The following is a 99,880-nucleotide window of genomic DNA, read 5'->3' on the forward strand; positions in this document are numbered from 1 at the left end:
CAGGACCAGAACCACGTCCCCGCGCCACGAGTTGAGCCGCTCCAGGAACTCGAAGTCCTCACCACGCCGGGGATGGAACGGATGGATCAGCCGCACACGTCCGTCGTCATCGCGGGAAACGAGCGCATTCGACGGTGAATGCCAACGCGATGGCCGAGGCCCTCAACGGCTCTTTCAAGGCCGAGCTGATCGAGCACCAAGGTCCCTGGCGTCACGCTGACCAGGTCGAACACGCCGTCGTCCCATGGGTCGGCTGGTACAACACCGAGCGCCTGCACTCCGCCCTCGGCTACCTCCCACCCGAGGAATCCGAGACCCAGCACTACCGATCCCAGACAGCCCTCACCGTCGCCTGAAACCACGAAAACCGGCCGCTACGAAACTCGGGTCAGCTCACACGTCCGTGATCACGATGGGGCTGCCCGGAGTACAAGTCTCGGTCAGATGAGTGGAGAGCCCTCTACAGCTGACGATGTGTCCGTGCTGTGCGTAGCGGGCCGTGGTGTCGTAGGGCGAGACGAACACCCGGGACGAGGGCGGCAGCCCTGGACCGTCGTCCTCAGCGGTGCGCCAGAGCAGGCGTCCTGCGGCGTCATGGTGGTAGTTCTGCACCATGACGCCGCAGCGCCTGGACGCGGGGGCCGAACACCCGGCCTTTCCCGTTTCAGTAGAGGTGTTCCAGGAGCAGGACGGCGTCGTTGCAGGTGGCGAGGATCCTGCGTCTTGGGCTTGGTGGGGTTCTCGCCCAGGCGGACCGGCTGGCCGTAGCGGCGCCCCCACTCCTCGTCGACCAACCCGTCCAGCAGGTGGCCAGTTGGGCGGGCGAGAGGCCCGGACGCCCGTCTCGCGGGTACCAGTCGGCGAAGTCCTCGTCGCGCCACAGCCCATCGAGGCGGTCGCGCACCCATATCGCTGTCGCTCCGTCCGGGGTGCTCGCCCGCGCGACCTGGGCAGTCAGAGGCGGGACCTGCGCACCGGAACGGGGGCTGAGGGACAACGAGCACCTCGACAGCTGTATCGGTCATCGAAACTGCCCGAGCGTGCCCGCTGATCACGCTGCCGTACCACGAAACGCCAAGATTCCCGACAGAGTCAAGCCAATGCCTGTTGCCGGCGTTCTCGTTCTCGAGGTGGTCACACCTTCGCCGCGCTCGACAGGAGAGTCTCCACGATCGCTGTGGCCGCCGCGTAAGATCCATCCTGGTTGACCAGGCGGCGCACCCGGCTGAAGAGACGTCCCTGGTCACGCCCCATCACGCCCACGAGCTGGCCGGCCCCATCTCCGAAGAAGACCAGATCGGGGTCTCCCTCCTCGTCGCGGGAGAGAATCTCGACGTGGAGCTCGTCGGCCACTCCGCAGAACTGGAACCGGTGGTCGTAGAGGTCCATCCAGAAGTAGGGCACCGCCACGTACGGGACCGGCTCCTCGGCGACCGCGTTGCGGCCAGCGCGCTCGCCCTGATTCATGGCGTTCGTCCAGTTCTCCTCGCGCGTCAGGAGACCGTGGGAGGGGTTGGGCCAGGAGGCGACGTCACCGGCTGCGAAGACTCCCGAGGCGGCCTGCATCGTCACATCGCACACGATGCTGCCATCAGTCCCCATTCGCAGCCCGGAGTCTCGCAGCCACGCTGTGGCTGGACGTGATCCGATGCCGAGCACGACGAGATCGGCGCTCAGCTTCGATCCGTCTGCCAGGTCGACGAGTGCGCTGTCGCCGCTTGCGCGTAGGGCCTTGACCGTGGTGGTGAGGCGTACGGAGACCCCATGTCGTTCGTGCAGACGCGTCATCTTCTCGCCGATCGTCTGGCCGAAGGCTCGAGCGAGTGGAGCCGTCTCGCGCACGATGAGGGTGGCCTCTGCTCCACGGCGTCGAGCTGCGGCGGCAACCTCGCTGCCGATGAGTCCACCGCCGATGACAACGACATGTCGCGCGTCGCGGAGCGCTGCAGCAATGCGTTGCGCGTCGTCCCATGTCCGGACCGTGACCACACGATCCGTCGGCCCCTCGGTCTGGAGCTGGATCGGTGCGGATCCGGTGGCGATGACCAGTGAGCCGTAGGAGATGTCGCCGGCTGTGGTGGTCAGAATCCTGTTGGAAACATCGAGTGCGATGGCTTCGACCCCGAGGCGAAGGTCGACGTCGAGGCTGTCGCTGAAGTGCTTGAGTTCGCGCAGCAGGACGATCTTCGGCTCGTCGCCATGCAGGTGCTCCTTGGAGAGCGGCGGCCGGTCGTACGGCGGGTGGACCTCCGCGCCGATCATCGTGATGCGACCCGTGAAGCCTTCGCGTCGAGCGCCTTCCGCGGCGTGAACTCCCGCGAGCGAGGCGCCGACGATGACGAGGTGGTCGTGAAGCATGGTGTGTCTCCTACTGGTTGAAGCAGACGCGGGGCGTCGTTCGGCTGGGGTTGATTCGGTCTGGGAGGTCAGCCCAACCGGGTCCGATCGCTACTGAGGTTTTCGGTTCGGGGTGACCTCACGACGGGGCTGGTCTGAGGCCGGTCTCAGCTATGAAACCGTCGTGCAGACCGTGCTGGTACCGCATCCGGTTCAGGCGGGTGCGGGCCGTGCGGCCAGCTCGTCGAGGCTGGACGCAGCGAGGTTGCCCAGGCTGTTCTCCGGATGTACCCACGCCTTCGGCCGGGTTGAGGCCGGGTGTGTACGAAGGGAACCGGAAGTCGGTCAGCCGCTTCCGGGCCTCGATCAATTCACGCATCGTGGCGTCGACGTGATGGGGGTAGTTGTCCCACACCAGCACGACCGGCCCGCCAAGCTGCTGGTGAGCTGCATCCAGCAACGCGGCGAAGTAGTCCTTCTCGCGAAGGCCCTTCCGCTCGCCCTTGCGGCCGTGGTGCACCAGCATCCGGAGGATGAGGCGGATGTGTTGGCCCGGGCTGTGGCATACCAGGTCGGCGAGTGAGATACGTCCCGAGCCCCCAGCTCGGACGGTGATGCGGAGCGTATGGCCGCGCCGGGACCAGGTCCGGGCCTTGGGCGACCGGAGCACCTGGCCCGACTCATCCGCGAACCACAGCCACGCGTCCTGGTCACTCACCGTCTTTCCACCCGCGGCCATGGCTCCCTCATCCAGGTGGTCACCTCCTCGTCGCGCTCGGCGGCCCCGCGCATGGGGACCCGCACCGTGAAGCCCATCTGATGCAGGATGCGCCAGGTCTGTGCCGGGCTGAAGTGGACCTGGAAGCGCCGCGCGATCACTGTGGCCACCCGGGTCAGGGTCCAGCGTTGATCCTTCACCCAACCGTGCGCGGCCGGCCCCTTGTCCAGCTCGGCTGCCAGCCAGGCCCGCCAGTGGGGCGTCATCCGCGACGGCCACCCCGACGCCCCCTTGAGCCGCAGGGTCTGCAGGCCGCCCTCCCGCCAGCGAGCATGCCGGGCATACGTGGACGTCAGGGGGACCCGTATTCGTCGCGCGATCTGCGGCGGCGTCACACCTCGCGCGAAAAGCTCGGTGGCCTCGAACCGCACTTGCTCCAGCCGAACCCGCTGCTTCGCGGTCAGACCGCCCCCATCGGGATGTCACATGACGCTGGGATTGACTCACCAGCGGGATCGCCGTCACTCTGGGCCGAAACCCTCAGTAACGGGCTACGAGGTCAGGCTGCGGCGTCGACGTCTTGATCGCGGCGCCGATGAATGGCTCCATCTCCCGGCGCAGCCGCTCGGCGTCCTGGCCCCAGCCGGCCAGGTACCACCGCTGCCGGCCGGGGTCGGGGACGCTCTCGATGAAAGCATGCGCGATGTCCGCTTGGTCGTCGTCGAAGCACCATACGACGGACTCCCGCTCGCTGACGACCTTGCCGTTCTCGACGACGACCTGACGGTCGTGCAGTCGGACGCCGGAACTCAGCGTGCGTACGGGGGATGCGACCACCTCGCCGTGGCAGCTGGTCGCGAACTCCGTGGCTTCCTCCTCGATGGCGAAGACCTCCACCGGCATGCCAGGTCGAGCCACGACGTACACGGTGTCCTGGGGTGAGGCCTGGTGGGGCATGGTCAGATCCTTTCCAGTGAGTCCGTCTCATCGGTCTGGTTGCAGTTCTGCACGGTGTCGAGGTGCGCGACCGACGTCGCGCCGATGAGCGCACGCTCGAGGGTCTTGAGCCCGGCGGGGGTAAGGGTGGCGGCGGCTCCGTCGACCGCGTCTTGCAAGTGGGCGGGCGACGTGGCTCCGACGGCGGCGGCGGAGACGTCGCGTTGGTGCAGCAGCCAGGCAATTGCGGCCTGGGCGGCGCTGAGGCCGAGTGACTGTGCCGCCGTTTCGAAGCGACCCGCGACAGCGACTTCCGCCGGGGAGAATCGCTCCCCGCCCCACCGCGCGGAACCCGACCAGGCGCGCGCTGCGCTCGCCTCGCCCGAGAGCAGACCCATGGCCAGCGGGCTGTAGGCGACGAGGCCCATGCCCCGCCTTCGAACAGTGGGGACGAGGTCTGCCTCCACATCGCGGTTGGCTGCGTTGTAGTGCACCTGGGTGACGACCGGCGGATGCAGTCCCTCCGTCAGGGCGGCAGCGGACAAGTCTTCGAGCTCGGTCGCCGAGTAGTTCGCGACGCCCCAACAGCCGACGTCACCGGATCGAATGAGCGAGTCGAACGCGGCGATCGTCTCCAGGATCGGCGTGGTCGGGTCTGGCAGATGCGCGTAGTAGACGTCGATACGGTCGCGGCTGAGGCGCCGCAGGCTGCTGTGGGCCTGCTCCATGATGTGCGCTGGGTCCAACCGGCCCTGCCAGGGCTGTGAGCTGCGAGCGTCTCCGAGGAGCTCTCCTACCTTCGTTGCCACGGTGATGCGCTCGCCCAGACCGCGCACCGCATTGCCGATGATCTCCTCAGCGGAGTCGCGCTCGCGCCACGAGGGGAGACCAGGACGGTCGTAGTCCGGCTGACTCCCATAGGAGTTCGCGGTGTCGATGTGGGTGACGCCCAGGTCGACCGCGAAACGTACATAGTCTGCGGCGTGCTCCACGAGAGGCGATACCCCGAACGTTGCCGTGCCCAGCGCGATGCGTGACACCTGCGGGCCACCAACGCCCAAACCTACGCTCTGCATGCTGAAAAAGCCCGTCCTTCGATCTCCATCACAACGGCCGGAGGAGGGACGCCCCGATGCGCCGGTGTCCCTCCTCACGCTTCTCACATCTCGGCGGTGGTGCCCTCGTAGACGGCGGTCTGCGGTTCCAGCGAGATGTCCGCCCACGAGCCGGCGTTCATGAACTCCTGGTAGCGCAGATAGAACGCGCGCTGGTTGTGCTCGGATACGAACCGGTCGGTGACCATGCCGGGGTAGACATCGTGCGGTCCGGCGTTGCCGAGCCCCATGTTCAGCAGCTGCTCCTGTTGCGCGCCGATGAAAGTCGCACCGGAGTTCGAAACCTGTCGCCAGTTGTCGATGTCGTCGGCCTCGAAGGTGCCGGCCGCGCCGTTCTGGGATGCGTGCTCCATGCGGAGGACGCGCTTCTCCTCCTCGGTCGCGTCCGCGGGAACGAGAGCGAAGTGCCAAAACTCCGTCTGGAGCGGACCGCGCGGGATGGCAAGGCGCATGCCGAGCACGGTGTTCGGGAAGATGCTCGACGCCGACGCCGCGACGTTGTTGGCGCGGAACTCACCCAGCCGTTCGACCTCCTCGGCGGGCGCCTCGTGCCCCGTCGTCTCGAAGACGGCGATCTGGTGCCCGTTCACGAAGGCGTGCTTGGCCGGAACCGTCCAGTTCCACTCGTGGGTGTATCGCGTGGCGCCCATGACCCGCGCGAGCGCGTTCGAGGCGGAAGAGTGGGTGGTCGGTACGTGGTACCAGTCAGAGCAGTTGTCGACCGAGGTCTTCCAGTTCACCGGCTGGATCCACTTCTGCGGACCGTACGCGATGAAGCCGGCCGGCCGGCGCTTGTACTCGGTGTCCAGGTACCACCGTGCATCCCCGAGGAAGTCCTCAAGGCTCGGTGCGTCGGGGGCCCAGGTCGCGAAGATCAGTCCGGCATAGGTCTCCACGCGTGCTCGGCGCAGGCCCAGCTTCGTCTTGTCGAGCTTGTTGTCGTAGGCCTGCTCCTCGCCGGGCACGTACTCCAGCGCGCCGTCGAGCCCGTAGGTCCAGCCGTGGTACACACACATGAAGCTGGCGCAGTTGCCGTCGTCGGTGCGCGTCAGTCGCGCTCCGCGGTGGCGGCACACGTTGAGCATCGCGTTGAGACCGCCCTGGCGGTCGCGGGTCAGGATGACCGGCTCCTCACCCATGTAGGTGTGGAAGAAGTCGCCGGGGTTCGGTACGAGGCTTTCGTGGCCGATCAGGAGCCAGGAGCGCCCAAAGACCTTCTCCATCTCCTCGCGGTAGATGGTCTCATCGGAATAGATCCGGGGATCGAGCGCTCCCGTCTCCGGGTCCAGGATCTTGTACTTCTTGGTGCTCGTGGTGGTGATGGTCATGCGCTGCTCCGATTCGAGAAAGCAAGATGGGGCAGGCCGCAGCCTGCAAGAAGGCGTGGGGGCCTAGAAGAAGATGGAGATGTTCTTGTCGAGGATGACGTTGGCGTCGAGCACGATCGTGCGGTGCGCGATGCGCCACTCCGAGTCCTCGCGACGCAGGACGTCGGTGCGTGAGCCGGCGTAGATCGACTGGTCGACCTCGAGCTGGGACCGGTAGCAGATGAAGCCGGTCTTGGCGACGACCTCGTCCTCCCCAACCGTCTCGATGACCAGGTTGCCCACCAGATGGCGGGTGCGCGACGGGGGCTCCTCGGCCCAGCCCATGCCGGACTCCAGACGCTGGAGGCGTACCTCCATCAGCTTGCGGTCGTCCTCGTAGTAGGGCAGATCGGTGCCGATGGGCGGGATCTCCCGGTGAGCCTCGCGCACGGGCACGTTCTTGCGCCGCGGCATGAAATACATCATGTCCTCGGTGAAGAGCGCGAACCACTCACGGAACCGACGGTCGTCGAGGAGCCACGCCTCCCGGATGTAGAAGTGATTCAGGTCGTTCCAGAGGCTCTGCGGGTCGAGGAAGGCAGTCTGGACCGATTCCCTCTGCTCTTCGCTGAACAAGGTCATTTCGTTCTCCTGGGTCAATAGAGGGTGGGTCTGTGTCGCCATGCCACTCAGCTCAGACGGACCTTGGGCAGGAAGAGGAGGCTGGCAAAGGTCATGACGGCGGCGACGATGACGAGTCCGCGGACGCCGCCGCCGTCCGCGTCGACGATGTGCGGGGCGATGATCGCGACGAGCGTCGAGGCGACTGTCGCGCTACTGGAGGCGAGGTTGATGTCGCGGCCCGGGTTCGTGGACGGCTCGATGACCTTCATCGCCATCGTCATGTAGAGCGTGATGCTCAAGCCCATGGCGATGCCCATGATGCCGTAGCCGACGTAGAGCAGCGGCAGACTCGAAGCCGTCAGCAGGAACAGGCCGCCGATGACAAAGAGCACGGCAGAGGCCCCGTACATCAGCCGCGGGTGGCCCACACGCTCCAGAAGGCGCGGAACAGCCAGGCTGACGACGAACGCGATCCCGTTGAAGAGGACAAGGGCCTTGAAGGTGACGTCCGTCAGTGAAGCGGGGGCATCCTCAACGAAGTGGGCCGCAAGAAAGTAGGTGTAGGAATTGGCCACCGCCAAGAGCGAGAAGACCAGGACCGTGCTCGCGAGGAGCCAGGGAAGGCTCGGCATCCGCTTGCGGTCGATGTAGAAGCAGCTGAGCAGAGTACGGAAGGTGATCTTCACCTGCTCGGTCTGCACTCTGTCCTTGACGACGACGAGCAGGACCGACCCGGGAACGACCGCGAACAGTGCCGGCAGTACGAACAGAAAGAAGGAGCTGGTCGGTCCCGACCGCGCCAGAAAGAGGCCGAGGATCGCGCCGGCGACAGTCGCGGCACCGAGCGCGCCGGCCGCGACGCTTTGAAGGGCCTCCGGCACCTGGTCCGCCACCATGGCGTAAAGAGCACCGATGCCCGTGCCGGCAGACATGGCGACAAGGATGAAGCCGATCCAGACGGCGGCGACGCTTCCGGCGGCGGCGAGGACCGCTGAACCCGCCGCGATGCCGACGAGTGACGCCAGGAACCACGGCCTGCGCATTCCGAATCGGCTGGTCGTGGCGTCACTGAGGGTTCCGATCACCACCAGGGGAATCAGCGCGCACAGCGAGGCCACCACGAGCATGTCGGAGAGCACCGCGGCCGATCTGGCCGGTGCGATCTTCTCCAGCTTCAGAACGATCGAGATCGACAACGGCATCGTGAACGCCATCGAGATGCCGACGTAGCTCACGGCCAGTGTCGCGATGACTGCGATCGCCCGCGAGTGGCTTTCGGAGTGACCCGCTGGGCTCGATTGGGTGACGTCGATAGGAGTGGACATCTGTTGCCCCAAACTGTGACGTGGTGCAGGGGATGGACGGGAGGGGATGCATGGCTATGGCCACCACGATCTGGGTGGTTGAGGCTTAGGCGTTACGTGAGGAGAAGTCGCCCCAGACCGTGCCGTCGTCGTCGACTCGGGCCGGGTAGGTGGCAAGTGGCTCGGTGGCCGGTGCGGTGAGGGCGGCTCCCGTTCTCACGCAGAACTTCGCAGCGTGCAAGACGCATTCGACGGCGCCGTCCTCGACGAAACCCTCGGACAGGGACGAGGTCGCATGCGTGCAGATGTCGTCGGTGATGAAGACCTCGTCACCTTGACGAAACACCGCGACCGGAGGTGTCAACGGATAGCGGTGCCCCTCCGTCTCGGAGAGGTCGCTCAGGGAACAGATGCGCTCCCACGTCACTGTTGCGTTGTCGGTCATCCCGCGTTCTCCTGCGTGGTCGTGTCCGGGTGGCCGGAGTGGTTCAGGGCCTTGAGGAAGGTGGAGAGCTGGATTGCGAACTGGTGTGGGCGCTCGAAGGACGGCCAGTGGCCGCACTCACCGAAGACCACCAGGTCCGCGTGGCGGATGTACGCAGCGAGCATCAGCGCCTGCTCGAGTGGCACCATCCGGTCGATGCGGCCATGGAAGATGACGGTCGGGCAGGTGATGCGGTGCAGATCCCCGAGGTTGCTGTGCGCCACTGTCGCCGAAGCGGCTTCCGCCTCGATGTGAGCCGCCGAGCGCTCTCTGAAGGAGATCATCTGCGACACCAGCTCCTCCGTCAGCAGCTCGTGCTGGTGAACGAGAGAACCGAGGAAGCGGCGCAGATGGAACTCGCTCGCCGGGTCTTCCACTGACGCCAGGTAGTAGCTGATCGCCTCAGGTGGGAAGGGGGCCAGCAGGTAGGGATCTCCCCCGGTCGAGGCGTGACAGGAACCGACGAAGAGCGCACTTACGCGATCGGGGTGGGTCAGCGCGAGGTCGAGAGCGGTGGTGCCGCCCATCGACCCACCGACGACCACGACACGGTCGAGCTCCAGCTCGTCGAGGAGCCTGATGACAGCGCGGACAGCGACGTCGTGGACCGGCTCGTGATACTCGACCGGTCCGCTCAGCCCATAGTTCGGAAGGTCGAGCAGAATGCAGCGATAGCGGTCGGACAGCTCCTGCGCGACCTCCGCGAACGCCATCCAGGCGGTGACGCCCGGGTGCGGCCCCCACGGCTGGATAAACAACAGCGGGGTGCCCTCCCCCAACTCGGTCCAGTGCACGACACCTTCCGAAGTGCTGATCGTCCGGCGAAGGTCGGCGGGGGCGATGAGGAGAGTTTCGGGTGCTGTGACGCTCGTGCCGTCGTCCCTTGCTTCGCTGACTTCTGGATCGGCCGTAAGAGCCATGCTTGTCCTTCCAATGGCAGCCCAAAGACGCCTCGAATCGAGGCGTTCGGGCGTGCCAGATCAGCCCGACGCCAGACGCCGTGTCTGTCGGGATCGCCGCGGCCCTACGCTCGTCGCGCGGGCAGGCGGATATGAGACGGGGTGCTACGCGGTCCGACGTCCTTTAGGCGTCGGTAACGTTCTCTTGCTGCTCACCGACTTCTGGGGCGGCGAACAGCCGCTAATTGAAGTGAGACTTTAATGGAGCGTGGCGTGCGACGCCAGACACGGAGGCAGATGATTTCCACACTTTTGCCGAGGTGATGTGTGGCCTTCGGCCGGCGGGTGCCCGCTACGCAGCGACGCTCGCGATGCCGGGCTCGGCGGCGTCGAGGAAGGACCGTACGACCGAGGCGTAGGCGGCCGGATGCTCCTCGGCGAGATGGTGGCTGGCGCCCCCCATGATGTGGACGTGCCCATCGGCGAGATGATCTGCAAGGAACTGTGCGTAGCTCGGTGCTCCGAAGGGGTCGTGCCGACCGAACAGCAGCAGCGTGGGCGCCTGGATGCGGCGAAGGTCGGCGAAGAGGTCCTCGTGATTCCATGTCCGCAACATCATTGCCCCGAACTCTCGCAGCTCCGCCGAGCCCGCACTTTGCTGGAAACGGAGGTCCAGCAGCCAGTCGGGGATCTTGCTGCCGTCGCGCCACTCCATAAGTTCGAGCAGATGGCGGAGCTTGTCCTTGGTCGGGCCCTCGCCGGCGAAATAGTTGTTGAATGCCAACTCGCCGCTGCGGGCCTCTTCGGCGTCCGGAGGCGTCCAGCCCTGCATCGTCGGAGTGCTGCCGCTGAGAACGATACGCCCGACGCGATCCGGGTAGGACAGCGAGAGCGCGAGTGCGACCGATCCTCCGAGCGAGCCACCGACGAAATCGGCACGCTCGATGCCCTTGGAATCCATCAGTGCGATGAGGTGGTCGGCGTGCCACCGAAACAGCGGCTGATCTGTGACCACCTTTGACGAGCGACCGTATTGGAGGAGATCGACCAGGAGCATGCGCCGCGAGTCTGCCAGGTGTGGCACGGTGAGGGCGAAGTCTGTCCAGCTGCTGCATCCCGGGCCCCCTCCGTGCAGGAAGAACGTGGGCATGCCCTGGCCGCGTTCGATCAGAGCCATTTCGTTGCCCAACGCCTGGAAGTACTCACATGCCGGAAGCTCCGTGTCGTGGTTGCCGTTCATGACACACCTCTCCTTTGCCTGGCATGGAGTGAATCCATGCCGCACACTGTTGCCTTGAAGTCTGACTTCAACAGGGTCGGGTCAGGTTGTGTCGTCATCAAATGACCGTTGCGTCTGTGTTAACCGAGGACACCAGCGCCGACATCCGGGCCCGGTGAGCGGATAGGCTGATCTGATGGCAAACAAGCTCCCGCAGTCGCCCATGGCCAGTAGCGATCGCGGCACCCCTGGGGGTGCCCGCCCAGACGTCGGTTCGGTTGGGGGCGCACGGTTGGTTGGGCAGCGCATCAGGGCGCGTCGTCGCGAGCTGGGGCTGCGCCTGGTCGACGTGGCCGAGGCGGTGGGGATCTCGGCGTCGGCAGTGAGCCAGATGGAGCGCGGCGTAGTTCAGCCGAGTATGCGATCGCTCGTCAGGATCGCTGAAGCGCTTGACACCTTGCCGCACTACCTCATGGACAACACGTGGGCATCGCAGCCGCATCCGGAGGCCAAGGAGGCCGGCGCGGCCCCGTCCTCGAAGTGCCCGAATGCGATCGTCACACGTGCCTCCGAGCATGAGCTCCGTGAGGGAGGTCCGCAGGAGGGTGCCTGGCGCATCATGACCGAGGCGAACCCGACATTCGCCGCATATGAGTTCCATAACGGCCCCGACGTTCCCGGCGAGTTCTACGCCCTTCCTGTTGACCACCTCAACATCGTCGTCGAAGGCTCATATGTGCTGGAGATCCAGGGAGAGGGCGAGGAAACGCTGAACGTGGGAGACACCTCGTACGTGCGGTCTGGCGTCTACTTCCGGTGGATACGGGCGGAGGAGACTAGTCGCTTCATCAGCGTGCTCTGCGGGCCGGCACCCGAGTACGCGGCCGGTTCTTCGGCATCGGAGCCGTGGCGAACAGCACCGATCCGGGTGTATCGGCAGACCGCACCCTAACCGTCAAGAACCAGCGACATCATCTGCGCCAGGCGCACCGCTGATGGTGTCGCACCGGGAACTGGACGATGCCGTGCTTGCGTGGGTTACAGGCTACTCCGCCGACGCTGCGGCCTGAGCTGGGGAGATGTCTGAGTCGCTCGGGCGGCGGGTGGGGCGCTCCGGCAGGCGCCGCACCATCCACAAGAGGGCGAGTGTGACAAGCCCTGCGGCCACGAAGGCGTGCGCGAGGGAAGATCCCTCGTCGGAGGACTGGGCGGTGAGAACGGTCGTTACCGAGACACCGAAAGTGGCACCGAGGGTCATGAACATTCCTCTCAGTCCCGTGAGCGCTGAGATGTTCGACCCCGCCTCGCTCAGGCCGGTGCTGCTGAAGGACGGTACGGCGATGCCGATGCCGAGTCCCGCGAGTCCCGACGCGATGGACAGAGCCAGGGTCGCATCGACATTCTTGGGGATGAGTCCGCTGATGATGAGGCTCGCCGCCAAGAGCGTGAAACCCAGTGCCATCGGCCTTCTGAAGCCGGTGCGATCAAGGATGGCGGAGGTAACCGATGAGGTGACCAGCATGACGACCGCACGAGAAGTGAGTAGTGTGCCGGACTCCAGGGCGCTCATGTCAAAGCGCGATTCGGCGAGCAGGGGAAGCAGAGTGGCAAAGCCGACGCTGCCCATACCATAGACCAGCGCGGTCATGTTGATCGTGCGGTACGGGCGCTGCCCGAGGAGTGCCATCGGAATGATGGAGTGGCGGATTCGCCCAGCTCGCCGAAGGAATACCGTCAAGCCTCCGACGGCGAGGACGCACAGAGTGCAAAGGACAACGGGCGAGGGCGCAGTGGCGCCGAGCTCATTGATGGCGAGGAGTGCCGCCACCATGGTCATGCCGAACAATCCGGCGCCCAAGACATCGACCGGGGAGGTCTCCACCGTCCCGGAACGAGGCAGCCGGAAGCCGAAGACCAAGAAGATTAGTCCGAGCGGCACGTTGATGAGGAATACCCCCCGCCAGAAGCCGAGTTCAAGGAAGGCGCCCCCCAGGAGCGGGCCGACCATGACGCCGACGGTCCAGACGGTTGTCGTCAGCCCGATCGCGCGGTCACTCTCGTCCTCGAATGTTGTCGCAAGCACACGAACGACGCAGGGCATGAACGCGCCGCCGGCGACTGCTTGAATCGCGCGGAAGAGGATCAGTGTGACGAGGCTTGGCGCAAGCCCGCAACCGAGCGAGGCAAGCGTGAAGATGCCGGCAGCCCACAGGAACACCGGCTTGGCGCCAAAGCGATCGGTGATCCGCCCTGCGACCGGCAGGGAAACGGTCTGGCCCAGGAAGTAGATCGTCACGACCCAACTGCCCCAGTTCAGCCCTGCGCCGAGCTCTTGGCTCACGGTCGGCAGGGCGGTGGCGATGATGCTCGATTCGATCGCGGCCATGAAGAGCGCAAATGACGCGGTGAGGAAGACTGCCCAACGACGCATAGGGCGACCTGCGCCTCGGTCTCTGAGCCGGCGCGTGGCAGACCGCCACATCATGGTGCATACCTCTCGGGTGCGGATCGTGTGTGTCGCTTGACTCAAGGGCGGGTGAAGCCCCCCGGGATGGCCGACCAGCACGCGGCGACGAGCGGCGCCTCCAGACAGGACTGATCGCATTGGAGTGCTGGCCGGCATAGGGGGTCAGGTCACCACCGGACCTTGTGGCGATGGCACCTCATCCCTGGGCGGACGTGCGCTCGTGCTGGCCCAGCAGCCACGAGATGACGACCCGGTTGAAGTCTTCAGCGGCTTCGTACTGCACCCAGTGGCCGCAATTGCGGAAGACGTGCAGTTCAGCCTGAGGAAAGCGGCGCAGCATCGATACCTGAATGTCGAACGGAACGAAGCGGTCGTACGCTCCATAGACGATCAGAACAGGGCTGGCGACGTTCGGCAGGTTGGGAGTCTGATCGACGAACTGCGTGCGAGTGGCATTGTCGAGGAAGGCGTCGCGGAATCCTGCCGAGACCGCGTCCTCGACCGCCTTCCAACGCATTTCGAGAAGCTCTTCGGTCACCTTGCTCTGATCGAAGAAGAAGAGACGGACTGCCTTGTCCATCAGCTCGCGAGATGGATTTTGAGTCACCTCCCACAGCGTCGCGGCACCGTGCGACGGGCCGGACTCGAAGATCGACTGCCCAGCCACCGCGCCCATGAGGACGTTGTAGTCGAGCTTGTCAGGGTGGTAGACCGCGAACGAGATGGCCTCGACGCCGCCCTTCGAGTTTCCCATCAAAGACGCCCGCGGGATCTCGAGGAGCCTCATGAACTCCGCCAACAGGTCTGCAGAGGCGCGCGACGCATCCTCACCCTGCTCGAAGAGGTGCGAGCTCGACTTGCCGTAGTTGGGCATGTCGATGAGGATCGTTCGGAAGTGCTTCGAGAACGGTTCGATGTTCAGGTAGTAGTTGAACCAACCCGAAGAGCCGATGCCACCCCCGTGGATGAAGATCACCACCTCCTTGAGCTCCGGCGAAGCCTCGTGGTAGTGGATGTCGATCCCGTTGACCTTGATGTACTTCTCGGTGTTGCTGTAGGTGAGCGCGCCGCTCTGGGTCGTTCCCAATGACATCGGCTGTCCTTCTCTTTCTCGTCTCTCGCTCAGACGGGGCGTCGGCTGGTACGTCTGGCGGGCTTTCAAGCCTGCGCTGCGATGGGGCACAGCCCATACGGGGCCAGACTCAGGCGAACACCTGCTGCTTGCCCGGCGTCCGGTGGCCCCAGTAGCTGTCCTCGTGGTAGTGCGAGACGAGCCATTCGTCGCTGGTGATGAGGCGGCCGCCCGTGCCGTACTCGACGGCAAAGCCGGACGGGCTCTCCATGTAGAACGAGACCATGTGGTCGTTGGTGTGCTTGCCGATGGTCAGAACGGTCTTCGCGCCGTGGTCGACGCTGCGGTCGTAGCCCTGGCCGACCGTGTCGAGGTCCGCGACCTCGACCATGAAGTGGCCCATCTGCGTCTCGATCCCCGGCGCCTTGAGGATCCCGAGCGAGTGATGCCGCTGGTTGACGTGCAGGAAGACGCCGCCGTCCTCCCCATCGGGCCCGGACATCGTGTCGCTGACCCTGCAGCCGAGGCCGTCGATGTAGAAGTGCACCATCTCCTCGTAGCGATCGCTGATGAGGATGTCGAAGTGTCCGAAGCCCATGTCGCCTGCGAGCTCTGCGGTCGTCACAAAGTCAACGCCGAGCGGGGAGACGAAGCGGCTTCCGGGCATGAAGGCGCCGTAGAAGATCTCCACCTGGTTTCCAACAGGGTCCTCTGTGAGCAGCAGGCCCTGGACTTCGCGAGTCTTGGCCAGGTCCGGGTCTTCCTTGGCTTCGAAGCCCAAGGCTGCGAGATTGTCGGCGACGGCGTCCAAGACGGCAGCGTTCGGGACTTCCCATCCCATGTAGGACAGACCGCCCTGGCCCGGGTGCACGGAGAATCGCCAATCACGATCGTCGATTCGAACGCGCAGCATTTCGTCCGTCGAGCTGGGCGAGATCTGTGCGCCCAGAACTTCGGAGGCGTACCGCCGCCACGCGTCGAGGTCGGGCGCCGTGAAACCGAGGTAACCCGCGGCCGTGACTCTAGCCTTCATGTCTGTTCCTTCCGCTTTCAACTGATCGTCATTGATCAAGACGGAACCGACTCCACCCGTTGCATCCCGTGGCAACGCGGTGCACCGGCCATGCCGACACATCGGGCGAAGACGGGCTTTCCGTCGACGTGCGACATCCGGTCGGACTCCTGTCGGCGAGAGCGATCCTGGTCCTGAGGCGTCCCGCAGGTGTGCAGGGAACTGCCTGCGCCGCAATTGAAGTTCTACTTCATTTTTCGGACCTGTGGAATCTGATGTGACTCACGTCTCACTCTGTGGACAATCGGGATCCCGAAGGGAGAAGCGGGGCGGCGCCGTCCGTGCGATGACGGCGAGTGCGCACGTCAAGGCTGCCAGTGCTACTTTTCGGCGAGGTCGGCCGTGCATGAGCGGACCGTGGGCCCAGGCACCGGGAGGACATCGGGCCCGGAGCGTACTGTGCGCCGGGCCGGATGACATGCGACGCGGGTCGACGGTTGGTCAGGGGTGGGTCAGTAGCGGAATGTGCTCATCAGCCGGTCCGGGATGGTGCCCAGGGCACCCTGCTGCGTTTGGTCGGTGGCACCGGCGAACTGGGTGACGTCAGCGCCCATCCCGTTGGCACCCGTCGCGGCCGCGGTCACCGACCGGGCGATCTCGTCGGTGGTTGCGGTCTTCTCCTCCACCGCCGAGGCGATGGTGCCAGTGATGTCGTTGATCCGACCGATCACCGCCGAAATCTGACCGATCACCTCCACCGCGTTCGTGGTGTCACCCTGGATGGCCTCGATCCGACGACCGGTCTCTTCGGTCGCCTTCGCGGTCTCACCGGCCAGCTCCTTGACCTCGTTCGCCACGACCGCGAACCCGGCTTGCGCAGCGCCACCGGCTTGGTCGTTCCGGTGGGATCGTTGCGTTCGGACTTGCAGTGGCTCAGTACGTAGGGGCGTAGGCTTCGCTCGCTGCTCGACGGCACCCTGCCGCCCGCCGCCCGCACCGCCGTCGCGCTGGTCTCCGGGCAGATCACCGGCAAGGAGGGCGAGACCTTCAAGGCCGGCGACACCGAGTACACCATCGGCAAGGACGGCGTGATCGACCTCGGAAGGCCCGCCGTGTTCGAGGCGAAGAACATCGGTCAGTTCAACTTCTGATCACTACATGAGGGCGGAGGTCTCTGCCGGATGGCCCCGTCGTGGGTATCAAGGACGGCGCCCACGCCGCAGGAGTTTCCATCGGCTCGGTGTCCAACGTCATCAACCGTCTGCAACAGCGCGCAGAGCGCCGGCGGGGAGGAAGCCGAGCACCTCGCGCTCTTCGCTGAGCAGCGCGTGCGGCGCGTCCTGCTCACCTCTGCCGACGCAACCGGCCGCAACATCGAGACTTTCCGCCGACACGGCATCCCTTTCGTCGTCGACCGGATGGCCGAGGGGACGACCGGGTGCTCGGTCTCCGTCGACGAGGTGGCGGGCGGCACGCTCGCCGTCCGCCACCTCGTCGATGCCGGGCACCGCTCCGTTGCGTACGTCAGCGGACCGCCGCGCCTCAACCAGGCCTACGACCACCGCACCGGTGCCCTGGGCGCGCTCGCCGAGGCGGGCCTGCATCCCGATGCCTGCGCGAGCTGCCGACCGAGCGCCTGGACGTGGCCGCGGGCCGCGATGCCGGCGCTCGACTGCTCGGCCTCGCCAACCGCCCCACCGCCATCTTCTGCGCCAACGATCTCTTCGTCCTAGGCGTCCTGCAGGCCATGTACGCGGTGGGAGTGGTCGTACCGACGACCTTGCCGTCCTCGGCAACGGTGACATCGAATTCGCCGCCGCAGCGGCCGTCCCGCTCACCTTCGCACGGCAGCCCGCGGCGGCCATGGGTGCCCTCGCCGCCGAACGCCTCCTGGAGGAGACCGAGTCACAGGACGCCCTCTTGGCCCACGAACACCGCCGCGTGGTGCTCCAGCCCGAGCTCGTGGTACGCCGCTCCAGCCCGCCGACGCCTTGATGGAGCCTGCGTGGTGTGAGCTGTGGGATTGCCTCGATGAGCCGGTAGCCAGTCGGTGAACTGCTGCACCGGACCGCCGTGAGATTGGCGATCCGGGCTCGGTCGGGAGCGTTCAGGCGTGGGTCGGCTTCTTCTTGTGGTTCTTGAGGAGGCCGACGCCCGCTCCGAGCGAGACGAGGCCCATCACGGTGGCGACCGCTATGCCTTTCACGCCGTCGAGGGCGACGGAACAGGTCGTGGCCACAGCCGCGTTGAACAGGAACAGGAACCACAGCACCGGCCTGGACGCGACGAAGTCCCTCATCCGCTGCTGCTTCATGAGAACGGTGCTCGCCACGAGCGCCACGACCATCCCGCCGGCGCTGACCAGATTCTTCTCCGTGCCCTCGAATACCGCTCCAGCGGCGATGGAGACACCGATACCGGCCGTGAACACGAAGAACAGCAGGAGAAGGGAGAAGACCGACATCTGCTTTTTCATGGGGGTGCCTTTCAAGTGCGGGATGCGCGTGGGGAAGAGATGACTGTGAGAGGCCACTGCGGGGCTCGGCCTTGCCATGTCACGGCCTCGCAGAGATAGGTAGGGCGAGCGGATCAGCGCCGCCGGAAGGCGCCGCGGCCCGATCGGAAGGAGGCGGGTCTCCAGGTCGGAATCGGCTACCGCACCAGCCTCTTGGATCGTCGGCCCTGTGTCGTCATGCACGTGCACGCGGTTGGGGCCGGTGTCAGAGCACGAAGAGGAACGCTGTTTCCTCCTCCTCAGGTACGAGATGCCGTCTCCCGACCGAACATGATCGTTTGGTTTTCGCTGGTCAGGCATGGCTTCTTGGGTCAGTTCACGCCTTGTCATCGACAGGTGTCGTGACCATGGCCGATTCGGCCAGGTCGGCTGACGCGCAAGACGGGCTCAGCTCGTGGTGTAGCCGGCTACACCACGGGTTCGGGAGTGCACACCCTCGTGACGGTGAACGGCTGCCGGGATCGTTGTTCGGAGTTCGAAGGGGCCTTTGCCCTGGCCAACCTGATCCCGTCCGAAGGAAAATCCCGTGCACTCGTTCCTCGCCCGAGTGAAGTCGTTCTTCGCCAACCTCTTTCTGTGGGCGTTCTTCGTCGCCGGTCTCGTCATGAGTGGAGCCGCCAAACAGGTCCTGGACGGCAGCACTGAGCAGAGCATTGCTACGTACGGTGGTGGAGCCGTCGCACTGATCGCGGGCTCGCAGATTGCCCGCAAGCCGAAGATCAAGGCATTTCTGGGGCGGCCGGGCACGCTCTGGTTTCTGTTCCTGTTCAACGCTGCCGCGGCAGCCGGCATGTATACGGCCATGGATGGCGTCGACCGCTACGTCGGCTCGGGCATGATGGGCCTGGTCTCCCTGGGCGCGCTCGGTGGCCTCATCGCGAGCAGGCGGAAGCCGCAGGTCGCGGCGGCACAGCACACCGAGCACGACAGTCCGTGGAGCTGAAGCCCACAGACGAGGAACGCTTTTCGCCGAGTCGCCTTCCGCCCGCGGCAGCCGTCACCATCCGGTGAAGGGGACTCTGCGGGCGACTCCTGAACAGGGTTGCCGGAAAGGTCTCGCCGACGGTGTCGGAGCCCGACGGCACCCCGCGGCGGGTCGCCGCGTCGAATCCCTCGGCAGGCTCACACCACGTGGATCGTGGCTCTAGTAGGTGGCCCTGCCGCCACTGATGTCGTACACCGCACCCGTGGAGAAGCTGACCCGGTCGGAGGCGAGGAACGCCACCAACTCGGCAACCTCCTCAGGCCGGCCTATGCGCCTCATGGGTATGAGACCGGTGATGTGCGCCAGAACGTCGGGTGACGTGCTGTCGTTCATCGGTGTGGCGAAGACCGCCGGTGTGATGACGTTGACCAGGACGCCGCTGGTCGCGAGTTCCTTGCCGACCGACTTGGTGAGGGCGATGACGGCTCCCTTGGAGGCGGAGTAGGGGGCCAGGTTGGGATTGCCGTCCTTGCCCGCCATGCTCGCGAAGTTGACGACCCGTCCCCAGCCCCGCTCGCACATGCCGGGAACGAATACACGCATCGTGTTGACCGTGCCCAGGACGTTCACGTCCAGGACGCGGCGCCACTGTTCGACCGTGGTCTCCAGCAGGGGCCGGTTGGGGCCGACGACACCGGCGGAGTTGACCAGGATGTCCACATGGCCGATGTCTTCGGCCACCCGCCGCAGGGCTTCCTCGTCGGTGACGTCGGCGCTGACGTCGGCGCCCTTGAGGTCGAGGGTGATCACCTTCAGCCCCTCGTCCCGCAGGAGCTGGGCGGTAGCCGCTCCCAGGCCGCTGGCGCCGCCGGTGACAAGTGCTGTCCTGACGTGCATCATCTGTCTCCTTGTGATCGTGAGGTAGTGCTGTGGACCGGTCAGGTGCCCGGCGGCCGGGTGACGGCCTCGAGGACTTCCAGCAGGTGCCGGTAGGGGTGTCCGGTGGCTCGGGTCATACCGAGTTCGCAGGTGCGGTTGACCGACGCGTAGGCAGCGGCCTGGTGGTGCGACACGGCACGGGCCTCGGAGCTGGTCGCGGACGCGGTGAGCTCCGGGTGGAGCAGGCCTCGGTCGCCGGCGAAGGCACAGCAGCTCCAGTCCTCGGGCTGTACGACGGCTTCGGCGACGGCTCCGGCGACACGGAGCAGCGCAGGGTTGAGTCCGAGCTGGGTGGAGGAGCAGGTCGGGTGGACGACGATGGACGGGATACGCCGGGCGGCCGGCAGGCGGGGCAGCACGGTCCGGTCGACGAAGGCGACCGCGTCCACGATGTCGAGGCCCTCCTCGGCCAGCATGCGGGCGAGCCCTTCGGTGCAGGACGCGGCATCCACGACGACCGGCAGCGCGCCTTCCTCGGTGGCCTGGCGCAGTACCGGGACGACCTTGTCGCGCATCACGGCGTAGCCGTCGGTGAGTCCCTTGGACTTCCACGGCGTACCGCAGCACAGCGAGGCGATGGAATCAGGGACCCGGACGCTGATGTCCGCCCGCGCGCACAGCGCGAGGAACGCATCGTGGACACCCGGGCTCTCCTCGGGGTCGGCGGGACCGAACAGGGTGGAGATACAGGCGGGAAAGTAGACGGCCGCGGGGGCCCGCGTGGGACGCGGACGGCGCGGCGATCCGCCGCGGGGGAGTTCCCTTGAGTAGGCGGGCACCGCGTCCGCGTCCAGCAGGGCCCGCCCCACAGCAGTGATCGCGCCGGGCAGCGCGGCCGGCATGCGGCGGGCAGCGGTCAGGGCGTGGGAGGCCGCGCGGGTGGTGCCGTCCCAGTGCCGGGCGGCCGACGCCCCCAGCTTCTGCTCGACGGGCCGTCGCTGTTCGGCGCGCAGTCGGCGGGTCAGGTCCCCCGTGTCGATGAGGACGGGACAGGCCGTCCGGCACATGCCGTCGACGGCGCAGGTGTCCACGGCGTCGTACTGGTACTCCTCCTCCAGACGGGTGAGCAGCTCACTGTCGCCGGCCGCCCGGGCGCGGGCGATCTCGCGGCGCAAAACGATTCTGCGGCGGGGACTGGTGGTGAGGTCCTGGCTCGGGCAGACAGGTTCGCAGTATCCGCACTCCACACACCGGTCCACCTCCTCCTCGACGGTGGGCGTCGACTTGAGGTGCCGGATGTGCACGGTTTCGTCGTCCGTGATCAGGACACCGCGGTTGAGGACACCTTCTGGATCGATGAGGCGCTTGATCTCGCGCATGACGTCGTGGAGTTCGGCGCCGTACTGACGACGCAGATAGGGAGCCATGATGCGTCCGGTACCGTGCTCGGCCTTCAGCGTGCCGTCCTGGCCCAGCACGAGGTCGACCATGTCCTCGGTGAACGCCAGGTAGCGGTCGAGGAGTTCGGGCCGGTCGAAGTCCTCGTTGAGCAGGAAGTGGATGTTGCCGTCCTTGGCGTGGCCGAAGATGACGCTGCCGTCGTAGCCGTGCCGGGTGAAGAGCTCGGTGAGGTCGGTGCAGGTGGGGAGCAGCCGGTCGACGGGGACGGCGATGTCCTCCAGCAGCGCGGTGGTGCCCGAGGGGCGGGCGCCGGCGACCGCGGTGTACAGGCCCTTGCGGATGTGCCAGAGGGCTGCCCGTCTCTCCGCTTCGCTGCTCAGGGTCGCCGAGGAGACCAGCGGGAGGTCGCTCAGGACGCTTCGGCTCTGTGCGATGAGCTCGGCGAGTGCTTCGGGGGTCCGGTGCTGGTGCTCCACGAGCAGCGCGGTGTGCCCATGTACTTCGAGGTCACGGAGTTCCGCAGTCGCCTGCGGGTCACGCTGGGCCACCCGAAGGCTCGTGGCGTCGAGCAGCTCGATGGTGGCGAAGCCGGCCTCCACCAGCTGCGGGAGGGCGGCTGTGGCCGCGGTCAGATCGGGGAAGAGGAGCAGGCCGGTGGCCGCGTGGGCATGCGTCGGCACGGTGTGGAAGGTGGCCTCGGCGACGAACGCCAGCGTGCCTTCGCTGCCGATCACCAGGCGGGTGAGGATGTCCATGGGGCGGGTGTGGTCGACGAACGAGTTCAGTCCGTACCCCATCGTGTTCTTGATGGCGTACAGCCGTTTGATCGTCGCCAGTGAGTCCGGGTTGCCGCGGACGCGGTCGCGCAGCCGGGTGAGGCCTGCGTGGATGGCGGGTTCCAGGGAGCGCAGCCGGTCGTCGGCGTCCGGTGCGCCGGTGTCGATGACCGTGCCGCTGGGCAGCACCAGCACCGCCGATTCCAGCGTGCGGTAGGTGTTGAGTTCGGTGCCGCAGGCCATGCCGCTGGAGTTGTTGGCGACGACGCCGCCGATGGTGCAGGCGGTCTCGCTGGCGGGGTCGGGGCCGAGCTTACGGCCGTACGCGGCAAGTCGTGTGTTGACCGCTCGCACGGTGGCACCCGGCTGCACCCTGACCCGGGCCCCGGCGTCGAGGACCTCGATGCCGCGGAAGTGACGGCGGGTGTCGACCAGTACCCCGTCGTTGCTGGCCTGCCCGGACAGGCTGGTACCACCCGAGCGGAACGTCAGGCCCACGCCCTGCACGGCACTCGCGCGCAGCAGCGCCGCGACCTGCTCCGGATCACGCGGAGTGACGACGGCCTGGGGGACGAGCAGATAGTGCGAGGCGTCGTGGGCGAAGGACAGCCGGTCGGTGGCGCGTGCGGCGACGGCTCCGGGTACCGCCTGTTCCAGCCTGTCGAGCAGGGCGCGGTCCGTCGGCGGAAGGTGGTGGTTCGCGGGCCGTCCGTGCGGATCAGTGGGACTCACGGCTCACCTCCGAACCGCTGGAGCCGACGAGGAAATCGAGGTCGGCTCCGGTGTCGGCCTGAAGGACGTGGTCGACGTACAGCCGTTCCCAGCCGCGTCGCGGACTGGCGTACGCGGTCACCGTCGCCTCGTCGGGGGTACGGGCCTCCCATTCCTCCGCGGGTACCTCGGCATCGATACGGCGCGCGCCCACGTCCAGGCTGACGATGTCGCCGGTGCGCAGCAGGGCCAGGGGACCGCCGGCCGCGGCCTCGGGGGCCACGTGCAGAACGACGGTGCCGTACGCCGTGCCGCTCATCCGTCCGTCGCAGACACGCACCATGTCGCGCACGCCCTGGGCGAGGAGCTTCTTGGGCAGTGGCATGTTCGACACCTCCGGCATGCCGGGGTAGCCCTTCGGTCCGCAGCCCCGCAGTACCAGGACGCTGTCCGCGTCGACGTCCAGATCCGGGTCGTCGATACGGGCGTGGAAGTCCTCGATGGAGTCGAACACGAGAGCGCGTCCGCGGTGCCTGAGGAGGTGCGGAGAGGCGGCGGCGGGTTTGATGACGGCCCCGTCGGGAGCGAGATTGCCGCGCAGTACGGCGATGCCGCCCTCGGGGACCAGCGGCGCGGACCGGATGCGGATCACCTCCGGGTCCCAGATCGGGGCGTCGTCGAGGTAGTCCACGAGGGGTTTGCCGGTGACCGTCAGCGCGTTCTCGTCGAGGAGGTCACGGACCTCGCGCAGTACGGCGAGCAGGCCGCCGGCGCGGTGGAAGTCGTCCATCAGGAACCGTCCGGCGGGCTGGAGGTCCACCAGGACGGGGACTCGGGAGCCGATGCGGTCGAAGTCGTCCAGCGACAGTTCGACGCCCAGGCGTCCGGCGATGGCCAGGAGGTGCACGACGGCGTTGGTCGAGCCGCCGATCGCGGCCAGTGCCACGATCGCGTTGTGGAACGAAGCCTTGTTCAGGAACCCGCCGGGCCGTCGGTCGGCGGACACCATCTCCACGGCGAGGCGGCCGGTGTCGTGGGCGGCTTCCAGCAGCCTGCTGTCGGGCGCAGGGGTGCCGGCGACACCGGGCACCACGGTGCCGAGAGCCTCGGCCACCAGGGCCATCGTCGACGCGGTGCCCATGGTGTTGCAGTGGCCGCGGCTGCGGATCATCGAGGACTCCGACCGTGTGAAGTCCTCTTGGGTGAGGCTGCCCGCCCGCACCTCCTCCGACAGTTTCCACACGTCGGTGCCGCACCCCAGCGGGGCACCTCGGAAGGTACCGGTCAGCATGGGACCACCCGGCACGACGACCGCGGGGAGATCCACGGACGCCGCCGCCATGAGCAGCGACGGAATGGTCTTGTCGCAGCCTCCCAGCAGGACGACACCGTCGATCGGGTTGGCCCGGAGCATCTCCTCCGTGGCCATCGCGGCCATGTTGCGCCAGAGCATGGCGGTCGGTCGTACCTGGGTCTCTCCCAGGGAGACGACGGGCAGTTCCAACGGGATGCCGCCGGCCTCGTACACGCCGTTCCTGACGGAAGCCGCCACCTCGGTCAGGTGCGCGTTGCAGGGGGTCAGGTCGGACGCGGTGTTGGCGATGGCGATCTGCGGGCGGCCGTCGAAGGCTTCGCCGGGAACTCCTCGGCGCATCCACGCTCGGTGGATGTACGCGTTGCGGTCCTGACCTGCGTACCACTGAGCACTGCGGAGGTTCATTCCAGCCGCCTTCCAATAATCGGTACGTTGGTCTAAAGTCTGGAACACGATGGAGCATACGCAGAAGTTCGACGGATCGACCACATCCGACGGCAACGAATCCGCAGACAGCGACGCAGGACGCCTTGTCGGCTCGGACCGTGTCCTTGCTGTGCTGAAGGAACTCGCCCGCTACCCCGAGGGCGTGGGCCTCGAAGAGATGACCCGTGTGATCGGCAGCCCGAAACCGACCGTGCACCGGGCGCTCAGTTCGCTGCGCCGGGCGGGTCTGGCCGACCAGAACGCACGCGGCCACTACCTGCTGGGCGACGAGTTCCTCCGCATGGCCTTCGCCCACCACGAGGCGCGACCCGAGCATGTCCGCATCCGCCCGGTGCTGGATGAACTGGCGGCTCGGTTCGGTGAGACGGCGCACTACGCCGTCCTCGATGGACACGAGATCGTCTACCGTGCCAAAGTCGATCCGCCGACCGGCGCCGTCCGGCTGACCTCCACCGTCGGCGGCCGGAATCCTGTCCACACCACCGGCGTGGGCAAACTGCTGCTCTCCCTGCAACTGCCGACATCGGCCGCGGTCGAGGAGTGGATCGGCGACGAACCTCTCGTCGCGCGTACGCCGAACAGCCTGTGTACGGCCGAGGAGCTGTACCGCGAACTCGAGGTGACCCGGGAGCGCGGTTACGCCGTGGACGACCAGGAGAACGAAGTCGGCGTCAACTGCATCGCCCTGCCCGTCTACGCAGTCTCACCCACCGTGCCCTCCGGCGCGCTGAGCCTCAGCGCGCTGACCTACCGCACTCCGCTGGACGTGCTCGTCGACGCGGTGGACGAGATCCGTGACGTGCTCGGTCCACTAGGAAGGCCACACGAGTGAAGAACGTCATAGCCGCGACGGACGGGAAGTACCAGCTTGCCGAGGGACCCGTGTGGGACGCCCCCCGGCAGCGGCTGCTCTGGGTCGACATCAGGGGCGGGCTCGTCCTCGAAGGAACCCTCGACGGGGACCGGATCACGGTCACTCAGGAGCACCGTTTCGACGAAATGGTCAGTGCCGTGGCCGCGGCCGAGGACGGCACACTTGTGGTGGCAGCCCTGCAGCACCTCGTCGTCGTGCATCCGGACGGGACTCGCACGGACGGTCCCCGCGTCATTCCCGCCGGGGCGGGGCGTCGGCTCAACGACGGCGGCACCGACCCGGCCGGCCGCTTCCTGGTCGGCTCTCTGCGGCTGGACGGCCGGTCCGAATCCGAGGTTCTCGTCCGCTGGGAGCAGGACGGTCGCCTCACCCCGCTGGACAAGGATCTGACCATGTCCAACGGCCTCGCCTGGTCCGCGGACGGCACCCTCATGTACAGCGTCGACACCTTGCGGCGGACCGTGTTCGTCCGCGACTACGACGTCGAGACCGGTGGCGTCGGAGAGCGTCGCGTCCACGTCCAACTGGACGACGGCTACCCGGACGGCATCGTTCTCGACGCCGCAGGTCAACTGTGGGTGGCGGTGTACGGCGCGGGAGAGGTCCATTGCTACACGCCCGATGGCACCCTTTCGGACCGCCTCGCCGTTCCGGCGCCGCATACGACCAGCGTGGCCTTCGCCGGCCCTGATCTGCACACCCTCGTCATCACCACGGCGACCCCGGAAACCGATGACCCGCGCCGGCCCGCCACCCCCGACTCGGGCCGCCTGTTCACCGTCCGCACCGCCGTCCCGGGGCTGCCGGTCGCCGCCTGGGCGCCCCCCGTCGTCTGACGATCCACCGCACACCTCTGGAGATCCGCCCGTGTACCTCATGCGTATCGGCGCCCCCGGCGCCGAGAAGCCCATCGCCCGCATCGACGACGACACCTACGTCGACCTCTCGGACACCGTCACCGACTTCGACGAAGCGTTCTTCGGTTCGGGCGGCATCGACCGGATCCGTCCGCTGGTCGCCGAGCGCGTCACCACCGGACAGGTGTCCTCCTTCGCCGGTGAGCGGATCGGCGCACCGATCGCCCGGCCCCACCAGATTCTGTGCATCGGGCTGAACTACAGCGACCACGCCGCCGAGACCGGCCAGGCCGTGCCGACGGAGCCGATCCTCTTCAACAAGTCTCCCAACACCCTCATCGGCCCGAACGACGACGTGCGCATCCCCCGCGGCGCCACCAAGCCCGACTGGGAGGTCGAACTCGGCATCGTCATCGGCCGACGCACCAGCTACCTCGACTCCGTCGACGACGCCCGCGACGCCATCGCCGGCTACCTGGTCGTCAACGACGTGAGCGAACGCGCCTTCCAGCTGGAACGCGGCGGACAGTGGGCCAAGGGCAAGTCCGCCGAGACCTTCAACCCGGCCGGGCCCTGGCTGGCCACGGCCGACGAGATCGAGGACGTCCTCGACCTCGACATGTGGCTCGACATCAACGGCACACGCCGTCAGGACGGCAACACCAAGACGATGATCTTCGATCCGTACTTCATCGTCCACTACCTCAGCCAGTTCCTCGTCCTGGAACCCGGCGACCTCATCAACACCGGGACTCCGCCCGGCGTCGGCATGGGCTTCAACCCGCCCGTGTGGCTCAAGCCCGGCGACGTCATGGAGCTGGGTATCCAGCACCTCGGCCGTCAGCGTCAGAACGTGGTGGCCCCGCGATGAACGGGACCTCGATGCGTGCCTTCGTCCTGACGGGCCCCTTCGAAGGTTCGGTTCAGGAAGTCCCCGTGCCCGTCGCCGCAGCCGGCGAAGCCGTCATCGACGTCGAACGTGTCGGTGTGTGCGGCACCGACGTCGAGTTCTACACCGGTGAGATGGCCTATCTCACCGAGGGGCACTCCTGGTATCCGATGAGACTGGGACACGAGTGGTCCGGCCGGGTGGCCGCCGTCGGCGAGGGCGTGGACCCCGCCTGGATCGGCCGCCGGGTCATGGGCGACACGATGCTCGGCGACGGCACCTGCCGGCGTTGCCTTCGCGGACACCAGCACGTGTGCGAGAAGAGGCAGGAAGTGGGTGTGCGGGGTGACCGTCCCGGCGCTCTGGCCGAACAACTCGCCGTCCCGGTGTCCTCGCTGCACCGTCTGCCGGACTCGGTGGACGCCGCCCTCGGAGCGCTCGTCGAACCGGGCGGCAACTCCCTGCGTGCCGTGCAGGCCGCCGAGCTCACACCCGAGGACCGGGTCCTCATCCTCGGTCCGGGCACCATCGGGCTGCTGGCGGCCATGTTCGCCCGCGCTGCCGGCGCGGAGGTCCACCTCATGGGCCGCAGCGAGAGGTCCCGGTCCTTCGCCCACAGCCTCGGCTTCGAGAACACCTGGTCCGAGGAGACCCTGCCGGACCTGCCCTTCGACGCGGTGATCGACGCGTCCAACTCCGTGCATCTGCCGGCCCGAGCCGTGGAACTCGTCGAGCCCGCCGGACGGGTTGTCTACGTCGGGCTGGCCGGAGAACCGAGCCTCATCGACACCCGGAACCTTGCCCTCAAGGACGTGGCAGCGGTGGGCGTGCTGTCCGCCTCGCCGGGCCTTGAGGACACCATCCGCGCGTATGCCGAGGGAGTGGTCGACCCCCGCCCGCTGGTCGCCGCGACGGTCGCCCTCGACCAGACGGCCGCGACGCTGGCCGGAGAACGCGCGGACGGTGCCGGACCGGGCCCGAAGATCCATGTGGATCCGCGTCTCGTGTAGGTGCCGGATTCCGATGCGAGGCGCGGCACCTCGGTCCGCAGTTCACCGACCGGTGCCGTGCCTACGCGCAGTGGTCACCAGGTCCCGACCATGTTCGCAGAATCGTGATCAAGGAGTGAAACTTCGATGTCAGAGTTCCAAGGGCTGGCCGCGCTCGTCACCGGCGGCTGCAGTGGAATCGGGGCGGCGACCGCGACCCTCCTCAGGGCGTCGGGTGCGCAGGTGGCTGTCCTGGATGTCGCCATCGACCATGCACCCGATGACGTCCTGGCCATCAAGTGCGACATCAGCGATCCGCGAGCCGTCGACGAGGCCGTAGCGACGGCCGTCGCGGAGCTGGGCGGGCTCGATGTCCTCGTCAACAACGCCGGGATCGGCGCGGTCGGTGACATCGCCCAGAACGAGGACGCGGAATGGGCCCGGGTTCTCGACGTCAACGTCACGGGGATCGCCCGCGTCACCCGCGCGGCACTGGACCATCTTCGCCGTTCACCGCATGCCGCAGTCGTGAACCTGTGCTCGGCGGTCGCCTTCATCGGTGTCCGGCAGCGAGCGCTGTACAGCGCCAGCAAGGGCGCCGTGCACGCCCTGACCCTTGCGATGGCTGCTGACCACGCGGCTGACGGCATCCGCGTGAACGCCGTCGCCCCGGGCACGGTCGATACGCCTTGGGTGGGTCGGCTTCTGGACGGAGCCGAGGATCGCGAGGCGACGGCGCGCGCCCTCCGGCAGCGACAGCCCTTGGGACGCTTGGTCTCCGCCGAAGAGGTGGCCCGTGCCGTCGTAGGACTCGCTTCCCCCGGCGCTGGCTCGACCACCGGCGCGGTGGTCCACGTAGACGGCGGCATGGTCAGTCTGCGCCTGTGAGTTTCTCCGTCAGGCTAGGGAGCGAGGGCCGGAACGAAAGAGCCGATGAAGGTACGAACGGTCCGCTCGATACGTACGGTGTCACGGTCGAAGAACCATTGCTCTTCGAGTCCTTTGATGAGAGCGACGGTCATGATGGCCAACGTGTTCGTGTCCGTCTCCGACCGTAGGCCGCCCTGCTCCGCGAGAGCCTTGTACGCGGTGGCGTAGAAGTTGCGCAGGCCGCGGTAGCGCTCGGTGAAGTAGGCGTGGGCGGGGTGTTCTGTGGTGGTGGCTTCACCGGACGTGACGCAGTACAACGCCATGACACCCGGCTGTAGTTCGAGCTTGGCCAGGACGGCGAGCATGCCGAGAAGCGCCTCGACGGGGCGCGTCCGCGGTTCCAGTGCCCAGGCCGCTTCCCGAAGCGGAGCGGTTTGATCGTCACGCAGCTGCAACACCGCCGCGAGCAGGTCTTCCTTGCGCGGGAAGTGGTGACGCAGACCTGTGTGGCTGATACCGGCGCGCTGGGCGATGTCCTTCGTGGAGGCGCCGTAGAAGCCAACCTCCCCGAATACGTCCACGCAGACTTCGAGAATCCGCTGTCGAACCTGCGCCGACTTCGCGTATGAGCCACGGGGCACCGGCGCCGACATGGAGTCTCCTTCCGTCTCGCGATCGAGGGCGAAGTTTAGCGAGATCTAAAACAGCACTGTGGTGCTGTTTTCATGTTAGTGTGCGGCGGTCTCCGGCCCATGCCCAGGCGCGTCGGCGCGCGGATCGCCTGATCGCAATCGAAGGTGAGGAATCATGACGAAGTTCCGCTGGGGTGTCGTAGGACCAGGTGGGATCGCGATCCGTTTTGCGGAGGCGATGCGGCTGTCCGGGCGGGGCGAGATCGTCGCCGTCGCCTCGAGATCGCAGGAACGGGCCGACGCGTTCGGTGATCGTTTCGGGATTTCGGCTCGTTACGACTCCTTTGCCGCGCTAGCGGCGGACCCGAACGTCGACGTCGTCTACGTGGCGACACCGAACTCCGAGCACGAGACACACACTCTCGAATGTCTGAGGGCGGGCAAGCACGTGCTCTGCGAAAAGCCCTTCGCGATGGACGCGAACCAGGCCAGGGTCATGGTGGCGGAGGCCCGTGCCCGTGGGCTTTTCCTGATGGAGGCGATCTGGAGCCGATTCCTGCCCGCCTACCGTTCCATGGTGGAGATCATCACCGAAGGGCGAATCGGTGAACCCCTCCAGGTCGAGGCCGACTTCGGCGTCCGTATGCCGAAGGATCCGAACGCCCGCCTCTTCAGGCCCGAACTGGGCGGAGGCGCGCTGCTCGACCTCGGTCTCTATCCGGTCCAGCTCTGCCAGATGGTACTCGGCGCACCGGAGGCGATCGTCGCGAACGGGGTCATCGGTGACACCGGCGTCGACGAACAGATCGCAGCAGTGCTGCGGCATCCCGGTGGCCGGCTCGGCGTGGCCACTGCCGGTCTGCGGGTTCACACGTCGCGCGCGGCCCGTATCTCCGGCAGCGATGGCTGGATCGATCTTCCGGCCTACATGCACTGCCCCCGGTCGCTCACCGTCAATGTCAAGGCGGGGAGGGAGTACACCGCCGAGCACATCGACGCTTCGCACGAAGGCAACGGGATGCAGTTCGAAATCGACGAGGTGCACCGCTGCCTCACCGAAGGCCTCACCGAAAGCCCGATCATGCCGCTGGCGGACACCATCGCCATCGCCGAGACCCTGGACGCCATCCGTGTCCAGGTCTACTCGACCACCGGTCATTAGCCGGAAGGCACCGCTCGCGTTCCGATCGGTGGAGATATGCCCGGGACCGGGGAAGACATGGCTGCGCTTCCCCTGCACAGGGCGTGGACAGAGCAGCCGGCGAACGAGAACGGCATCGCCCGCGCGGGTGTCGGGCGGGGGCGAGCCGAGAAGTGCACTGGTGGACGCCGACGGCGGCCGGAAACGACGGGGCGGCCTCGGCGTGCGCGACTGTGTCGGCATGCCGGGACAGCGGTCGAGAGGCTGACCTGACCGTGGCGCTTTCGGGGTTCGGATGACGCGCGCCGTCCCCCTCGGTCTCTACAAGGCGGGTCAGCTCTGGAGTGACAGGACGACCGGTCAGACACGGCTCTCGGCGGCCCCATGACGGGGACGTCCCCGAATATCGCTGATGCGCCTGCACGAGCCGTACGACACCAGCCGCCGAGACGGGGCCCGCGTGGGCGCCGACAGCCCCGGAGGAAGCTGCCTTCACACGGCTCGCCAGGGCGGACCGCTCTCCTTGGCCTGGCACAAGGCGTGCGGACTGCGCTATGGGCGACGCGGAGCCGGCTACTTCTCCCCGGCGAGCGCAGGAGACCCCACACCTGCGCGGACGGAGGACCACCGGATGGTGTCGACGGCCGCCCGATGGTCCTCCCGCTGCGAGGACCATCGAACCCGCCTCATACCTGAGGAGGAGGAAGCCGCGTCAGCTTTGGTGCTGTGCCAGGAAGCGAACTGCGTGGCAGTGCACGACGACATCGGGTGGCCGTTCGAAGAGGCTTGAGCGGTACCCGACCGTGATGTGGAGATTCCTGACTCGTGGCTACGTTCCTCTATCGCTTGGGCCGTACCGCCTTCCGGCGGCGCTGGTCCGTCCTCTTGGTCTGGGCGGCGGTTCTCGTCGCCGTCGGTGCCGGCGCTGCCGCGGCGCCCTCCGCCGACGAGAGCAACACGTCCTTCATGCCGGGGATCGAGGCGCAGAAGGCCTTCGACCTGATGCAGCAGCGCTTCCCCGGAACGAACGGCAACGCGGCCAACGCCCGGATCGTCTTCGTCGCTCCCGACGGCGAGAAGGTGACCGCAGCCGACAACCGCGCCGTCATCGACGAATTCGTGACCGAAGCGGGCAAGGGCCCGCAGGTGTCCGGGGCCGTGAACCCGTTCAAGGCCGCCGCCGTGAGCAAAGACGCCTCCATGGCCTACTCCACCGTCACCTACAAGGTCACGGCCGACGATCTCACCGACGCCGGAAAGGCGGCGCTGACGCACGCCATCGACACGGCGCGCAAGACCGGTATGACGGTCGAGGTGGGCGGCACCGCGCTGGCCACGCAGCCGTCCGCAGGCGGTGCGTCCGAGATGATCGGCATCGTCATCGCCGCCGTGGTCCTGGTGATGACCTTCGGGTCGATGGCAGCCGCGGGGCTCCCGCTGCTCACGGCCATCGCCGGAGTCGGCATCAGCATGGCCTCCATCACGGCGCTGTCCAGCACCTTCAACCTCTCGGCGACCTCCGGGACGCTGGCGACCATGCTCGGCCTCGCGGTCGGAATCGACTACGCCCTCTTCGTCGTCTCGCGATACCGCGAGGAACGGGCCAAGGGGCACGACCCGCAGGAAGCGGCGGGCCTCGCGGCCGGCACAGCGGGATCGGCCGTCGTCTTCGCCGGCCTCACGGTGGTCATTGCCCTGGCCGGCCTGTCGGTGATCGGCGTTCCGGTGCTGACGAAGATGGGACTGTGCGCCGCCGGCGCGGTGGTCGTCGGCGTGCTGATCGCGCTGACGCTCATCCCCGCTTTCCTGGGCTTCTGGCCCAACGCAGTCCTGTCACGCAAGACCCGGAAGAAGGGCATGCGGGCCGAGACCCGCAAGGTCGACAGGGGAAGCCGCTGGGCCCGGTTCGTGCTGCGTCGGCCGGTCATGATCCTCGTCGCCGGCGTGATCGGCCTGGTCACCGTCGCGATACCGATGATGCACATGCGCCTGGGCATGCCGGGCGACGAGTCCAAGCCCACATCCACCACAGAGCGGCGTGCGTACGACGACCTGTCCCGTGGTTTCGGCGCGGGTTTCAACGGCCCTCTGACGATCGTCGTGGACGCCCAGAAGGCCGACAACCCCCGCAAGACCGTTGCCGAGATCAGCGACAGGATCAAGGCCACCGACGGGGTCGTGGCCGTCTCCGCCGCCCGGTTCAACGCGGCCGGCGACACGGCCATGATCTCCGCGACGCCGGCGACCGGTCCGACCGCCGAGCGGACCAAGGACCTGGTTCACACCATCCGAGGTGAGCGCGCGGGCCTGGAATCCTCCACCGGGGCAACCTACGAGGTCACCGGCAGCACGGCCATGAACATCGACGTGGCCCAGGCGCTTCAGGACGCGCTGATTCCCTACCTCGGCGTAATCCTCGGTCTTGCGTTCCTCCTGCTCATGGTGGTCTTCCGCTCGATCCTTGTCCCGATCAAGGCAGCTCTCGGCTTCCTGCTCTCGGTGCTGGCGGCCCTTGGCGCTGTCGTCGCGGTCTTCCAGTGGGGCTGGGGTGCCGATCTCCTCGGTATCGAGCAGCCTGGACCGATCATGAGCCTGATGCCCATTCTTCTGGTGGGTATCGTGTTCGGACTCGCCATGGACTACCAGGTCTTCCTGGTCTCCCGTATGCGTGAGGCTTATGTCCACGGCGACCGTCCGGCTGAAGCGATTGTGAGCGGTAGCCGCAGCAGTGCCGGGGTCATCGCGGCGGCGGCGGTCATCATGATCGCGGTCTTCTCCGGGTTCATCGGAGCCAGCGAGTCCATGATCAAGGCAACCGGTTTCGGACTCGCGATCGCCGTACTGTTCGACGCCTTCGTCGTCCGTATGGCCCTGGTGCCGGCGGTTCTGGCTCTCCTTGGTGAGCGCGCCTGGTGGCTGCCATCCTGGTTGGACAGGATCCTGCCCAGGGTGGACGTCGAGGGCGAGGGACTGGCTCGACACCGGGCCTCCGGTGCCCTCGACAGCGAGGCGGGGGTACCCGAGCCGGCCCGTATCTGAGCTGTCCCAGCCGACGGTTGGCCGCCCGCTCGCTGCGGGGCGGCCAACCGCCGGTGCAGATGTCTCCTATCCCTTGGAGAGAATGATGAAGGCCAGGTGGCGGGGTGGTGGGAAGCACTCGTCTCGTGGCAGCAGCGCCCCTGCGGTGCTGCTGCTGATCGGCGTGAGCGTCGTCGGAACCGTCGTCTCCGGTGACAAGCTCATGCACCCGTTGGCGGCCTGGCCCGGGATGGTCCTTTCGGCCGTCGCAGGACTGAGCCTCCTCTGGCACCGCAGCCATCTGCGCTCCGTGCTGGTGGTGACCATGGCGTGTGCCATGGTGGAAGCGGCGTTGGGTTATCTCCTCAATCCGCTGGCCATGACCCCGCTGATCGTGGCTCTCTACTTCCTGGGCACCCGGGCCGAGCGCCGAACCGTGCGCAACTGGTCCGTGGGCGCCGCGCTCTCCGTCATGGTCGCGGGGGTGCTGCTCGGCCCGAGTGGCACTCCGCTCGTTCTGTCCACGGTGAACCCCATGGCCTGGGCTTTTCTCCCGGCTGCCCTCGGCAGCTACGTGCAGATGCGCCGAGCGTACGTCGCGGAGGCCCACGCTCGGGCCGAGCACGCCGAGCGGACGCGGGAGGAGGAGGCCCGGTACCGGGTCGCCCAGGAGCGCATGCGCATCGCCCGGGACCTTCACGACGTGGTGGCGCACCATCTGACCCTCGCCAACACACAGGCGGGCATCGCCTCACACCTGGCACGAACTCACCCCGAGCAGTCGATCGAGATGCTCGACAACCTGGTCGGTGAGACCGCCTCGGCTCTGCAGGAACTCAAGGCCACGGTCGGGCTGCTCCGCGAGGACACCGACACGGACTCCCCACTGGAACCGGTGCCCAGCCTGGATCGACTGCCGGAATTCACGGAGAGCCTGGCAGCGGCCGGTCTCCAAGTCGAAGTCCGGGTGCAGGGCGCTCCCTGTCAACTCCCCTCGACCATCGGCCTGACCGCTTTCCGCATCCTGCAGGAGGCGCTGACCAACGTTTCGAAGCACGCCCAGACCCAGGCGGCGTGCGTACATCTGACATACGCTCCGGACCGTCTGACGCTGAGGGTCAGCAACGACGGCCCCAGGACCGCCGCCCCTGTCTCCTCCACAGGCTTCGGCCTCATCGGTATGCGGGAACGAGCTCAGGCGGTCGACGGAACTCTGACCGCCGGGCCTCGCCCCGACGGTGGGTTCGACGTCACCTGCGTACTGCCCCTGGACCCCATCGGCTCACCAGAAAGTTTCGTGTCATGACTATCCGCATCCTTCTGGCCGACGACCAGAGCCTGCTGAGGGCCTCCTTCCGTGTACTCATCGACGCCACCCCGGGTATGTCCGTCATCGGGGAGGCTGCCAACGGCCAGGAAGCGATCGAACTCACCCGCGCCCACCGCCCCGACGTGGTGCTGATGGACATCCGCATGCCGGGCACAGACGGACTGGCCGCGACCACCGTGATCTGCGCGGACCCCGATCTGGCGGAGGTACGGGTACTCATCCTGACCACCTTCGAGAACGACGAATACGTGGCCCAGGCATTGCGGGCCGGTGCGAGCGGGTTTCTGGGCAAGGGCGCCACTCCTGAGACACTGCTCGGGGGGATCAAGATCGTGGCGGCGGGCGACTCACTGTTGTCGCCCACAGCCACCCGAGCGCTCATCACCCGTTATCTCGCGGCTCCCGACCCGAGCAGCGCCGTCTCCGTCGAGGGCATCGACACGCTCACCCAGCGTGAGCGTGAAATCGTGGCCCTGGTCGGGACCGGGAGGTCCAATGTCGAGATCGCCGAGATGCTGGTGGTCAGTCCGTTGACGGTGCGCAGCCATATCCAGCGTGCCATGGGCAAGCTGCATGCGCGGGACAGGGCTCAGCTGGTGGTGATCGCGTACCAGTCCGGATTGACAACCGTCGGGCCTCGGCCGTGAGGAAGGCGGTACCTCCGAATCTCCGTGGCTGAGGGCGTGCGAACATCCCGGACCAGGGCATGCAAGACGCGTGCGACCAGTGACGTGTGGCAGCAAATCACTCCCGGGGCTATGCATCACATTCGTGGTACCAGAGGAGCCGACGACGGCGGGTTTCGCCGCGTTCGGATCGTTCTCGATGCTGTTGATGGTCGACTTCACCGGCCCCATGATGCAGCCGGTCCACGACGTGCTCGCGGAGGCGTACTCCGACAGTGCCCGCTGTCTTGTGGACGCTCTGCACTACGCGCTTGGCTCCGTGGACCCGGCAGAGCCCACCACGCCGGTCGCCGAACCGGTGCAACGCCAGCGTGCGGCGGCGGACTCCGCCCGCCGCCTCGACGACGCTGACCGTACCTGTCTGGCCGAACGCGGCACCAAGCCGCTGTCACTGGCCGACATGACCGCCCTCGTCACCGGCGTGGCCGTGCTGCGTCTCGCCGCGGACGCGGTCGTCTCCCTGTGGCGGCACGCCGGTCCCACGGACACGACCACCGACCAGTTCGATGCCCGCCGTGCCGTTCTCGGCGCCGCCTCCCGGGTCATGGAGTGGTACTGCGGCTTCGCGGCGAGCCTCGGGCGGAAGGCGCCCGTCCCGGACCCTGCGCAGCTCCGTCCCGAGTCCGCGGCGCGGCTCGTCGAGTCCGTCCGCACCGACCTCGTCGACGGGCGGGGCCAGGCGACGGCCACCGCCGTCCGCGTCATCTGGACCGGCGACCATGTGGACGTCGCCCGCCGCCTCCAGCCGGGCCTCGTCGCGGCGGCACAGGGCAATGACGTTCGGTGACCTGCCGGTGCGGACCGCCTGGCCCCGTGTCGTGTGTCAGGCCAGCGAGGAGGAGTCCACCACGAACCGGTACCGCACGTCAGAGGAGAGGACACGGTCGAACGCCTCGTTGATCTTCTCCGCCGGAACGAGCTCGATCTCGGCGCCGATGCCGTGCGCGGCGCAGAAGTCGAGCATCTCCTGGGTTTCCTTGATGCCGCCGAACAGCGATCCGGCGTAGGAGCGCCGGTTGGCGAACAGGGAAGGCACGTTCACCGGCAATGGCTCGCTGGGGGCTCCGAGGTTGATCAGGGCGCCGTCGAGGGCGAGGAGCGAGAGGTAGGCGTCCACGTCGATCTTGGCGCTGATCGTGTTGAGGATGATGTCGAAGCTTCCGGCGAGGTTCTCGAAGGTCGCGGGGTCGCCGGTGGCGTAGTAGTGGTCCGCACCCAGGCGCAGGCCGTCTTCCTGCTTCTTGAGGGACTGGGACAGCACGGTGACCTCGGCGCCCATCGCCTTGGCGATCTTGACGGCCAGGTGGCCCAGGCCGCCGAGGCCGACGACCGCGACCTTCTTGCCGGGACCCGCGCCCCAGTGATGCAACGGCGAGTAGGTGGTGATGCCGGCACACAGCAGGGGAGCGGTGCTGTCGAGCGGGAGGCCGTCGGGGATCCGCAGGACGAAGTCCTCGGTCACGACGATGTGGGTGGAGTAGCCGCCCTGGGTGACCCGGCCGTCCCGGCCGACGCTGCCGAACACCAGGGTGTGGCCCTTGAGGCAGTACTGCTCCTCGCCCTTGAGGCAGTTGGCGCACTCGCGGCAGGAGTCTGCCATGCAGCCGACGCCCACCCGGTCGCCGACGGCGTGCTTGGTGACTTCGGTGCCGACCTCGGTCACGGTTCCGACGATCTCGTGGCCAGGGACGAGGGGGGTGGGGATGTCGCCGAACTCCCCACGGGCGAAGTGGATGTCAGAGTGGCAGATTCCGCAGTACGCGATCTCGATCAGAACATCGTGCGGGCCGACGTCCCGACGGTCGACGGTCATCGGGACGAGTGGTTCGGCCACGGACGTGGCGCCATAGGCGTTGACGGTGAGCACGGTTTCTCCAGTGGTGCTGATCCTGTGGGGGAAGGGAGTGCGGAGCGGTCCGGCCGGAGGCCGCCGACCATCGCTTCGAGTCCTGTGCGACCCGACGAGCGTCACCGCTGTTACTCCCTGTGCTGCGCCGACTGCCGATTGCCGACCGGTCGCAGCATCCGCCTACAGCCTGCTGGATACGCGTCACCCGTACCAGGCCGTGCTGGTCAGGGGAGTGCTGTTCATGGGTGCGATACACCCACCCAAGGCAAATCCGTGCAGGTCAGAGCGCTGAAGGAGCGGTGTCGTCGTAACCGGCGCGGGGCTTTCGAAGACCTGCGCCGCCCTGTTGCGCAGCCATGTCGAGCAGGACGAGACCATCGTGATCCGTAGTGCCTCGCCCGGCGCAGAAGGTGAGCAGACGATGGCCCGGTGTTCCTTCCAGCTCCATGGCCTGGAAGCCGAGCGTCAGAGTTCCGGCCTCCGGATGATGGAAGATCTTGTTGCCGTGAGCGCGGACCCGGACCTCGTACCGGTCCCACATACGGGCGAACTCCGGGCTCTTGAGGAGCAGTTCATCCACCAGACGGGCCAGGTCGGGGGCGTCGGGTTCGGTGCCGGCCAGCACGCGCAGCTGGGCCATGCCGCCGCGGATCTGGTTGTGCCAGTCGTCGGCGAACAGGTCACGGGCAGCGGGGTGGAGGAAGGCGTAGCGGGTGATGTTGCGTTTGCCGGCAGGCCAGTCCTCCATGCCGGGCAGCAGACGCAGACCGCCGGGGTTGCAGGCCAGCACGTCGTTGGTGCGGCTGACCACGTACGCGGGGTTCGGCCGCAGGCTCTCCAGAAGGAGTTCCACCCCCGGTCGTACCGAGCGGGACGGAGCGGGCTGTTGCCCGGCAGGGCCGCGCGCGGCGATCAGGGCAAGGCTTCGCAGATGCTCGTGCTCCTCCTGCTCCAGATGCAGCGCGCGCGCCAGAGAGTCGACCACGGACGGGCTGGGCCGAGTCTCACGGCCTTGTTCGAGGCGCGTGTAGTAGTCGATGCTGATCCCGGCCAGAGTGGCCAGCTCCTCACGGCGCAGCCCGGGGATGCGCCGCCGGCCGGGTTGTGCCTCGAACCCGGCCTCGGCCGGATTGAGCCGAGCACGGCGGGTACGCAGGTAACGCCCCAGCTCCGTTCCTCCGCTCGTAGTGGCCTGCTCACGTCTCATGGTGTCCAGTGTGACCCATCCCGACCTGCGGCGGAGGCCAGGGGGCTTGCCGATCCCGGGATCGACGCTCCCCGGCCTCACGTCAGCAGAGCGAACTGCGAGAGGTGTGGTTCGCGCGGGGCGTCACCGAGGGCGGCCGCGGTACCGGCCGCGGGCACTCAGTCCCGTGCAACCGAGGCTCATGGCGGAGACGGTCAGCGATCCCGGTCGCCGTGTCTGCATGGCGCCCTGCCTCCGGTCGGTCAGTTCTCGGGGATGACGACCTTGAATCGCTCCGGGCTCGTCACGTTGGGGTCGGGACCGCCCCGGACCCCGGTGTCGAGCGCGTCGAGAGCGGCGAGTTCGTCGGCCGACAGCTCGAAGCCGAACACGTCGAAGTTCTCCGTGATACGGGTCGGACTGGTCGACTTCGGGATCGCGTTGCGTCCGTGCTGGATGTGCCAGCGCAGCAGCACCTGGGCCGCCGCCTTTCCGTGCGCCTGCGCGACGGCCTGGACGGTCGGGTCCTGGAGCGTGCTGCGTCCTGTCCTGTCCTTGTCCCAGTAGAAGGTGATCCCGCCGATCGGGGACCACGCCTGGGTCAGCACGCGGTGCTCGGCGTTCGCCTTCTGGACATCGGGCTGGGTGAAGTACGGGTGCAACTCGACCTGGTTCACCGCGGGCACGACGCTGGTGCGCTCCACGAGCTCCGCAAGATGGTGCGGCATGAAGGTGCTGACGCCGATCGACCGGACCTTGCCCTCCTCGTAGAGCCTCTCCAGTGCCTGGTGGGCGGCCACGGTGGTGTCGAAACGCTCGGGCACCGGCTGGTGCAGGAGGAGCAGGTCGAGTCGGTCTACGCCGAGCTTGCGGGTGCTCTTCTCGAAGGCGTGCAGCGTCTCGCCGTAGCCGTAGTCGCTGACCCAGATCTTGGTCTCGATGAACACCTCGGCGCGGTCCACGCCGGAGCGGCGCAGGCCCTCACCGACCTCGCGCTCGTTGAAGTACGCCGCTGCCGTGTCGATGTGCCGGTAACCGGTACGCAGTGCTGCCTCCACCGCCCCGGCCGTCGCCTGCGGCGGGCTCTGGAAGACTCCGAGGCCGAGCGCCGGAATGGTGACGCCGTTGTTGAGGGTGAGTGTGCCGGCCTGCTGTGGATCAGTCATGTCCGCCGGTCTGTGAGCCGCGTGACGCGCAGGCCAGCCGGCAGAGGGGCCCTGTCATACCCATGAACAGCGTTCCCCGGCACCACACGGCCCCCCGAACGGCGCGAGCAAGCCGACGAAGGGCACGGTGGCGGCGAAGTGGCGCGCGATACTCGCGTCATGCGTGAAAGAGAGACACCGGCCACGGCCGGTCAGGGGGAACAGCGACGGAGGGGCAGACCGTCGGCGGTCACCCGCCCACTGTCGTCGGACCAACGGGTGACGACCTTCGAGCTGTTCTTCGATCTGGTGTACGTCTTCGCACTCACCCAGGTCACCGAGTTCATGGCCCACGCCCACACCGGTATGGGCGTGCTGCAGGGCCTGTTGCTGCTGGCGCTGTTGTGGTGGTCGTGGTCGGCCTACGCCTGGCTCGGCAACCAGGCGGGCGCCGATCTGGGAATCGTGCGTGCGGGTATGGGCCTGGCCATGGCCGGGGTGTTCGTGGTGGCGCTCGCCGTGCCGGAGGCATGGCACGACGCACCCGGAGGCCTGGACGGTCCGCTGGTACTCGCGGGGGCGTATGTGTTCGTACGCTGCGTCCATCTGGTGGTGTACGGCCTGCTCGCCAGGGGAGACCGGGAGCTGGTACGGCAGGTCGTCGTCTCCTGGCCGCCGGTGCTGGCCGGGGGCGCTCTGCTGCTGGCGGGCGCGTCCGCCGGCGGGAGCGTGCAGACCGTGCTGTTCGCGGCGGCGATCGCGGTGGACTGGGGGGTCGTGTACGCCACGTCCCGCAGGGGCAGTTGGCGGATCCACAGCGCCGAATACTTCGCCGAGCGGTACGAACTGTTCGTCATCATCGCCATCGGCGAGTCGCTGACCGCCCTTGGCGTGGGCGCGGCCAGACTGCCGGTGAGTGTGTCGCTTCTGACGGCGGCAGCCCTGGGTGTGGGCGCGGCCATGGCTCTGTGGTGGCTGTACTTCGACGTGGTCACCGTGGTGGCGCGGCGCAGACTGCACCACGCGGAGCGGGAGGCCCGCCTCGCGCTCGCGGCCGGTGCCTACGGAGTCGGGCACTTCCCCCTGGTGGCGGGCATCGTGCTGAGCGCGCTCGGTATCGAGGGGGTCGTCGGGCACGCGGCCGGTGACCACGGACTCGGCTGGTTCTCGGCCGGCGCGCTGTGCGGGGGCGCGGCCGTCTACCTGGCCGGGTTGTTGCTGTTCGGGCGGCTGGCGGTGAACGTGTGGGGGCCCTTCCGCCTGGCGGCGCTGGTGGTGGTGGCGGCCTGGACGCCGGCGGCGGCCGTGCTGCCGCCCCTGGCCGGGCTGGCCGGTGTGGTGGTCATCCTCACCGCTCTCGCGGCCGTCGAGACCTGGTGGTTCGCGGAGTTGCGACACACGGTGCGGGCCTGAAGCAAGGTGCTGCGAGGCGGGGAGAACCAGCCGGCCGGGAGGCAGCGCCGATCATGTCGGCTGCCTCCCGGCCGGGCCTGGGTCAGGACTCTGCCTGGGTCACAGAGCGCAGAAGTTGATCTTCCCGCGCTGCAGTCGGGCGTTGTGGGGTGCGTTGAGTCCACCGTCGGTGACATACAACTCGTTGCCGCTGACCGCGGTGGCGCTGGGCGAGGCCAGACCGTCGGCGTGGGTGAGAACCGTCCGGACCCTCCCGTCCGGATAGATCACGGACACCTTGTCCGGGGCGTTCTGGGCCGCGAAGACCACGTCGGAGCGGTCGTTGAGGAAGCTGAAGTCGTCGACGCCGTCGATGTTCTCGGTGATGACGTGGATGCGGCCCGGCTTGCCGTCGGAGGAGACCGGGATGCGCAGCAGGCTGTCCTTGGCGAGGTTGGAGACCCAGACCGAGCCCTTGTGGAAGCGCAGGCCGTTGGCTCCGAAAGGCACGGCCTCGGTGCCGACGGGGGCGAGCGCCGCGTCCGTCAGCCACGCCCTGGCCTTGCCGCCGGCTACGGGCACGGCCCAGACCGTGCTCTTGAGGCTGTCAGCGACGTATATGGTCCGGCCGCTCGGGTCGATGGCCATGCCGTTGGGCAGGCCGTCGGTGGGCAGTGCGGCGAGTCGCTCGGGTGCGTTGCCCGGCGCGATCTTCCAAACGCCGGAGCGGGCGGCGTCGGAGGACCAGACGTTGTAGTAGACCGTGCCGTCCCTGCCGCGGATGTTGCCGGTGATGCCGTCACCCTCGGTGGAGGTGGCGAGAACCGTCCGCTGTCCGGAAGGCGAGATGCGCACCAGCGAGGGCGCCTTGCCGGCCGCCGCGCCGATCATCGACAGGGTGATGGACCGATCGGGGTTGAGAGTGATGTTCTCCGGGATCTGGCCGGAGGCGTAGTCGAACGCGGCCACCGTGTGCACGGCGCCGACGACGGGTTCGGAGTGGTGGTGCGTCGGCGTGGCGGCGAAGGCGGTGGGCGCGGACACGAGGACGGTCGCGGCCGCGGTGGCGACCGTGACCGTCCGCAACCTCTTCTTCAGGGATCTGTCAGACATGGAACTTCCTTGCGTTGCCGAATCCTGTCCGTGTTTCCTCAGCGGCAGAATCAGGGTGATGACATAGGAGTGACATGGCGATGACCTCTGTGAGAGGTCCATCGCGTGCGGCGGTTCGGGAGAGCGGGCCCAAGGCCGGTCCGAGGTACTGACCCGTCGGACACACCGGAGGGCCGGACTGCGGTGCTGGGACGACAAGCACGTGGATCGGGTGTCTGCTTCCCGGCCGACCGCCGAATCAGTGTCGCAGTGGAAGATCAGGGAAAGCCACACAGCAGGGGGGCCGTGTCACTACCAGGAATCGTGCTCCCCGGCTCAGCGCACCCCGTTTTCCGCGGAGGTGCTTCGGATGCTCGGCCTCCGCCATGCAGGCGCCGCACTCCGCCACTGCCAGGCGCCGCAGATCCGGCGCCGAACGGTACGCGTCCTTGGCTGAGGACTTCGACAATCCGCTGATGGGCTCGTCGACGGACTCGAGGCCGGTCCGCGATGTGGGGCTGCGAGTGAGGAGGACGGGGTTCTGACGCGGCGGCCGGTCGGCCGCTTTGACGAACAGGGGAGGAGTTTTGCAGGAAGTCGACTCGGCCCCTTCCACGGACGACGCTCTCCCGTAATCTGCGTCCTGAACTCTTGAGCATGATCGCCTGCAGGTTGATGAGCTGGTGCGCAGGTGCGGTGACCTGAGACCGAGCGCATCCGATGGCCGGGCACTTCGTCGAAGGCGTCTGATGCACGGTTTGCCGCCGACGTCGGCGCCGACCCCGTCCGGGTGGAGATCGACCTCGGCACCGACACCGACCCCGACGCCGTACGCCTCTTCCCGCGCACCGACACGGCGGGAGCCGGGGGCGGTACCGCGGGCTTCCCGGTCGACTTCACGATCCAGACCCGCCCGGACGGCTCCAGCGTCTGCACGGCCGTCCGCTCCGTCACCGCCGAACCCAACCCCGGCGGGCTCGTGCAGACCTACGGCTTCCAGACCACCACCGCCCGCCGCCTGCGCCTGCAGGTCTCCAAGCTCGGCACCCCCGCCGCCGACGAGCCCGCCAAGTACCGCTTGCAGCTGGCTGAGATCCGTATCAGCTAGGGCGCGGAGCCGGGGGGCCCTGACACTCCCTGGAACGCCACTCCCCGGAACAACGCGGTCTCCCAGGTGGCGCGCAGCTGCAGCAGGCTGAACTGTGGTTTGAAGATCGGGTTCTCCCGGCGGGCGTTCGCGTGCGCCCCCGAATCAGAGCGCAGGGAGCGGATGATGAAGTACATAAGGCTGGGCGGTCTGGAGGTTTCCCGGATCGGCCTGGGCGCGATGTCGATGTCGCACGCCTACACCGGGGCCGGCACGGACGACGCGGAGTCGGTCCGTACCATCCACCGGGCGCTCGACCTCGGCGTCACCCTGATCGACACCGCTGAGATGTACGGTCCTTTCACCAACGAGGAGCTCGTCGGCCGGGCTCTGAAGGGGCGCCGCGACGGTGTCGTCGTCGCCACGAAGTTCGGATTCATGTCGCACACCGGCCGCGCAAGCGGTGTCGACAGTAGTCCGGCGAACATCCGCATCGCCGTGGAGGGCTCCCTCAAGCGCCTGGGCACGGATTACATCGACCTCTGCTACCAGCACCGCGTCGACCCGGACACGCCCATCGAGGACACCGTCGGAACGATGGCGGAACTGGTCGCCGAGGGCAAGGTACGTCACATCGGACTCTCCGAGGCGGGCGTGGCGACGATCCGGCGAGCCCACGCCGTCCACCCGGTCGCCGCGCTGCAGTCGGAGTACTCCCTGTGGACTCGTGATCCGGAGGCCGAGACGCTGCCTCTGCTGCGGGAACTGGGCATCGGGTTCGTGCCCTACTCGCCGCTCGGCCACGGTTTTCTCACCGGGCAGATCCGCTCTACCGACGGCTTCGTGGACACCGACTGGCGTAAGAACAACCCTCGCTTCACCGGTGAGAACTTCCAGCGCAATCTGCATCTGGCCGACGAGGTCAGGTCGGTCGCCGAGGAGGCCGGGGCGACGCCCGCGCAGGTGGCCCTGGCCTGGCTGCTGGCGCAGGGGGACGACATCGCTCCCATCCCGGGCACCAAGCGTGTGGAAAGGGTGGAGGAGAACATCGCCGCCGACGGCATCGTGCTCAGCGTCGAGCAGATCGAGAAGCTCGACAACCTGCCCGCGGCCGCGGGCGGCCACCATGACGAGGCGGGAATGCGTCTGCTCGGCCGGTGACCGTTGTCCCGCGTGTTCCGCGCTGGCGTCGTGCGGGTGCGGGGAGCTGCCGAGCTCTGCACCCGCACGGCGTCACCGGCGCGCGCCTCTGCGACGACAGCCACGCCTGCCGTACCTGCGTCGGCTGGCGGTAGGACCGTACCCGTTCTTGGAGCCATCGTGCAGTCATCAGCCGATCAGAGCGCACGCGAGGAGATCTCCGGTGCTCACCACGCCTGTCTGACAGCCATGGACGAGGGGGACACCACGGCACTGGATCAACTGCTCGATGACGGGTTCACCCTCACCCACATGACCGGATACGTGCAGCCGAAGGCCGAATGGCTGGCCCAGATGCGGCAAGGCCGGTTCGTCTACCACACCATCGATCCGAAGAGCATGACGCTCCACATCCATGGTGACGAGGCTCGCCTCGTCGCCCTAACCGTCACAGACGCGACCGTGTACGGCACTCGGGCGCACTGGCGGCTTCAACTGGCCACCGATTACACCGTCCGCGCCGGCGGTTGGATCGCCCTTCGCACCGTGGCCACCACGTGGTGATCGGGAGGAACTCGTCGGCCGCTCCGGGAGGTACGCGGGTGTCATTCGGACGGACGTCGAGACAGCCTCACCTCCTCGATGTCGTCGATCTCGTGCTCGTCGCACAGCCGTCGGACGGCGGCGCGTTTGCGGGAGAGGTCGCAGGTCAAAGGGCTGGTGTGACCGGTTATCGGGCTGCTGACGCTGGTCGTCGACAGCTGTCCGCGGAGCAGATCCTCTGTCAGCGGTCGACTTCGAGGTTCGTTGGAACGAGCAAGCCGCGCAGGAGGCGGGTCGCGTGGGCGGGGTCGGTGCGCAGCTTGGTGAGGGTCCGCCAGTTCCTGAGGTGGGCGAAGCCGTGTTCGACCGGTGCCCGTGTGATGGCCGGGACGCGGTTGGCTGCCTTCTAGCCCGGAGTGAGCTTGTGGGTGCGGCTGGCGTGGAAGCCGGTGACGATCACGGGGTCGCGTACCTCGTTGTCCAGGCCGCGGAAGCCCAGATCGGCGAGGGCGCCGAGGCCGGCGGCGCGCAGCTGGGCCAGCATGCGGTCGTGACGGGCAGCGGATATCCAGATCGGGCGGCCCTTCTCGTCCGTCAGGCCGGGGAAGTGCAGGCCGTGACGATGGTGTTTGCCGGAGTGGTCCTGCCGGTCGGCCTTCCCGGTGCGGCGCTGGGTGGGGTTGGGGGTGCCGTCGGTCAGGACCACCTCCCCGCCCCGCTCGACGACCTTGTTCAGAGCGCGGTCCAGGCGCGGGGCCTGAGCGGCGAGCAGGGTGACCAGCTCGTCGCGCCAACGGCGGACAGTGGACTCGGAGGCGCTGTTGCCGCTGGCCATGTCGGCCAGTCGAGCGGCAGACGGCCCACATTGACAAGACCTCCAGGCAAAGACGACTCAGGCGTCCGTCCGCCCTGCCCCGTCGCTGCCTCCGACGCTCGACAACTTGTCCCGACGCTTGATCCGCCGCCGAGACCACTCCGCCGGATGATCTACTCCGGAGACAGCGTGAGCACCCCGAGAGCTGGCTATACCAAGCCCTTTGACCTGCGACTTCAAGTTGACGGAGGCTCGGTGGGTGGTCCCGGGGATGTCGATCGGTTCTGGGGGACGGAGGATGCCGCTGCACCGGACCGGTGGGCGGTCAGAAGCGGAGCGTCACAGATGGTCCGCGTCGTGGCGGGGCGACCCGGCAATCCTCGTGGCGGGGCGGCCGATCACCCCTGGTCCAGCCAGGAGCGCGCCACCCGCAGGGAGTTGGCCGCGATGGTGAGACCGGGATTGACGCCACCGCTTGACGGAAGCAGGGAGGCGTCACACACGTAGACGTTCGGTGCGCCGTGCAGACGGCCGTAGCGGTCGGTCGCTCCCCTCCTGGGGTCGTCCGCCATCCGCGCGGTCCCGCACGCGTGTTCCGTCGCGGGAATGCGAGGTGTCGACTGCCTGGTGCGTCCGGCAAGCAGGTCGGTCGGCTGGGAGCAGCCGGTGGCTTCGAGCCATTTCATGGTGACTCTCGTCAGGTAGGCCCGATTGTCCTCGGTGGCCTGCACTTGTGGTCCGGTGACGATCGGCGCCGGTACGCCGTTGGCATCGCGCAGGGAGGGGTGAAGGCGGACACGTCCGTCCGGTGAGGACAGTTCCTGGGCCATCGACATCAGACCCACGAAGCGTGGTGCCATCTCCCGCATCCACTTCTTGTGTTCACTGCCGTACAGGCCGCCGCCGAAGCGCCCGGCCATGGTGGAGAGCATCAGCGGGTACAGAGAGAACATGTCGAACACGACCCCTCCACCTATCGGCGCCTGCCCGTCGTGGACGAAGTCCAACGTGGCCACGGAATGCCCCGGGCTTCGGAACAGGCCCACCGCCTCCGGTGCGATTCCAGCCACCATGCTTGCCGAGTGGCCGTGCAGGAAACGTCCGACGTTGTCGTTGCCGAGGCCGCTGGCGAGGAGCAGACGAGGGGTCTCGATCGCTCCGGCCGCCACCACGACCCGGTTGCAGGAGATGGTGCGTTCGGCACCGTCGACCAGCATGCGCACGCCCTCGGCCCGCTGCCCGCGGTGGGAGATCCCGAGCACCGGAGCGCCGACCAGGAGATCGCAGCGCCCGGTGCGCAGAGCCCGCGCGAGAAACGTATTGTGTGCCCCGTTCTTCGCGTCGACCGGGCAGGCGTGGCCCACGCACTGGCCGCACCTGGCACAGGGCGGCCGGCCGTCCCGCACCACACTGTTGACGGCGAAGGGAATGGGGCCGGTGCGCACGCCGATTTTCTCACCCGCCGTACGGAAGAGGGAACGTACGGCGTCATCAGGCAGAGGGGGCATCGGGTATCCGCGGGAGCGCGGGGTCCGGGCGCTCAGGGCTTCGTCGTGGCCCGCGACTCCCAGCTTCCACTCGGCGTCGCTGTAATACGGTTCCATCTCGTCGTAGCCGACAGGCCAGTCGAGAACGTCGGCGCCCTCCGGTGTGCCGTAGGTGGTGGCCATTGCGAAGTCCTCGGGGAACAAGCGCCAGGACATGCCCTGCCACAGCCGGGTGCCTCCACCGACGGTCATGGCGACCAGGCCCCAGATGTCACCACCCGCCGTGGCGTCGATCACCTGCTCGGTGCCGTCCGCCAGCACCGTTACTCGGGGATGGCCGGGACCCGGTCCCACCGATGTGGCGTACACCGAGCGCTTGCCGTGCAGATGGTCGCTGCGAAGTTCTTCCGTCGACATGGCGGCGGCGCGCTCGACGACCAGGACGTCCGCTCCTGCGGCGGACAGCACCGACGCGGCCACGGCACCGCCGAGGCCCGAGCCGACGACGATGGTGTCGTAATGGGCCCTGATCTCAGAGTGGGCAATGGTCGAGGCCGGTTTCACACGTGCGACTGTCGGCCCAGGAGCGAAGCCCAGCATCTCCCATCCCGCAGGCGCGTGAGCGCTGTCCCGGCCGTAGAAGCCCTCGTTGGCGATGCGTATGGCGGCGAGCAGTGACTTGGCTGCTTCCGGGTCGGCTTCGGCGGCCGCCAGCAGGCGGTCCTGCTCGGCGGTGTTCCGTTCGCCGAAGTCCGGTCCGTCGCCACAGGCGCGGGTCAGGAAGTCGGCGAGGTGCTCCAGGGGCGCGTGGGACCAGACGAGGTCGGCGTGCCACTGGGCGCGCAGGTAGTCCCGCACTCCGCCGTTCCAGCCTCCTGGCCACTGATCGGCTGGAACAAGCCGATTGAACACGGCTTCCAGCAGCCGTTCGTTCGCAACGAGGCTCATTGCCCCACTCTCCTGTGTCGTACGGTCACGAAAGCTCGTACAGGGGATATGGCGGGCATGGCGGCTCCCGCGCCCGTTCGTGCGAGCCAGGGCGGCCGGATCGCGCCCCTGATGCCGAGGCGGCGAGCTGAAAACAGACTGTCGGTCTGTGTTGAAAAACTATCGGCGTTCTGTTTTCGGCGCAAGGGTTACGATCACCACATGGCTGGTCGAGGTTCGTACGCCAAGGGTGTGGCGAAGCGTGAGGAGATCCTCAAGGTCGCCCTGGAGATCGTGGCTCAGGCCGGCTACAGGAACGCGACCGTCCGCCAGCTGGCGGACGCGGTCGGGCTCAGCACCACCGGGTTGCTGCACTACTTCGGGAGCAAGGAGAACCTCTTCACAGAGATCGTGAGGAGGCGCGACAAGATCGACATAGACGCCGCCGACGATGCCGCGGCGCGCGCCCCGGACCGTCACGGCGAACTCATCCACGACCTTCCCGACCGCGTCCGGCGCAGCGCCGATGTGCCCGGTCAGGTGGAGCTCTATGCACGGCTGGCCGCTGAGGCCATCGACCGGCATCATCCCTCCCATGTCTATTTCGAGAACCGGTACGCGTGGGTGCGGTCCAGGTTCGCCGCCAGTCTGAGAACCGAACAGGAGGCGGGGCGTCTACCGGTCGACGTCGACGCGGACCGGCTCGCGGGCATCTTGTTGGCGATCGTGGACGGGGTCCAGCTCCAGTGGCTGTACGACCCGAGCTTCGATATGGCGGAGCACCTTCGGTACGCATTGGCTCTGATCGGCTTCGGGGATGCGGCTGACGGGATGTGCGAGAACGCGTCACTGGACGACCCTGCTCGGCGTCCTTGAACATAAGCGCTCGACGCGGTCGGAGGGACACTCCGCTTCCATCGCCTTTCCGGCGAGGAGTAACTCTCCCGCACCCGAACTCCACTGCGGCTGCCGATGCCGGCGTCACCGTTGAGGGCCGACCGCAATTGCTCCCACCCGGCGCAGGCGTTCCCGGGATCGAGTCCCATGTTCCGGCGTTGCCGCTCGACCTGACGCGTGCGCATTTCGTCGGCATCGGAGGGCTGGGCACCGAGTACGCGACTGCTCCGGCGGCCGACATCCGCACGGCCCGGTTCCGGCATCAACCGCATATCACCATCACCGGCAAGGCAGACGACAGGCCTGCCCGAACCAGGGCGCGAGGCGGAGGCTGCGGCCTCACCGGCCGCAAGGAGGGTTCGAAGTCGTTGCCGGGTTCCCCGCGCCATCCGCTGCGCACGAATGTGGGGCCGGCGACTGCCCACGTTCTGCCGTCCATACGCAGAGCTTTTGGGGCAAGGGGCAGCAGTCATGATCGCGGAGCCCGCACGCGCCTTGAGGCGGGTGCTCCGACGGCGGGCGCGGGTTGCTTGGCGTGGAGTCTTGGCGCGCTGTGTCCAACGGGTGTATCCCGATATGCATGTCGACTCCATGACCGCGATTACGAAAGGTGGGTTCGTGTAACTGGTTCTGACAGAAAGCCGCGAAAGGAATCCTTTTCGCGGCAATCCGGAGTGGCGCGCTGAGTCGCTTTCGATAACTGAAGTCCGGCGAGTCCAAGATAATTGAGAAATCTCTCCGACCGTCTGACTGCCGCGTGCTGGACTGAATGGTCAACGGCATGCTCTCCTTCGTGTGGCGCATGGGCCCGGCCGGCGCTTCAGGCCTGCCGATCGCTCGGTCGATGTGAGGCGCCGGGGCCGTGCCTGATGTGTGATGGGAGGATGGCGCCGACGCCGCGCGAATCGCCGAGGTCGCCGCTCGTCGTGGGCGGCAGGTCATGCCAGTCGAAGGGACCGAGAATGGAGTCGCCTCGGGGGAACGCGGTGGTCTCTGTGGGGTCCGCCCGGACAGGACGGCCACGGGCGACGTCACGGGCCGCACTCGAACGGCTGGGCTTCGAACTCTTCGCCCGGCGCGGTTTCGACGACACGACCGTCGACGACATCGCCGCCGCGGCGGGTATCGGTCGCCGTACCTTCTTCCGCTACTTCGCCTCCAAGAACGACCTCGTGTGGGGCGACTTCGAGGATCAGCTCACCCGGCTCGAATCCCTGTTGGCCGCGGCCGACCCTGACCGGCCGATGATGGATGCGGTACGCGAGGCGGTCGTCGAGTTCAACCGGTTCGATCCGGCGGTGGTGCCGTGGCACCGGCAGCGCATGACCCTCATCCTGCGCGTGCCGACCCTTCAGGCGGACTCGGCCGTGCGGTACGCGTCGTGGCGGGTCCTGGTCACCGAGTTCGCCGCCCGTCGCCTGGGCCGCCCCGCCTCCGACATGCTGCCCCGGCTGATCGGCAGTACCGTCCTGGCCGCCTGTGTCACCGCGTACGAGCAGTGGCTGGCCGACGAGGACGCCGACCTGAGCACACTGCTGGACCTGGCCGTGCGGCAACTCGCCGACGGATACCGGGATCTGCCCCCACGCGGCTGACCGTGCCCGCGGCGCCGTGCCGTTCACGGCGTCGGATCGTGTCGCATGGCCTCGGCGACGACCTCGCCGATGAGGACGGCGGTGGCCGCCGGACCCCTGAGCGGAGGGGTCGGCAGGATGGATGTGTCCGCGACTCGCAGACCTTCGACACCGTAGACCTTGCCGTAGGGGTCGACGGCGGCCCGGGGATCGTCTGCGGGTCCCAGGGGGACCGTGCCACAGGTGTGGTGGGACGTGCCGAGATGCCCGAGGGCCCAGTCGTCGAGCAGACGGTCGTCGCCCAGTACCTTCGCACCGGGCCCCGCGAGTCCTCCGGAGACCTCCGCGAAGTCGCCCGTACCGATCAACTCGGCGGTGACACGGACCGCTTCGCGCATGCGGCGCCGGTCGGCTGTGGTCGACAGGTAGCCGTAGTCGAGTCCCGGAGGCGTCGCGGGGTCCGCGGACCGGATGCGCATCCTGCCGGTCAGCCGCGGTGTCTGGACGGAGACGAGGAAGGCGAGCGGCGCGCCGGGTACGGACGTCTTGCCGCCCGTGAGGCCGGCCATCGGAACGAGGGACTGGAGAATCTCCAGATCGCCCGGATGAGTCCCGTCCGACGATGACAGGTGCAGCGCGCCGCCGAGCCACGAGCCGACGGGGGCCGGCAGGGGCCGCCGGGGCGTCCACTCCAGGGCCACCTGCGGATGGTCGCCGAACCGGACCCCGACGGCCGGGGCGTCCCGGACGACGGGCACACCGAGGGCGGCCAGTCGGTGGCGGGGGCCGATGCCCGAGAGGAGGAGCAGCTGGGGGGAACGCAGTGCGCCGGCGCAGAGCACGACCTCGCCACCACGTACCGTCCGGCGGTGTCCGTCCCGCTCGACCACCACGCCGGTCGCACGATCGTGCTCGACGACGACCCGGAGGACCGTACTGCCCCCCTCCACTCGGAGGTTGGGGCGGCCCGACGCGCTCAGCAGGTGACTGATGCCGGTGTTGACGCGCACTCCGTCCACGACGTTGCACGGCACCGGACCGAAGCCTGGGGCGCCTTCGGCGTTCTTGTCCGGCTCTTCGGGAAATCCCAGCCCCCGGGCGGCCGCCCGGAACGCGACGGCGGCGGGATGACCGAGATCTGTGCGGCGCACGTGCACCGGCCCGCGCCCGCCGTGCACCGGGTCGGCGCCGTGGTCGAGGTCGGTCTCCAGCGCGCGGAGGAACGGCAGCATCCGGTCGTACGACCAGGCCGCGCCGCCCGCGCCCGACCAGCGGTCGAAGTCCGCCCGCCGGGCTCGGACGAAGTACCCGCCGTTGACGGTCGTCGAGCCGCCGAGGACGCGGCCTCGTGGGACGGTGTACGGACGCCCGGGAGCCAGGTGGACGGCGTACGGCTCCACGGCGGGATGCCCGGGTTGGGCGCCGGGCACCAGCCGGCCGTCCAGCAACTCCGCTGCGAACGCGGATGGTTGACACGGCGCCGGACCCGCCTCCAGCACCAGCACGGTACGGCTGGGATCCTCGCTGAGCCGCGCCGCGAGCACGGCACCGCTGCCACCGGCCCCGACGACTATGACGTCGGGGCTTCTCACGGGCGCCCGTTCGATATCGGGGAGTGACACAACGTCAAGTACCTGTCCAGCGCGGCGATCTTCATCCATGACCCCTTGAAAGCTCAGTACGGTCCGACGTCTTCACTTTTGGCGCTCGGTGTCATTATTCTCCGGGTGTCCGATGGGAGCGATGCCCAGGGAGAGTCGCATGAACGAGCTCCACGCCACCCCGCCCGTCCCGGTCGGCGAGAACCAGGACGAGAGGACCCCGACGGAACAGTCGCTGATCGAGGCCGACGAACTGATCGAGGAGGTCTCCATCGACGGCATGTGCGGCGTCTACTAGGGCGCGCCGCCGTGACAGCGATCGACCTCGACCGAGCCTGGGACCTGCATCCGCAGGTCTCTGTGCGGCCGGAACCCTTCGGCGCGCTGCTCTACCACTTCGGCACCCGCAGGCTGTCGTTCCTCAAGGACCGTCGGCTCCTGGCCGTCGTCCAGGCGCTCGCGGACGCGCCCACGGCCCGTGCCGCCTGCCTGGCCGCGGGTCTCGCGGAGGACGAACTGTCCCGCTACGGCCGGGCTCTCGCCGTACTCGCGCAGTCCTCGATGGTCGTCGGGAGGACCTCATGACCGCCACGCCCACCTCGTCCCGGCTGGTCGACCTGTTCGAGTACGGGCTCGACGCACCGATCTGCCTCACCTGGGAGCTCACCTACGCCTGCAACCTGTCCTGCGCCCACTGCCTGTCCAGCTCCGGCCGCCGTGACCCGCGCGAGCTGAGCACGGCCGAGGCCAAGGCCGTCATCGACGAACTGGAGGCCATGCAGGTCTTCTACGTCAACATCGGCGGCGGCGAGCCCACCGTCCGCCCCGACTTCTGGGAACTCCTGGACTACGCCACGAACCATCACGTGGGCGTGAAGTTCTCCACCAACGGCGTCCGCGTCACCTCCGAAGCCGCCCAGCGCCTGGCCCGCAACGACTACGTGGACGTCCAGGTCTCCCTCGACGGCGCCACCGCCGACGTCAACGACGCGGTGCGCGGCCCCGGTTCGTACGCCACGGCGGTCACCGCCTTGGAGAACCTCGCCGCCGCCGGCATGCGCAACTTCAAGATCTCCGTGGTCTGCACCCGGCACAACATCCCGCAGCTGGACGACTTCAAGGCGCTCGCCGACCGCTTCGGCGCCCAGCTGCGCCTGACCCGGCTGCGCCCCTCCGGACGCGGCGCCGACGTCTGGGACGAACTGCACCCCACGGCCGGACAGCAACGCGAGCTGTACGACTGGCTGCTGGCACACGGCGAGAACGTGCTGACCGGCGACTCCTTCTTCCACCTCGCCGCCTACGGCCAGGCGCTGCCGGGCCTCAACCTGTGCGGCGCCGGCCGCGTGGTCTGCCTGATCGACCCGGTCGGGGACGTCTACGCCTGCCCGTTCGCCATCCACGAGGAGTTCCTGGCCGGCAACGTCCGTGAGCCGGGTGGGTTTTCCAGGGTGTGGCGCGACTCGGAGCTCTTCCGTCGGCTGCGGACACCGCAGCACGGCGGCGCCTGTGCCTCCTGCGCGTTCTACGACACCTGCAAGGGTGGCTGCATGGCCGCGAAGTTCTTCACCGGGCTCCCGCTGGACGGCCCCGACCCCGAATGCGTGCAGGGGTACGGTGAAGAACGCCTCGCCCGCCGCCGGCCCGGGACTGCACACCTTCCCAAGCCCGCCGGGGACCACTCCCACCGGACCGTCTCCCGCCCGGTGGACCTGGTACTCACCCGTCGCCCACCGGTGACCGAGTGCGCCGAGAATCCCCTGGCCGGGCTGGACCCGACACCTACCGGAAATGGCGGAACCCATGCGTAGGAACCCCTGGTTCGAGACGGTCGCCGAGGCTCAGCGCCGGGCAAGGAAGCGGCTGCCCGGTTCGGTCTACGACGCACTCGTCGCGGGCTCGGAGCGCGGCCGCACCATCGACGACAACATGGCGGCCTTCGCCGAACTGGGCTTCGCACCGCGCGTCGTGGGCCACCACGCGGAGCGCGACCTGTCCACGACGATCCTGGGTGTGCCCACGGCGCTGCCCGTGCTCATCTCGCCGACGGGAGTGCAGGCGGTCGACCCGGAGGGGGAGGTGGCCGTGGCACGGGCCGCCGCGAGCCGGGGCGTGATCATGGGCCTCAGCTCGTTCGCGAGCAGGCCCGTGGAGGAGGTGGCCCTCGCCCAGCCGGACCTCTTCTTCCAGCTGTACTGGAGCGGCACGCGCGCGACCATGGTGCAGCGTATGGACCGGGCCCGCGCCGCGGGTGCCAAGGCCCTCATCGTCACCCTCGACTGGTCCTTCTCCCACGGCCGCGACTGGGGCAGCCCCGCCATCCCCGACAGGATCGATCTCAGGACCGCGCTCCGGTTCGCTCCCGATGTCCTGCCCCGGCCCGGGTGGCTGTGGCGGTTCGCCAGGTCGGGACGCGTCCCCGACCTCACCGTCCCCAACCTGGCGGCCCCCGGCGGCGCGGCCCCGACCTTCTTCGGCGCCTACGGCGAGTGGATGCAGACCGCACCGCCCACCTGGGACGACGTCGCCTGGCTCCGCGAGGAGTGGGGCGGCCCCTTCCTGCTCAAGGGCGTGTCCCGGGTGGACGACGCCAGGCGCGCGGTCGACGCCGGTGTCTCCGCCCTCTCCGTGTCCAACCACGGAGGCAACAACCTGGACACCACCCCGGCCACCATCCGCCTCCTCCCCGCCATCGCGGACGCGGTCGGCGGCCAGGTCGAGGTGCTGCTGGACGGCGGGGTCCGCCGCGGCGGCGACGTGGCCAAGGCACTCGCCCTGGGCGCCCGCGCCGTCCTGATCGGCCGCGCGTATCTGTGGGGCCTCGCGGCGAATGGACAGACCGGTGTGGAGAACGTCCTGGACATCCTGCGCGGCGGGCTGGACTCCGCGGTCCTGGGCCTCGGGCACTCCTCCGTGCACGAGTTGGGGCCGGGCGACCTGGCGGTACCTCCCGGTTTCCGGCTGACCCTGGGCAGCGAGGAGCTTCCGGCGGCCCGGGCCGCACACGCCGCCGGGCCCACGGCTGCCTGAGCATGCAGGGGAATGACGTGCAGAGGAGCGTCACACCGTCCGCCCTGGCCGATGCCGTCTGGCCGGCTGTGCCGTCCGGTGCGCTCGTCCTCGTCCCGGTCGGCTCCACCGAGCAACACGGCCCCCATCTGCCGCTCGACACCGACACTGTCGTCGCTTACGCCGTCGCCCGGCGGACGGCCGCCGCCCTCACCACCGAACCGTATGCCCCGCCACTCGTCGCGCCGGCACTGGCCTACGGAGCGAGCGGTGAGCACGCCGACTTCCCCGGCACCGTCTCGATCGGGCACGTGGCCCTGCGAGCGGTGATCGTGGAGCTGACGCGCTCGCTGTCCTTGTGGGCCGGCCGGACCGTGTTCGTCAACGGCCACGGAGGCAACACAGCCACCCTCGACACGGCCGTCGCGCAGCTGCGCAGCGAGGGCCACGACGTCGGCTGGACCGGCTGCGGGATACCGGGCGGTGACGCGCACGCAGGCCGCGCCGAGACCTCCCTGATGCTGCACCTGGACCCCGGGCGGGTACGCCTCGACGCCGTCGTCGCCGGCGACCCGCGTCCCTTGGCCGCGCTCCTGCCGGAGTTGGTCTCCCGTGGCGTCCGGGCGGTTTCGCCCTGTGGCGTGCTGGGTGATCCTGCCGGGGCCTCGGCCGAGGCGGGGCGCAGGGCGCTGGACGCGATGGTGTCCGCCACCGTTCGCCGGATCGGCGCGTGGAATTCCGACGCCCGGGGCCGCCTGACCGATCCTGACCCGCTGACGAAGCCGGTGGGACGATGACCCTTCCCCGCGGCTTCGTCGTCGAACTCGACCGGCACGCGCGCTTGGTCGACGGCGGCCGCGCGCTCCTCGGCGGCCACCCGACCCGGCTGCTCAAACTGACCCCGAGAGCGCGCCGATTGCTCGTCGGCCGCCTCCTCCCCGTCCGGGACGCGGCGAGCGCACTCCTCGCCGACCGGCTGCTTGACACGGGCCTCGCCCATCCGGTGGCCGCCGCCCTTCCGCCGCCTGCCGACCCCCGCTGCACGGTGGTTGTTCCGGTCCGCGACCGACCGCGTCAACTGACCCGGTTGCTGCGGAGCATCGGCACGACCCACCCGGTGATCGTGGTCGACGACGCCTCCCGGGACCCGGCCGGCGTCGCCGCCGTCGCCGCCGCACACGGCGCCCGACTGGTCGCCCTGGCCGCCAACGTAGGGCCCGCCGGCGCGCGCAACGCCGGGCTTCGTCTCGTCACCACCCCGTACGTGGTCTTCGCCGACTCCGACATCGTCCTGGATCCCGACACGGTCCCGACCCTGCTCCGGCACTTCGCCGACCCCCGGGTCGCGATGGCCGTACCCAGGATCACCGGCCTGCCCACTCAGGCCGCCAGCTGGATAGAACGGTACGAGAACTCCCGTTCGTCGCTCGACCTCGGCGCCCACCCTGCCCCGGTACGGCCCGGCACCCCTGTCTCCTGGGCCTCCTCGGCCTGTGTGGTGGCCCGCGTCGACGCGCTGGGGGAGGGTTTCGACGCGGGCATGCGGGTCGGAGAGGACGTCGACCTGTGCTGGCGGCTGGTGGCGGCGGGCCGCCGGGTACGGTACGAACCGGCCGTCAGAGCGGCGCACGAACACCGGGTGCGCTTGGGGGACTGGCTGCCGCGCAAGGCCTTCTACGGCACCGGGGCGCAGCCCCTTGCCGAGCGGCACCCCGAGTTCGTCGCGCCGGTCGTGTTCGCCCCGTGGAGCGTCGCCTTCGCCGTTGTGCTGTTCGCCGGGCGGCGCTGGTCGGCGCCGGCCGCGGCGGGCGTTCTCGGCGTGGTCACCGTACGCATAGCCCGCAAGCTCGACGGCACCCGGCACCCGTATCGGCTGGCCGTGCGGCTCACCGGCAACGGAGCACTCGCCACCCTGGCCCAGACGGGGGCGCTGTTGACCCGTCACTGGTGGCCGTTGACGGCCGTCGGCTGCGTGTTCTCCCGCCGGATACGACGGGCCGCGGTGGTCGCCGCCCTGGCCGATACAGCCCTGGAGTACCGGCGCGACCAGGTCACTCTCGATCCCCTCCGTTACGGCATCGCCCGCCGCCTGGACGACCTCGCCTACGGGGCCGGCGTATGGCTCTCCGCCCTCCGGGCGCGCTCCGTGGCCGCGCTGCGGCCCCGCGTCATCCGCTGAGCCGGCACACCGGTCCCGGTCAGCGGAAAGCGCGTGCCCGACGGCTGTCTCCCGTCCGGACGCCGAGGTCGTCCCGCCGTCGGGGCGCGCGCGGCGGGCGATGGACCAGTCACCAAGAGGCGAGTGGCGTGACGCACGAAGTGGTCGGCTGCGTCGAGGAGCCGGGCCCCGGCAGGGCAGCACCTTCCTGGACGCCACGGCGGGCCTCGACCGAGACGGCTGGGCGGGGGCAAGTATCGCTCTAGTGGCGGCGGTGCTGGCCACCGCCGCTCTGCTCGCCGCCTTCTGGCGCCCGGGGACCGCGTCGGAGCCGGCGCCCAGCCCCGAACCCCTGGAGCAGATCCGATCAACGGGCACCACCTGAGGGTCAGTTGACGCCGTTCCCATGACGGATCCCCCCCCGACGAGCGTCAGCCGCACGAGATCGGCCGACGGATCCGCCAGGGCAACGGCCAGCGGGACGGTGAGCAGGACGAGGTCGGCCGGCGAGCCGGGGCCAAGGCGCGGGGGAGGGGAGCCAGGGGCGTACGACGGTGAGAGGTACGACACCAGCGCCTGGGCTGCGGTGAGGCGTTCGGCGCGGTGTGCGGTCCGGCCGCCGGGGACGCGGCGCGTGGTGGCCGTCCGGATCACGGACCAGGGGTCGAGCGGCCCGTACGGCGCGTCGCTCGACAGCCCCAGCGGGATGCCGACGTGCAGGAACGACCCACAGCGGTAGGGGTCGGCGTGTTCCGCCGTCGGCGTGGCGGCCAGGAAGTCGTCGCCGCGGTCGGCGAGAAAGCCGGGCTGGGTAACCACGCGCAGCCCCAGCCGACGTACGACGGGCAGGGCCTCGCCCGGGACCACGGCCGCGACTCGACTCGGTCGCCGGGGAGCACGCCGGTCAGCTCCAGCGCCGCGAGGAGTGGAGCGAGCGAGACCGCCGTGACCGTGTGCACGGCGACAGTACGGCCCAGAGGCGGTGTGCGGCGTCGGTGACCGAGGTGATGCCGTAACTGCTGCCCCGACGGCCTATGGCCGCCAGGGACGGCGGGGCCGCCTCGGGAAGGCGCTCGCGCAACCAGGCGTCGGCACGCCACAACCGTCCCGTCGGGTGTCCTGCGGCATCGCGTTCGATGCCGGGATGGCGTCCGTGGACGAGACCGACCCGTTCAGCCGCGCGGGAGTCGAGCACCCACAGAGCCCCGCTGCGGTGCTGTAGGCGCAGCGGGACGTCCGCGCGCAGCGTGTCGAGCCCGGCGGCATCCAGTGGTCCGGCGACGCGTTCGTGGTAGCCGACGCCCGGACCCAGCCGTATCGGTCCGGGGCCGCCTGGTGCAAGGCCGCCCGCAGCGCCCCGCGGTCGGCGACTCGCGGAGGACCGCATCGCACGGAAGAGAACTCGGCTCCCAGCGCGCACAGATGGAGGTGATGGTCCGTCAGGCCGCGCAGGAAGGCCCCGCCCGCCGCGTCGATCTCCTCCTCACCTGGTGCACGCACCAGCCCCGCACCGAGTTCCTCGACCAGCTCCCCCGGATGCGGATGGAGCACCGCCGGCCGTCGACCTCCGCGTCCCGAACCAGCAGTCCGCTCACGGCACCCGGATCCCCAGGCTCCGCAGCACCGCGGCGGTGTCGGCCCCGCTTGCCGCGGCGGTGCCGGCCGGAAGGCGCGGATGCGGGGCGGCGACTGGGTACGATGCGCCGCCGGTGTCCACCAGCCAGCCGTCGCCGTGCCCGACGACCCTGGCGTCCGGGCCGGCCGACACGGAGAGGCACGCGGACACCACGTCCGCCATCACCACCTCCAGGACCGCGCCGCCGCCTTCCGGCTGTTCGGACAGGGCGAGCGCGGCGGCGAGCAGTCCGGTGAGCGGGTCGGCCAGGGCGTCCCCGGCGAACACCGGCAGTCCGTTCACGTCCGTTCCGAGAAGTCCGCGGGCGGCCGCCACGTCGTCGCCGAAGCCCACCCGGTGCGAGGCACGCCCGTACGCCGTGATGGAGATCCAGGTGCAGCCACGGGCCGCCTCAGCCTCGGCGTCCAGCCCGAACCCGGCCAGAGCGCGGGGCCGGGAGGCCTCGACGACCACGTCTGCCCGGCCGACCAGTTCGTGGAGGGCGGCACGGCCCCGCGCGTCCGTCGGATCGAGGACGACCGAGGCATGCCCGGCATGCAACAGGTCGTAGAAGACCGGCTCGCCGAAGCGGGCACCGTCCGGGCGGGTCGGGGTCTCCACCTTGACCACCCTGGCTCCCGCGGTGCCCAGCAGGTGCGCGCACAGAGGTCCCGCCCACAGGGCGCTGAAGTCGACCACCAGCAGCCCTGTCACATCGCGCGGTATTCCCGGCCAGGGGCAGGTTCGGTCTGCTCGGGGACGGACCGAACCGCCCGCCAGACCCAGGAGTTCCACCCGCTCGTCCAGTTCTCCGCCGTCATGCGTGGCGAGCCAGTCGGCCAGCCGGTCGGCCAGCCGGCCGGGCAGTGCCTCGGCATCGAGATCACGGCCGATCAGCGCGCTCCACAGCCGAGGGTCGTCCGGGCGCGCGTCGGACACGGCGGCCCAGCCGGCCCTGGTGGGCATCAGCCGGCAGCTCCGGCCCACCGACAGGCGGCCCTGCCGTCGGCGCCCGCTGAGCGCGGCCCGTTCGGCGAGGAGCCGGGCGCCGTCGAGTCCCGCCCCACCGGCGGCGGTGATGTGGTCGGTGAGCAGGGAGGCGAAGGTGGCTGCCCCGCCGGGAGGGAGCAGCGGGGGTCCGTCGGAGTGACCGGTCAGGAGGGGAACGCCGCTGCGAGCCCAGTCCTCCGCTATGAGGGAGGCGTTGGCATCGGGCCAGGAGCGTGCCGACTCTCGCGCGCCGGCCGGCGGCTGGTCCCGAGATGCCGCCGGTGAACCGTCGGGTGGTCGGCGTCGGGACGACCTTGCCGTACTGCCAGATGCCCGGAGGACCATGCGGGGATGGTAGATCAGAGAGATGTCCGCGACCACAGCGATCTCCATAGCCGATCTCGCCGCCGGGGCGGCCGACGCCGACCTCCTGGACGCTTCCGCCAGGCCGTCCCGGCCACTGCAGGTCGTCGACCTTGACCTGTCGCCCGCGCCCACCGCCGCCGACATGGAGCGCGCCGTCCGCCGTGCCCGGGACGGCAGCCGGCTGCTGGTCGGACGGACCAACCGACCGGCTTCCGACTGTCCCGGGGAACTCCTGACCGCCCTGGACTTGACGCTGGTGCGGGCTACCCGCGACGGCCTCTGCGCGACGGATGCCGACGGGCTCCCGGCCACAGTGGCGGTCACTGATCCGGCTGCCGAGGCGGAGTTCCTGCGCGCACGGGCTGAGGAGCAGCCGCAGGCAGCTCTGGTTCTTCATCAAATCCTCGGCATGTCCGGTGAGTTGCCGGTGGCACAGGCCCTGGACCTGGAGTCGCTGGCGTACTCGACGTTGCTCGGCGGTGCCGGCTTCGCCCAGTGGCTCGCGGCTCGCGGGCCACGGCCCGCGCCGCCCAGCGCGACGGGTGATCCCGTGGTGGTGCGCCGCGAGCATGATGTCCTGCGGATCACGCTCAACCGGCCCGAGCGCCGCAACGCCCACAGCGCGGAACTCCGTGACGCCTTGGTCGCGGCAGCCGATGTCGCCGTCTGGGACCAGACCGTGCGCCAGGTGGTCCTTGACGGAAACGGTCCCTGCTTCAGCTCCGGCGGTGACCTGGACGAGTTCGGTACTGCCGCAGACCTCGCCACCGCGCATCTGATCCGCACCCGAGCGGGTGCGGCACTTCGCCTGCACGCCCTCGGCAGCCGGCTCACCGTGGAGATCCATGGGACCTGTGTCGGCGCGGGCGTCGAACTCCCGGCGTTCGCCGCGCGGGTCCTGGCCGCCCCGGACACCACCGTCCGGCTGCCCGAACTGGCCATGGGCCTGATTCCCGGTGCGGGAGGCACGGTCGGCATCCCGCGCAGGATCGGCCGCTGGCGCACTCTGTACCTGGTCCTCGACGGCCGGGCCGTCTCCGCCGAACGGGCTCTGGCCTGGGGCCTGGTGGACCGAATCAAGGAGTGAGGAATGGGTCCGGACGCGTCGTACACCAGGGCCGGAGGCGCAGGAGGAGGAAGCGCCTGTGCCAGCGAGTCCGGAGGCGCTGAGCCAGACGATCCGCTGGGCGAACATGCCGTGGGCCCTGCCCCGTGGCGGTCGCTCGTAGTCCACCAAGCGTCAGCTGTCCTTCCGTCGGACGACCCGTCGGTCGCCGCCGTCGAACTCGATCGGCAACCACGCGTGGTCGGCTGTCGACGTATCGGGATCACGAAGCTCACGAAGGATGCGAGTCCTGGCGGAGTCCCGTTGCCGATCTCCGCTGTTGCCGACGAAGAGGTCGGTCCGGCGGCCTGGTTCGACTCATCGGTCTGTTCGGGCAGCCGGCGGTCGCCAAGGGCGGTGTGGAGGTCCGTCTTCGTGGGGTGCTTGAAGACCGGTCTGATGAGGTGGTGCTGCCCTTGCGGTGGAAGTAGGCGGGGCTTCTCGCACGAAGGGGGAAGCGAGTGGCGCAGTGGACGGCGACGTCGGTGTAGTTGTCGGTGAGGTCCGCGCAGACGAGCTCGCTGCGTACGCGCTCGTAGTAGTAGGTCTTGCCGTCCCATAGGTTGATCGCGAGATCCAGGTCGCAGGTGCTCATGCCGTCCGGGCGGAAGGCGGACTTGGTGATGCGGTAGGGGCCGAGAATGTGGTCGGCAACGAGCACGGTGGACAACTGGGTCGACGTGTCCCGCTGGTCGCACTGCTGCCGCAGCGTCCCCGTGTCCTGGTCGCCGAAGAGGTCGAGCGCGTCGCTGCGGTGCGTCGGTTTCCCGGCCGCGTGACGCGGACCCCCGCAGGGGTTCAGCCGATCGACTTCGGGCAGAACTTCGCCGGCTTCGCCACCGTGTGCCTCAGCGGTCAGCCGGGCACGACCGTCGATCTCTCCCATGGGGACAGGACCACCGGCGGCCGGTACCCCGTGGCCGAGTAACGGCGACGTTCCCGTTCAACCGACCGCATGCCGCGACCTGGGAGAACGATAGCCGTGGCCCGCGGGTGCGCGGTACATCTCGTTCCCGCGCAGCGAGCATCTGGAGCGCGAAGGTCTCGCGGCGTCCACAGGCTCAGCCTGGGACGCGGTCGACAACGCCCCGATGGAAGGGGCGATCGGCTTCCACGAGACCGGACCGGTCAACCACCTACCCGAGGCGATTCAGACGCCAGGGCGGACCGGATGCTGTCGAGTACGTCGAAGACTTCGACGGATGCTCGCAGTGGGTGCCACTCGTGCTCTGTGTCACCGCGGCGGATCGCGTCCGTCACGGTGCGGAGCATGGGCACGTAGCCGTGGCCCTCGCGGTCGAATCGCGAGATCTCGGGGGAGAAGAGCTTGGCGGTGAGCGCGCCGTCCGTGGCGTGGGTGGCGTACTGGGTGGCTTGCATGAACGGTGCGGGGATCGTCATCCATCCGGCGGTGCCGCTCACCGAGGCGGTCGGTTCGATGAACTGCACCATGGACGCGGCCAGGTGCGCGACCTGTCCTCCGTCGTACCGCAGCGTCACGTACTCGGTCAGGTCGACGCCGTCGGCCCGGACGTGCCCGTCGGCGGTGATTCCGCTGGGCGTGCCGAGCAGTTCGAGTGCCAGCGTGACGGGGTAGATCCCCTGGTCGAGCAGGGTGCTGCTGGAGAGTTCGGCCGACCACAGGGTCGAATCCGCCGGCCCGAGCGGGAGTCCGAAGTACCCGCGTACCGCACGGATGTCGCCGATGCGCCCGGCGCGGGCCTGGTCGACGAAAGCCCGGAAGCTCGGATTGAACTTCATCCACATCGCTTCCATCGCGAACACGCCGTGGCGTTGTGCCGCCTCGGCTATCCGTCGCGCCTCGGTCGCGTTCACCGCGAGCGGTTTTTCGACCAGGACATGCTTGCCGGCTGCGATTGCCTGCAGCGCCATCGGGGCGTGGAGCGCGTGCGGTGTCGCGATGTAGATCGCGTCGACCTGAGAGTCGGCCACAAGGACGTCGATGTCGTCGAAGGCCCGCGAGAAGCCGAACTCGTCGGCGAACGCGCGAGCACGTGCGAGGGAGCGGGACAGTACCGCCGCGCGCCCGGCTTCCGGGACGGCCGCGAGGTCCGCGGCGATGTGCCGGGACACGGCGCCGGTTCCGACGATCGCCCAGCGGACCTCATCGAGCGGGCGGGAATCTGACATTCTTCGTTTCTCCGATCGTGACAGTGGCGACGTCGACAGGTGACGTCAGGATGCGCCGCGCGGGGGCCTGGAGAGGATCCGCTGACTGCCGTCCCAGCTGGCGGCGGCGGAACGCAGCGTCTCCGCGAAGCCGTCCGTACCAGCGGTCCGCTCCATGATCTCGATGGCCTGCGCCGGGCCGTTGGGCGGTTCGAGGTACGCGTACCGAAGCGAGCTCTTCGTGTCGTCGCTGGACCACACGACCGGCCAGCCGGTGGCCCCGACGACGGCCCGCACCGCATCGTCGAGGTCGTCGACCCACCAGGCGAGCTGCTGGTACCCCTCCCGCTCGGACGACAGGAACTCGGTATAGATGCTGGGCGTGTCATCGTCCTGCCGAATCAGTTCGATCTGCAGATCACGGGAGTTGCTCAGCGCGACGGACACCGTGGTCGCACAGGGCTGCCCGCGGTAGAGGGCGTGAACGGGCATCCCGCGGATCACGTGCCAGGGGCCGACTCCCAGCGACAGCCAGCTGTCCATCGCGCTGTCGAGGTCGCGGACGACATAGCCGATCTGGCGGATGCCTCCCGGCAGTGCGGCTGGCAGGGTGGCCTGGCGCATCGATTCACTCCCGTCGTTACCGAGTACCTATTAGGTATCAGGTAATCTGCAAATTACAACACCGTATGTGCGCCGACAAGAGATGTCCTGATACGAAGGTCCCTGTGAACATGGCTGAGGAAGTCCCGGCATTCCGGCGTGACCGGCTCCGTCTGCCGGTCGCCCAGCGGCGGCGGCAGATTGTGCAGGTGACGACGCGGCTGATCGCCGAGCGCGGCTTCTGGGGCCTGTCGATGCAGGATGTCGCCGACGGCTGCGGGCTGACCGTCCAGGGACTGCTTCACCATGTCGGCTCGAAGGACGGGCTGCTCCTGTCGGTCCTGGAACACTCTGAGGCCGAAGACGCGTTGCGACTGGCGGCGCAGTTCGGTGCCGGTGGCGACACCCTGACCGGCGATCCGGCGGACAACGCTCCACAGGGTGCGGCCGACCTGCGACAGGCATGCGCAGCGATAGCGCGGCACAACGCGGCACAGCCCGAGATCGTCCGTCTGTACGCCGTCCTCGCGGCCGAATCGTTGGAGCCGCGCCACCCCGCGCACGCGTACTTCCTCGCCCGTCACCGTCGAGCGCTGGCCGGCCTCACCGAACTGGCCAAAACCATCTCCGACCACCCGCAGTCACTGGCCCGGCAGATTTTGGCGACGATGGACGGTCTGCAGCTGCAATGGCTGCGCGACCCGGTTGCCGCCGACCTGGTCCGGGAATGGGAGGCCGCATCCGAGGTCATCTTCGGACGGGCGGGAACCTGACCCTGGCTCGCCGCATGCTCCAACGGCTGTCCAGCGTGCCATCCGGGTACCGGCCGAGGCAGGCGAACCTCGGTTCGCGGCTGGACAGGGCGGCAACACCACTACGGCGAGTCGGCGGCCAACTTCCCGGAATCGCTGACCCGGACGTCGCCGTTGCGTCGGCCCTGGAGGTGGCCAGGGTGGTCGTCGGCGGGTCCTGCCGCACATTCCGTGAACGGTGACCATGTGCGATCTCCGCATCACGAGCACCGGTGGGCCCTGAGAACTTGGAGGGTCTGGTGCACGATCGACCGGCGACGGGCCGGTGTGCGGCCCCCTTTTTTTAGCGCCCCGACGTGCGAGGAGTCGACCACACAGCGGGACCAGTCCAGACGTGCGGCCGCGTTCACTTCGGCCAGCAGGACCTCGTGCAACCGCTGCCTGACGCCGGCCTCGTTCCAGTCCCGCATCCCGCGCCGGCACCTCACGCCCGACCCGCAGCCGAGGTCCTTGGGCAGATACTCCCACCGGATCCCGGTGTGCAGCACATACAAGATCCCGCACAGCACCGCCCGGTGCGGCAACGGCCTGCGACCTGGACACCGGAGCCTGCGCTCACGCTGCGGCAGCAGCGGCTCCCGAGGGTCCCAAAGCTCATCCGACACGATCCACGGCGACGTCCCCACACCGAACCGAACGCTCAACTCCCGTCCCGGGCACGGCAACCAGGACTGATCCACCTCAGTGTGTCGGCCGCTGTAAAGCATTCAGGGTGATCAGCGTCGCACGGGCCTCCTTTCCCGACGTTGCCGTACGGGGCCGGGGCGTCATCGCCTGGCGGTGACCGAGGGCGATCTGAGCGCGCGGGCCGCCGGAGCGGCCTCGCCCAGATCGACCAGGTAGCCCGCACCCACGACGAGATGCTGCACAGCGTCTCCGAACTCCTGTGCCATGAAAGTGACTTCACAGCCGATGTCTCCCACCGGATGCGCACCCCGCGCACCGGTCTGCAACTCGCTTTGGAAAGAGGCCTCGCCCGGGAGGACGACGCCCGGCTGCGGCCCGTGCCGGCCGAGGCGCTGGCCACCACCGAGCGCCTGCACCACACGGTGGAGGAGGTGCTGCGCCTGTCCCGCTCCAGAGAGGCGGCTCGCCGAACTGCCGGGTCGATCCCCGTACGACAGCTGCTGCGGGAGACGGGAGACGGGAGACGGGAGAACGGTGGCACGGCGTCTTCGCGCAGGACGGTAGACGACTGGAGTGCGCCGACGAGGACGTTCCGGTCGACGTCCGTGTTCCGGGCGCGTCCGTGTCGGAGGTGCTCGGAATCCTGCTCGACAACGCCCGGGTGTACGGGCGCGGTACGGCCCGCGTGGCTGTGCGGGATCTGGACGATGCCTCGCCTTGGACGTGAGCGACGAGGGTGCCGTGACGGGCGCGCCGTCCCGGCTCTTCGACCGCGGCCGCACCGGGGCCGGGCACGGCACGGGCATCGGCCTGGCCCTCGCGCGTGACCTCGCCGTCACGCTCGGCGGCAGGCTCTCCCCGACCGGTCGGCACCCTGCCGCGTTCACCCTGCTCCTGCCTGTCGGTCAGGACGAGCCGCAAGGGGCGGGGACAGGCGGGTGAGCATGCCGCAGGGGCCGCCCGGGTGGCTGTCGCCTGGGCGGCCCCGGGTCCGGTGGGGATCAGCCGGTCGGTCCCGCCGGCGTCGTGGTGGTCTTGAAGCCCTCCGTCTTGTTGGCCTGGACGGCGAAGTCGTTGGTGAACGTCTTGCTGAGGTCCACCGAGCCCTTCACGTTGCCGACGAGCCGATCCGTGGCCAGGGAGGTCTTCGGACCGCCGGCCGGCATGATGCCGTCGGGGAGGAACTGGCCCTTGTCCTCGGTCAGGGCGCTGATGTAGTCGGCCTTGGTCACCAGCTGGTTCGACACGAACGATGCCGGCAGTTTGTCCGCGATGTCGGCCGCGCTGTGCGTGTTGATCCAGTGCATGGTGGCGACGAGTGCGTCGACGACCTTCTGCACCGTGTCCTTGTGCGCGTTCACCCAGTCGGTGCGGGCAAGCACACTGGCCGCGGGATAGGCGCCGCCCATGGCCGCCGTGGCGCCCTGCGTGGTGGCCAGGTCGATCGCGGAGGTGCCGACGCCCTTCTTCTGGATCGCGGCGACCGTCGGCTGTGTCGTCATCACGCAGTCGACCTTGCCGTTCTGCAGGGCGGCGATGGCGGTGGAGCCCGCGCCGACCCCGATCCGGTGGAACTGGCTGGTCTTGACGCCCTTCTTGGCGGCCAGGAACTGGGTGAGCGTGTCGGTGCCCGAGCCCAGGTCCGTGACGCCCAGGGTCTTGCCCTTGAAGTCGGCGCCCGAGGTGACGCCGGACTTCTTGGTGCACATCTCCCGCTCGCCCGGCGCGCCGGACAGCTGGACGACGTCCTCGACCGCCTTGCCCTTCGCCTGGAACTCGATCGTGTGGTTGTACCAGGCGCCCGCCATGTCCACCTGCCCCGAGGCCATGGCCTCCTCGGCGCCGACACCGCCGTCCTGCTCGGTGCTGAGCTGGACGGCGACGCCGTACTTCTTGTAGAAGCCGAGGTTCTGGGCGAGCTGGTAGGGCAGGTAGATCTGCTTGTCGATGCCGCCGACCATGAGCTTGACGGTCGGTGTGCCGCCGGAGCCGCTGCTCGCGGTGGTGCTGCCGGAGTTGCCGGAACAGGCGCTGGCGGCGCCGAGGGCGAGAACGGCGAGGAGAGACGCGGCAACGGTGGCGGGTCGTCTGGACATGGCTGGCCACATTCCTTTGGTGAGGTCGAACAGGGGAGAACGGGGGAGGGCGGAGGGCGGAGGGGGGAGGGGGGAGGGGCGAGAAGCCGGGTCAGAGGGCGTTGGACGCCTCGGAGGGGGCCGGCGGTCGCCAGGACAGCAGCCGGTGTTCGAGCTTGCCGATCACCCACTCGGCGCCGAGCACGATGACCGAGATGACGAGCATCGTGGCGAACACGCCGTTGGGGTCGAAGTTGTTCTGCGCGGTCTTGATGACCAGGCCCAGGCCGCTCTGCGCGCCGAGCACCTCCCCGACCAGCGCGCCGACGATGGCGAAGCCGAAGGCGCTGTGCAGGCTGGCGATGATCCAGGTGAGCGCGGAGGGCACGGTGACGTGCCGGATGATCTGCAGCTGGGAGGCGCCGAGCACCCTGGCGTTGGCGAGGATGTTGCGGTCGACCTCGCGCACGCCCTGGAAGGCGTTGAAGAAGACGATGAAGAACACCAGTACCGCGGCGAGCAGGATCTTCGGCAGCACGCCGATACCGAACGCGACGATGAAGATCGAGCCGAGGACGATCCGCGGGATCGCGTTGACCATCTTGATGTAGGGGCCGAGGACGTCGGCGAGGAAGCGGCTCTGGCCCAGTGCGACACCGAAGACCACTCCGGTGACGGCCCCGAGGGCGAAGCCGACCAGTGCCTCCTGGATCGTCGTCCAGATGTTCGCGTAGAAGGATCCGAACTCGGTGCCGTGCCGGAAGAGGTCGACCAGCCGTTTGGCGATGCCGGAGGGCTGGCCGAAGAAGAACGGGTCGACGATCCCCCAGGTGGTGAACGCCTGCCAGCCGCCGATGACCAGGACCGCGAGGCCGAGGCGGCCGGCCCAGACCAGGGCGACGCGGCGCCGGCGGGCCCGTCTGGCGGCGGCCCCGGCCGAAAGCTGTGCGCTGCCCTCGACGGGAGCGGGGGAGACTGCGGACGCCGTGCTCATGCCGTACCTCCTGCGGTGCGTGCGTAGGCGCGCTCCACCTCCTCGCGCAGCGAGTCCCAGATCTGGTGCTGGAGTTCGATGAAGCGGGGCTGGAAGCGGATTTCCTGCACCGAGCCGCGCGGCCGCGGCAGGTCGATGTCGAAGACCGCCTTGACCGATCCGGGGCTGGACGTCATGACGACGACCCGGTCGGCGAGCGCCACGGCCTCGTCGAGGTCGTGGGTGATGAAGATGACCGACGGGCGGATCTGCTCCCACAGACCCAGCAGCTCGGTCGACATGATCGCCTTGGTCTGCACGTCCAGGGCGCCGAACGGCTCGTCCATGATCAGGATCCGGGGTTCGTTGATCAGCGCCGCGGCCATCGCCACGCGCTTGCGCATACCGCCCGACAGCTGGTGCGGGTAGCGGTCCTCGAAGCCCGTGAGGCCCACCCGGCGCAGCCAGTCGCGTGCCGAGACCTGGGCCCGCTGCTTGGGCACCCCGCGGAAGACGGGGCCCATCAGCACGTTGCCGAGCACGGTCTTCCAGGGCAGCAGCGCGTCGGCCTGGAACATGAAGCTGACGCCGTCGGTGACGCCGTCCACCTCGCGGCCCCCGACCCGGACCGAGCCTTCGCTGGGCCGGTCGAGCCCGGACACCATGCCCAGCGTCGTCGACTTGCCGCAGCCGGTCGGGCCCACCACCGCACAGAACTGGCCGGGCTCCACGGTGAACGACACGTCCTGCAGCGCCGTGAACACCTCACCCGCGGGAGTCAGAAATCGTTTGGTGAGTCCGGAAATCTCGACTCGCGCGCTGTCCTGGCCGGCCTTCTCGGCGACCGGGCGCACCGCGGCATCGTTGCGTGAAGCCATCTGAGGCTGTCTCCTTCCTGACCTCGGGGGTCGAGGAAGGCAGACGCTAGAGGCCGCCGGGTGTTACGTCGCTGTTTCATCCGTATCCCGCGTTAGCCGTGTAAGCCGGACTTCTGCTCGTTCTGCTCAGTGAGCCGGGGGTGGGCAGAAGGCCGATGGCGGGGGCACAATCACGCCACCACGGGCACGGCGCAGAGAGGCCGCGCCCGGCAGCCGTACGACAGGCGAGAGACACCGGTGAAACCCATCCGTATGCTGCTCGGCCGTGGCGGGAAGGGGCGACTCTCCGCGCGGATCCTGGCCAACCAGCTGGCCATCCTGGCGCTGACCGGGCTGATCGGTTTCGTGCTGTTCGCCTTCGCTCAGCGGGGCGAGATCGACCGTGCCTACGAGCAGCGGGCCCTCGACATCGCCCAGACCACGGCCGCCGAACCACAGATCCGGCAGGCCATGCAGTACGGGGGCGGCGGCGACGTGGTGCAGACCGTGGCCGAACGGATCCGCAAGGCGTCCGGGGCGTCGTACGTGGTCGTGCTCGACCTGCGCGGCATCCGCCACTCCCATCCCGACCCGGCGCTGATCGGCGAACCGACGGGCGATCCGATCGTGGTGCTGGACGGCAGGCCCCAGGTCGGTACCGACCAGGGTGCGACCGGACGTTCCGCCAACGGCAAGGCTCCGCTGTACGGGCCCACCGGCGAACTGGTCGGCGAGGTGTCCGCGGGCATTCCCGAGCGCGATGTGCTGGGCGAACTGTGGCGTGAGCTGCCCACCTTCGGCCTGTACAGCGCCATCGCCGTCGCGCTCGGCTCGACGGCCGCGTTCCTGCTGGCCAGGCGGCTCAAGCGGACGACGTTCGGGCTGGAACTGGAGGAGATCGCCGGTTTGCTGCAGGACCGCGAGGCGATGCTGCACGGCATCCGTGAGGGTGTCGTCGCCTTCGACCCCGACGGCCGGATCACGGTGGTCAACGACGAGGCCCGCGAACTGCTTGGCCTCGGCGCCGCGCTCGGCAGCACGCTGGAGGATGTGCTGCCGGACGGGCGGCTGCGCCGCGCCCTGGACGGCACCATCGAGGGCAGCGACATCAGCGTGCTCACCGACGATCACTGCCTGGTCGTCAACCGGATGCCGGTCGCCCTGCACGGCCGCGAACTGGGCGCGGTGGTCACCGTGCGCGACCGCACCGAACTCATCGGGCTGTTGCGCGAACTGGACTCGGTCCGCGGGCTCACCGACGCGCTGCGCGCCCAGCAGCACGAGTTCACCAACCGTATGCACACGATGGCCGGGCTGCTGGACATCGGCGATCACGACGCCGCCTACGAGTTCGCCGTCGAGACGGCCGGCACCGAGCAGGCGCTGACCGAATCCGTACGGGAACGGATCGGCAACCCGCTGCTCGTGGGACTGATCGTCGCCAAGATCACGGTGGCCGCGGAACGCGGGGTGCGGATCGTCCTCAGCGAGGACTCCGCCCTCGGCGAGGACCCGCCGCATCTGCGCCGGCTGCTGACCATCGTCGGCAACCTGCTGGACAACGCGATCGACGCGTGCGCGACCGGACCGGCACGGCCGGGCGGTCCCGAGGTGCGGCTGTCGCTGATCGAGGCCGTCGACGTGGTGCGGGTGGAGGTCGCCGACACCGGGCCGGGCATTCCGCCGGGCACCACCGAGTCGATCTTCGAGGACGGCTGGTCGACCCGCCCGGACCGGGGCACCGCGCGGCGCGGCCTCGGACTCGCTCTCGTCCACCGGCTGGTGCAGCGGCACGGCGGCACGATCATGGTCAGCGAGGGGCCGGGCGCGGTCTTCACCCTGACGTTGCCGGTGCCCGACACCGTCCCGGCTCCGCAAGGCGCCCTGTTCACGACGGCCCCGCCGGTGCCGGTCGGCGCGCGCGACAGCGTCGCAGGAGGTGACCGCTGGTGATTCGCACCTTGGTGGTGGACGACGACTTCCGGGTCAGCCGCATCCACTGCGACTACGCGTCCCGCGTCAAGGGCTTCGAGGTGGTCGGCCAGGCGGCGACCGTGGACGCGGCACTCGACGCGGTGCGCGCCCTCCACCCGGACCTGCTGCTGCTCGACATCTTCCTGCCGGACGGCAGCGGACTCGACGTGCTGCGCCGGCTGAGCGGAGACGAGGGCGGCGACCGCCCCGACGCCATCATGATCACCGCCGACCGGGACATCACCTCGGTGCGGATCGCGATGAAACTCGGCGCCGTCGGCTACCTGGTCAAACCCTTCGGCGCGCCCGACCTCGCCGAGCGGCTCACCTCCTACCGCGAGCTGCAGTACCGCATGGACGCTCTCGGCACGGTCCCGGAGACCGACCAGGCGGATGTGGACGCCCTGTTCAGCGCCGCCCGCCCGCCGGCCGTGCCCCGCGTCCCCGCCAAGGGCCACTCCGCGCCGACGCTCGCCCTGCTGCACCAGACCCTGCGCAGCACGGACGACGCCCTGTCCGCCGCGGAGGCCGCCGAACGCACCGGGGTCTCCCGCGCCACGGCTCAGCGCTATCTCTCCTATCTCGTCAAGGAGGGCATGGTCCGGCTCGAACTGCGCTACGGAGCCACCGGACGTCCCGAGCACCGTTACCGCGTCGCGCACTGAGCCGGATCAGGGCAGGGCGGCCGGAGTGAGAGCCGGGGTGTCGTGGTCGTCGCGCGGGTGGGACAGGGCGAGGTAGCCGACCAGGGCGGCGCACACCAGCGCGGCGAGGATCGCCGTGGTGCCGAAGCCGACGCCTGTGCCGAGCGGCTTGTCCATGCCGAGCCAGTCGGCGAGTGAGGCGCCGAGAGGACGGGTGAGTACGTACGAGGCCCAGAACGCGGCGACGGCGTTGAGCCCGGCGAAGCGGTGCAGCAGCCACGGCACGAGGATCGCCGCGCCGAACAGCAGCGCGGAGTGCACGAAGCCGAGGTCGAGGTAGAAGCCGGTGAGGTCGCCGGCGGCGGTGCCCAGGGCGAAGGTGAGCAGCACGGTCAGCCAGTAGAAGACCTCGCGACGGCGCGTGGTGACCGTGTGGACCGACAGCGTGCGCTCGGTCGCGTACCAGGCGGCGAGGCAACCGGCCAGGGCGATCGCGTAGCCGGTCGTCGTGACCGGCAGGGGTACGTGCAGTCCGACGCGGAAGCAGTCCGCGGCGGCGGTGCCGAAGACCGCGATCATCGCGACGGTGAGCCAGTACGGCGCGGGGTGGTACCGCGAGGAACGGAACTGCCACCAGAAGGCGCCCACCAGGGCGGCGGCGCTCGTCCCGGCGGACAGCCACAGGCTCCACCGGCCGAGAAAGTCGGAGGTGGCCTCGCCCATGCCGGTGGTGAGGACCTTGACGATCCAGAAGAGCGCGGTGGCCTCCGCGACTTTCGTCGGTGCATTCGCCCGAGTTTCCTTTTTCATTTCCGACCCTCTTACGTCCTCGGTGGTTTCTCTGTGTGGTCATTCGGGGTGTCCTTGCGGCGAGGTTAGAAATGCGGGTGCAAGTGGCGCGTCAGCCGATGGTCGGTACTTTCCGCAGGTGTACGACCTTCGGTTGATGTCCGGTGCGGCGGTCTCCCGTAGCCTCGGGAGCGTGATTTCGATCTGCCCGGAATTCCTGGAGCGTGTGCGCAGGCCGGCCCTCGCGCCCTTGCTCGTATTCGGGCCGCCCCTCGTCTGCGCCGCCGTCGCGGTCCACGAACTGCTCTACAACCGGGCCGACGTGTTGGACTGGACGCTGGCGGCGGCGGTGATCGCGCCGCTGGCGCTGCGCCGCCGGGCCCCGGTCGCCGTCTTCTGGTGCTGCTGGGCGGCGGCCGTGCTGACCTGGGCCCTGGGCACCGTCTCGCTCGCCGAGTCGGCCGTCCTCGTCGCCCTGTACACCGTCGCCGCCGAACGCGGCCTGCGGTATTCGCTGAGTGCGGCGCTCGCTGTCGCGGCCGGCGTCGGTATGGTGGCTGTGCGGTTCGGTCCGCCGGGCAGCGTCAATGACGTCGTGGTGGTGCTCACCGGCCTGGCCGCGGCGGCCTTCTTCCTGGGGACGACGGTGCGGGCGCAGAGCCGCTACCTGGCCTCCGTGGAGGACCGCGCCCAGCGGCTGGAGCAGGAACGCGCGCAGCAGTCCCGGCTCGCCGCGGCGGCCGAACGCACCCGCATCGCACGGGAGATGCATGACATCGTCGCCCACGGCCTGGTCGTCGTCGTAGCCCTCGCCGAGGCCGCCGCGGCCACGACGGCGACCGATCCCGACGGCGCCCGCGACAAGATGCTCCAGGCCGCCTCGACCGGTCGGCAGTCCCTGACCGGCATGCGCCGCCTGCTCGGCGTCCTGCGGGCGGAGGACGGGGCCGACCGGGCACCACAGCCGGACCTGGCCTCGCTCAGGACCCTGGTGGACGAGACCCGCCGCACCGGTCTGGACGTCAGCCTCACCGAGACCGGCACCGAGGAGCAGTTGGACGCCGAAGTGCAGACCACCCTCTACCGGATCGTGCAGGAGTCACTCACCAACGTCGTCAAGCACGCGCCGGAGGCGTCGAAGGTCGACATCGTCCTGCTGCGCGATCCCCGCCGGATCGCGTTCACCGTCACCGACGACGGCGGACCGGTCCCCGGCCCCCGCCCGGCCACCCGTACCGGCAACGGTCTGACCGGCATGCGGGAGCGCGTCGCCCTGTTCGACGGTGGCCTGACCGTGGGACCCACCCCCACAGGCTGGACGGTCTCCGGTGAACTGAAGCTGAGCGAGTCCCCATGACCATCAAAGTCCTCCTCGCCGACGACCAGGCGCTCGTCCGCATGGCGTTCCGCAGCCTCCTCGGCACGATGCCGGACATCACGGTCGTCGGGGAGGCCGCCGACGGCCGGCAGGCCGTCGACCTGGTCCGGCGGACGGCGCCGGACGTGGTCCTCATGGACGTCCGCATGCCCGTGATGGACGGCATCGAGGCGACCCGTCGGATCACGGACGCCTCGCCGTGCCGCGTCCTCATCCTGACCACCTTCGACCTCGACGAGTACGCGTTCGAGGGGCTGCGGGCGGGAGCCTGCGGATTCCTCCTCAAGGACGTCGTCCCGGCCGTGCTGCGCGAAGCGATCCGGGCCGTGGCCTGCGGCGATGCCGTACTCACCCCGCGCATCACCCGCGACCTGGTCGACCGCTTCGCCAAGGCCGCGCCCTGGCCGCGTGACGAGGCGGCCGGCGCGCTGTTCGCCCAGCTGACGGCCAGGGAACGGGACGTCTTCCACCTCATCGCCACCGGCCTGACGAACGCGGAGATCGCCCAGCGTCTCCACCTCACCGAGGCCACCGTGAAGACCCACATCACGCGCATCCTGGCCAAGCTCCAGCTCCGGGACCGGGTGCAGGTCGTGATCTTCGCCTACGAGCACCGACTGCGCCCGCACGGGGCCTGACCGCTCACGCCCGCGAGGCGACGGGAGGAGACAGCCGCCGTTCGGGGGTGCTTCCGTGCAATCCGGCCCGACACCTGCTGGGCCTGCTGAACCGTGCCCTGAGGGCGGTGAAGCCGAAGCGGCCCAGGAGGTCGTTGTCCGGGCGATGCCGCGGGTGTGGGAGTGGCCGGGTCAGCGGTGCTCCCTCTCGCGTTCGTCAGCGAGGGCGTCGCCGAACGGGGTGAAGCCAATGCTCGTTGTGAACAGGTCGTCACCGCTCCGGAAGGCGAGCAGGCGTGCCGATGAGGCGTCTCCCGCCTCGCCGAAGTGGAAGACAGCGAGCGGAGCGGTCCGATCACCGGGGGCGTAGCCGAGGGTCTTGGCCGAGCGCGGATCCTGGTCGCCGAAGACCGCGGAGGGCGGACCGTACTCATGCACGACATCGTCGAGCGTGCGGTCGGTCTCGGCCCAGTCTTCGGCTGTCTCGACGAGGCTCGTGTGGTCGTGAGTCCGCAAGGCTCGATCGAGACGGAGCCAGCCACGCTTGTGAGCCGCGGCGCCGTACTCCGCGGCGACCACGTGAATCTCCGGCTGGGGGAAGCAGTAGCGCAGCAGTGCCGCCATGTCCAGCCGCGCGTTGTCGTCCACGATCCACCGCGTACCGTCGGACCGGGCCGCGTCCTCGGCGAGGGCATCGAGGAGGAGCGGCAAGCGCGCGAGCCCGCCGTGCGCGCCGGGGCACCGCACGGCGGCGTTGAACTCGTCGAGCACGCGGACGTGTTCCGCCTCGGTGAGCAGGGTCGGGCGGCGAGCCGCGTGGGTGATGCTCCGAAGGGACACCATGCCGACCACCTTGGGTCGTCGCCGACCGGCTGTCCACCCCGCTCCTCGATCCGCCGCGGCAGGGGACCGAGGATCCCCGGTCGGCACGAGACGGTGTCGCCGATTCGGACCGGAGCCAGGAACCGCCACTCCCCGACGGCCGGCAACGCGGCCGCATCAGGACTCCTTGCCGAGAACGGTCACGGTGCCGCCGTCCGGACGGCTCAGCGCACGGCTGATCACCATGCGCTGGATCTGGTTGGTTCCTTCGAAGATCTGCATGACCTTCGCCTCGCGCATGTAGCGCTCCACGGGGAAGTCCCGGGTGTAGCCGTAGCCGCCGAGCACCTGCACGGCGTCGGTGGTCACCCTCATCGCGTTGTCCGTCGCGACGAGCTTGGCGATGGACGCCTCAGAGGTGAAGGGCAGCCCCTGGTCCTTGAGGCGTGCGGCGGCCAGCGTGGTGGCGCGGGCCGAGTGGACAGCGGCACCCATGTCCGCCAGGACGAACGCGAGTCCTTGGTGGTCGATGATCGGCTTCCCGAAGGTCTCCCGCTCCCGCGCGTAGCGCACCGCGTGATCGAAGGCGCCCTGGGCGAGGCCGGTGGCGACGGCGGCGATGCCGAGCCGCCCGGAGTCGAGCGAGGCCAGCGCGATCCGCAGCCCCTGCCCCTCCTCGCCGATCCGGCGCGCGACGGGCACCCGGACGTCGTCCAGACGCATGGTGGCGGTCGCCGAGCCCGTCAGACCCATCTTGCGCTCCGGCGGATCCGCGTTCAGGCCGGGGGTGTCGGCCGGGATCAGGAAGCAGGACGTGCCGCGCGAGCGGTCGTCGGAGGTGCGGGCCATGACCGTGTAGAAGTCGGCGTGCCCGCCGTGCGTCGTCCACGCCTTCACGCCGTTCAGTACGTAGTCGTCGCCGTCGCGTACCGCGCGGGTGCGCATCGCGGCCGGGTCGGAGCCCGCGTGCGGCTCCGACAGACAGTACGCACCGAGCAACTCGCCGCCCAGCATGTCGGGCAGCCATGTGCTGCGCTGATGCTCGGTGCCGAACGCGACGAGGGGGAAGCACGAGAGCGCGTGGACGGAGACACCGACGGCGACGCTCGACCAGACCGCCGCGAGTTCCTCCAGGACCTGGAGGTACACCTCGTACGGCTGGCCCGCGCCGCCGTACGCCTCGGGGTAGGGCAGTCCGAGCAGTCCGCTGCGTCCGAGGGTCCGGAACAGGTCCCGGGGAAAGGTTCCGTCGGCCTCGTCCTCGGCCGCTTTGGGCGACAGTTCCCTGGACGCGAACGTACGTGTCAGCCGGAGGAGGTCGGCGGCCTCCTCGGTCGTCACCGTGCGACTGGCGGGCATCGGACCCCTCCTTGAATGATACTGAAATCAATACCAGAGTATCATTCGACGTACGGCCGTAGGGGCTGCAGAGGTGAACCCGTTGGCGAGATCCAGAGCGGGTGCGGGCCGGGGCGGGGCTCTCAGGACGTCACGGAGTGCACGATCAGGGACGCCAGCTGCTCATAGGCTTCGGAGTCGGTGAGGCCGGTGCGGGTACCGACCTCACCCAGCTGGATCTGCCGCATCGTGGCTGCGGCCACCTCGCCCACGAAGGCGGCGTGTACGTCCCGGAACGCGCCTGCCCTGACACCCTCGGCGATCAGCTGGCGCAACCGGTCGGCGGCGAGTCGGGTGTTCGCCTCGTACACGTCGCGGGCGGGCCGGAACTGCGCCATGTCGTCCAGGAACGCTCGGGACAGCGGGCTGAGCTGTCGGGCGACGGCCGTCAGGTACACCTGGACGCGGTCGGCCGGGTCCGCGGTCTCCGCGACGTTCTTCTCCACCGCCTCGGCCGCGCCGCGGAAGTAGTGCTTGACCGACTCCCTGACCAGGTCCTGCTTGCTGCCGGCGAGTTGGTAGAGCGTCGTCTTCGAACACCGCAGCCGCTCGGCCACATCGTCGAGGGTGAACGAGGCGAAGCCCTCCGCGGTGAACAGCGTCACCAGCCGCTCCAGCAGGTCGGCCTGGCGGGCGGTGCGGCGAGGTGAGGGCATGAGATCAGCGTAGCCACAGTGCGAGACATTCCGGCACGCGGACGCTCCGGACCCGCACTGCGCAGATTCATGCCCAGATCGGCGGTCCGGGCACCGGCCGCGTTCGACGCGGAACCCCACCGGATCCGCTCCCTCGCGCGCATCCCGACAGCACACCGCGGCCCTCCGCCACCACGGAAAGTGAGCCAGGGCGGTTGAGTTGACGCTTCCAGGAGGTCGGGCAGGCGGAACGGCGTCGGCGGGGGTGTGGGTCACTCGCGGGCGGTCGCGGTGCTGCTCATGTCCGCGTAGCGGGTGCCGGTCACCTGGGCTGCCAGCGGTTCGAGTGCGGCGAGTTCGGCCGGGGTCAGGGTGAGCCCTGTTGCTGCGGCGTTCTCCCGTAGCCGGGTGGGCCTGCGGGAACCGGGAATGGGCAGGACGGTGAGGCCGTGGATGCGGGATTGTTGGTGGAGCCAGGCCAGTGCGACCTGTGCGGGGGTCGCGCAGCGGTGTGCGGCGATCGCGCGGACGGTATGGAGGAGCGCGTGGTTGGTGCGGGCGTGTTCGCCGGTGAAGCGGGGCATGGTCAGCCGGGCGTCGTCCGGGCTCAGTCGGCTGCTGTCGGGGAGCGTGCCGGTGAGCAGGCCGCGGCCGAGGGGCGAGTAGGCGACGAACGCCACGCCGAGTTCCGCGGCCGTGGGGACCGCGGATGTCTCGACGTCGCGGCTGAAGAGCGACCACTCGGACTGCAGTGCGGTGATCGGGTGGACGGCATGGGCCGTACCCAGTTCGAGGCCGGTCACCTCGCAGAGTCCGAGGTGGCGGACCTTGCCCTCCTGGACGAGTTCCGCCATGGCGCCGACGGTCTCCTCCAGCGGCACCGAGGGGTCGCGGCGGTGCGCGTAGTACAGGTCGATCGTGTCGATGCCGAGGCGTTTCAGGCTCGCCTCGGCGCACTGGCGGACGTAGGCGCGGTCGCCGCGGACCTGGTTCCAGGTCCGCCGGCCGGGCTGCCGCACGATGCCGAACTTCGTGGCGAGGAAGACCTGTTCGCGGTGGGCGCGGACGAAGGGGCCGAGGAGTTCCTCGTTCGCGCCGTGTCCGTACAGGTCCGCGGTGTCGAACAGGGTGACGCCCGCGTCGAGGGCGGCCCGCAGGGTTTCCCGCGCCTGCGCCGGTGCGCTGGGGCCGTAGAACTCGCTGAAGCCCATGCAGCCCAGGCCCTGTGCGCCGACGTGCGGGCCACCGGTGCCGAGCGGGACGGACGGGAGAATGGGGGCAGACATGGGATGGGCTCTCCTTGGGTGGCGGCGGACGGCCGGGAGGGCGCGGATGTCACGGGTGGAGGGGGAGGACGACGTCGATGATCTCCTGTACGCGGTCCGTGAGGTCCTGGCGGTTGTGCTGGACCCAGGAGATGTGCTGACTGCCGAAGAACGCGGCGACGACGACCCGGGCCATGGGGGCGATGTCGATGGTGGGCCGCACGGTTCCCTCGGCCTGGGCCTGTGCCAGCAGCGTGGTGATGAGCTGGGTGAACTCGCTGAACGGCGTCGGCATGTCGGCGTCGACCAGGTTGCGTTCGATCTGCAGTCGGGCACCGGCCTGCATCACCGCGTTGTCCCGCAGGGCGACCGCGGTCTGCAGGAGGAGCTCGGCGACCGCGTCCAGCGGCGGCAGCTGCCTGGCCGTCACCGATTCGGCCACGGCGGGCAGTTGCCGGTAGAACTCCTCGGTGACCGCGACGGCCACCGCCTCCTTGTTCGTGAAGTGGAAGTAGACGGCTCCCTTGGTCACCTCGGCCCGGTCGGCGATGTCCTGGAGCGTGACGGCGGGGAACCCCTTCTCGGCGAAGGCCGAGGCGGCGGCGTCGAGGAGCTGCCTGCGGGTGCGGCTGGCCCGCTCCTGCTTGAGCTCCCGCAGGGGGGCGGCCTTGGCTCCGCCGACAGTCCGGAGGTCGCTGTTCAGGTTGCTCATGATTCCTCTTCCGTACGCTTCGACGGTGGCTGGTGCGTTTGCCCCGCACGAGTTGGGTCCCTTGCAAGATACCTCTGCGAAGGTATATTTTCACGTCGCGCCACCACGGTATTCCCGAACCCGATGGGGGAGAGACCATGGACCAGTTGTACGAACTGTCGACCAGGGTCCCAGGCGAACCGGGCACGGCAGTAGCGGATGCCTCCTTGAAGTTTCTCCGGCCGGTCTCGCGGCAGCTGGTCCACCGGGCCGCGGTCGCGGAGGTCTTCATCACGGACGCCCTGCAGGTGAGCGAGGACCGGTTCCTCGTGGGAGCCCAGTGGCCCCGGGATCACGCTCTGTACCACCCCGACGCCCAGGGTCTGTCCGACCCGCTCCTGCTGACCGAGACGGTGCGCCAGGCCCTGGTCTACCTGGCGCACGAGTACTGCGGGGTCCCGCTCGGGCACCGATTCGTCGGCAGTGACACCTACTTCGAGATCACGGACCACGAGGCGTTCGTGGTCGGCGACACCCCGCTGCACGTCACTCTGGACGTCCGGTGGTCGTGGGTGGCGAACCGGCCGCCCCGGCGCTTCGGTATGCGGGTGGACGCGGTGGTGTCCGTGGCCGGGCGCGTGTGCGCCCGGGCCGGGCTGAGCGTCTGCGCCGTCGACGAGCGGCTGTACCGGCGGCTCCGCTGGCAGGGGAAGTCGGGGCAGGCCCGTGACGAGGCCGCCCGCGCCGGGCTCTGTGCCGCGACCTGCCTGCCGGCGGCCGACGTCGGCCGCCTGCGGGCCAAGGACAGCGTGCTGGGCCGCACGGAGACGGGGGAGTGGCGGCTGCTGGTGGATCTGCACCACGCCGTGCTCTTCGACCACCCCGGAGACCACATACCGCTGATGGTCACCCTGGAAGGTGCCCGTCAGCTGGGCCACCACCTGGTCCACCGCCGCCACGACGCTCCCGCGGGAGTGGTACTGCGTGCCGTCCGGATGGACTGCCCGGCCTTCGCCGACCTCGACGAACCGGTGCGGCTGAGTGCCGAGCTGCAGCCGCCGACCGCCGCGTCCGACGTCACGAGGCTCCGCATCACGGCCGTGCAGCGGGAGGACACCGTCGCCACGGTCGCCATGGAGTGGCTGCCCCGCGTCCTGCCCCCCGCGCCCGGGGAGGTCGCCTTCGCCCGCGGCACGGTCGGCTCTGGCGCGGCGGTGTAGCGGTGAGCACGCACCGGCGCGCCCGCCTCCGCCGTGACCTGCGATGTACGAGGGGACCCGAGGGCCGCCGCATCCGGTGAGCCGTGCGGACCACGTCGGCCGGCCGGCGCCCGGACTCGAAGCGCCGTCGATCAGCGGGCCGGACCTGACGGCCGCGAGTGCCTCCCGCGCCGGGACGTGCGCCAACGCGTGCGTGCGCAAGGAGTGTTCCTGCTCTCGCGGCATCGGCACCTCCCACTAAGAAACCGTTAAGAAAGTATGTTTTCACATCCCTGTCCGCCTCGACAAGGAGCTGAATGATGCTCGATCATGCTGAGCCGCAAGAAAAGCAGCGATCCGGCCTTTCCCGTCCGGTGTGGTCCGGCGGCACGCTCGCCGAGGGCGCCGTACTGCGGGCCGCTCGGGCGGCAGGGCGGTCCGCCCGAGCGGCGGACCGGGACCGGCGACTGGCTCCCGCGGTCGTGACCGCGCTCAAGGAGGCGGGATTCGCACGGCACTTCGTGCCCCGTCGATGGGGCGGCCGGGAAGGCGGTTTCGCCGACCTGATCAGCGCCACGGTGCTGATCGCCGGGCAGTGCCCCTCGGCCGCATGGTGCGGCATGCTCTGGGCCGCGCACGGCCGGTACGCCGCCAGACTGCCCGAGGAAGGACAGCGGGAGCTCTGGGGCAAGGGCCCCGACACGCTGATCGCCGCGGCCCTTGCCCCGCCCGCCGGAACGGCCCGCCCGGTACCGGGCGGCTGGCTGCTGGACGGCCGGTGGGACTGTGTCAGCGGCGTGGACTTCTCCCACTGGGTCCTGCTCGCGGCCCCGGTCGACGGCCTTCCGGCCGCGGCCGGTACGGCACCCGCCGGTCCGGCGCAGGCTTCCGCGTGGGTCCTGGCGGTGCCGCGCTCCGAGGTGACCGTCCGCGACACCTGGCGCAGCACCGGGCTGCGCGGCACCGGCAGCAACTCCGTCGACGTATGCGGGGTGTTCGTCCCCGACCGGCGTGCCTGCCCGCTGGACGACGTGCTCGCCGCCGTGGTCGAGCCCGGCGCCTCACCGGCGCGCCAGGCGCCGGCGCAGCTGGCCGGCGGCCCCATGTTCTGCGCGCCGGCGCTCGGCGCGGCCCGGCTCGCTCTGCGGTCCTGGACGCACTGGGCGGCGACCTCGCCCGCCGGGCGCCCGACGGCCCTGGGCGATCCGGCCGCCCAGCAGGTGCTGGCGCGCTCCGCCGCCGAGATCGACGCCGTGGCCCTGCTGCTGGACCGGGCCGGAGCCGGCGCGGACGCCGAGCCCACCGCACCGCGCGTCGAGGCGGTCAACCGGCGCGACGCCGCGGTGGCGGCCGAGTTGCTGGTGGCGGCCGTGGAACGGCTGTTCAGGACGGGCGGGGCACACGTCCGGGACGACACCAGCGAGGTCCAACGGGCCTGGCGGGACACGCACACGGTGGTGGCGCACGGCGCCCTGCGGCTGGACGCCTCGGCCGGCGCGTACGCCGCCTGGGGCGAGGACGAGTGGTCGGCGGCGCTGCCGTGGGGGCTGTGGTGAGCCGGCCGGCCCGCCCGGTGCTCAGCGACGTCGACGAGACGCGCGAGGAGCGCGTCGTCGCGGTGGGGCCGATGTTCGACTTCCTCGCGTAGCACTGCGGCGACACCCGCGGAACGTGAGGTGCCCGCCGCGCGGCGGACGTCCGCCGGGACCCGTCCCACCGGACGTCCGCCGGCACTCCCCGGGAAGCCGTGAACCGTGAGCATCACCGCACCCGGGCGGCGAGCCCTGCCGCCCGGGTCGAGGAGCCGACCGAGGCCTGGTACACCGAGCGGTCGGACGCCCCCGCTGCTGCCTGGCCGCCACCCGCGGGGCGTGGGAGCCGCGCCGCGACGCGCGGGACACGGTGATCCCGGTGTCCGGATCGTTCACCCTGTTCTCCCCGCTCCGGTAGCCGGCACCGGTTGCCGCGGGGACGGCGTTTCAGCGCTCTTGCGGGTCGGCGGCGGCCCAGCCGTCCCTCGGCGGCCCGGACACGGCCGCCCACAGGTCGTCGAACTGCCGCGCGGCCTCGGTGTCGTCATCCGGTACGGGATGGGGCACCCCGAAGAACACCGACACCAGAAGGCGGGCCACGGCCTCCGGGGGATACCCGCCCGTGCTCGCGTCGCCGGCCTGCGCCTTGGTGACGGCGTCGCCCAGAGACAGGCAGATCCGCTGCACCAACCCGAGGTCGTGCCGGTCCAGATGAGGGCTCTCCACGGCGAGCCGCAACGCGGACCGGGCCCGCGTGTCCTCGCGGAGGTGCCGGGCGAGATCGAGCACGGTCTCCCGCAACGCCCGCACCGCCGCCGTGTCCGGCTCACCGGCCCGCGCCGCGCGCCTGCTCAGCTCGCCCCCGGCCTCCTCGATCAACGCTGCCGCCAGCTCCTCCTTCGAGGAGAAATGCCCGTACAGCGCGCCTTTGGTCATTCCGGTGTGTCTGATCACGTCGAGCAGTGTCGTGCCCAGGTAGCCGTGCGCGGCGAACTCCTCCGCCGCGGCGTCGAGTACCTGCTGCCGGGTGCGGACTGCACGCTCCTGCGTCACACCGACTCTCCGTTCCGAAGGAAAGAAATTCTCAAGGTGTTTCCTGTGAGGGGTAAAGAACCTCGACGTCGATCATGGCCACGTGACCACGTCCGCACATCACCGGAAAACCCCGACCACGGCGTTCTGGCCGGAACCCGGCGCGCGGGCGCCGGGTTCCGGCCGGTGCACTAGACCAGGCCCAGGTGCCGCAGGTCCGCCACGTACTTCTCGATCAGCGGCCGGGACAGGTGCGGGATGTCCCGCTCGGTGCCGATGCCGGCGGCGCGCACCGCGGCGCGGAACCGTTCGGCGGGCAGCGCCGACGTCGTGCGGGGGACGAGCGGCTCCCGCCAGGCGGCCATCAGCGGCAGCAGGGAGTACGGGCGTTGCGTCTGCGGCAGCTTCCGCAGCGCGCCCTCGAACCGCTCGCGCCACTCCCGGTGGCCGCCGACCCGGCGGACGGTGATCCCGCTGTCGGCCAGCCAGTCGACGACGGTGTCCAACGAGACACCGTCGTCGTGCGGGTTGACGGCGTTGAACGTCCGGAACCCGGCGGCGGCAGAGCCCAGGGCGGCCACCGCGGCGGCGACGAAGTCCCCCGGCAGCCCGTCGTAGTGGGCCCGCGGGCGCCGGCCGTCCTGTGTGTCGCCGTAGAATGACTCGGGTGCGATCCCCGTGGCGATCAGGCTCAGCAGCAGGCGGGTGAAGGAGTCCGGCACGTTGAGCTGCCCGCCGTACCCGCTGTGCGCCAGGATCATGCCGGAGCGGAACACGGTCACCGGCAGCCCGCACAGGTCGTGGGCCTCGCGCAGCAGCACCTCGCCGGCCCACTTGCTGGCGGCGTAGCCGCCCGCGTGGCCGTCGTCGATCGGGTAGTGCGGGCTGTCGGCCCTGATGTCGGTGTCCTCGTCCGCCGTGGCCGTGCCGTGCGCGGCCACGGCCACGGTCGACACGTACACGACCGGCTTCAGCCGGGTGGTCAGGGCGGCACGGACGACCTCGGCGGTCCCGGCCACATTGGGTTCGAACAGCTGCCGGTACGGCAGTACGTGGTTGACCAGCGCGGCCGGGTGCACGACGAGGTCCGCCTCGGCGGTCAGTCGCTGCCAGTCCCGTTCGCTCAGGCCGAGGCGCGCCGCGCCGATGTCGCCGGCCAGCACGCGCAGTGCGCCGCCGGCGGTCAGCTCGGCGAAACGGCTCTTGAGCGCGGTGTCCCCGCTGTCCAGGGACTCCTCCAGGCGTCGGCGGGCGGCGCTGTCGTCGGCGGCACGCACCAGGCAGACCAGCGTGCCACCCACCGGGGCCAGCCGCTGCAGCCACTCCATGCACAGCAGCCGGCCGAGGTAGCCGTTGGCCCCGGTGAGCAGCACCGTGCGCGGCTCGCCGGCCGGCGGGGGCAGGGCCGTGCTCGCCGTGAGTGTCGCGGCGTCGACGAACCTGTCCAGGGTGAGGTCCCCGGCCCGCGCCGTGGTGGCGTGCTCGCCGTGGACGGCGGCGAAGGTGGCACGCGGCGCCGCGGCGGCACCGCGCAGCCGCTCCACGTGGCCGGCGATCTCGCCCAGGCTGTTGGCCGGTCCCAGGAGGGCGGCGACCGAGACCTCGACGCCGAAGATCTTCCGCAGCAGGCCGGCGAAGGACAGCGCCGACAGCGAGTCTCCGCCCAGGTCGGTGAAACGCCGCTCCGGGTCCGGCTGGGCGTCGAGCCCCGACAGCAGTGCCTGCGCGGCGCGGGCGACGGTCTCGGCCACCGGGCGGCCGCGGTCCTGCCACACCGCACGCAGCTCCGCGGCCTGGCCCGCGGCGAGTTCGGCGTAGCGCTGCTCCAGCCGTTCGCCGTAGCGTTCCTTCAGCCGTGGGCGCAGTTGCTTGGTCGAGTCGGTCAGCAGACCGTTGTCCTGGCTGAACGGCACGGTCTCGACGATCAGGTCGCGCGGGATCTCGTACGGCGCCAGCCCGGCCTGCGCGGCGACGCTCTGCAGCGACCGGGCGACCGCCGCCTTGAGCGCCGCCTCGTCGTCGGCCTGCGCGAGAGCCTCCGGGGTCGGCACCACCACGGCGAGCAGGTAGGCGCGGGAGCTGTTCCCGTACACGAAGACCTGCCGTACCAGCGGGCTGGCGACGAGCGCGGCCTCCACCCTGGACAGCGCGACGAACTCCCCCTGGGAGAGCTTGAGCACGTTCTTGCGCCGGTCCACGTAGACCAGTTCGCCGGGCGCGGTCTCGGCCATGATGTCGCCGGTGCGGTAGTAGCCGTCCTGGTCGAAGACCTGCGCGGTGTCCTCGGCGCGCCGGTAGTAGCCGGGGGTGATCAGCGCGGTCCTGACCAGGAGTTCGCCGCGCGGGTGGGGGGAGTCGGCGGTGGAGTACCCCAGTTCGGGCACGTCCACGAGCTTGTAGTCCAGCACCGGCGGGCTCTGCACGCGGTGGTCCAGCATGACCAGACCGGTCTCGGTCGTGCCGTAGCTGTCCAGGAGCGGGACGTCCAGGGCGGTGCGCAGGAACTCGGCGAGCTCCGGGGCGAGCGGGGCGGAGCCGCAGGGGGCGTGGATGATCCGCCCGCCCAGCACGTGGTCCCGCAGGTGCGCGATCACCTCGGCGTGGTCGGCGTCGCGCAGCTCGCCGCGTGCCGCGCGCTGGTTCAGCTGGGCGTGGTAGTTCTCGAAGAGCAGCTCGCAGACCCGCGGCACCAGGGCGATCTCGGTCGGCCGGATCAGTGCCAGGTCGTCCAGGAGAGTGGACAGGTCGCTGTCGGCCACGAAGTGCGCGGTGCCGCCGGTGGCCAGCGTCTTGATCACCAGCCTCCTGGCGACCAGGTGGCTCTGCGGCAGGAAGTTGGCCGTGATCGACGGGTACTGGTGGTCGGGTCCCGCGGGCGGGCGCCACATGAGGGACACCGTCGACTCCGGGAACATCACGCCCTTGGGCGTGCCGGTGCTGCCGGAGGTGTACACCAGTGCCGACAGCGCGCCGTCGGCACCGTCGTCCGGCAGCAGTTCGGGCACCGGCGGCAGCGAGCCCGCGCGGCCGACGACGTCGGACAGCAGCTCCAGTGACATCGGCGCACCCGTCGTGGCCAGCAGCCGGCCGGCCGTCGCCAGCGCCTCCCGGTGCTCGGGGAGCTCGGGGTGGTGGTCGAAGACGAGGATCCGGCGCACACAGGTCTGCCCGGCCAGCGCTTCGAGCACGGTCGCCAGCCGGTCGGTGCTGGTGGCGAAGACACGCGGGGCGGCCTCCGCCACCAGGTGACGGATGTGGTCGACCGAGGCGTTCGTGTGCAGCGGCACGGCGACCGCCCCGACCTGACCGCAGGCCAGGTCGACCGTGGTGTAGTCGGTGCCGGCGAACCCCAGGATCGCGACGAAGTCCCCGTCGCGCAGCGGGTGTCGCGGGTGGTGGTACCAGTCGGCGGCGACCGCGCTCAGCCGCGACCACAGCTCGCCGTACGAGATGGTGTCGAACCGGGGCAGCAGCCGCACGGTGACGCGGCCGTCCACGCTCACGTACTGCCGGGCCCGCTCGCCGAGCGCGGGCCGGTCGGCGTATGCCGCAAGGGTTCGCCCGACGATCCGGGACAGGCGCTGCCCACGCCCGGCGGTCTCCTCGAAGACGCCCGCCACCGGCATGCTGCCGACGAGCTCCGGTTCGGCCCGGAACAGCTCGGCAATACGCTGCTTCCGGTTTTTCCGCACGGATGCACACGTGTTGGTGCCTGATGAATCAATACCCATGACCACGCCTTTCTGTGACCGTGAATTCTTTCCGGCACATGAGGCCGGCCGAGAGCCCGGCCGAAATTCGAAGGAGGCCGCTGCGGGCCGAGCCGGCACAAGAGAACGGGGGCACCGGTGGCCACGGCGCGGTCAGCTTACCGGGCGAAAAGAAAGAGGAACCAGATTGCGGGGGAGGGGTGCGGAACAGCGCCGCGAAATCGATCCGCATTCTTCTCGCGCGAACGCGGCGCACGGTCACGGCGTTGCACGGCGGGCCGGCCGGGCTACGCTGCCTCCGGTGGCCGCCGCACGGCCCATCCCCCGAGACCGTGCGGCGGCCCTCGTGCTGTCCGCTCCCGGCCCGGCGAGGTCCCTGAGGCCTGCGTACGCGGTCGCCGGGGTGTGCAACCGGGGATTTCCCCAGTCGCACACCGCGCCGATGCCACGCCGAGGTTGCAGAAAAAAACCTTGGCGGAGGTATTCTTATGGTGGGTCGTCCGGAGTGCGCACGGGCTCCGAGGCCCCTGACCGGGAGCGGCAGGTGTGGCTGAGGAGTGGTCGAACGTGACGAACAGTGAAGCGGCGCTTCAGCGGCAGGACGCCGGCGTTCACCCGCCGGAGCGCGTGGACGCCGAGGTGCGGTACGTCGATCCCGACGCCGGCGCGGACGTCGAATGGATCCCGATCACGGAGCTCGACCTGTCCCACTCGCCGCGCTCCGAGGGGGAGAGCGGCGAGCACGTACGGGTCCTGGCGGAGTCGCAGGCCGACCTGCCGCCGATCGTCGTGCAGCGCGGCAGCAACCGGGTGGTCGACGGCGTGCACCGGGTCCGGGCGGCCCGGCTGCGGGGCGAGGCGGCGATCCGGGCCCGCTGGTTCGACGGCGACGACGCGAGCGCCTTCGTCCTGGCGGTGCGGCTGAACGTGCGGCACGGACTGCCGTTGTCGCTGACCGACCGCAAGGCGGCCGGCACCCGCATCCTCTGTGAGCAGGAGGACTGGTCGAACCGGGCGATAGCGTCGGCCGTCGGGCTGTCGCCCAAGACGATCGCCGCCCTGCGCGAGGCGGTCGGGCGCCCCGGCGGGCAGGCCAGGATCGGCCGCGACGGCCGCGTGCGACCCGTCAGCATCGCCGCCGGGCGCGAGCGCGCCAAGGAGATGCTCCTACGGGAACCCGCCTCCTCCCTGCGGGCGGTGAGCGCGGCCGCGGGGGTGTCCACGGGCACCGTCCGCGATGTCCGCGACCAGCTCCACCGGGAGATCGAGGCGGCGATCCCCGCACAGCGGCGCACCCCGCCCGCACGGACCGTGCCGGCGCCGCCCGCGCGGACGCCACGCGCGCAGGCCGCGTCACCGGCGCCGGTCACGCTGGACCGGTCGGCCGCACTGCTGCGCTCCCTGCGCACCGACCCCTCGCTGCGCTTCAACCAGTCCGGCCGACTGCTGCTGAGCATCCTCGCGGTGGTCGCCATCGACCCACAGGCACAGGACGGTCTCGTCCTCGGCCTGCCCGACCACTGCCTCGACTTCGTCGCGGAACTCGCGCAGGTGAGTGTGCAGACATGGCAGGACCTCGCCGTGCGCCTGTCGGAGCGCAGGTCGGCGCCGCCGGGCAGAGGCGGCCGGCGGTAAACCCTGAAAAGCCGGAAAATTGCGGGGCTTGACGGGCCGGTGAATTCCTTGGTTCTGTCTTTAAAGCAGCACCGGAAACACCGCGAGAAACTTCGCAGAAAGTGCGCGGAATGCGCACCGGACAAGTGATCCGGTTATCTGGGTAGGGAAGGGGTGTTGAGAAAATGACCGATTCATACGGCTGGACCGGAAAAGATCGTCGGGTTCAGCGGATTATCCACTCCGCTTCCGGGACGACATTCCTGGTTCCGCTCGACCATTCCCTCGCCGACGGTCCGGTGGCCTCTGCCGCCGGATTCGGCGGGCTCGTCGAGGCGATGGCCGCCAACGAGGTGGACGGGATCATCGTCCACAAGGGGCGTGTCCGGTTCCTGCCGGCCGACGCGCTCGGGCGGCTGGCGTTGATCGTCCACCTGAACGGCAGCACGCAGCACGCGCCGGACGCGGACGAGAAGATCCTGGTGGGCGCCGTGGAAGAGGCGGTCGCCCTGGGCGCCGACGGCGTCAGCGTCCACATCAACCTGGGGTCGGGCACCGAGGCCGCCCAGCTCACCGACCTCGGCGCGGTCGCCGGCAGCTGTGCCCGCTGGGGACTGCCGCTGCTCGCGATGGTCTACCCGCGCGGCCCCCGCATCACCGACCCGGCCGACCCCGTCCTGCTGGCGCACGCCGCGAACGTCGCGGCGGACCTCGGCGCCGACATCGTGAAGCTCCCGTACACCGGTTCGCCCGTGACGATGCGCGAGGTCGTCGAGGCCAGCCCGATCCCGGTCGTCACCGCCGGCGGCGGTGTGCACGCGGACAGCGGGACGTTCCTCGACCTCATCGACAGCACGATGGAGTCCGGTGTGCTCGGCGTCGCCGTCGGCCGCAACGTCTTCCAGGCCGCGGACCCGGGCGCGCTGGCCCGTTCGGTGGCCCGCCGGGTCCACGCCGGCCCCCGGTCGCTCGAACCGCTGGCCGCCCTGCGCCAGGAGCTGTCCGAGGCGGCCCTCTGACGGGTGCCGCTTCCCGGCGCTCCCCCTCGTCCATTCCTCCGGCCGTCCTCCCCGGCCGTTCCCTCCACCGCACACTGTGACGCTCCGTCACCGCACGCCGTGACGATCCGTCACCGACAGCCATGCGCGCGACCACGACAGGCAAGCAACCCACAACCAAAGGTGCGAACATGAAATCCGCATGGATCGACCTCCGCGGCACCGCCGCCGAACTCGCCACCGCCATCGTCGAGGAGAGCACCCACATCGGCGTCGAGACCGTGGTGCTGGACGACCCCGAGCTGGCCGGCAAGGTCCCGCCGAACGTGCAGAAGGCCGCTGTCGTCACCGGTGAGACGCCCACCACCCTGATCGACCGGCTCGTCGACGTGGTCGACATCCTGATCGCCGACCACAGCATCGCCGAGAAGTTCGAGGGCATCCGCCCCGGCCTGCGCTCCGGCGTCCTGATCAAGGTGCTGGACGAGCAGAGCCTCGAGCTCGCCTGCCGGATCGCCAACGAGGCGGAGCTGACCCTCGTCGAGTTCCGACAGGACCCCAGCAAGATCCCGTTGGAGATCCTGCTGGCCGCGGCCGACAAGGCCAAGGGCTCCATCGTCACCGTCGTCGAGGACGTCGAGGACGCGGCCACCACCATCGGCGTGCTCGAACGCGGCTCGGACGCGGTGCTGCTGGCCCCCAAGCGCGTCGGCGACGCCACCGAGCTGGTGCAGGTCACCCGGGGCGAGTCCGCCTCACTGGAGATGGAGGAGCTGGAGATCGTCGAGCTCACCCACCTCGGCCTGGGCGACCGGGTCTGCGTCGACACCTGCTCCCACCTGCGGCCCAACGAGGGCATCCTGGTCGGGTCGTACTCCACCGGCCTGGTGCTCGTCAGCAGCGAGACCCACCCGCTGCCGTACATGCCCACCCGCCCGTTCCGGGTCAACGCGGCCGCGCTGTCCTCCTACACCCTGACGCCCGGCAACCGCACCCAGTACCTGTCCGAGCTGCACTGCGGGTCGGAGATCCTGGCCGTCAGCACGGACGGCAGCGTGCGCACGGTGGTCGTGGGCCGGATCAAGATGGAGTCCCGCCCGATGCTGCGGATCGAGGCCCGCACCCGCAGCGGTCAGCTCGTGGACATGGTCGGCCAGGACGACTGGCACGTCAGGGCGCTCGGCCCCGGCGGCAGCGTGCACAACTTCACCGAGCTGCGGGCCGGCGACGTCATCCTCGGCCACACCATGACCGACCAGCGGCACGTCGGCTACGCGATCCGGGAGTTCCTCCACGAGCAGTAGAGCCCGAGCCGGTCACGTGACCGCCGTGGGAACCGGCGGTCGGCGCGGCACTCGAGCAACGTCTTCCACGTCCCACGGATCTGAAGGAAGAGAGTGCGTGAGATGGCGCTCATAGTGCAGAAATACGGCGGAACCTCAGTCGCCACTCCTGAAAAGGTCATCGAAGCGGCACGGCAGATCCGGGCGGCGCGCGAGGACGGGAACCAGGTCGTCGTGGTCGTGTCCGCCATGGGCGGGGCCACCGACGAACTGCTCCGGCTGGCGTCCGCGGTGACCGCCCGCCCCGACGCACGCGAACTCGACGCCCTGCTCTGCACGGGCGAGGCCGCGTCCGCCGGACTGGTGTCGCTGGCGCTCAACCACCAGGGCGTCGTGAGCCGCTCGTTCAGCGGTCCCGAGGCGGGCATCCGCACCGACCACCGCCACGGCCGGGCCACGATCGTGGAGGTGGACCCGCGCAGGCTGCGGGAGGAACTCGCCAGGGGAACCGTCCCCGTCGTCGCGGGCTTCCAGGGCGAGTCCATCGCCACCGGGGCCCGCACCACCCTGGGCCGCGGCGGCTCCGACACCACCGGAGTCGCCCTGGCCGCCGCGCTCGGCGCGGACCACTGCGAGATCGTCACCGACGTCGCCGGCGTCTACACGGCCGACCCCCGCACGGTCGTCGGTGTCCGTCGGCACACCTCCCTGCTCTACGAGGAGATGGCCGAACTGGCCGTCAGCGGCGCCAAGGTGCTCGCCTCCGACTCGGTCGACTACGCGCGAACCCACGGCGTCGACCTGAAGGTGCGCTCCAACAGCTCCGCGGTCGGCCCGCGGACCTGGGTGGGCGACGGCCGGCGCGCGGCCGGGGCGGCGGCCGGCGAGTCCTGGACACCCGTCGGCCTCGGCCGCCCCATCGCCGGGGTCGCGGGGCGCTCCGGCCTGGTGCGGTGCGTACTGCGCCGGATCACCACGGACCACGTCCTGCGCCTGCTCGGCGAACTGGCCGAGCGCGAGACCGAGGTCGAACTGCGCCGCTACGGCAACCTCGGTACCGAGGACGCCGGCGACATCGCGCTCACGCTGCCCGAGGACAGCGTGGAGGAGATACGGGAGCTCCTGGCCGACACCGACCGCGGCATCCGTCTCGACGAGGCGCACTGGACGTCCAACCTGGCTCGGCTCTCCGTCGTCGGCCTGGGCATCGGCCGGCGGCCGTACGCGCCGCTGCGGCTGCTCGAAGCCCTGCGCTCGGCCGGTGCCGCGCGCACCGACCTGCACGTCACCTCCAACCGGCTCAGCGTGCTGACCGGCCGCGGCGACCTGGCCGCGGCGACCCAGATCGTCCATGACACCTTCCTGTCCGAGCTGGTGACACCCCTGGTCCAGCAGGCGGGCCCGGACCGCGCCGGCACGGCCTGGCCACTGGCCGCCGGGAGGGGACAGCACCACGTCGCGCTGCCCGCCCTGGCCGCCGCCGAGTGACCCCGGCCCCCACACCGCGAGGGAGAACACCGATGTCCGCCATCCGACTCGACCCCGGCCGTCCGGGCGGGCCGACAGCGCGCGGCCCCGCCGGCCGGCCGCACCGGGAGAGTCCCCGATGACCACCACCCCGGCCTTCGACCCCGTATTCGACCCCACCCGCGACGACCAGCTGGCCGACCCCTACCCCGGCTACGCGCGGATGCGCGCGCAGTGCCCGGTCTTCCACGACCAGGACCGGGACATCTGGGTCCTCACCCGCCACGAGGACGTGGTGCGGGTCGTCCACGACCCCGAGACGTTCTCCTCCGAGAGCGCGGTGCGGATCACCTCGGGACCCGAGTCCGACGAGGTGAAGCAGGTCCTGTCCGAAGGCTGGTCGCTGACGCCCAACCTGACCGAGAGCGACGGCGAGGAGCACACCCGGCTGCGCGTGGCGGTGAACCGCGTCTTCACGCCGCGGCGCGTGGCGGCGCTGGAGCCCTTCGTCCGCGGCACCGCCGAGGACCTGATCGCCCGGTTCGCCGCGGACGGCAGGGCCGACATCATCGAGGGCTACGCCTGGCCCCTGCCGCTGATGGTCATGGCACGGATCCTCGGCGTACCGCCCCGGGACGTGCCGCTGCTGCGGCAGTGGAGCTCCAACTGGCTGAAGCTGTCCGTCGGCATCGGCGAGCCGGCCGAGCGCGTCGACTGGGCCAGGGACGTCGTCACCATGCAGCACCACGTGATGGCGCTGCTGGACGGTACGGACATGGCCGACGAGGACTCGCTCGTCTCCTCCCTGGCGCGGTACGGCGCCGAGCACGGTCTCGACGACGTGGAACTGATGCGCATCGTGATGAACCTGATCATCGCGGGGCACGTCACGGTCACCCGCGCCATCGGCAACGGCCTCGTCACCCTCCTGGAGCACCCCCGCCAGCTCGCGGCCCTGCGCGCCGGCGAGGCATCCGTCGAGGCGATGGTCGAGGAGATCCTGCGCTACGAGTCCCCCGTCCAGGGCCTGTTCCGCACCGTGACACGGGAGACGGAACTCGGCGGCAGACGGCTCGTGCCCGGCGACCGTGTGATGGTCCACTGGGGCTCCGCCAACCGGGACGGATGCGTGTTCGAGGACCCGGACGAGTTCGCCCTGCGCAGCAGGCCCGGCCGGCACCAGATGGCCTTCGGCCGCGGCGTCCACGCCTGCCTCGGCGCCTCCCTGGCACGGCTCCAGCTGCGCGTCGCCATCCCGCTGCTCTTCGACCGGCTCCCCGGGCTGCGTCTCGGCCCCACCGGCTCGCGCACCCGCGAACGGCTGGTCATCGCACGCGGCTTCGAAGAACTGCGCCTCCACTGGGACGTCCCACACCTGCGGGAGGCAGCACCATGACCGCACCAGCCTCCGACCCGCGACCCGTCGCCGGCCGACCCCGGTCCGGACCGGCGGCCGCCATGACCCACGACGTGATCGTGATCGGCGGCGGATCCGCCGGCTGCGTCCTCGCCAACCGGCTGAGCGCCGACCCGCGGCGCTCGGTCCTGCTCCTGGAGGCGGGCCCCGACTTCGCCACCACCGCCGGCACACCGGCGGACATCAAGGACGCGACCTACGCCCCGTACACCTACGACTGGGGCTACCGCTCCGTCCCGGACGCCTTCGGCAACGAGGTGCCCGTACCGCGGGGCCGCGTCATCGGCGGTTCCTCCGCGGTCAACGTCTGCGTCGCCATGCGGGCCCGGCCCTCGGACCACGACGCGTGGGCCGCCGCGGCCGGCCCCGCATGGGGCTACGCACAGATGCTCCCCCTCTACCAGGAGATGGAGCACTACCCGTACGGCGAGGAGAAGTACCACGGCCTGGGCGGCCCCTACCGCATGACACTGGGCGCCCCGGCCGACCTCGGCCGGCACGCCGTCGCCGCGCAGCAGGCCGGCGCGCGCCTCGGACACCCCGAGGTCGCCGACTTCAACGCGCCCGGCGCGCCGGGCTTCGCCCGCACCCCGCTCAGCGCGGCCGACGGCATACGGCTGAGCACCGCCATCGGCTACCTCAACCCCGTCCGCGACCGGCCCAACCTGCGGGTGCGCGGCGAGACACTGGTCGACCGGGTGCTGTTCCGAGGCACCCGGGCCCGGGGAGTACGGCTGGCCACCGGGGAGGAGATCCCTGCCCGGCACGTCGTGCTCAGCGCCGGCGCCTACAACTCGCCCGCCATCGCCCTGCGTTCGGGTATCGGTGACCGCGGTGACCTGACGGCGCTCGGCATCGGCGTGGTGGCCGACCTGCCCGGGGTGGGGCGCAACCTCACCGAGCACCCCGCCTACTGGAACGTCCACGCGGCCAAGCCGCCCGAGGCCGAGGCCCGGTCGGTGTTCGGCAGCGTCCTCAGCGTCGCCACCGGACCGGACGAGCCCGACTTCGACGTGCAGATCCTGCCGTCGGCGGCGGTGCCGGCCGGCAGCCTGCCCGAGCAGTTCGTGCCCCGCGCCGAACACCATCCCACCGGCTGGGACATGGTCTTCTTCGTCTCCTGCGTCCAGCCCCGCTCCCGCGGCAGCGTACGGCTGTCCTCACCCGACCCCGAGGCCGCTCCGGTGATCGACCTCGGCCTGTACACCGCCGCCGACGACGCCGAACGGGTCGCCGACGGAGTGCGCCTGGCCCGCCGGCTGGCCCGTACCCGCCCGCTGGCCGACCTGCTGGCCGACGAGCGGGTACCGGGCCCGGACATCAGTGACCGGGAACTGGCCGACACCGTCCGCCGCGCGCCGGCCCACTACAACCACGGCAGCGCCACGATGCGCATGGGCCGGCCCGGCGACCCGACCGCCGTGGTCGACGCCGACGGCACCGTGCGCGGCGTCGAGGGACTGACCGTCGCGGACGCCTCGGTGTTCCCGGCGATGCCCCGGGTGGCCACGAACGTCCCGGCCATCGTGGTCGCCGAGCGGATCGCCTCGGTGCTGCGCGAACGACTCGCCCCGCGCGACTGAGCCCTGCCCCAGCCCATGCCGGCGTGCCCGGCGCACGAACAGGAGGATTCCGTGTCCACGACCGTCGAAACCGTACAAGTCCTGCGTACCCGCTGGTCGTCCGAGAACGAGGCCGACCGCTTCACCGTGGACGACCCGGCGACCGGACGGCCCCTGGCGGTCATCCAGGGCGCCGACGCCGAGGGGGTCGACCAGGCGGTGCGGACCGCCCACGAAGCCCACTACGCGTGGAAGGCCCGCACCCCGCGCGAGCGTGGCCGCTGGCTGTGGAAGGCCGCCCAGGTGATCCGTGAGCACGCCGACGAGATCGCGGCCCTGGAGTCCAGCGACAACGGCAAGCCCTACTCCCAGGCACGCCAGTTCGACCTGGAGGGCGCGGTCACCATCTTCGAGATGTTCGCCGGTCTGTGCGAGGCGATGCCCGGCCAGGTCCGTGACGCGGGCAGCATGCTCGACGTCACGGTGTCCGAGCCGTTCGGCGTGGTGGGCGCGATCGTGCCGTTCAACTGGCCCCCGCTGCACACCGCGGGCAAGCTCGCCCCCGCCCTGGCGGCAGGCAACGCCGTGGTCATGAAGCCGCCGGAGCAGGCGCCGCTGTCGGTGCTGCGCATCGCCGAACTGGTCCAGTCGGTGCTGCCGGACGACGTCGTGCACATCGTGCCCGGCGGCGGCTCCACCGGCGCCCACCTGGCCGGTCACAAGCTGGTCGGCAAGATCTCCTTCACCGGCGCGCCCGCCACGGGCCAGGCCGTGATCAAGACGGCCGCCGACAACCTGACGCCGACGCTGATGGAACTCGGCGGCAAGAACGCCCTGATGATCTTCGATGACGCCGACCTGGAGTCGGCAGTGCCGTGGGCGGTCGAGGGCGGCTACTTCAACCAGGGCGAGGCGTGCACCGCCGCCTCGCGGGTCCTGGTCCACGCCGACCTGCACGACGAGGTGGCCCGCCGCCTCGCCGCCGCCGTCGGACGGCTGAAGGTCGGCGCCGGCCGTGACGCGGGCACCCACGTCGGCCCGCTGGTCAGCCCCGCGCAGCGGCAGCGGGTGCTGGACTACCTGGAGATCGGCGTCGGCGAGGGCGCCACGATCGCCGCGCAGGCGCCCCTGCCCACCGACCCGGACCTGGCGGACGGCTACTACGTGCCGCCGACCCTGTTCACCGGCGTCACCCCCGAGATGCGGATCGCGCGGGAGGAGATCTTCGGACCGGTCGTGTGCCTGATCCCCTTCCGGAACGAGGCCGAGGCCGTCCGTATCGCCAACGGCACCGAGTTCGGCCTGGTCGCAGGCGTGTTCACCCGCGACTCCGAGCGTGCCCTGCGGGTCAGCCGCGAGCTGCGGGCCGGCATCGTGTTCGTCAACCACTACAACCGCTCGTTCACCGGCACCCCGTTCGGCGGTGTGGGTGCCAGCGGGTACGGGCGTGAGCACGCCCTGGAGACGCTGCGGGAGTACAGCTTCAGCCGCAGCCTGCGCCTGCCCTCCGGCCGCGAGGCGATCCCCCGCTGGGCGCCGTCCCTCGACGTCGTCGGCGAAGCCTGACCGGTGTCCGCACCCGTGCAAGGTGGTCGCAGGTGAGTACGACGATGCGCGCGGCGGTCTGCGTCGAGGCGGGCGGTCCCGAGGTCCTGCGGATCCGCGAACTCCCGGTCCCCGAGGTCCGCGACGGCTGGAGCCTGGTCCGCGTGGAAGGCGCGGGCCTGAACCGCTCCGAGCTGAGAACCCGCCAGGGACACTCCCCGGGTGTCTCCTTCCCCCGCGTGCTCGGCATCGAGTGCGTGGGGACCGTGGCCGACTCCACCGACCCCCGGCTGCCGGCCAGGACCACCGTCGCGGCGGTGATGGGGGAGATGGGCCGCAAGTTCGACGGCGGCTACGCGCAGTACGCGCTGCTGCCCGACGACCTGCTGATGCCGGTGACCACCACCCTGCCGTGGGAGGTGCTGGCCGCGCTGCCCGAGACCTACCTGACCGCGCACGGTGCCCTGGACACCCTGGGCTTCGCACCGGACGGCGGCGGCCGGCTGCTGATCCGCGGCGGCACCTCCTCGGTGGGGCTGGCGGCGGTGCGGATCGCCGCCGCCCAGGGGGTCGAGACCGCGGCCACCACCCGGAGCGAGGAGAAGGCCGGGGCCCTGAAGGCGGCCGGCGCCGACCACGTCCTTCTGGACGACGCCGGGCCGCTGACGGACACCGTGCGCGCGCTGTGGCCCGAGGGCCCGGACCACGTCCTGGACCTCGTCGGAACCCGCACCGTGCCGGACTCGCTGCGGCTGGTGCGCCGGGGCGGGACGGTCTGCGTGGCGGGCTCGCTCAGCGGCTGGCTGCTCCCCGACTTCGAACCGATCGCGACGATCCCGACCGGAACCAGGCTCACCGCCTTCCACAGCGACACCCTCAGGGGCAGCGCCGGCCAGGGGCTGTTGCAGCGGATCGTCGACGAGGTGGAGGCGGGCGTCTACCGGCCCGACCTCGACCGCGTCCTCGCGCTGGACGACATCGTGGCCGCCCACCGCCGCATGGAGGCCGACGAGGCCACCGGCAAGACGGTCGTACTGCCCTGGGCCGCCGCCGGCACATGAACCGACACATGAACCGACACATGAACCGACATGAGCCTGCACATGAACCGACGGACGAGCTCACGGATGACGCACCACCACGTGACGAGCATCCATCCACTTCCTATGCGGACCAGGAGCGCTGCCATGATGACCGAGTTCGTCGAGACCGCCGTCGTCGGAGGGGGCCAGCAAGGGTGCTCGGTCGCGGGTTCGCTCGCCCGGCTCGGCTACCACGCGGTGGTCTTCGAGCGGGGAGAGATCGGCCAGGCCTGGGCGAAGGAGCGCTGGGAGAGCCTGCGCGTCAACACGCCCAACCGGACCGTCACGTTCCCCGGCATGCCCTACGACGGCGACGACCCCGAGGGGTACATGCCCGCCCGTGAGGTCGCCTCCCGGCTGCGGCGCTACGTGGCCGAGGCGGGCATCGACGTGCGCGAGCACACCCCCGTGCGGTCGGTCGAGGCACCCGTCGACGCCCCCGCCCACCCCGACGCGCGCTTTCGGCTGCACCTGGAGAACGGCCGGACCGTCGAGGCCCGCAACGTCGTCGCCGCCCTCGGTGGCTACTCCGCGCCGCGCCTGCCCGAACTGACCGCCCGGATCGACCCCTCCGTCACCCAGCTGCACACCCGCTACTACCGCGACCCCGGGTCCCTGCCGCCCGGCGCGGTGCTCGTCGTCGGCTCGGGGAACAGCGGCCAGCAGATCGCCGAGGACCTGCGCGACGCCGGCCGGCAGGTGTACCTCGCGGTCGGCCGGCACAAGACCTCGCCACGCCGCTACCGCGGTGCCCAGGTCCTGGACTGGCTGCAACTGCTGCCGCTGGAGGGCAACCTGGAGTCCGCGTCCGGCGGGCGCGGCGACTCACCCGTACTGCCCGGCGTGTCCGTGCTCAGCGGCAAGGCGGGCGGCCGCGACCTCAGCCTCGGCGTGCTGGCCCGCAAGGGCGTCACCCTCGTCGGCACGGTCCGCGGCGCGCAGGGCACCACCCTGCTGCTGGAGGACAACGTCCGCGCGATCGCACGGGACGCCGCGCGCGCCGAGAGCGAACTCCTGCGGGCCATCGACACCGCGATAGCGCAGCACGGCCTGGTCGTGCCCGAGCGCACCCCCGTACCGCCCTTCGACCCCTCGCTGTTCGAGGACCACGGGGACGAACTGGACCTGGCCGCCCGGAACATCACGACGATCGTCTGGGCCACGGGGTTCGTGCCCGACTACCGCATCCTGCCCCGCGCCGCCCTGGACGCCGGCGGCATGCCGGTGCACCGTGCGGGGACCGGCTCCCTGCCGGGGCTGTACTACGCGGGCCTGCCCGAGGGCGGCTCGGTGATGCCCCTGCTCATCGCCTCCACCCGGGTCCAGGCCGAGCGGGTCGCCCGTGGGATCCACCTGGACAACACCCTGCGCCACCGCTCGCCGGCGGCGCTCGGCCGACTCTGGGGCTGACCACCACCGGCCC

At 69.7% G+C, this 99,880-nt stretch carries 87 protein-coding genes and 5 pseudogenes; 47 read left to right on the forward strand and 45 right to left on the reverse strand.

The features are described 5' to 3' along the window. Positions 1–96: DUF5372 family protein (locus tag IEZ11_RS52645; protein ID WP_189268530.1), on the reverse strand; the 96-nt coding region annotated here is incomplete at its 3' end. A gap of 38 nt (positions 97–134) precedes the next feature. Between IEZ11_RS52645 and IEZ11_RS43045 the strand changes: the two genes are divergently transcribed. Next, entirely contained in the window at positions 135–356 is a 222-nt protein-coding gene (locus IEZ11_RS43045) for an integrase core domain-containing protein (protein WP_189268531.1), read from the forward strand. A 37-nt stretch (positions 357–393) separates the two neighbouring features. Here the strand turns inward: IEZ11_RS43045 and IEZ11_RS43050 are convergent, their stop codons facing one another. The 11 genes and pseudogenes from IEZ11_RS43050 to IEZ11_RS43105 all read right to left on the reverse strand — a co-directional run bounded on the left by IEZ11_RS43050 (position 394) and on the right by IEZ11_RS43105 (position 10,964). Then, entirely contained in the window at positions 394–615 is a 222-nt protein-coding gene (locus tag IEZ11_RS43050) for a hypothetical protein (protein WP_189268532.1), read from the reverse strand. A 519-nt stretch (positions 616–1,134) separates the two neighbouring features. Further along, positions 1,135–2,358 (reverse strand): NAD(P)/FAD-dependent oxidoreductase, encoded by a 1,224-nt coding sequence (locus tag IEZ11_RS43055; protein WP_189268533.1) that lies wholly within the window; start codon positions 2,356–2,358, stop codon positions 1,135–1,137. A gap of 118 nt (positions 2,359–2,476) precedes the next feature. After that, positions 2,477–3,519: pseudogene (locus IEZ11_RS52790) on the reverse strand (IS630 family transposase). A 76-nt stretch (positions 3,520–3,595) separates the two neighbouring features. Next, the gene (locus tag IEZ11_RS43070) at positions 3,596–4,012 is read right to left on the reverse strand and encodes a hypothetical protein (RefSeq protein WP_189268535.1); all 417 of its coding nucleotides are present in this window, start codon (positions 4,010–4,012) and stop codon (positions 3,596–3,598) included. Positions 4,013–4,014: 2 nt separating this feature from the next. Then, complete coding sequence (locus tag IEZ11_RS43075) at positions 4,015–5,031, reverse strand: aldo/keto reductase (RefSeq protein ID WP_189268536.1); 1,017 nt, start codon at positions 5,029–5,031, stop codon at positions 4,015–4,017. 119 nt (positions 5,032–5,150) lie between these two features. Continuing rightward, positions 5,151–6,434, reverse strand: a complete 1,284-nt coding sequence (locus tag IEZ11_RS43080; protein WP_189268537.1) for an aromatic ring-hydroxylating oxygenase subunit alpha — start codon at positions 6,432–6,434, stop codon at positions 5,151–5,153. 63 nt (positions 6,435–6,497) lie between these two features. Next, positions 6,498–7,055 carry an aromatic-ring-hydroxylating dioxygenase subunit beta gene (locus tag IEZ11_RS43085; protein WP_189268538.1) on the reverse strand — a complete coding sequence of 186 codons (558 nt, stop codon included), beginning with the start codon at positions 7,053–7,055 and terminating at the stop codon, positions 6,498–6,500. 47 nt (positions 7,056–7,102) lie between these two features. After that, the gene (locus IEZ11_RS43090; RefSeq protein ID WP_189268539.1) at positions 7,103–8,362 is read right to left on the reverse strand and encodes an MFS transporter; all 1,260 of its coding nucleotides are present in this window, start codon (positions 8,360–8,362) and stop codon (positions 7,103–7,105) included. Positions 8,363–8,447: 85 nt separating this feature from the next. Next, positions 8,448–8,786, reverse strand: a complete 339-nt coding sequence (locus tag IEZ11_RS43095; RefSeq protein ID WP_189268540.1) for a non-heme iron oxygenase ferredoxin subunit — start codon at positions 8,784–8,786, stop codon at positions 8,448–8,450. Then, on the reverse strand, positions 8,783–9,745 hold the full coding sequence (locus IEZ11_RS43100) for an alpha/beta fold hydrolase (protein WP_189268541.1): 963 nt from the start codon (positions 9,743–9,745) through the stop codon (positions 8,783–8,785). The genes IEZ11_RS43095 and IEZ11_RS43100 overlap by 4 nt, the downstream gene beginning before the upstream one ends. 331 nt (positions 9,746–10,076) lie before the next feature. Then, a complete protein-coding gene (locus IEZ11_RS43105) occupies positions 10,077–10,964 on the reverse strand; it encodes an alpha/beta fold hydrolase (RefSeq protein WP_189268542.1) in 888 nt (295 codons plus the stop codon). Positions 10,965–11,139: 175 nt separating this feature from the next. Here IEZ11_RS43105 and IEZ11_RS43110 point away from each other — a divergent pair, with 175 nt between their 5' ends. Continuing rightward, entirely contained in the window at positions 11,140–11,895 is a 756-nt protein-coding gene (locus IEZ11_RS43110; protein ID WP_189268543.1) for a helix-turn-helix domain-containing protein, read from the forward strand. A 93-nt stretch (positions 11,896–11,988) separates the two neighbouring features. Here IEZ11_RS43110 and IEZ11_RS43115 read toward each other — a convergent pair whose 3' ends face one another. The 4 genes from IEZ11_RS43115 to IEZ11_RS43130 form a co-directional block, all read right to left on the reverse strand. After that, complete coding sequence (locus IEZ11_RS43115; protein ID WP_308426590.1) at positions 11,989–13,566, reverse strand: MFS transporter; 1,578 nt, start codon at positions 13,564–13,566, stop codon at positions 11,989–11,991. Between the two features lie 40 nt (positions 13,567–13,606). Then, positions 13,607–14,503 (reverse strand): alpha/beta fold hydrolase, encoded by an 897-nt coding sequence (locus IEZ11_RS43120; protein WP_189268545.1) that lies wholly within the window; start codon positions 14,501–14,503, stop codon positions 13,607–13,609. Between the two features lie 109 nt (positions 14,504–14,612). Then, a complete protein-coding gene (locus tag IEZ11_RS43125) occupies positions 14,613–15,554 on the reverse strand; it encodes a VOC family protein (protein WP_189268546.1) in 942 nt (313 codons plus the stop codon). Between the two features lie 452 nt (positions 15,555–16,006). Beyond that, complete coding sequence (locus tag IEZ11_RS43130) at positions 16,007–16,516, reverse strand: methyl-accepting chemotaxis protein (protein WP_189268608.1); 510 nt, start codon at positions 16,514–16,516, stop codon at positions 16,007–16,009. Between IEZ11_RS43130 and IEZ11_RS43135 the strand changes: the two are divergent. Together IEZ11_RS43135 and IEZ11_RS43140 are read left to right on the forward strand one after the other, a co-directional pair. After that, a pseudogene (locus tag IEZ11_RS43135) lies at positions 16,481–16,645 on the forward strand (rhamnose ABC transporter substrate-binding protein); the annotation flags it as partial. The gene IEZ11_RS43130 and the pseudogene IEZ11_RS43135 overlap by 36 nt on opposite strands. A gap of 108 nt (positions 16,646–16,753) precedes the next feature. Further along, positions 16,754–17,489: pseudogene (locus tag IEZ11_RS43140) on the forward strand (substrate-binding domain-containing protein); the annotation flags it as partial. A 112-nt stretch (positions 17,490–17,601) separates the two neighbouring features. Here the strand turns inward: IEZ11_RS43140 and IEZ11_RS51500 are convergent. Continuing rightward, positions 17,602–17,970, reverse strand: a complete 369-nt coding sequence (locus IEZ11_RS51500) for a hypothetical protein (RefSeq protein WP_229713709.1) — start codon at positions 17,968–17,970, stop codon at positions 17,602–17,604. A gap of 565 nt (positions 17,971–18,535) precedes the next feature. Here IEZ11_RS51500 and IEZ11_RS43150 point away from each other — a divergent pair. Continuing rightward, on the forward strand, positions 18,536–18,952 hold the full coding sequence (locus IEZ11_RS43150; protein ID WP_189268547.1) for a hypothetical protein: 417 nt from the start codon (positions 18,536–18,538) through the stop codon (positions 18,950–18,952). Positions 18,953–19,153: 201 nt separating this feature from the next. Here IEZ11_RS43150 and IEZ11_RS43155 read toward each other — a convergent pair whose 3' ends face one another. From IEZ11_RS43155 to IEZ11_RS43165, 3 genes are read right to left on the reverse strand one after another with little or no spacing between them, the layout of a single operon-like run. Next, positions 19,154–19,831, reverse strand: a complete 678-nt coding sequence (locus IEZ11_RS43155) for an SDR family NAD(P)-dependent oxidoreductase (protein WP_229713710.1) — start codon at positions 19,829–19,831, stop codon at positions 19,154–19,156. Positions 19,832–19,872: 41 nt separating this feature from the next. Continuing rightward, positions 19,873–22,722, reverse strand: a complete 2,850-nt coding sequence (locus IEZ11_RS43160) for an FAD-binding and (Fe-S)-binding domain-containing protein (protein WP_189268549.1) — start codon at positions 22,720–22,722, stop codon at positions 19,873–19,875. After that, positions 22,709–24,421, reverse strand: a complete 1,713-nt coding sequence (locus IEZ11_RS43165; RefSeq protein ID WP_189268550.1) for an IlvD/Edd family dehydratase — start codon at positions 24,419–24,421, stop codon at positions 22,709–22,711. The genes IEZ11_RS43160 and IEZ11_RS43165 overlap by 14 nt, the downstream gene beginning before the upstream one ends. A gap of 49 nt (positions 24,422–24,470) precedes the next feature. On the opposite strand from IEZ11_RS43165, the gene IEZ11_RS43170 reads away from it, so the two are divergent. The 5 genes from IEZ11_RS43170 (at position 24,471) to IEZ11_RS43190 (ending at position 28,960) form a co-directional block, all read left to right on the forward strand. Beyond that, positions 24,471–25,295: an IclR family transcriptional regulator gene (locus IEZ11_RS43170; RefSeq protein ID WP_189268551.1), complete on the forward strand. Its 825-nt coding sequence runs from the start codon at positions 24,471–24,473 to the stop codon at positions 25,293–25,295. Next, positions 25,292–26,173, forward strand: a complete 882-nt coding sequence (locus IEZ11_RS43175; protein WP_189268552.1) for an SMP-30/gluconolactonase/LRE family protein — start codon at positions 25,292–25,294, stop codon at positions 26,171–26,173. Before IEZ11_RS43170 ends, IEZ11_RS43175 begins: the two co-directional genes overlap by 4 nt. A gap of 31 nt (positions 26,174–26,204) precedes the next feature. Next, complete coding sequence (locus IEZ11_RS43180; RefSeq protein WP_189268553.1) at positions 26,205–27,065, forward strand: fumarylacetoacetate hydrolase family protein; 861 nt, start codon at positions 26,205–26,207, stop codon at positions 27,063–27,065. Positions 27,066–27,076: 11 nt separating this feature from the next. Further along, positions 27,077–28,093, forward strand: coding sequence for a zinc-dependent alcohol dehydrogenase (locus IEZ11_RS43185; RefSeq protein ID WP_373295050.1), 1,017 nt, complete (start codon positions 27,077–27,079; stop codon positions 28,091–28,093). 126 nt (positions 28,094–28,219) lie between these two features. Beyond that, the gene (locus IEZ11_RS43190; protein WP_189268555.1) at positions 28,220–28,960 is read left to right on the forward strand and encodes an SDR family NAD(P)-dependent oxidoreductase; all 741 of its coding nucleotides are present in this window, start codon (positions 28,220–28,222) and stop codon (positions 28,958–28,960) included. A gap of 14 nt (positions 28,961–28,974) precedes the next feature. On the opposite strand, the gene IEZ11_RS43195 is transcribed toward IEZ11_RS43190, so the two are convergent. Then, positions 28,975–29,595, reverse strand: a complete 621-nt coding sequence (locus IEZ11_RS43195; RefSeq protein ID WP_189268556.1) for a TetR/AcrR family transcriptional regulator — start codon at positions 29,593–29,595, stop codon at positions 28,975–28,977. Between the two features lie 154 nt (positions 29,596–29,749). On the opposite strand from IEZ11_RS43195, the gene IEZ11_RS43200 reads away from it, so the two are divergent. The 5 genes from IEZ11_RS43200 (at position 29,750) to IEZ11_RS43220 (ending at position 36,536) form a co-directional block, all read left to right on the forward strand. Continuing rightward, positions 29,750–30,736 carry a Gfo/Idh/MocA family protein gene (locus tag IEZ11_RS43200; protein ID WP_189268557.1) on the forward strand — a complete coding sequence of 329 codons (987 nt, stop codon included), beginning with the start codon at positions 29,750–29,752 and terminating at the stop codon, positions 30,734–30,736. Between the two features lie 804 nt (positions 30,737–31,540). Then, entirely contained in the window at positions 31,541–33,754 is a 2,214-nt protein-coding gene (locus IEZ11_RS43205) for an MMPL family transporter (protein ID WP_189268558.1), read from the forward strand. Between the two features lie 145 nt (positions 33,755–33,899). Further along, positions 33,900–35,039, forward strand: coding sequence for a sensor histidine kinase (locus IEZ11_RS43210; protein WP_229713711.1), 1,140 nt, complete (start codon positions 33,900–33,902; stop codon positions 35,037–35,039). Then, the gene (locus IEZ11_RS43215; protein ID WP_189268560.1) at positions 35,036–35,710 is read left to right on the forward strand and encodes a response regulator transcription factor; all 675 of its coding nucleotides are present in this window, start codon (positions 35,036–35,038) and stop codon (positions 35,708–35,710) included. The genes IEZ11_RS43210 and IEZ11_RS43215 overlap by 4 nt, the downstream gene beginning before the upstream one ends. Positions 35,711–35,834: 124 nt before the next feature. Beyond that, on the forward strand, positions 35,835–36,536 hold the full coding sequence (locus IEZ11_RS43220) for a hypothetical protein (protein ID WP_189268561.1): 702 nt from the start codon (positions 35,835–35,837) through the stop codon (positions 36,534–36,536). A gap of 36 nt (positions 36,537–36,572) precedes the next feature. Here the strand turns inward: IEZ11_RS43220 and IEZ11_RS43225 are convergent, their stop codons facing one another. From IEZ11_RS43225 to IEZ11_RS43235, 3 genes are all read right to left on the reverse strand, one after another. Next, complete coding sequence (locus tag IEZ11_RS43225) at positions 36,573–37,616, reverse strand: NAD(P)-dependent alcohol dehydrogenase (protein WP_373295048.1); 1,044 nt, start codon at positions 37,614–37,616, stop codon at positions 36,573–36,575. 262 nt (positions 37,617–37,878) lie between these two features. Further along, on the reverse strand, positions 37,879–38,805 hold the full coding sequence (locus IEZ11_RS43230; protein ID WP_189268562.1) for a helix-turn-helix transcriptional regulator: 927 nt from the start codon (positions 38,803–38,805) through the stop codon (positions 37,879–37,881). Positions 38,806–39,047: 242 nt separating this feature from the next. Then, positions 39,048–39,950 carry an aldo/keto reductase gene (locus tag IEZ11_RS43235; RefSeq protein WP_189268563.1) on the reverse strand — a complete coding sequence of 301 codons (903 nt, stop codon included), beginning with the start codon at positions 39,948–39,950 and terminating at the stop codon, positions 39,048–39,050. 258 nt (positions 39,951–40,208) lie between these two features. On the opposite strand from IEZ11_RS43235, the gene IEZ11_RS43240 reads away from it, so the two are divergent. Next, complete coding sequence (locus IEZ11_RS43240) at positions 40,209–41,342, forward strand: low temperature requirement protein A (RefSeq protein WP_229713712.1); 1,134 nt, start codon at positions 40,209–40,211, stop codon at positions 41,340–41,342. 99 nt (positions 41,343–41,441) lie between these two features. On the opposite strand, the gene IEZ11_RS43245 is transcribed toward IEZ11_RS43240, so the two are convergent. Then, positions 41,442–42,434: an SMP-30/gluconolactonase/LRE family protein gene (locus IEZ11_RS43245; protein WP_189268565.1), complete on the reverse strand. Its 993-nt coding sequence runs from the start codon at positions 42,432–42,434 to the stop codon at positions 41,442–41,444. Positions 42,435–43,203: 769 nt separating this feature from the next. Between IEZ11_RS43245 and IEZ11_RS43250 the strand changes: the two genes are divergently transcribed. The 3 genes from IEZ11_RS43250 to IEZ11_RS43260 all read left to right on the forward strand — a co-directional run bounded on the left by IEZ11_RS43250 (position 43,204) and on the right by IEZ11_RS43260 (position 45,204). Continuing rightward, complete coding sequence (locus tag IEZ11_RS43250; RefSeq protein ID WP_189268566.1) at positions 43,204–43,521, forward strand: glycoside hydrolase family 78; 318 nt, start codon at positions 43,204–43,206, stop codon at positions 43,519–43,521. 165 nt (positions 43,522–43,686) lie between these two features. Continuing rightward, positions 43,687–44,661, forward strand: coding sequence for an aldo/keto reductase (locus IEZ11_RS43255; protein WP_189268567.1), 975 nt, complete (start codon positions 43,687–43,689; stop codon positions 44,659–44,661). A gap of 159 nt (positions 44,662–44,820) precedes the next feature. Beyond that, the gene (locus tag IEZ11_RS43260) at positions 44,821–45,204 is read left to right on the forward strand and encodes a nuclear transport factor 2 family protein (protein WP_189268568.1); all 384 of its coding nucleotides are present in this window, start codon (positions 44,821–44,823) and stop codon (positions 45,202–45,204) included. 385 nt (positions 45,205–45,589) lie between these two features. Here the strand turns inward: IEZ11_RS43260 and IEZ11_RS43265 are convergent, their stop codons facing one another. Further along, complete coding sequence (locus IEZ11_RS43265) at positions 45,590–46,018, reverse strand: hypothetical protein (protein ID WP_189268569.1); 429 nt, start codon at positions 46,016–46,018, stop codon at positions 45,590–45,592. Between the two features lie 377 nt (positions 46,019–46,395). Further along, positions 46,396–48,432 (reverse strand): GMC family oxidoreductase N-terminal domain-containing protein, encoded by a 2,037-nt coding sequence (locus IEZ11_RS43270; RefSeq protein WP_189268570.1) that lies wholly within the window; start codon positions 48,430–48,432, stop codon positions 46,396–46,398. A 231-nt stretch (positions 48,433–48,663) separates the two neighbouring features. Here IEZ11_RS43270 and IEZ11_RS43275 point away from each other — a divergent pair, with 231 nt between their 5' ends. Both IEZ11_RS43275 and mftR read left to right on the forward strand, forming a co-directional pair. After that, a complete protein-coding gene (locus tag IEZ11_RS43275; RefSeq protein ID WP_229713713.1) occupies positions 48,664–49,287 on the forward strand; it encodes a TetR/AcrR family transcriptional regulator in 624 nt (207 codons plus the stop codon). 1,007 nt (positions 49,288–50,294) lie between these two features. Next, positions 50,295–50,903 carry a mycofactocin system transcriptional regulator MftR gene (mftR, locus tag IEZ11_RS43280; protein WP_229713714.1) on the forward strand — a complete coding sequence of 203 codons (609 nt, stop codon included), beginning with the start codon at positions 50,295–50,297 and terminating at the stop codon, positions 50,901–50,903. A 23-nt stretch (positions 50,904–50,926) separates the two neighbouring features. Here mftR and mftG read toward each other — a convergent pair whose 3' ends face one another. After that, positions 50,927–52,474, reverse strand: coding sequence for a mycofactocin dehydrogenase MftG (gene mftG, locus IEZ11_RS43285; protein ID WP_229713715.1), 1,548 nt, complete (start codon positions 52,472–52,474; stop codon positions 50,927–50,929). A 169-nt stretch (positions 52,475–52,643) separates the two neighbouring features. Between mftG and mftA the strand changes: the two genes are divergently transcribed. Genes mftA through mftF form a run of 6 tightly spaced genes read left to right on the forward strand, consistent with a single transcriptional unit; the run spans position 52,644 to position 57,671 of the window. Further along, the gene (gene mftA / locus IEZ11_RS43290) at positions 52,644–52,781 is read left to right on the forward strand and encodes a mycofactocin precursor MftA (RefSeq protein WP_189268573.1); all 138 of its coding nucleotides are present in this window, start codon (positions 52,644–52,646) and stop codon (positions 52,779–52,781) included. A gap of 11 nt (positions 52,782–52,792) precedes the next feature. Next, on the forward strand, positions 52,793–53,068 hold the full coding sequence (gene mftB / locus IEZ11_RS43295) for a mycofactocin biosynthesis chaperone MftB (RefSeq protein WP_229713716.1): 276 nt from the start codon (positions 52,793–52,795) through the stop codon (positions 53,066–53,068). Beyond that, on the forward strand, positions 53,065–54,294 hold the full coding sequence (gene mftC / locus IEZ11_RS43300) for a mycofactocin radical SAM maturase (protein WP_189268574.1): 1,230 nt from the start codon (positions 53,065–53,067) through the stop codon (positions 54,292–54,294). The genes mftB and mftC overlap by 4 nt, the downstream gene beginning before the upstream one ends. Continuing rightward, positions 54,287–55,513, forward strand: coding sequence for a pre-mycofactocin synthase MftD (gene mftD, locus IEZ11_RS43305; protein ID WP_189268575.1), 1,227 nt, complete (start codon positions 54,287–54,289; stop codon positions 55,511–55,513). Before mftC ends, mftD begins: the two co-directional genes overlap by 8 nt. Positions 55,514–55,530: 17 nt before the next feature. Then, positions 55,531–56,289: a mycofactocin biosynthesis peptidyl-dipeptidase MftE gene (gene mftE, locus IEZ11_RS43310; protein ID WP_229713717.1), complete on the forward strand. Its 759-nt coding sequence runs from the start codon at positions 55,531–55,533 to the stop codon at positions 56,287–56,289. Continuing rightward, positions 56,286–57,671, forward strand: a complete 1,386-nt coding sequence (gene mftF / locus IEZ11_RS43315) for a mycofactocin biosynthesis glycosyltransferase MftF (RefSeq protein WP_189268577.1) — start codon at positions 56,286–56,288, stop codon at positions 57,669–57,671. The genes mftE and mftF overlap by 4 nt, the downstream gene beginning before the upstream one ends. Positions 57,672–58,070: 399 nt before the next feature. Here the strand turns inward: mftF and IEZ11_RS52650 are convergent. Continuing rightward, positions 58,071–58,547: pseudogene (locus IEZ11_RS52650) on the reverse strand (amidohydrolase family protein); the annotation flags it as partial. A 694-nt stretch (positions 58,548–59,241) separates the two neighbouring features. Continuing rightward, a complete protein-coding gene (locus IEZ11_RS43325; RefSeq protein WP_189268578.1) occupies positions 59,242–60,600 on the reverse strand; it encodes a CoA transferase in 1,359 nt (452 codons plus the stop codon). 22 nt (positions 60,601–60,622) lie between these two features. On the opposite strand from IEZ11_RS43325, the gene IEZ11_RS43330 reads away from it, so the two are divergent. After that, entirely contained in the window at positions 60,623–61,708 is a 1,086-nt protein-coding gene (locus IEZ11_RS43330) for an enoyl-CoA hydratase/isomerase family protein (RefSeq protein WP_189268579.1), read from the forward strand. Positions 61,709–62,501: 793 nt separating this feature from the next. Further along, positions 62,502–62,654 carry a family 78 glycoside hydrolase catalytic domain gene (locus IEZ11_RS52655; protein WP_373295052.1) on the forward strand — a complete coding sequence of 51 codons (153 nt, stop codon included), beginning with the start codon at positions 62,502–62,504 and terminating at the stop codon, positions 62,652–62,654. A gap of 200 nt (positions 62,655–62,854) precedes the next feature. On the opposite strand, the gene IEZ11_RS43340 is transcribed toward IEZ11_RS52655, so the two are convergent. Together IEZ11_RS43340 and IEZ11_RS43345 are read right to left on the reverse strand one after the other, a co-directional pair. Beyond that, a complete protein-coding gene (locus IEZ11_RS43340) occupies positions 62,855–63,877 on the reverse strand; it encodes a Gfo/Idh/MocA family protein (RefSeq protein ID WP_189268581.1) in 1,023 nt (340 codons plus the stop codon). A gap of 45 nt (positions 63,878–63,922) precedes the next feature. Then, on the reverse strand, positions 63,923–64,480 hold the full coding sequence (locus IEZ11_RS43345; protein WP_189268582.1) for a VOC family protein: 558 nt from the start codon (positions 64,478–64,480) through the stop codon (positions 63,923–63,925). A gap of 110 nt (positions 64,481–64,590) precedes the next feature. On the opposite strand from IEZ11_RS43345, the gene IEZ11_RS43350 reads away from it, so the two are divergent. After that, positions 64,591–65,232: a TetR/AcrR family transcriptional regulator gene (locus IEZ11_RS43350; RefSeq protein WP_189268583.1), complete on the forward strand. Its 642-nt coding sequence runs from the start codon at positions 64,591–64,593 to the stop codon at positions 65,230–65,232. A gap of 282 nt (positions 65,233–65,514) precedes the next feature. Here the strand turns inward: IEZ11_RS43350 and IEZ11_RS43355 are convergent. Together IEZ11_RS43355 and IEZ11_RS51505 are read right to left on the reverse strand one after the other, a co-directional pair. Continuing rightward, positions 65,515–65,936, reverse strand: a pseudogene (locus IEZ11_RS43355) (transposase); the annotation flags it as partial. Between the two features lie 102 nt (positions 65,937–66,038). Next, positions 66,039–66,317, reverse strand: a complete 279-nt coding sequence (locus IEZ11_RS51505; RefSeq protein WP_229713724.1) for a hypothetical protein — start codon at positions 66,315–66,317, stop codon at positions 66,039–66,041. On the opposite strand from IEZ11_RS51505, the gene IEZ11_RS43360 reads away from it, so the two are divergent. Both IEZ11_RS43360 and IEZ11_RS51510 read left to right on the forward strand, forming a co-directional pair. Further along, positions 66,198–66,725, forward strand: a complete 528-nt coding sequence (locus tag IEZ11_RS43360) for a hypothetical protein (RefSeq protein WP_229713722.1) — start codon at positions 66,198–66,200, stop codon at positions 66,723–66,725. The genes IEZ11_RS51505 and IEZ11_RS43360 overlap by 120 nt on opposite strands. Continuing rightward, positions 66,616–66,840, forward strand: a complete 225-nt coding sequence (locus IEZ11_RS51510) for a histidine kinase (protein WP_229713725.1) — start codon at positions 66,616–66,618, stop codon at positions 66,838–66,840. Before IEZ11_RS43360 ends, IEZ11_RS51510 begins: the two co-directional genes overlap by 110 nt. A 59-nt stretch (positions 66,841–66,899) precedes the next feature. Here the strand turns inward: IEZ11_RS51510 and IEZ11_RS43365 are convergent, their stop codons facing one another. The 3 genes from IEZ11_RS43365 to IEZ11_RS43375 all read right to left on the reverse strand — a co-directional run bounded on the left by IEZ11_RS43365 (position 66,900) and on the right by IEZ11_RS43375 (position 69,824). Next, positions 66,900–67,994, reverse strand: coding sequence for an ABC transporter substrate-binding protein (locus IEZ11_RS43365; RefSeq protein WP_268239961.1), 1,095 nt, complete (start codon positions 67,992–67,994; stop codon positions 66,900–66,902). A 91-nt stretch (positions 67,995–68,085) separates the two neighbouring features. After that, the gene (locus IEZ11_RS43370) at positions 68,086–68,967 is read right to left on the reverse strand and encodes an ABC transporter permease (protein ID WP_189268585.1); all 882 of its coding nucleotides are present in this window, start codon (positions 68,965–68,967) and stop codon (positions 68,086–68,088) included. Then, positions 68,964–69,824, reverse strand: a complete 861-nt coding sequence (locus IEZ11_RS43375; protein ID WP_189268586.1) for an ABC transporter ATP-binding protein — start codon at positions 69,822–69,824, stop codon at positions 68,964–68,966. Before IEZ11_RS43375 ends, IEZ11_RS43370 begins: the two co-directional genes overlap by 4 nt. 237 nt (positions 69,825–70,061) lie before the next feature. Between IEZ11_RS43375 and IEZ11_RS43380 the strand changes: the two genes are divergently transcribed. Further along, positions 70,062–71,756 (forward strand): ATP-binding protein, encoded by a 1,695-nt coding sequence (locus IEZ11_RS43380; protein WP_229713718.1) that lies wholly within the window; start codon positions 70,062–70,064, stop codon positions 71,754–71,756. Continuing rightward, positions 71,753–72,442 (forward strand): response regulator, encoded by a 690-nt coding sequence (locus IEZ11_RS43385; RefSeq protein WP_189268587.1) that lies wholly within the window; start codon positions 71,753–71,755, stop codon positions 72,440–72,442. Before IEZ11_RS43380 ends, IEZ11_RS43385 begins: the two co-directional genes overlap by 4 nt. Positions 72,443–72,448: 6 nt before the next feature. On the opposite strand, the gene IEZ11_RS43390 is transcribed toward IEZ11_RS43385, so the two are convergent. Next, positions 72,449–73,231 (reverse strand): COG4705 family protein, encoded by a 783-nt coding sequence (locus tag IEZ11_RS43390; RefSeq protein WP_189268588.1) that lies wholly within the window; start codon positions 73,229–73,231, stop codon positions 72,449–72,451. A gap of 172 nt (positions 73,232–73,403) precedes the next feature. Between IEZ11_RS43390 and IEZ11_RS43395 the strand changes: the two genes are divergently transcribed. Beyond that, positions 73,404–74,567 (forward strand): sensor histidine kinase, encoded by a 1,164-nt coding sequence (locus IEZ11_RS43395; protein ID WP_189268589.1) that lies wholly within the window; start codon positions 73,404–73,406, stop codon positions 74,565–74,567. Then, on the forward strand, positions 74,564–75,226 hold the full coding sequence (locus IEZ11_RS43400; RefSeq protein ID WP_189268590.1) for a response regulator: 663 nt from the start codon (positions 74,564–74,566) through the stop codon (positions 75,224–75,226). Before IEZ11_RS43395 ends, IEZ11_RS43400 begins: the two co-directional genes overlap by 4 nt. A gap of 171 nt (positions 75,227–75,397) precedes the next feature. Here IEZ11_RS43400 and IEZ11_RS43405 read toward each other — a convergent pair whose 3' ends face one another. The 5 genes from IEZ11_RS43405 to IEZ11_RS43425 form a co-directional block, all read right to left on the reverse strand. Then, positions 75,398–76,048 carry a hypothetical protein gene (locus tag IEZ11_RS43405; protein WP_189268591.1) on the reverse strand — a complete coding sequence of 217 codons (651 nt, stop codon included), beginning with the start codon at positions 76,046–76,048 and terminating at the stop codon, positions 75,398–75,400. Between the two features lie 156 nt (positions 76,049–76,204). After that, on the reverse strand, positions 76,205–77,386 hold the full coding sequence (locus IEZ11_RS43410) for an acyl-CoA dehydrogenase family protein (RefSeq protein ID WP_189268592.1): 1,182 nt from the start codon (positions 77,384–77,386) through the stop codon (positions 76,205–76,207). A 122-nt stretch (positions 77,387–77,508) separates the two neighbouring features. Then, complete coding sequence (locus tag IEZ11_RS43415; RefSeq protein ID WP_189268593.1) at positions 77,509–78,081, reverse strand: TetR/AcrR family transcriptional regulator; 573 nt, start codon at positions 78,079–78,081, stop codon at positions 77,509–77,511. 251 nt (positions 78,082–78,332) lie between these two features. Further along, on the reverse strand, positions 78,333–79,346 hold the full coding sequence (locus IEZ11_RS43420; RefSeq protein WP_189268594.1) for an aldo/keto reductase: 1,014 nt from the start codon (positions 79,344–79,346) through the stop codon (positions 78,333–78,335). Positions 79,347–79,395: 49 nt separating this feature from the next. Next, positions 79,396–80,037: a ScbR family autoregulator-binding transcription factor gene (locus IEZ11_RS43425; protein ID WP_189268595.1), complete on the reverse strand. Its 642-nt coding sequence runs from the start codon at positions 80,035–80,037 to the stop codon at positions 79,396–79,398. 206 nt (positions 80,038–80,243) lie between these two features. Between IEZ11_RS43425 and IEZ11_RS43430 the strand changes: the two genes are divergently transcribed. Beyond that, the gene (locus tag IEZ11_RS43430; protein WP_189268596.1) at positions 80,244–81,236 is read left to right on the forward strand and encodes a ScbA/BarX family gamma-butyrolactone biosynthesis protein; all 993 of its coding nucleotides are present in this window, start codon (positions 80,244–80,246) and stop codon (positions 81,234–81,236) included. A 299-nt stretch (positions 81,237–81,535) separates the two neighbouring features. After that, a complete protein-coding gene (locus IEZ11_RS43435; RefSeq protein ID WP_189268597.1) occupies positions 81,536–82,771 on the forward strand; it encodes an acyl-CoA dehydrogenase family protein in 1,236 nt (411 codons plus the stop codon). A 423-nt stretch (positions 82,772–83,194) separates the two neighbouring features. On the opposite strand, the gene IEZ11_RS43440 is transcribed toward IEZ11_RS43435, so the two are convergent. After that, positions 83,195–83,800: a TetR family transcriptional regulator gene (locus IEZ11_RS43440; RefSeq protein WP_189268598.1), complete on the reverse strand. Its 606-nt coding sequence runs from the start codon at positions 83,798–83,800 to the stop codon at positions 83,195–83,197. Between the two features lie 170 nt (positions 83,801–83,970). Continuing rightward, the gene (car, locus tag IEZ11_RS43445; RefSeq protein ID WP_229713719.1) at positions 83,971–87,471 is read right to left on the reverse strand and encodes a carboxylic acid reductase; all 3,501 of its coding nucleotides are present in this window, start codon (positions 87,469–87,471) and stop codon (positions 83,971–83,973) included. Positions 87,472–88,056: 585 nt separating this feature from the next. Between car and IEZ11_RS43450 the strand changes: the two genes are divergently transcribed. The 9 genes from IEZ11_RS43450 (at position 88,057) to IEZ11_RS43490 (ending at position 99,867) form a co-directional block, all read left to right on the forward strand. After that, complete coding sequence (locus IEZ11_RS43450; RefSeq protein ID WP_189268600.1) at positions 88,057–89,124, forward strand: ParB/RepB/Spo0J family partition protein; 1,068 nt, start codon at positions 88,057–88,059, stop codon at positions 89,122–89,124. Between the two features lie 164 nt (positions 89,125–89,288). Then, on the forward strand, positions 89,289–90,122 hold the full coding sequence (locus IEZ11_RS43455; RefSeq protein WP_189268601.1) for a 2-amino-3,7-dideoxy-D-threo-hept-6-ulosonate synthase: 834 nt from the start codon (positions 89,289–89,291) through the stop codon (positions 90,120–90,122). A gap of 170 nt (positions 90,123–90,292) precedes the next feature. After that, on the forward strand, positions 90,293–91,405 hold the full coding sequence (locus IEZ11_RS43460) for a 3-dehydroquinate synthase II family protein (protein WP_189268602.1): 1,113 nt from the start codon (positions 90,293–90,295) through the stop codon (positions 91,403–91,405). 102 nt (positions 91,406–91,507) lie between these two features. Continuing rightward, complete coding sequence (locus IEZ11_RS43465) at positions 91,508–92,872, forward strand: aspartate kinase (RefSeq protein WP_189268603.1); 1,365 nt, start codon at positions 91,508–91,510, stop codon at positions 92,870–92,872. Positions 92,873–92,990: 118 nt separating this feature from the next. Next, positions 92,991–94,247, forward strand: a complete 1,257-nt coding sequence (locus tag IEZ11_RS43470) for a cytochrome P450 (RefSeq protein ID WP_189268604.1) — start codon at positions 92,991–92,993, stop codon at positions 94,245–94,247. Then, a complete protein-coding gene (locus IEZ11_RS43475) occupies positions 94,244–95,851 on the forward strand; it encodes a GMC family oxidoreductase (RefSeq protein WP_189268605.1) in 1,608 nt (535 codons plus the stop codon). Before IEZ11_RS43470 ends, IEZ11_RS43475 begins: the two co-directional genes overlap by 4 nt. A gap of 51 nt (positions 95,852–95,902) precedes the next feature. Beyond that, positions 95,903–97,396, forward strand: coding sequence for an aldehyde dehydrogenase family protein (locus IEZ11_RS43480; RefSeq protein ID WP_229713720.1), 1,494 nt, complete (start codon positions 95,903–95,905; stop codon positions 97,394–97,396). Positions 97,397–97,428: 32 nt separating this feature from the next. After that, the gene (locus IEZ11_RS43485) at positions 97,429–98,436 is read left to right on the forward strand and encodes a zinc-binding dehydrogenase (protein WP_229713721.1); all 1,008 of its coding nucleotides are present in this window, start codon (positions 97,429–97,431) and stop codon (positions 98,434–98,436) included. Positions 98,437–98,562: 126 nt separating this feature from the next. Then, positions 98,563–99,867, forward strand: a complete 1,305-nt coding sequence (locus IEZ11_RS43490; RefSeq protein WP_189268607.1) for a flavin-containing monooxygenase — start codon at positions 98,563–98,565, stop codon at positions 99,865–99,867. Positions 99,868–99,880: the final 13 nt, after the last annotated feature.

Source organism: Streptomyces fuscichromogenes, from assembly GCF_014645815.1.
GTDB lineage: Bacteria > Actinomycetota > Actinomycetes > Streptomycetales > Streptomycetaceae > Streptomyces > Streptomyces fuscichromogenes.

What these genes read in the sequence shown, in the direction of transcription:
- IEZ11_RS43050 (WP_189268532.1), bottom strand. Translation starts at nt 615, where the DNA reads ATGGTGCAGAACTACCACCATGACGCCGCAGGACGCCTGCTCTGGCGC.
- IEZ11_RS43055 (WP_189268533.1), bottom strand. Translation starts at nt 2,358, where the DNA reads ATGCTTCACGACCACCTCGTCATCGTCGGCGCCTCGCTCGCGGGAGTT.
- IEZ11_RS43070 (WP_189268535.1), bottom strand. Translation starts at nt 4,012, where the DNA reads ATGCCCCACCAGGCCTCACCCCAGGACACCGTGTACGTCGTGGCTCGA.
- IEZ11_RS43080 (WP_189268537.1), bottom strand. Translation starts at nt 6,434, where the DNA reads ATGACCATCACCACCACGAGCACCAAGAAGTACAAGATCCTGGACCCG.
- IEZ11_RS43085 (WP_189268538.1), bottom strand. Translation starts at nt 7,055, where the DNA reads ATGACCTTGTTCAGCGAAGAGCAGAGGGAATCGGTCCAGACTGCCTTC.
- IEZ11_RS43090 (WP_189268539.1), bottom strand. Translation starts at nt 8,362, where the DNA reads ATGTCCACTCCTATCGACGTCACCCAATCGAGCCCAGCGGGTCACTCC.
- IEZ11_RS43095 (WP_189268540.1), bottom strand. Translation starts at nt 8,786, where the DNA reads ATGACCGACAACGCAACAGTGACGTGGGAGCGCATCTGTTCCCTGAGC.
- IEZ11_RS43100 (WP_189268541.1), bottom strand. Translation starts at nt 9,745, where the DNA reads ATGGCTCTTACGGCCGATCCAGAAGTCAGCGAAGCAAGGGACGACGGC.
- IEZ11_RS43105 (WP_189268542.1), bottom strand. Translation starts at nt 10,964, where the DNA reads ATGAACGGCAACCACGACACGGAGCTTCCGGCATGTGAGTACTTCCAG.
- IEZ11_RS43110 (WP_189268543.1), top strand. Translation starts at nt 11,140, where the DNA reads ATGGCAAACAAGCTCCCGCAGTCGCCCATGGCCAGTAGCGATCGCGGC.
- IEZ11_RS43115 (WP_308426590.1), bottom strand. Translation starts at nt 13,566, where the DNA reads ATGCCGGCCAGCACTCCAATGCGATCAGTCCTGTCTGGAGGCGCCGCT.
- IEZ11_RS43120 (WP_189268545.1), bottom strand. Translation starts at nt 14,503, where the DNA reads ATGTCATTGGGAACGACCCAGAGCGGCGCGCTCACCTACAGCAACACC.
- IEZ11_RS51500 (WP_229713709.1), bottom strand. Translation starts at nt 17,970, where the DNA reads ATGAAAAAGCAGATGTCGGTCTTCTCCCTTCTCCTGCTGTTCTTCGTG.
- IEZ11_RS43155 (WP_229713710.1), bottom strand. Translation starts at nt 19,831, where the DNA reads ATGCACGTCAGGACAGCACTTGTCACCGGCGGCGCCAGCGGCCTGGGA.
- IEZ11_RS43165 (WP_189268550.1), bottom strand. Translation starts at nt 24,421, where the DNA reads ATGAACCTCCGCAGTGCTCAGTGGTACGCAGGTCAGGACCGCAACGCG.
- IEZ11_RS43170 (WP_189268551.1), top strand. Translation starts at nt 24,471, where the DNA reads ATGGAGCATACGCAGAAGTTCGACGGATCGACCACATCCGACGGCAAC.
- IEZ11_RS43185 (WP_373295050.1), top strand. Translation starts at nt 27,077, where the DNA reads ATGCGTGCCTTCGTCCTGACGGGCCCCTTCGAAGGTTCGGTTCAGGAA.
- IEZ11_RS43190 (WP_189268555.1), top strand. Translation starts at nt 28,220, where the DNA reads ATGTCAGAGTTCCAAGGGCTGGCCGCGCTCGTCACCGGCGGCTGCAGT.
- IEZ11_RS43195 (WP_189268556.1), bottom strand. Translation starts at nt 29,595, where the DNA reads ATGTCGGCGCCGGTGCCCCGTGGCTCATACGCGAAGTCGGCGCAGGTT.
- IEZ11_RS43200 (WP_189268557.1), top strand. Translation starts at nt 29,750, where the DNA reads ATGACGAAGTTCCGCTGGGGTGTCGTAGGACCAGGTGGGATCGCGATC.
- IEZ11_RS43215 (WP_189268560.1), top strand. Translation starts at nt 35,036, where the DNA reads ATGACTATCCGCATCCTTCTGGCCGACGACCAGAGCCTGCTGAGGGCC.
- IEZ11_RS43230 (WP_189268562.1), bottom strand. Translation starts at nt 38,805, where the DNA reads ATGAGACGTGAGCAGGCCACTACGAGCGGAGGAACGGAGCTGGGGCGT.
- IEZ11_RS43235 (WP_189268563.1), bottom strand. Translation starts at nt 39,950, where the DNA reads ATGACTGATCCACAGCAGGCCGGCACACTCACCCTCAACAACGGCGTC.
- IEZ11_RS43245 (WP_189268565.1), bottom strand. Translation starts at nt 42,434, where the DNA reads ATGTCTGACAGATCCCTGAAGAAGAGGTTGCGGACGGTCACGGTCGCC.
- IEZ11_RS43255 (WP_189268567.1), top strand. Translation starts at nt 43,687, where the DNA reads ATGAAGTACATAAGGCTGGGCGGTCTGGAGGTTTCCCGGATCGGCCTG.
- IEZ11_RS43265 (WP_189268569.1), bottom strand. Translation starts at nt 46,018, where the DNA reads ATGGCCAGCGGCAACAGCGCCTCCGAGTCCACTGTCCGCCGTTGGCGC.
- IEZ11_RS43270 (WP_189268570.1), bottom strand. Translation starts at nt 48,432, where the DNA reads ATGAGCCTCGTTGCGAACGAACGGCTGCTGGAAGCCGTGTTCAATCGG.
- mftA (WP_189268573.1), top strand. Translation starts at nt 52,644, where the DNA reads ATGAACGAGCTCCACGCCACCCCGCCCGTCCCGGTCGGCGAGAACCAG.
- mftC (WP_189268574.1), top strand. Translation starts at nt 53,065, where the DNA reads ATGACCGCCACGCCCACCTCGTCCCGGCTGGTCGACCTGTTCGAGTAC.
- mftD (WP_189268575.1), top strand. Translation starts at nt 54,287, where the DNA reads ATGCGTAGGAACCCCTGGTTCGAGACGGTCGCCGAGGCTCAGCGCCGG.
- mftF (WP_189268577.1), top strand. Translation starts at nt 56,286, where the DNA reads ATGACCCTTCCCCGCGGCTTCGTCGTCGAACTCGACCGGCACGCGCGC.
- IEZ11_RS43325 (WP_189268578.1), bottom strand. Translation starts at nt 60,600, where the DNA reads ATGGTCCTCCGGGCATCTGGCAGTACGGCAAGGTCGTCCCGACGCCGA.
- IEZ11_RS43330 (WP_189268579.1), top strand. Translation starts at nt 60,623, where the DNA reads ATGTCCGCGACCACAGCGATCTCCATAGCCGATCTCGCCGCCGGGGCG.
- IEZ11_RS43340 (WP_189268581.1), bottom strand. Translation starts at nt 63,877, where the DNA reads ATGTCAGATTCCCGCCCGCTCGATGAGGTCCGCTGGGCGATCGTCGGA.
- IEZ11_RS43345 (WP_189268582.1), bottom strand. Translation starts at nt 64,480, where the DNA reads ATGCGCCAGGCCACCCTGCCAGCCGCACTGCCGGGAGGCATCCGCCAG.
- IEZ11_RS43350 (WP_189268583.1), top strand. Translation starts at nt 64,591, where the DNA reads ATGGCTGAGGAAGTCCCGGCATTCCGGCGTGACCGGCTCCGTCTGCCG.
- IEZ11_RS43360 (WP_229713722.1), top strand. Translation starts at nt 66,198, where the DNA reads ATGCGCACCCCGCGCACCGGTCTGCAACTCGCTTTGGAAAGAGGCCTC.
- IEZ11_RS43365 (WP_268239961.1), bottom strand. Translation starts at nt 67,994, where the DNA reads ATGTCCAGACGACCCGCCACCGTTGCCGCGTCTCTCCTCGCCGTTCTC.
- IEZ11_RS43370 (WP_189268585.1), bottom strand. Translation starts at nt 68,967, where the DNA reads ATGAGCACGGCGTCCGCAGTCTCCCCCGCTCCCGTCGAGGGCAGCGCA.
- IEZ11_RS43375 (WP_189268586.1), bottom strand. Translation starts at nt 69,824, where the DNA reads ATGGCTTCACGCAACGATGCCGCGGTGCGCCCGGTCGCCGAGAAGGCC.
- IEZ11_RS43390 (WP_189268588.1), bottom strand. Translation starts at nt 73,231, where the DNA reads ATGAAAAAGGAAACTCGGGCGAATGCACCGACGAAAGTCGCGGAGGCC.
- IEZ11_RS43400 (WP_189268590.1), top strand. Translation starts at nt 74,564, where the DNA reads ATGACCATCAAAGTCCTCCTCGCCGACGACCAGGCGCTCGTCCGCATG.
- IEZ11_RS43405 (WP_189268591.1), bottom strand. Translation starts at nt 76,048, where the DNA reads ATGGTGTCCCTTCGGAGCATCACCCACGCGGCTCGCCGCCCGACCCTG.
- IEZ11_RS43410 (WP_189268592.1), bottom strand. Translation starts at nt 77,386, where the DNA reads ATGCCCGCCAGTCGCACGGTGACGACCGAGGAGGCCGCCGACCTCCTC.
- IEZ11_RS43415 (WP_189268593.1), bottom strand. Translation starts at nt 78,081, where the DNA reads ATGCCCTCACCTCGCCGCACCGCCCGCCAGGCCGACCTGCTGGAGCGG.
- IEZ11_RS43420 (WP_189268594.1), bottom strand. Translation starts at nt 79,346, where the DNA reads ATGTCTGCCCCCATTCTCCCGTCCGTCCCGCTCGGCACCGGTGGCCCG.
- IEZ11_RS43425 (WP_189268595.1), bottom strand. Translation starts at nt 80,037, where the DNA reads ATGAGCAACCTGAACAGCGACCTCCGGACTGTCGGCGGAGCCAAGGCC.
- IEZ11_RS43435 (WP_189268597.1), top strand. Translation starts at nt 81,536, where the DNA reads ATGCTCGATCATGCTGAGCCGCAAGAAAAGCAGCGATCCGGCCTTTCC.
- IEZ11_RS43455 (WP_189268601.1), top strand. Translation starts at nt 89,289, where the DNA reads ATGACCGATTCATACGGCTGGACCGGAAAAGATCGTCGGGTTCAGCGG.
- IEZ11_RS43460 (WP_189268602.1), top strand. Translation starts at nt 90,293, where the DNA reads ATGAAATCCGCATGGATCGACCTCCGCGGCACCGCCGCCGAACTCGCC.
- IEZ11_RS43465 (WP_189268603.1), top strand. Translation starts at nt 91,508, where the DNA reads ATGGCGCTCATAGTGCAGAAATACGGCGGAACCTCAGTCGCCACTCCT.
- IEZ11_RS43470 (WP_189268604.1), top strand. Translation starts at nt 92,991, where the DNA reads ATGACCACCACCCCGGCCTTCGACCCCGTATTCGACCCCACCCGCGAC.
- IEZ11_RS43475 (WP_189268605.1), top strand. Translation starts at nt 94,244, where the DNA reads ATGACCGCACCAGCCTCCGACCCGCGACCCGTCGCCGGCCGACCCCGG.
- IEZ11_RS43490 (WP_189268607.1), top strand. Translation starts at nt 98,563, where the DNA reads ATGATGACCGAGTTCGTCGAGACCGCCGTCGTCGGAGGGGGCCAGCAA.